The organism is Promicromonospora sp. NPDC050880 (assembly GCF_044456525.1).
Taxonomy (GTDB): Bacteria; Actinomycetota; Actinomycetes; order Actinomycetales; family Cellulomonadaceae; genus Promicromonospora.
In genome coordinates this window covers 57672-169048 of the sequence record NZ_JBITFV010000010.1, presented here as the reverse complement: position 1 = coordinate 169048, position 111377 = coordinate 57672, and the positions used below count along the sequence as shown (strand labels likewise).

The 111377-nt window shown below is 73.3% G+C and carries 111 protein-coding genes and 2 pseudogenes (2 of these 113 cut by a window edge); 51 read left to right on the top strand and 62 right to left on the bottom strand.

Annotated features, from left to right (window positions below; genetic code table 11):
- Window positions 1-801: the 5' portion of an SLC13 family permease gene (locus ACIBBF_RS17180; RefSeq protein WP_397415539.1), read on the bottom strand. The gene continues 570 nt to the left of window position 1, outside the view; the window shows 801 of its 1371 coding nt (coding positions 1-801); it begins with the start codon at window positions 799-801; its stop codon lies off the left edge, out of view.
- A 52-nt stretch (window positions 802-853) separates the two neighbouring features.
- Window positions 854-2242 carry a homoserine dehydrogenase gene (locus tag ACIBBF_RS17175; RefSeq protein WP_397415537.1) on the bottom strand — a complete coding sequence of 463 codons (1389 nt, stop codon included), beginning with the start codon at window positions 2240-2242 and terminating at the stop codon, window positions 854-856.
- A gap of 120 nt (window positions 2243-2362) precedes the next feature.
- On the opposite strand from ACIBBF_RS17175, the gene otnK reads away from it, so the two are divergent.
- From otnK to ACIBBF_RS17160, 3 genes are read left to right on the top strand one after another with little or no spacing between them, the layout of a single operon-like run.
- A complete protein-coding gene (otnK, locus tag ACIBBF_RS17170) occupies window positions 2363-3592 on the top strand; it encodes a 3-oxo-tetronate kinase (protein ID WP_397415534.1) in 1230 nt (409 codons plus the stop codon).
- Window positions 3589-4230 carry a class II aldolase/adducin family protein gene (locus ACIBBF_RS17165; RefSeq protein ID WP_397415532.1) on the top strand — a complete coding sequence of 214 codons (642 nt, stop codon included), beginning with the start codon at window positions 3589-3591 and terminating at the stop codon, window positions 4228-4230. The genes otnK and ACIBBF_RS17165 overlap by 4 nt, the downstream gene beginning before the upstream one ends.
- A gap of 21 nt (window positions 4231-4251) precedes the next feature.
- Window positions 4252-5040 (top strand): DeoR/GlpR family DNA-binding transcription regulator, encoded by a 789-nt coding sequence (locus ACIBBF_RS17160; protein ID WP_397415530.1) that lies wholly within the window; start codon window positions 4252-4254, stop codon window positions 5038-5040.
- A gap of 43 nt (window positions 5041-5083) precedes the next feature.
- On the opposite strand, the gene ACIBBF_RS17155 is transcribed toward ACIBBF_RS17160, so the two are convergent.
- Both ACIBBF_RS17155 and rpmF read right to left on the bottom strand, forming a co-directional pair.
- The gene (locus ACIBBF_RS17155; protein ID WP_397415528.1) at window positions 5084-6142 is read right to left on the bottom strand and encodes a radical SAM protein; all 1059 of its coding nucleotides are present in this window, start codon (window positions 6140-6142) and stop codon (window positions 5084-5086) included.
- Window positions 6139-6324, bottom strand: a complete 186-nt coding sequence (rpmF, locus tag ACIBBF_RS17150) for a 50S ribosomal protein L32 (RefSeq protein WP_397415526.1) — start codon at window positions 6322-6324, stop codon at window positions 6139-6141. Before rpmF ends, ACIBBF_RS17155 begins: the two co-directional genes overlap by 4 nt.
- A 536-nt stretch (window positions 6325-6860) precedes the next feature.
- Here rpmF and ACIBBF_RS17145 point away from each other — a divergent pair.
- From ACIBBF_RS17145 to ACIBBF_RS17135, 3 genes are all read left to right on the top strand, one after another.
- Window positions 6861-8033 (top strand): MarP family serine protease, encoded by a 1173-nt coding sequence (locus ACIBBF_RS17145; RefSeq protein WP_397415524.1) that lies wholly within the window; start codon window positions 6861-6863, stop codon window positions 8031-8033.
- Between the two features lie 9 nt (window positions 8034-8042).
- Entirely contained in the window at window positions 8043-8588 is a 546-nt protein-coding gene (locus ACIBBF_RS17140; RefSeq protein WP_397415522.1) for a ferritin, read from the top strand.
- A gap of 102 nt (window positions 8589-8690) precedes the next feature.
- A complete protein-coding gene (locus tag ACIBBF_RS17135; protein ID WP_397415520.1) occupies window positions 8691-9077 on the top strand; it encodes a zf-HC2 domain-containing protein in 387 nt (128 codons plus the stop codon).
- Between the two features lie 9 nt (window positions 9078-9086).
- On the opposite strand, the gene ACIBBF_RS17130 is transcribed toward ACIBBF_RS17135, so the two are convergent.
- On the bottom strand, window positions 9087-10589 hold the full coding sequence (locus tag ACIBBF_RS17130) for an MFS transporter (RefSeq protein ID WP_397415518.1): 1503 nt from the start codon (window positions 10587-10589) through the stop codon (window positions 9087-9089).
- 79 nt (window positions 10590-10668) lie between these two features.
- On the opposite strand from ACIBBF_RS17130, the gene ACIBBF_RS17125 reads away from it, so the two are divergent.
- The gene (locus tag ACIBBF_RS17125; RefSeq protein WP_397415516.1) at window positions 10669-11229 is read left to right on the top strand and encodes a TetR/AcrR family transcriptional regulator; all 561 of its coding nucleotides are present in this window, start codon (window positions 10669-10671) and stop codon (window positions 11227-11229) included.
- A gap of 4 nt (window positions 11230-11233) precedes the next feature.
- Here the strand turns inward: ACIBBF_RS17125 and ACIBBF_RS17120 are convergent, their stop codons facing one another.
- The 6 genes from ACIBBF_RS17120 to ACIBBF_RS17095 all read right to left on the bottom strand — a co-directional run bounded on the left by ACIBBF_RS17120 (window position 11234) and on the right by ACIBBF_RS17095 (window position 17631).
- Window positions 11234-12016, bottom strand: a complete 783-nt coding sequence (locus ACIBBF_RS17120; RefSeq protein ID WP_397415514.1) for an HpcH/HpaI aldolase/citrate lyase family protein — start codon at window positions 12014-12016, stop codon at window positions 11234-11236.
- Window positions 12001-12720: a fumarylacetoacetate hydrolase family protein gene (locus ACIBBF_RS17115; RefSeq protein WP_397415606.1), complete on the bottom strand. Its 720-nt coding sequence runs from the start codon at window positions 12718-12720 to the stop codon at window positions 12001-12003. The genes ACIBBF_RS17120 and ACIBBF_RS17115 overlap by 16 nt, the downstream gene beginning before the upstream one ends.
- 77 nt (window positions 12721-12797) lie before the next feature.
- Complete coding sequence (hpaD, locus tag ACIBBF_RS17110; protein WP_397415512.1) at window positions 12798-13922, bottom strand: 3,4-dihydroxyphenylacetate 2,3-dioxygenase; 1125 nt, start codon at window positions 13920-13922, stop codon at window positions 12798-12800.
- Between the two features lie 3 nt (window positions 13923-13925).
- Window positions 13926-15428 carry a 5-carboxymethyl-2-hydroxymuconate semialdehyde dehydrogenase gene (gene hpaE / locus ACIBBF_RS17105; RefSeq protein ID WP_397415509.1) on the bottom strand — a complete coding sequence of 501 codons (1503 nt, stop codon included), beginning with the start codon at window positions 15426-15428 and terminating at the stop codon, window positions 13926-13928.
- Window positions 15425-16132, bottom strand: a complete 708-nt coding sequence (locus tag ACIBBF_RS17100) for a GntR family transcriptional regulator (protein WP_397415604.1) — start codon at window positions 16130-16132, stop codon at window positions 15425-15427. The genes hpaE and ACIBBF_RS17100 overlap by 4 nt, the downstream gene beginning before the upstream one ends.
- A 5-nt stretch (window positions 16133-16137) precedes the next feature.
- On the bottom strand, window positions 16138-17631 hold the full coding sequence (locus ACIBBF_RS17095; RefSeq protein ID WP_397415507.1) for a fumarylacetoacetate hydrolase family protein: 1494 nt from the start codon (window positions 17629-17631) through the stop codon (window positions 16138-16140).
- A gap of 144 nt (window positions 17632-17775) precedes the next feature.
- Between ACIBBF_RS17095 and ACIBBF_RS17090 the strand changes: the two genes are divergently transcribed.
- The 3 genes from ACIBBF_RS17090 (at window position 17776) to ACIBBF_RS17080 (ending at window position 23148) form a co-directional block, all read left to right on the top strand.
- Entirely contained in the window at window positions 17776-19155 is a 1380-nt protein-coding gene (locus ACIBBF_RS17090) for an MFS transporter (RefSeq protein WP_397415505.1), read from the top strand.
- 48 nt (window positions 19156-19203) lie between these two features.
- Window positions 19204-21102 carry an FAD-binding monooxygenase gene (locus ACIBBF_RS17085; protein WP_397415503.1) on the top strand — a complete coding sequence of 633 codons (1899 nt, stop codon included), beginning with the start codon at window positions 19204-19206 and terminating at the stop codon, window positions 21100-21102.
- 381 nt (window positions 21103-21483) lie between these two features.
- On the top strand, window positions 21484-23148 hold the full coding sequence (locus ACIBBF_RS17080; protein ID WP_397415501.1) for a thiamine pyrophosphate-binding protein: 1665 nt from the start codon (window positions 21484-21486) through the stop codon (window positions 23146-23148).
- On the opposite strand, the gene ACIBBF_RS17075 is transcribed toward ACIBBF_RS17080, so the two are convergent.
- The 4 genes from ACIBBF_RS17075 to ACIBBF_RS17060 all read right to left on the bottom strand — a co-directional run bounded on the left by ACIBBF_RS17075 (window position 23145) and on the right by ACIBBF_RS17060 (window position 26103).
- Window positions 23145-23462: a hypothetical protein gene (locus tag ACIBBF_RS17075; protein WP_397415498.1), complete on the bottom strand. Its 318-nt coding sequence runs from the start codon at window positions 23460-23462 to the stop codon at window positions 23145-23147. The two genes, ACIBBF_RS17080 and ACIBBF_RS17075, sit on opposite strands and share 4 nt — an antisense overlap.
- A 91-nt stretch (window positions 23463-23553) precedes the next feature.
- The gene (locus tag ACIBBF_RS17070) at window positions 23554-24501 is read right to left on the bottom strand and encodes a diacylglycerol/lipid kinase family protein (protein WP_397415496.1); all 948 of its coding nucleotides are present in this window, start codon (window positions 24499-24501) and stop codon (window positions 23554-23556) included.
- Between the two features lie 28 nt (window positions 24502-24529).
- Entirely contained in the window at window positions 24530-25507 is a 978-nt protein-coding gene (locus ACIBBF_RS17065; RefSeq protein WP_397415493.1) for a helix-turn-helix transcriptional regulator, read from the bottom strand.
- Between the two features lie 20 nt (window positions 25508-25527).
- A complete protein-coding gene (locus ACIBBF_RS17060) occupies window positions 25528-26103 on the bottom strand; it encodes a dihydrofolate reductase family protein (RefSeq protein ID WP_397415491.1) in 576 nt (191 codons plus the stop codon).
- Window positions 26104-26287: 184 nt separating this feature from the next.
- Here ACIBBF_RS17060 and ACIBBF_RS17055 point away from each other — a divergent pair, with 184 nt between their 5' ends.
- The gene (locus ACIBBF_RS17055; protein WP_397415488.1) at window positions 26288-26974 is read left to right on the top strand and encodes an alpha/beta fold hydrolase; all 687 of its coding nucleotides are present in this window, start codon (window positions 26288-26290) and stop codon (window positions 26972-26974) included.
- 15 nt (window positions 26975-26989) lie between these two features.
- Here ACIBBF_RS17055 and ACIBBF_RS17050 read toward each other — a convergent pair whose 3' ends face one another.
- Window positions 26990-27583 (bottom strand): hypothetical protein, encoded by a 594-nt coding sequence (locus ACIBBF_RS17050; RefSeq protein ID WP_397415486.1) that lies wholly within the window; start codon window positions 27581-27583, stop codon window positions 26990-26992.
- A 122-nt stretch (window positions 27584-27705) separates the two neighbouring features.
- On the opposite strand from ACIBBF_RS17050, the gene ACIBBF_RS17045 reads away from it, so the two are divergent.
- Entirely contained in the window at window positions 27706-27915 is a 210-nt protein-coding gene (locus ACIBBF_RS17045) for an EF-hand domain-containing protein (RefSeq protein ID WP_397415484.1), read from the top strand.
- A 13-nt stretch (window positions 27916-27928) separates the two neighbouring features.
- Here the strand turns inward: ACIBBF_RS17045 and ACIBBF_RS17040 are convergent, their stop codons facing one another.
- Both ACIBBF_RS17040 and ACIBBF_RS17035 read right to left on the bottom strand, forming a co-directional pair.
- Entirely contained in the window at window positions 27929-28795 is an 867-nt protein-coding gene (locus ACIBBF_RS17040) for a class II fructose-bisphosphate aldolase (RefSeq protein ID WP_397415482.1), read from the bottom strand.
- Window positions 28792-30108 (bottom strand): alpha-glucosidase/alpha-galactosidase, encoded by a 1317-nt coding sequence (locus ACIBBF_RS17035; protein WP_397415480.1) that lies wholly within the window; start codon window positions 30106-30108, stop codon window positions 28792-28794. Before ACIBBF_RS17035 ends, ACIBBF_RS17040 begins: the two co-directional genes overlap by 4 nt.
- Window positions 30109-30207: 99 nt before the next feature.
- Between ACIBBF_RS17035 and ACIBBF_RS17030 the strand changes: the two genes are divergently transcribed.
- Complete coding sequence (locus ACIBBF_RS17030; protein WP_397415478.1) at window positions 30208-31011, top strand: DeoR/GlpR family DNA-binding transcription regulator; 804 nt, start codon at window positions 30208-30210, stop codon at window positions 31009-31011.
- 58 nt (window positions 31012-31069) lie between these two features.
- On the opposite strand, the gene ACIBBF_RS17025 is transcribed toward ACIBBF_RS17030, so the two are convergent.
- The 6 genes from ACIBBF_RS17025 to ACIBBF_RS17000 are packed head-to-tail and all read right to left on the bottom strand — an operon-like array spanning window position 31070 to window position 37018.
- Complete coding sequence (locus tag ACIBBF_RS17025) at window positions 31070-32008, bottom strand: 1-phosphofructokinase family hexose kinase (RefSeq protein ID WP_397415475.1); 939 nt, start codon at window positions 32006-32008, stop codon at window positions 31070-31072.
- Complete coding sequence (locus tag ACIBBF_RS17020; RefSeq protein WP_397415473.1) at window positions 32005-32973, bottom strand: carbohydrate kinase family protein; 969 nt, start codon at window positions 32971-32973, stop codon at window positions 32005-32007. The genes ACIBBF_RS17025 and ACIBBF_RS17020 overlap by 4 nt, the downstream gene beginning before the upstream one ends.
- Entirely contained in the window at window positions 32970-33851 is an 882-nt protein-coding gene (locus ACIBBF_RS17015) for a carbohydrate ABC transporter permease (protein ID WP_397415470.1), read from the bottom strand. Before ACIBBF_RS17015 ends, ACIBBF_RS17020 begins: the two co-directional genes overlap by 4 nt.
- Window positions 33848-34765, bottom strand: coding sequence for a carbohydrate ABC transporter permease (locus ACIBBF_RS17010; protein WP_397415467.1), 918 nt, complete (start codon window positions 34763-34765; stop codon window positions 33848-33850). The genes ACIBBF_RS17015 and ACIBBF_RS17010 overlap by 4 nt, the downstream gene beginning before the upstream one ends.
- Window positions 34762-36090, bottom strand: a complete 1329-nt coding sequence (locus tag ACIBBF_RS17005; protein WP_397415465.1) for an ABC transporter substrate-binding protein — start codon at window positions 36088-36090, stop codon at window positions 34762-34764. The genes ACIBBF_RS17010 and ACIBBF_RS17005 overlap by 4 nt, the downstream gene beginning before the upstream one ends.
- Window positions 36091-36130: 40 nt before the next feature.
- On the bottom strand, window positions 36131-37018 hold the full coding sequence (locus tag ACIBBF_RS17000; RefSeq protein WP_397415463.1) for an SIS domain-containing protein: 888 nt from the start codon (window positions 37016-37018) through the stop codon (window positions 36131-36133).
- Between the two features lie 215 nt (window positions 37019-37233).
- Between ACIBBF_RS17000 and ACIBBF_RS16995 the strand changes: the two genes are divergently transcribed.
- From ACIBBF_RS16995 to ACIBBF_RS16975, 5 genes are all read left to right on the top strand, one after another.
- Window positions 37234-38328: an amidohydrolase family protein gene (locus tag ACIBBF_RS16995; RefSeq protein ID WP_397415461.1), complete on the top strand. Its 1095-nt coding sequence runs from the start codon at window positions 37234-37236 to the stop codon at window positions 38326-38328.
- A 91-nt stretch (window positions 38329-38419) separates the two neighbouring features.
- Window positions 38420-38899, top strand: coding sequence for a hypothetical protein (locus ACIBBF_RS16990; protein WP_397415459.1), 480 nt, complete (start codon window positions 38420-38422; stop codon window positions 38897-38899).
- Between the two features lie 176 nt (window positions 38900-39075).
- The gene (locus tag ACIBBF_RS16985; RefSeq protein ID WP_397415457.1) at window positions 39076-39537 is read left to right on the top strand and encodes a hypothetical protein; all 462 of its coding nucleotides are present in this window, start codon (window positions 39076-39078) and stop codon (window positions 39535-39537) included.
- Between the two features lie 103 nt (window positions 39538-39640).
- The gene (locus tag ACIBBF_RS16980; protein WP_397415454.1) at window positions 39641-40666 is read left to right on the top strand and encodes a DUF418 domain-containing protein; all 1026 of its coding nucleotides are present in this window, start codon (window positions 39641-39643) and stop codon (window positions 40664-40666) included.
- A gap of 59 nt (window positions 40667-40725) precedes the next feature.
- The gene (locus ACIBBF_RS16975) at window positions 40726-41346 is read left to right on the top strand and encodes a trimeric intracellular cation channel family protein (RefSeq protein WP_397415451.1); all 621 of its coding nucleotides are present in this window, start codon (window positions 40726-40728) and stop codon (window positions 41344-41346) included.
- A gap of 188 nt (window positions 41347-41534) precedes the next feature.
- Here the strand turns inward: ACIBBF_RS16975 and ACIBBF_RS16970 are convergent, their stop codons facing one another.
- A complete protein-coding gene (locus ACIBBF_RS16970) occupies window positions 41535-42386 on the bottom strand; it encodes an HAD family hydrolase (RefSeq protein WP_397415449.1) in 852 nt (283 codons plus the stop codon).
- A gap of 246 nt (window positions 42387-42632) precedes the next feature.
- On the opposite strand from ACIBBF_RS16970, the gene ACIBBF_RS16965 reads away from it, so the two are divergent.
- On the top strand, window positions 42633-43475 hold the full coding sequence (locus ACIBBF_RS16965; RefSeq protein WP_397415447.1) for a PadR family transcriptional regulator: 843 nt from the start codon (window positions 42633-42635) through the stop codon (window positions 43473-43475).
- A 400-nt stretch (window positions 43476-43875) separates the two neighbouring features.
- Window positions 43876-44604, top strand: a complete 729-nt coding sequence (locus ACIBBF_RS16960) for a lytic transglycosylase domain-containing protein (RefSeq protein ID WP_397415445.1) — start codon at window positions 43876-43878, stop codon at window positions 44602-44604.
- A gap of 3 nt (window positions 44605-44607) precedes the next feature.
- Here ACIBBF_RS16960 and ACIBBF_RS16955 read toward each other — a convergent pair whose 3' ends face one another.
- Window positions 44608-45294 carry an SDR family NAD(P)-dependent oxidoreductase gene (locus ACIBBF_RS16955; protein ID WP_397415443.1) on the bottom strand — a complete coding sequence of 229 codons (687 nt, stop codon included), beginning with the start codon at window positions 45292-45294 and terminating at the stop codon, window positions 44608-44610.
- 104 nt (window positions 45295-45398) lie between these two features.
- Here ACIBBF_RS16955 and ACIBBF_RS16950 point away from each other — a divergent pair, with 104 nt between their 5' ends.
- The 6 genes from ACIBBF_RS16950 (at window position 45399) to ACIBBF_RS16925 (ending at window position 51140) form a co-directional block, all read left to right on the top strand.
- On the top strand, window positions 45399-46238 hold the full coding sequence (locus tag ACIBBF_RS16950) for a helix-turn-helix domain-containing protein (protein WP_397415441.1): 840 nt from the start codon (window positions 45399-45401) through the stop codon (window positions 46236-46238).
- An 80-nt stretch (window positions 46239-46318) separates the two neighbouring features.
- Complete coding sequence (locus ACIBBF_RS16945) at window positions 46319-47371, top strand: FecCD family ABC transporter permease (protein WP_397415439.1); 1053 nt, start codon at window positions 46319-46321, stop codon at window positions 47369-47371.
- The gene (locus tag ACIBBF_RS16940; protein ID WP_397415437.1) at window positions 47368-48183 is read left to right on the top strand and encodes an ABC transporter ATP-binding protein; all 816 of its coding nucleotides are present in this window, start codon (window positions 47368-47370) and stop codon (window positions 48181-48183) included. The genes ACIBBF_RS16945 and ACIBBF_RS16940 overlap by 4 nt, the downstream gene beginning before the upstream one ends.
- Window positions 48180-49187: an ABC transporter substrate-binding protein gene (locus tag ACIBBF_RS16935; protein ID WP_397415434.1), complete on the top strand. Its 1008-nt coding sequence runs from the start codon at window positions 48180-48182 to the stop codon at window positions 49185-49187. Before ACIBBF_RS16940 ends, ACIBBF_RS16935 begins: the two co-directional genes overlap by 4 nt.
- A complete protein-coding gene (locus tag ACIBBF_RS16930) occupies window positions 49184-50404 on the top strand; it encodes an MFS transporter (protein WP_397415431.1) in 1221 nt (406 codons plus the stop codon). The genes ACIBBF_RS16935 and ACIBBF_RS16930 overlap by 4 nt, the downstream gene beginning before the upstream one ends.
- 34 nt (window positions 50405-50438) lie before the next feature.
- Window positions 50439-51140 carry a lysostaphin resistance A-like protein gene (locus ACIBBF_RS16925; protein WP_397415429.1) on the top strand — a complete coding sequence of 234 codons (702 nt, stop codon included), beginning with the start codon at window positions 50439-50441 and terminating at the stop codon, window positions 51138-51140.
- A 25-nt stretch (window positions 51141-51165) separates the two neighbouring features.
- On the opposite strand, the gene ACIBBF_RS16920 is transcribed toward ACIBBF_RS16925, so the two are convergent.
- Window positions 51166-52017 (bottom strand): LysR family transcriptional regulator, encoded by an 852-nt coding sequence (locus ACIBBF_RS16920; RefSeq protein ID WP_397415427.1) that lies wholly within the window; start codon window positions 52015-52017, stop codon window positions 51166-51168.
- A gap of 84 nt (window positions 52018-52101) precedes the next feature.
- Here ACIBBF_RS16920 and ACIBBF_RS16915 point away from each other — a divergent pair, with 84 nt between their 5' ends.
- A complete protein-coding gene (locus tag ACIBBF_RS16915; protein WP_397415425.1) occupies window positions 52102-52404 on the top strand; it encodes a hypothetical protein in 303 nt (100 codons plus the stop codon).
- Complete coding sequence (locus ACIBBF_RS16910) at window positions 52401-52667, top strand: hypothetical protein (protein ID WP_397415423.1); 267 nt, start codon at window positions 52401-52403, stop codon at window positions 52665-52667. Before ACIBBF_RS16915 ends, ACIBBF_RS16910 begins: the two co-directional genes overlap by 4 nt.
- 61 nt (window positions 52668-52728) lie before the next feature.
- On the opposite strand, the gene ACIBBF_RS16905 is transcribed toward ACIBBF_RS16910, so the two are convergent.
- Entirely contained in the window at window positions 52729-54495 is a 1767-nt protein-coding gene (locus ACIBBF_RS16905) for an HNH endonuclease (RefSeq protein ID WP_397415602.1), read from the bottom strand.
- A gap of 346 nt (window positions 54496-54841) precedes the next feature.
- Entirely contained in the window at window positions 54842-55450 is a 609-nt protein-coding gene (locus ACIBBF_RS16900) for a TetR/AcrR family transcriptional regulator (RefSeq protein WP_397415421.1), read from the bottom strand.
- 171 nt (window positions 55451-55621) lie between these two features.
- On the opposite strand from ACIBBF_RS16900, the gene ACIBBF_RS16895 reads away from it, so the two are divergent.
- Window positions 55622-55843, top strand: a complete 222-nt coding sequence (locus ACIBBF_RS16895) for a hypothetical protein (protein WP_397415419.1) — start codon at window positions 55622-55624, stop codon at window positions 55841-55843.
- 30 nt (window positions 55844-55873) lie between these two features.
- Here ACIBBF_RS16895 and ACIBBF_RS16890 read toward each other — a convergent pair whose 3' ends face one another.
- The 5 genes from ACIBBF_RS16890 to ACIBBF_RS16870 are packed head-to-tail and all read right to left on the bottom strand — an operon-like array spanning window position 55874 to window position 59577.
- Window positions 55874-56431, bottom strand: coding sequence for a DUF5134 domain-containing protein (locus ACIBBF_RS16890; protein WP_397415417.1), 558 nt, complete (start codon window positions 56429-56431; stop codon window positions 55874-55876).
- 27 nt (window positions 56432-56458) lie between these two features.
- Window positions 56459-57685 (bottom strand): Dyp-type peroxidase, encoded by a 1227-nt coding sequence (locus ACIBBF_RS16885; RefSeq protein WP_397415415.1) that lies wholly within the window; start codon window positions 57683-57685, stop codon window positions 56459-56461.
- Window positions 57685-58278 (bottom strand): copper chaperone PCu(A)C, encoded by a 594-nt coding sequence (locus ACIBBF_RS16880; protein WP_397415413.1) that lies wholly within the window; start codon window positions 58276-58278, stop codon window positions 57685-57687. Before ACIBBF_RS16880 ends, ACIBBF_RS16885 begins: the two co-directional genes overlap by 1 nt.
- Window positions 58279-58289: 11 nt before the next feature.
- Window positions 58290-58874, bottom strand: a complete 585-nt coding sequence (locus ACIBBF_RS16875) for a copper resistance protein CopC (protein WP_397415411.1) — start codon at window positions 58872-58874, stop codon at window positions 58290-58292.
- Window positions 58875-58932: 58 nt separating this feature from the next.
- A complete protein-coding gene (locus ACIBBF_RS16870) occupies window positions 58933-59577 on the bottom strand; it encodes a hypothetical protein (protein WP_397415409.1) in 645 nt (214 codons plus the stop codon).
- Between the two features lie 48 nt (window positions 59578-59625).
- Between ACIBBF_RS16870 and ACIBBF_RS16865 the strand changes: the two genes are divergently transcribed.
- Window positions 59626-60738: a PQQ-dependent sugar dehydrogenase gene (locus ACIBBF_RS16865; protein WP_397415407.1), complete on the top strand. Its 1113-nt coding sequence runs from the start codon at window positions 59626-59628 to the stop codon at window positions 60736-60738.
- Here the strand turns inward: ACIBBF_RS16865 and ACIBBF_RS16860 are convergent.
- The 3 genes from ACIBBF_RS16860 to ACIBBF_RS16850 all read right to left on the bottom strand — a co-directional run bounded on the left by ACIBBF_RS16860 (window position 60722) and on the right by ACIBBF_RS16850 (window position 65968).
- The gene (locus ACIBBF_RS16860) at window positions 60722-62077 is read right to left on the bottom strand and encodes an ABC transporter substrate-binding protein (RefSeq protein WP_397415405.1); all 1356 of its coding nucleotides are present in this window, start codon (window positions 62075-62077) and stop codon (window positions 60722-60724) included. The genes ACIBBF_RS16865 and ACIBBF_RS16860 overlap by 17 nt on opposite strands.
- Before the next feature lie 66 nt (window positions 62078-62143).
- On the bottom strand, window positions 62144-64972 hold the full coding sequence (locus tag ACIBBF_RS16855) for a cation-translocating P-type ATPase (protein ID WP_397415403.1): 2829 nt from the start codon (window positions 64970-64972) through the stop codon (window positions 62144-62146).
- Window positions 64973-65011: 39 nt separating this feature from the next.
- Window positions 65012-65968, bottom strand: a complete 957-nt coding sequence (locus ACIBBF_RS16850) for an NAD(P)-dependent alcohol dehydrogenase (RefSeq protein WP_397415401.1) — start codon at window positions 65966-65968, stop codon at window positions 65012-65014.
- Window positions 65969-66117: 149 nt separating this feature from the next.
- Here ACIBBF_RS16850 and ACIBBF_RS16845 point away from each other — a divergent pair, with 149 nt between their 5' ends.
- The 3 genes from ACIBBF_RS16845 to ACIBBF_RS16835 all read left to right on the top strand — a co-directional run bounded on the left by ACIBBF_RS16845 (window position 66118) and on the right by ACIBBF_RS16835 (window position 68515).
- The gene (locus ACIBBF_RS16845; protein WP_397415399.1) at window positions 66118-66474 is read left to right on the top strand and encodes a VOC family protein; all 357 of its coding nucleotides are present in this window, start codon (window positions 66118-66120) and stop codon (window positions 66472-66474) included.
- Between the two features lie 227 nt (window positions 66475-66701).
- Entirely contained in the window at window positions 66702-67955 is a 1254-nt protein-coding gene (locus tag ACIBBF_RS16840) for a prolyl oligopeptidase family serine peptidase (RefSeq protein WP_397415397.1), read from the top strand.
- Between the two features lie 104 nt (window positions 67956-68059).
- Window positions 68060-68515, top strand: coding sequence for a GyrI-like domain-containing protein (locus ACIBBF_RS16835; RefSeq protein WP_397415395.1), 456 nt, complete (start codon window positions 68060-68062; stop codon window positions 68513-68515).
- On the opposite strand, the gene ACIBBF_RS16830 is transcribed toward ACIBBF_RS16835, so the two are convergent.
- On the bottom strand, window positions 68500-69474 hold the full coding sequence (locus ACIBBF_RS16830; protein WP_397415393.1) for a sugar-binding transcriptional regulator: 975 nt from the start codon (window positions 69472-69474) through the stop codon (window positions 68500-68502). The two genes, ACIBBF_RS16835 and ACIBBF_RS16830, sit on opposite strands and share 16 nt — an antisense overlap.
- Window positions 69475-69630: 156 nt before the next feature.
- Between ACIBBF_RS16830 and ACIBBF_RS16825 the strand changes: the two genes are divergently transcribed.
- The 6 genes from ACIBBF_RS16825 to ACIBBF_RS16800 all read left to right on the top strand — a co-directional run bounded on the left by ACIBBF_RS16825 (window position 69631) and on the right by ACIBBF_RS16800 (window position 74642).
- On the top strand, window positions 69631-70917 hold the full coding sequence (locus tag ACIBBF_RS16825; RefSeq protein ID WP_397415391.1) for an MFS transporter: 1287 nt from the start codon (window positions 69631-69633) through the stop codon (window positions 70915-70917).
- Window positions 70918-70955: 38 nt separating this feature from the next.
- Window positions 70956-72389 (top strand): sulfatase, encoded by a 1434-nt coding sequence (locus ACIBBF_RS16820; protein WP_397415388.1) that lies wholly within the window; start codon window positions 70956-70958, stop codon window positions 72387-72389.
- A gap of 129 nt (window positions 72390-72518) precedes the next feature.
- Complete coding sequence (locus tag ACIBBF_RS16815) at window positions 72519-72935, top strand: ribonuclease domain-containing protein (RefSeq protein ID WP_397415386.1); 417 nt, start codon at window positions 72519-72521, stop codon at window positions 72933-72935.
- Between the two features lie 73 nt (window positions 72936-73008).
- Window positions 73009-73419 (top strand): barstar family protein, encoded by a 411-nt coding sequence (locus ACIBBF_RS16810; protein ID WP_397415383.1) that lies wholly within the window; start codon window positions 73009-73011, stop codon window positions 73417-73419.
- A 14-nt stretch (window positions 73420-73433) separates the two neighbouring features.
- Window positions 73434-73679, top strand: coding sequence for a hypothetical protein (locus tag ACIBBF_RS16805; protein ID WP_397415381.1), 246 nt, complete (start codon window positions 73434-73436; stop codon window positions 73677-73679).
- 126 nt (window positions 73680-73805) lie between these two features.
- Complete coding sequence (locus ACIBBF_RS16800; RefSeq protein ID WP_397415379.1) at window positions 73806-74642, top strand: sigma factor-like helix-turn-helix DNA-binding protein; 837 nt, start codon at window positions 73806-73808, stop codon at window positions 74640-74642.
- On the opposite strand, the gene ACIBBF_RS16795 is transcribed toward ACIBBF_RS16800, so the two are convergent.
- Window positions 74643-75707: a hypothetical protein gene (locus ACIBBF_RS16795; protein WP_397415377.1), complete on the bottom strand. Its 1065-nt coding sequence runs from the start codon at window positions 75705-75707 to the stop codon at window positions 74643-74645.
- 124 nt (window positions 75708-75831) lie between these two features.
- Between ACIBBF_RS16795 and ACIBBF_RS16790 the strand changes: the two genes are divergently transcribed.
- A complete protein-coding gene (locus ACIBBF_RS16790; RefSeq protein ID WP_397415375.1) occupies window positions 75832-76572 on the top strand; it encodes a MerR family transcriptional regulator in 741 nt (246 codons plus the stop codon).
- 67 nt (window positions 76573-76639) lie between these two features.
- Here the strand turns inward: ACIBBF_RS16790 and ACIBBF_RS16785 are convergent, their stop codons facing one another.
- The 3 genes from ACIBBF_RS16785 to ACIBBF_RS16775 form a co-directional block, all read right to left on the bottom strand.
- Window positions 76640-77476, bottom strand: a complete 837-nt coding sequence (locus tag ACIBBF_RS16785; protein ID WP_397415373.1) for an aldo/keto reductase — start codon at window positions 77474-77476, stop codon at window positions 76640-76642.
- 61 nt (window positions 77477-77537) lie between these two features.
- Window positions 77538-79031 (bottom strand): SulP family inorganic anion transporter, encoded by a 1494-nt coding sequence (locus ACIBBF_RS16780; RefSeq protein ID WP_397415371.1) that lies wholly within the window; start codon window positions 79029-79031, stop codon window positions 77538-77540.
- The gene (locus ACIBBF_RS16775) at window positions 79028-79264 is read right to left on the bottom strand and encodes a carbonic anhydrase (protein ID WP_397415369.1); all 237 of its coding nucleotides are present in this window, start codon (window positions 79262-79264) and stop codon (window positions 79028-79030) included. The genes ACIBBF_RS16780 and ACIBBF_RS16775 overlap by 4 nt, the downstream gene beginning before the upstream one ends.
- 184 nt (window positions 79265-79448) lie before the next feature.
- Here ACIBBF_RS16775 and ACIBBF_RS16770 point away from each other — a divergent pair, with 184 nt between their 5' ends.
- Genes ACIBBF_RS16770 through ACIBBF_RS16760 form a run of 3 tightly spaced genes read left to right on the top strand, consistent with a single transcriptional unit; the run spans window position 79449 to window position 82176 of the window.
- A complete protein-coding gene (locus ACIBBF_RS16770) occupies window positions 79449-80117 on the top strand; it encodes a response regulator transcription factor (RefSeq protein ID WP_397415367.1) in 669 nt (222 codons plus the stop codon).
- On the top strand, window positions 80114-81355 hold the full coding sequence (locus ACIBBF_RS16765; RefSeq protein ID WP_397415364.1) for a sensor histidine kinase: 1242 nt from the start codon (window positions 80114-80116) through the stop codon (window positions 81353-81355). Before ACIBBF_RS16770 ends, ACIBBF_RS16765 begins: the two co-directional genes overlap by 4 nt.
- Entirely contained in the window at window positions 81352-82176 is an 825-nt protein-coding gene (locus ACIBBF_RS16760) for an alpha/beta fold hydrolase (protein WP_397415362.1), read from the top strand. Before ACIBBF_RS16765 ends, ACIBBF_RS16760 begins: the two co-directional genes overlap by 4 nt.
- A gap of 28 nt (window positions 82177-82204) precedes the next feature.
- Here the strand turns inward: ACIBBF_RS16760 and ACIBBF_RS16755 are convergent, their stop codons facing one another.
- Window positions 82205-82699: an HAAS signaling domain-containing protein gene (locus ACIBBF_RS16755; protein WP_397415359.1), complete on the bottom strand. Its 495-nt coding sequence runs from the start codon at window positions 82697-82699 to the stop codon at window positions 82205-82207.
- The gene (locus ACIBBF_RS16750; protein ID WP_397415357.1) at window positions 82699-83034 is read right to left on the bottom strand and encodes a PadR family transcriptional regulator; all 336 of its coding nucleotides are present in this window, start codon (window positions 83032-83034) and stop codon (window positions 82699-82701) included. Before ACIBBF_RS16750 ends, ACIBBF_RS16755 begins: the two co-directional genes overlap by 1 nt.
- A gap of 212 nt (window positions 83035-83246) precedes the next feature.
- On the opposite strand from ACIBBF_RS16750, the gene ACIBBF_RS16745 reads away from it, so the two are divergent.
- Genes ACIBBF_RS16745 through ACIBBF_RS16730 form a run of 4 tightly spaced genes read left to right on the top strand, consistent with a single transcriptional unit; the run spans window position 83247 to window position 86131 of the window.
- Entirely contained in the window at window positions 83247-84482 is a 1236-nt protein-coding gene (locus ACIBBF_RS16745) for an MFS transporter (protein ID WP_397415355.1), read from the top strand.
- Window positions 84483-84498: 16 nt separating this feature from the next.
- Complete coding sequence (locus ACIBBF_RS16740; RefSeq protein WP_397415353.1) at window positions 84499-84972, top strand: SRPBCC domain-containing protein; 474 nt, start codon at window positions 84499-84501, stop codon at window positions 84970-84972.
- Complete coding sequence (locus tag ACIBBF_RS16735) at window positions 84969-85283, top strand: ArsR/SmtB family transcription factor (RefSeq protein WP_397415350.1); 315 nt, start codon at window positions 84969-84971, stop codon at window positions 85281-85283. Before ACIBBF_RS16740 ends, ACIBBF_RS16735 begins: the two co-directional genes overlap by 4 nt.
- Window positions 85283-86131, top strand: coding sequence for a DUF899 family protein (locus ACIBBF_RS16730; protein ID WP_397415348.1), 849 nt, complete (start codon window positions 85283-85285; stop codon window positions 86129-86131). Before ACIBBF_RS16735 ends, ACIBBF_RS16730 begins: the two co-directional genes overlap by 1 nt.
- Window positions 86132-86141: 10 nt before the next feature.
- Here the strand turns inward: ACIBBF_RS16730 and ACIBBF_RS16725 are convergent, their stop codons facing one another.
- The gene (locus tag ACIBBF_RS16725) at window positions 86142-87194 is read right to left on the bottom strand and encodes a LacI family DNA-binding transcriptional regulator (RefSeq protein ID WP_397415346.1); all 1053 of its coding nucleotides are present in this window, start codon (window positions 87192-87194) and stop codon (window positions 86142-86144) included.
- A gap of 32 nt (window positions 87195-87226) precedes the next feature.
- Between ACIBBF_RS16725 and ACIBBF_RS16720 the strand changes: the two genes are divergently transcribed.
- Window positions 87227-88483: an MFS transporter gene (locus ACIBBF_RS16720; RefSeq protein WP_397415344.1), complete on the top strand. Its 1257-nt coding sequence runs from the start codon at window positions 87227-87229 to the stop codon at window positions 88481-88483.
- Here ACIBBF_RS16720 and ACIBBF_RS16715 read toward each other — a convergent pair.
- The 8 genes and pseudogenes from ACIBBF_RS16715 to ACIBBF_RS16680 all read right to left on the bottom strand — a co-directional run bounded on the left by ACIBBF_RS16715 (window position 88480) and on the right by ACIBBF_RS16680 (window position 98904).
- A complete protein-coding gene (locus ACIBBF_RS16715; protein ID WP_397415600.1) occupies window positions 88480-90405 on the bottom strand; it encodes a carbohydrate-binding protein in 1926 nt (641 codons plus the stop codon). The genes ACIBBF_RS16720 and ACIBBF_RS16715 overlap by 4 nt on opposite strands.
- A 441-nt stretch (window positions 90406-90846) precedes the next feature.
- A pseudogene (locus ACIBBF_RS16710) lies at window positions 90847-92331 on the bottom strand (glycoside hydrolase domain-containing protein); the annotation flags it as partial.
- Window positions 92332-92337: 6 nt separating this feature from the next.
- A pseudogene (locus tag ACIBBF_RS16705) lies at window positions 92338-93168 on the bottom strand (hypothetical protein); the annotation flags it as partial.
- A 30-nt stretch (window positions 93169-93198) separates the two neighbouring features.
- Window positions 93199-94212, bottom strand: coding sequence for a WxL protein peptidoglycan domain-containing protein (locus ACIBBF_RS16700; protein WP_397415341.1), 1014 nt, complete (start codon window positions 94210-94212; stop codon window positions 93199-93201).
- Entirely contained in the window at window positions 94209-94820 is a 612-nt protein-coding gene (locus ACIBBF_RS16695) for a hypothetical protein (protein WP_397415338.1), read from the bottom strand. Before ACIBBF_RS16695 ends, ACIBBF_RS16700 begins: the two co-directional genes overlap by 4 nt.
- Before the next feature lie 103 nt (window positions 94821-94923).
- Window positions 94924-97182, bottom strand: a complete 2259-nt coding sequence (locus ACIBBF_RS16690; protein WP_397415336.1) for a fibronectin type III domain-containing protein — start codon at window positions 97180-97182, stop codon at window positions 94924-94926.
- Window positions 97183-97340: 158 nt separating this feature from the next.
- Entirely contained in the window at window positions 97341-97964 is a 624-nt protein-coding gene (locus tag ACIBBF_RS16685) for a hypothetical protein (protein ID WP_397415334.1), read from the bottom strand.
- Between the two features lie 139 nt (window positions 97965-98103).
- Window positions 98104-98904: an SDR family NAD(P)-dependent oxidoreductase gene (locus tag ACIBBF_RS16680; protein ID WP_397415332.1), complete on the bottom strand. Its 801-nt coding sequence runs from the start codon at window positions 98902-98904 to the stop codon at window positions 98104-98106.
- 120 nt (window positions 98905-99024) lie between these two features.
- On the opposite strand from ACIBBF_RS16680, the gene ACIBBF_RS16675 reads away from it, so the two are divergent.
- On the top strand, window positions 99025-99930 hold the full coding sequence (locus tag ACIBBF_RS16675) for an AraC family transcriptional regulator N-terminal domain-containing protein (RefSeq protein ID WP_397415330.1): 906 nt from the start codon (window positions 99025-99027) through the stop codon (window positions 99928-99930).
- Between the two features lie 66 nt (window positions 99931-99996).
- On the opposite strand, the gene ACIBBF_RS16670 is transcribed toward ACIBBF_RS16675, so the two are convergent.
- The 9 genes from ACIBBF_RS16670 to ACIBBF_RS16630 all read right to left on the bottom strand — a co-directional run bounded on the left by ACIBBF_RS16670 (window position 99997) and on the right by ACIBBF_RS16630 (window position 109527).
- Window positions 99997-100218, bottom strand: coding sequence for a helix-turn-helix domain-containing protein (locus ACIBBF_RS16670; RefSeq protein WP_397415328.1), 222 nt, complete (start codon window positions 100216-100218; stop codon window positions 99997-99999).
- On the bottom strand, window positions 100218-100715 hold the full coding sequence (locus ACIBBF_RS16665; protein ID WP_397415326.1) for a DUF2975 domain-containing protein: 498 nt from the start codon (window positions 100713-100715) through the stop codon (window positions 100218-100220). The genes ACIBBF_RS16670 and ACIBBF_RS16665 overlap by 1 nt, the downstream gene beginning before the upstream one ends.
- Window positions 100716-100850: 135 nt before the next feature.
- Complete coding sequence (locus tag ACIBBF_RS16660; protein WP_397415324.1) at window positions 100851-101540, bottom strand: response regulator; 690 nt, start codon at window positions 101538-101540, stop codon at window positions 100851-100853.
- Window positions 101537-102901, bottom strand: coding sequence for a sensor histidine kinase (locus tag ACIBBF_RS16655; RefSeq protein WP_397415322.1), 1365 nt, complete (start codon window positions 102899-102901; stop codon window positions 101537-101539). The genes ACIBBF_RS16660 and ACIBBF_RS16655 overlap by 4 nt, the downstream gene beginning before the upstream one ends.
- 121 nt (window positions 102902-103022) lie before the next feature.
- Complete coding sequence (locus ACIBBF_RS16650; protein ID WP_397415320.1) at window positions 103023-104231, bottom strand: FAD-dependent monooxygenase; 1209 nt, start codon at window positions 104229-104231, stop codon at window positions 103023-103025.
- The gene (locus ACIBBF_RS16645; protein WP_397415318.1) at window positions 104228-105646 is read right to left on the bottom strand and encodes an MFS transporter; all 1419 of its coding nucleotides are present in this window, start codon (window positions 105644-105646) and stop codon (window positions 104228-104230) included. Before ACIBBF_RS16645 ends, ACIBBF_RS16650 begins: the two co-directional genes overlap by 4 nt.
- A gap of 219 nt (window positions 105647-105865) precedes the next feature.
- Window positions 105866-108118 carry an FtsX-like permease family protein gene (locus ACIBBF_RS16640; protein ID WP_397415316.1) on the bottom strand — a complete coding sequence of 751 codons (2253 nt, stop codon included), beginning with the start codon at window positions 108116-108118 and terminating at the stop codon, window positions 105866-105868.
- Window positions 108118-108915 (bottom strand): ABC transporter ATP-binding protein, encoded by a 798-nt coding sequence (locus tag ACIBBF_RS16635; RefSeq protein WP_397415314.1) that lies wholly within the window; start codon window positions 108913-108915, stop codon window positions 108118-108120. The genes ACIBBF_RS16640 and ACIBBF_RS16635 overlap by 1 nt, the downstream gene beginning before the upstream one ends.
- Window positions 108916-109065: 150 nt before the next feature.
- Window positions 109066-109527 carry an Lrp/AsnC family transcriptional regulator gene (locus ACIBBF_RS16630; RefSeq protein ID WP_397415311.1) on the bottom strand — a complete coding sequence of 154 codons (462 nt, stop codon included), beginning with the start codon at window positions 109525-109527 and terminating at the stop codon, window positions 109066-109068.
- A 127-nt stretch (window positions 109528-109654) separates the two neighbouring features.
- Between ACIBBF_RS16630 and ACIBBF_RS16625 the strand changes: the two genes are divergently transcribed.
- Together ACIBBF_RS16625 and ACIBBF_RS16620 are read left to right on the top strand one after the other, a co-directional pair.
- Entirely contained in the window at window positions 109655-110929 is a 1275-nt protein-coding gene (locus ACIBBF_RS16625; RefSeq protein WP_397415309.1) for an APC family permease, read from the top strand.
- Between the two features lie 52 nt (window positions 110930-110981).
- Window positions 110982-111377 carry the 5' portion of a hypothetical protein gene (locus ACIBBF_RS16620; RefSeq protein WP_397415307.1) on the top strand. 24 nt of this gene lie beyond the right edge of the window, so 396 of the gene's 420 nt are visible here — the first part of the coding sequence; the start codon lies at window positions 110982-110984; its stop codon lies off the right edge, out of view.

The window sequence follows — 111377 nt, the reverse complement described above, 5'->3', positions numbered from 1 at the left end:
GATCAGCACCACGATCGAGGCCATGACGAGCACCTGCATGCCCGTCGCCCCGGCCGGCGTCGCCGGCGCCTCGGCCCGCGTGAGCGTCGCCGTCGCGGTCCCACCGCCACCGGCACCACCGGAACCGGAACCGGAACCCGCACCCCCACCGGCCCCGCCCTCCGGCGAGACCCCGGAACCCGAACCGGCCCCGCGCGACCGCTGGATGAGCTCCCGCCCGCCGAACATGAAGAACGCCACGAGCACGACCAGCGCGTTGATCCCGACCGACAGCCCGAACATCAGGCCGGCGTCGTACCGCAGGTCCGCGGAGGAGGCCACGGTCTGCACGGTGATGCCCACGATGCTGGTGGGCGCGAGCGCGCCACCGACGATGGCGGAGCTCATCGCGATGGCCATCATGGTCGAGTTGATCCGGTGGGTCGCGGCGAGGCTCATCGCGATCGGCACCACGGCGAACGCCGCGTGCGAGGTACCGAGGCAGGCCACGCCGGTGGCGATCAGCCACAGGCCCCAGGGCAGCAGTGCCACGCGGTCGCCGATGAGCCCGAGCGAGCGGTCCACGAGCCAGTCGATGGTGCCGGTCTCGCGCGCGATCCCGAACAGGTAGGTGATGCCCAGCAGGATGATCAGGGCGTCGACGGGGAACCCGCCCAGCACGTCGTCCAGGCCCTCCCCCACCACGCCGATGCCCACGATGAACGAGGCGACCAGGGCGAGCGCGCCCATGTGGATGTTGCGCACCGCCGAGATGCCGAAGACGGCGGCGAGCCCGATGAGGGCGATGATCTCGGCGCTCATGCCGCACGCTCCCCTCGGGGCGGCACGGCGTGCGCGGACAGGGCGAGAATCGTCATCGATCGTCTCCGTTCGTGGTGGTGCGGGCGATGCCCTGGCGGTAGGCGGCCAGCGCCGGCTCGTCGACGCCCTCGACGTCGTCCAGGCCGATGAGGCCGCCGGGCGCGACGGGGCGCGTCAGGCGCGCGCCGTCGAGCAGGTAGTAGGGGGCGACGCCCTCGGCGTCGTCGAGCGCCGCGGGGTCCAGCAGCACCGGGGCGACGCCGTCGATCTCGTGGTGGTGGCCCTGGACGCGCAGCTCGGTGCCGGCCGCGAGGCCGTCCGCCGTGCGCGCGGCGAGCAGGGTGGTCCAGCGTGCCCGGGGTGCGGGCGCGCGGTCGACGGCGGCGTGCACGGTCAGCGGCGTCTCGACGCCCATGTAGTGGTACGGCCAGTACACGCACGCGTAGCGGCCGTCCCGGCTGACCACGTGCCCCTTGCCGCGCAGCAGCTCCCAGGTCGCGGGGTCGCCCGTGCGCACGACGGCGAAGACGCCGCCCGCGAAGCTCGCCTCGCCGGGCAGGCGCAGCGCCGAGAAGACGTCCACCACGCCGTCGTGCGCGAGGATGCCGCCGTCCTCGCGCGCCGCGTAGATGTCCGCGAGCTCGGCGATGCGGGCCACGGGGTAGTGCATGGCCTCGACGTCGGCGCGCGCGCCGGTCCGGGTCGCGACGACCGTCATCTCGCAGTGGTCCGCGGCGGCGGCCCGTTTGAGGTCCCGTACGGCCTCGGCGCGCCGGGCGAGCGTCCCGGGCACGTCGTCGCCGAGCTCCAGCAGGCCGGCCAGCGCGGGGGCGTCGACGGTCACGCCGGCCTGCGTGACGCGGCCGGTGGCGGGGTCGAGCTCCAGGTCGTACTCCCCCGACTTGCCGATCGCGACGATGTCGAGGCCGACGGCGCTGACCCAGTCGACCAGGCGCAGCAGGTTGGCGGGCTGGTCGCCGTCGCCCGGGAGGTAGCTGAGGCCGTTCGCGGCGGCGAGCTCACCGAGCGCGACGCCCACGACGGTGTCGACCTCCTTGCTCACCATCACCACATGTGTGCCGTGCGCGAGGGCCGCCGAGGCGTAGCCGTGCCCGGCCGCGACCCGGCCGCAGGCCTCGACGAGCACGTCGAGGCTCGCCCAGTCCAGGGCGTCCGCGGAGGCGAGCAGCGCGGTGCGCCCCTCGCGCACCAGGCGGGCGGTGGTCTCGGGGTCGGCGGACTCGCCGACGCGCTCGGCCGGGTGGCCGAGGTCGTCGAGCATGCGGCGCACGCCCGCGACGTCGGGGTCCACCAGGACCGCCGGGCGGATCTCGGGGGTCAGGGCGAGCTGGGCGAGGAACGTGCGGCCGTAGCCGCCGTTGGCCCCCGTCAGGGCGACGCGCACCGGGGCGCGCGTCCGGGAGACGTGATGAAGGATCACCGTTGTTCCGATCGTCGTGCACCTGCTCGGCGTTCGAGCGGGCTGGCGGCCACTGTGCCACAGTTTCTAGAATCGTCCAACTTCGCATCAGATCGTCACAGCGTGTGAGAAGATCTGATCATGCTCGGATCCATCGCCGACGACTTCACCGGCGCCACCGACCTCGCCACGATGCTGCGCAGGTCCGGCCACCGCGTCAGTGTCGTCATCGAGAACGGCACGCTCAGCCCCGACCAGCTCCGCGCGGCCGACGCCGTCGTCGTCGCGCTCAAGACGCGCACGGCGCCGCGCGCCGAGGCGGTCGAGGCGTCGCTCGACGCGCTGGCGCGCCTGCGCTCCTGGGGGGCCACGCGCTTCTACGTGAAGTACTGCTCCACCTTCGACTCGACGGACGAGGGCAACATCGGCCCCGTCCTGGACGCGGTGTCGGACGCCGTCGGGGCCGGGCGCGCCGTCGTCGTACCCGCCCTGCCCGCCAACGGTCGCACCGTCTACCAGGGGCACCTGTTCGTGGGCCCGGACCTGCTGGAGAACTCCTCGATGCGGCACCACCCGCTCACGCCCATGACCCGCTCCCGGGTGGCGGACCTGCTGCGGCCCCAGACCGCCCACGACGTCGCGGAGGTGCCGCTGGCGACCGTGCACGAGGGCGCGGGCGCCGTGCGGGACTCCCTGGACGCCGCGGAGGCGCGCTACGTCGTCGTGGACGCCGTCTCGGACGACGACCTCGTCACGATCGGGGCCGCCACCGCCGACGACCGGCTCGTCTCCGGCGGCTCCGGCCTCGCCCTCGGCATCGCCGGCCCGGGTCTGCCCGACCAGCGGTGGTCCCCGCCCCGCACGGGCCGGGGCGTCGTCCTGTGCGGCAGCGTGTCGACGGCGACGCTCGGCCAGGTGGCCGACGCCGCCCGCACCCAGCCGGTGCGGACCGTCGACCTGACCGCGGCCGTGGCCGACGAGCAGGCCACCGCGGCGGACCTCGTCGACTGGGTCGAGCGGCAGGACGCGGCGTCGTACCCGGTGGTGTGCGCGGCGCGCGAGCGTGCCGACGTGCGGCCCGAGGTGGACGGCGTGGCGGTCGCGCCCGTGGTCGAGCGGGTGCTCGCCGAGGTGGCGCGGCGGCTGGTCGAGCGGGGCACGGTGACGGCGCTCGTCGTCGCGGGAGGTGAGAGCAGCGGTGCGGTAGTGCGCGCCCTGGGCGTGGACGCGCTGCGCATCGGGCCCGAGCTCGCGCCCGGCGTGTGCTGGGCCACGGGCAGCGCCGGCGACCGGACGGTCGCACTCGCCCTCAAGAGCGGCAACTTCGGCGGCGCCGACCTGTTCACCGCGGCGTGGGAGGTGCTGCGATGAGCCCCGCCGACGCGCTCGCGGACGCCGGCCGCCGCCTCGTCGCGGCGGGCCTGAGCCCGGGCAGCAGCGGCAACGTCAGCGTGCTGGACGGCGACCGCATCCTGATCAGCGGCACCGGCTCGTCGCTGGGCCGGCTGTCCGAGGCGGACCTGGCGCACGTCGGGCTCGACGGCACCCACCTGGGCGGCGCACGCGCCTCCAAGGAGACCCCGCTGCACGTCGCGTTCTACCGGCGCGACGCCGCGTTCCGGGCCGTGGTGCACCTGCACTCGCCGCACGCCGTCGCCCTGGCGTGCCTGGAGCCGTGGGCCGTGCACAACGCCGTCCCTCCGCTCACCCCGTACTTCGTGATGCGGGTGGGGCAGGCGCCCCTGCTCCCCTACCGCCACCCCGGCGACCCGGCCCTGGGCGACGACCTGCTGGCCGCCCCGTGGCCGCTGCGCGCCGCGCTGCTCGCCAGCCACGGTGCCGTGGTGGCGGGGGCCGACCTGGACGAGGCCGTCGACCGGGCCACCGAGCTGGAGGAGGCGTGCCGGATCGCCCTGCTCACCGCCGGGTCCCCGCGCCGCGAGCTCACGCCCGACCAGATCGCTGAGCTGGCGCGACGCTGGGACAGCCCCTGGACGCCGGAACCCTAGACTGACGCGCGGGAGGCGATGATGGCGAAGACGACGGGGTTGATCCCGGAGCAGCGCAGGCAGCAGATCCTGCGCCACCTGCGCACCGAGCAGGTGCTCAGCTACCGGCAGATCACCGAGCTGCTCGGCATCAGCCAGATGACCGCGCGGCGCGACGTGGCCGTGCTCGCCGAGCAGGGGCGCGTCCGGGCGACCCAGGGCGGCGCGACGCTGGCGACCCGGCTGCTCGACGAGCCCCGCCGGGCCGAGAAAGCAGTCACCGGGCTGCCCGAGAAGACCGCGATCGCCCGCGCGGCGGCCGAGCTGGTCACCGACTCGATGACCGTCTACCTCGATGCCGGCACCACCGTGCAGGCCATGCGCCCGTTCCTGGAGCAGCGCACGGGGCTGACCGTGGTCTCCAACGACCTCAGCACGGTGCTCGCGTTCCTCGACCACCCGAGCGTGGACCTGATCAGCGTGGGTGGGCGGGTCGACCCGGACAACCAGTCCACGATCGGCCGGCTCGCCGCCCTGACGCTCGCCGAGCTGTCGCTCGACGTCGCGTTCCTGTCCTCCAGCTCCTGGGACGCGCGCCACGGCGTCACGACCCCGGTCGAGGCGAAGATCGAGGCCAAGCGCGCGGCCATGGCCTCGGCGACGACGACGGTGCTGCTCGCCGACAGCGGCAAGTTCGGGCGCTACGCCAAGTACCGCGTGCTGTCCCTGGACGAGCTCGACACCGTGATCAGCGACCCGGGCCTGGAGGAGCCCGACGCCGCCCGGATCGAGGCCCTCGGCGTCGAGGTGCTCCGCGCGCCGCTCGCCTGACCCGGACGGACAGGTCAACGCGACGACCTGTCCGTCCGGCAGGTCACCCGGGCTGCAGGTAGCGGGCGTGGAGCTGCCCGCACGCCGCGTCGATGCCCGTGCCGAGCTGACGCCGCCGGGTCGCGTGCACGCCCCGGGCACGCAGCCCGTGCACGAAACCGTCGACGTGCCGGGTGGTCGGCGCGCGGTAGGACGGGTCCGCCCCTGCCGCCTCGTTGTACCGGATCACGCTCACGTGGAACAGCTCGGGCCGCGAGCGCTGCCGCACCAGCCCCGCCAGCGCCGCCAGGTCGGCCTCGCCGTCGTTGACGCCCGCGATCAGCAGGTAGGCGAGGTAGACCTTGCGCCGGCTGGTGGCGACGTGCCGGTCGAGGACGGCGAGGTTCTCGGCCAGCGGGTAGCGCCGTTCGAGCGGGATGAGGGCGGCCCGCTGCTCCGGGAACGGTGAGTGCACCGAGAGCGTGACCGTCACCTGGGGGTGCTCGGTCACCAGCCGCGCCAGGTTCGGCGCGAACCCGACCGTCGAGACCGTGACGCGACGGGCCGCCAGACCGGCGAACGCCGGGTCCGTGAGCAGGGTCAGCGCGTCGAACACGTGCGGGTTGGCCAGCGCCTCCCCCATGCCCATGAAGGCCACGCTCGCCGGCCGGGGCAGGCCGTCGCACGTCCACCGGGGGTGCATCACCTGAGCCGTGATCTCGTCGGCCGTGAGGTTGCGGACCAGCCCGACCGCGCCGGTGGCGCAGAACGTGCAGCCCAGCCCGCAGCCGGCCTGCGAGGACACGCACATCGAGTCCCAGCCGGTCCGGTAGTGCGACACCACCGTCTCGATGCGCGCGCCGGACTCCGCCGCGAACAGCACCTTCTCGACGTGCTCGTCGTGCTGCACCGCGATCTCGTCCAGGGGATGGAGCCGCGACCCGAACCGGTCGGCCAGGTCGGAGCGCAGGTCCGGCGGGAGGGCACGGATGTCCGCGAACGTCTCCGCCGTCGAGCCCCGCCAGGCGGCGACCACCTGCCGGAACCGGTAGTCCGGCACGCCGGTCGCGGACAGGTGCTCGCGCAGGCGCATCCACCGGCTCCGGACGGTGAGCGCGCTCATGTGTCACCGTCCGTCGCGGGCAGCACCTCGCGGCCCCGGTAGAGACCGCAGTACGGGCACGCGCGGTGCGGCGGTACGAGCTTCGCGCACCGGGGGTTGGCGCAGCGGGCGAGGACGGGCGGGCTCGTCTTCCAGTGGGCACGACGGTGCCGGGTACGCGAGCGGGAGGTGCGGTGCTGCATGGGAGTGCCTTTCGTGAACGGTTGCTGATCAGCGGGGAGCAACCGACCACGGGCGTGGCCCGGGAGGCACGGAGCGTCGTCGAGGCGCGGCGGGGCACGGGGACGTGCGCGAACCGCCGGGGAGCCGGAGAGGGTCGTCACGGGGAGACCACGACGCGGACCGTCGACCGTGCGCGGCAGGCGCAGGGACCAGACCGATGGTCGGTGCGTCGCGGGCGTGCCGGGGCCAGGGCCCACGGAAGGGGACTGCAGCGCCGGGACGGCGAGCACGCGTCCCAGGGAGTGCCGGCCACCGGCCGCCCGGTGGCTACAGTCTGTCGACCTCGATCATGATGACCGGGACCGTAGCAGCGCTGCCCGCACGCACCCCAGCCTTTTTCCGCGTGACAGACCGGCGAGCACACCTGTGAACGTCCGGCCGGGAATCTGCGGATCGCGTGATGGACGTGGGTCGGCGGGCGCGCGGCCGAGGTTCAGCGTCTACGGTCGTCTCGTCCACCCGGCCGGCGCTCGCCTGCCCCGACCAAGGAGCCCCCATGACGTTCGTCGACCTGGTGCTTCTCGCGGTGCTCTTCATCGCGTTGATGACCGGCCTCAGCCGGGGCCTCCTGGCCACGCTCGGCGGCCTGGCCGGCCTCGTCGTCGGGGGCGTCGCGGCCTTCTGGGCGGTCCCCGCCGTCAACGACGCGCTGCCGTCGGCGCAGTGGCGCGGGCCGGTGTCCATCGCCGTCGCCGTGCTGCTGCCGATGCTCGGCGCCTCCGTCGGCGCCGGGCTGGGCCGGGACCTGCGCCGGGGCGTGGACCGCACGGCGCTGCGCCCGCTCGAACGGCTGCTGGGCGGTGTGGCCAACGTAGGGGTCGTCGCCCTGGCCCTCTCGTTCGTCGGCCACGCCGTCGGCGCGACCGGCGTGCCCGGCGTCGCGCCCGCGGTGTCGTCGTCCGCCGTCCTGCGCACCATCGACGAGCTGACGCCGCCCGCCATCGGCCGGCCGCTGGCCGAGGCCCGCGCGTTCGTGCTCGACGACGGCCTGCCGCGGTTGAACATCCTGGCGGTGCCGCGGCAGGACGCCGAGGTGCCCGCCGTCGCGCTCGACGACCCGCGCCTGGAGGCGGCGGCACAGTCGGTCGCCCGGATCTCGGGCATCGCCTACGCGTGCGGGACGAGCTCGACCGGGTCGGGGTTCGTGGTGGCGGACGACCGGCTGGTGACGAACGCGCACGTCGTGGCCGGGGTGGACCGGCCGGTCGTGGAGCTGCCCGGCGGCGAGGTGCGGGAGGGCAGCGTGGTCTACTACGACCCGGTCGACGACCTCGCGGTGATCGCCGTCGACGGCCTGGCCGCGGACCCGCTCGCCGTGGCGCCCACCCTCTCGGTCGGCGACCGCGCCGTCGTGCAGGGCTATCCCTACGGCGGACCGTTCACCTCCGGCAGCGCCGGGGTGCTCGACGTCAGCACCACGGTCGTGCCGGACTCGTACGGCCGCGGCGGTGCGGAGCGCGAGGTCTACTCGCTGGCCGCCGTCGTGCGGCCCGGCAACTCGGGCGGACCGCTGCTGACCACGGACGGCGAGGTGGCGGGCGTCATCTTCGCGCGGGCCGAGACCAACCCGAACGTCGGCTACGCCATGACGACCGCCGAGCTGCGACCCGTGGCCGACCGCGCCGCCGGCCTGGACGACGCCGTGTCCACGGGGCAGTGCGCCGGGTAGCGTTGTCGCATGACGACGACCTCTCAGGACTCGCAGTACCTGCGGCTGCTGGGCGAGCAGGTGGGGCACGAGCTCGCGGCCCACCTCCAGTACGTGGCGATCGCGGTGTGGTTCGACAGCCACGACCTGCCGCAGCTCGCGGCGCACTTCTACCGGCAGGCGCTCGAGGAGCGCAACCACGCCATGATGATCGTCCAGTACCACTTGGACCGGTCCCTGCCCGTGCAGATCCCGGGCACCCCCGCGGTGCGCAACGACTTCGCGGACGTGGTGGAGCCGCTCCAGCTCGCCCTGGACCAGGAGCAGCAGGTCACGCGGCAGATCGAGGCGATCTTCCGGGCGGCCCGCGAGGAGGGAGACGCCCTGGGCGAGCAGTTCCTCCTGTGGTTCCTCGAGGAGCAGGTGGAGGAGGTCGCCGCGGCCACCACGCTGCTCACGGTCGCCCGGCGCGCCGGCGACAACCTGTTCGACCTGGAGAACTACGTGGCCCGCGAGACCATCGGTGATGCCGGTGAGTCCGCCTCCGCCCCGCGGGCCGCCGGCGGGACCCTCTGATCCCCCTCGCAGATATCACACGGCTGCTACACGATCCCTGTTGCCTGTGGAAATCTTGCCCCGCGACCTGAACGACCGCGCACGGAGAGGGGCGGGACCGGGGTGACGATCACGAGCAGCTCGTGGATCGGCGGCCCGCACCCGGACCCCGCACGCCTGGCCGCCGTCGCCGCCCTCCGCGCCGCGCTCTCGACCCTCGCCGACGGTCGGCGGGACGACCCGGCCGGCCCCGGGCCGGTCCGCACCCGGTCCGTACCGCCTCCCGCGTGCCGCACCACCCGTGCGGCGATGTACGACTACGTCAAGGGCAGCCTGGTACCGAGCCGCCAGCGCCGCGTCGAGGCACACCTGGACGGCTGCGGCCGGTGCACGCGCGCCTTCGCCGACGTGCGCGAGGAGTCCTGGGCGCTGCGCGGGCTGGGCCGGCGCCTCGCGGCGCACGACCACCAGGGCGGGCGGCACCGGCGCACGGCGCACGGCCGGTTCTGACCCGTCCGCTCACCGCTCGTTCGGGATCAGGCGCCACGCCACGACGGCGGCGAGGGCCGTGAGCACCGCGGCCACCACGCACGCCGTCTGGAGCGAGGCCACGAACGCCTCCCGGGCGGACTCCAGCACGTCCGTCCGGTCCCCCGCGAGCGCCACGGCGGAGGCGAGCGAGTCCGATGCCCCGGACGCGACGTCCGCGGGCAAGCCCGCCGGGAGCGTGACGCGCGCCTGGTACCCGAGCGTGACCAGCGAGCCGAGCACGGCCACGCCCAGGGCCACCCCGAGCTCGTAGGCCGTCTCCGAGATCGCGGACGCGCCCCCGGCCTTCGCGGGCGGCACGGCGCTGACCACGGCGTCCGTGGTCAGCGTCATCGCCAGGCCGACGCCCAGGCCCGCGGACACCAGGGCCAGCGCGAGCCACACGTAGTGGTCGGCGCCCTCGGCAGCCGCGATGGCGAGCATCCCCAGGGCCGTCACGGCCAGGCCCACGGCGATCGCGTTGCCCCGGCCGAAGCGCGCCACGGACCAGCCCACGATCGCCACCACCGCGATGGACGCGATCGTCGCGGGCAGCTCGGCCACGCCCGCCACCAGCGGCGAGAAACCTCGCACGAGCTGGAGGTACTGCGAGAAGAAGAACAGCATGCCGGTCAGCGCGAAGATCGCGATGAGGTTGGCCGCCACGGCACCGCTGAACGCCGGGACCCGGAACAGCCCGATGTCGAGCAGCGGCCCGCGGCCGTCCGCCACGAGCCGGGCCTGCCGCCGCACGAACCAGACGCCCGCGACCACCGCGACGCCCAGCGCCCCGGCGGCGAGCAGGTCCGCGCCGTCGGACGCCGCGTGCTTGATGGACCACACGAGCGGCATCACGGCGGCGAACGACAGCAGCACCGACAGGAGGTCCAGGCGGCCCGGGTCGGGATCCTTGGCCTCGGGCAGCAGCACCGCGCCGGCCACGACGAGCACCAGCACCACGGGCACGTTGACCAGGAAGACCGAACCCCACCAGAAGTGCTCGAGCAGCACCCCGCCGACCAGCGGGCCGACGGCGGCACCACCGCCCGCGGCGGCCGACCACACGGCGATGGCACGGCTGCGCTCGCGGGCGTCGGGGAACAGCGTGCGGATGAGGGAGAGGGTCGAGGGCATGATCGTGGCCCCCGCCACGCCGAGCAGCAGCCGGGCGACGATGAGGGTCTCCGCGTCGGGCGCGAAGGCGGCCAGCGCCGACGCCGCACCGAACGCCGTCGCGCCGATCAGCAGCAGGCGCTTGCGCCCGATCCGGTCGGCCAGCGTGCCCATGGCCACGAGCAGGCCGGCGATGGCCAGGGAGTAGATGTCCCCGATCCAGAGCACCTGCGTGGCGGTGGGTTCGAGGTCACGGGTCAGGGACGGGACGGCGAGGTAGAGCACGGTCCCGTCGATGGCGAGGAGGCCGACCGCGAGCACGAGGACGGCCAGCGCGGACCACCGGCGACGGGCGGAGAGGGCGGGAGGGGAGACGGTCACACGACAACTGTACCGTCCAGCCGGTACAGTTTGAAATCCCGGCCCCTATAGTTCGTGCCGAAGGTGAGGTGGTGCCCCCGTGGGCAGGACGGCAGGCAGGGACCCCGAGCAGACGCGTGCCGCGCTGCTGGACGCCGCGGCGGAGGTGGTCCGCGAGCGGGGCATCTCGGCGACCCTCGACGACGTCGCACGCCGCGCCGGCGTGTCCAAGGGCGGGCTGCTCTACCACTTCGCCAGCAAGCACGAGCTCCTCCTCGCGCTGGCCCGCGAGTGGCTCGAACGGTTCCGGGTGGCGGTCCTGGCCGCCGTCGACCCGGCGGACGACGCGCCCGGACGCCTGGTGCGCGCGTACGTGCGCGTCTCGGTCCACGAGGCCCTGGACGCGGCGGCAACGCGCGACGCGCTCGTGCTGCTCGCGCACCTGTCCAGCGTCGAGGCGATCACCGACCTGGCGCGCGCCGACGCGCTGCGCTGGCAGGAGGACCTCCGCGCGGACGGCCTGCCGCAGGACGTGCTGGCGCTCGTGCTGGCGGCCGCGGACGGCGTGAGCGCCCAGCCGGTGTGGGGCATGGAGCCGGCGCCGCAGGAGCTGGAGCGGCTCCGGGACCGGCTGGTCGCGCTGACCTACGCCGAGGGGTAGCCGGTCACCGTGCCGCCCAGCGGTCCGCCAGGGCCTCCGACCCGCGGGCGAGCAGCGCGACGTCGGCGCCGACCAGCACGAAGGACGCCCCGGCGTCCAGGTAGGCCTGCGCGAGCGCGGGGTCGAAGGCGTTGACGCCGACGGGTTTGCCCGCCGACCGCACGGCCTCGAACGCCCGGTGCACCGCGGCGACCACGTCCGGGTGCTCCTGCTGCCCCAGCAACCCCATCGAGGCTGCCAGGTCGGACGGTCCCACGAACACGCCGTCCACGCCGTCGACGGCGGCGATCTCCCCCGCGCTCTCGACGGCCGCGGCCGACTCGACCTGCACGAACAGCGACACGTACCGGTCGGCGTCGCGCATGTAGCCCTCGACGCGGTTCCAGCGCGCCCCGCGGGACAGGGCGCTGCCCACCCCGCGCACGCCGCGGGGCGGGTAGCGCACCGCCCGGACGACCTCGCGTGCCTGGTCGGCCGTGTCCACCATGGGCACCAGCACGTTCTGGGCGCCCAGGTCGAGGAGCTGCTTGAGCACCACGGCGTCGCCCGACGGGGCCCGCACCACCGGCGTGACCGGGTACGCGGCGACCGCCCGGAGCAGGGCCGTGGTGGTCTCGAGGCCGACCGGCGAGTGCTCGCCGTCGATCAGCAGCCAGTCCAGGCCGGCCCCCGCGCAGATCTCCGCCACGGCGGGGCTGCCCGAGCAGACCCACATGCCGGCCTGCGGCCGGTCGGCTGCGGCGATCCGGTCGCGAAAGGTGGGCGGGAGGGTCACACGAAGCGGCACGAGACGGTCCCCAGCTCTCGGTAGTCGGCCAGCACGGTGTCGCCGGGCTCCACCCACACCGGGCGGGTGAAGGAGCCGGCCAGCACGATCTCCCCCGCCTCCAGCACGTCGCCGTGCCGGGCGAGCTTGTTCGCGAGCCACGCGACGCCCGTGGCCGGGTGGCCCAGCACGGCGGCGGCCACGCCGGACTCCTCGACGGCCTCGTTGCGGTACAGGAGCGCGGACACCCAGCGCAGGTCCACCGCGCCGGGTTCCACCGGGCTGCCGCCGTGCACCATGCCGCCCATGGCGGCGTTGTCGCTGATCGTGTCGACGATGGTGCGCCCGGTCATCTCGATCCGCGACGACAGGATCTCCAGGGCGGGCACCACGTACTCGGTGGCGCGCAGCACGTCGAACACGGTGGCGTGCGGTCCGCTCAGGCGCTCGCGCAGCACGAAGGCGAGCTCCACCTCGATCCGCACGTTGGAGAACCGGCCGTGCTCGATGACCGACCCGTTGTCGTGCACCATGTCGGCGAAGATCGCGCCGTAGTCGGGTTCCGTGATGCCGGTCGCGGCCTGCATGACCTTGGAGGTGAGCCCGATCTTGCGGCCCACGGGACGCCGCCCGGCCTCGATGCCGCGGCGGCGCCAGGTGTTCTGCACGGCATAGGCGTCCTCGACCGTCATGCCCGGGTGGCGGGCGGTCAGGAGCGGCACCATCGTGCGCCCCGCCTCGGCCCCGGCCAGCTCGTCGGCGATCGTGGCCACCGCGTCGTCGTCCAGCGTGCGCTCCCCCGTCACAGCTGGTGCCCCAGCTTGTACTCGCCCTGCTTCCAGGACGGCAGCACGTCGTCCTCGAGGTGGGCGGCGGCGCGGGCCGCGTCCTCGGGGCGCGTGTAGGAGAACCCGTCGGCCCCGATGGTCACCGCCATCTCCGAGGTGTCCGTGCGGGCGACGACCGGCTGCGGGACGCCGTCGAGGTCCAGCACCGGCGACGCCTCGGTGTACCAGGACGGCACCACCGGGTTGCCCCACCAGTCGCGGCGCTGGTTGTCGTGCACGTCCCAGGTCACCACGGGGTTGTCGGGGTCGCCCGTCCAGTAGTCCTGCGTGTAGATCTCGACCCGGTGCCCGTCGGGGTCGCGCAGGTACAGGTAGAAGGCGTTGGACACACCGTGCCGGCCCGGCCCGCGCTCGATGCGGTCGCTCAGCCGCAGGGCGCCGAGCTTGTCGCAGATCGCGATGATGTTGTGCTTCTCGTGGGTGGCGAACGCGACATGGTGCATCCGGGGGCCGTCACCACCGGTCATCGCGGTGTCGTGCACGGTGGGCTTGCGCCGCATCCATGCGGCGTAGGTGGTGCCCTCGCCGTCCTGGATGTCCTCGGTGACGCGGAAGCCGAGGTCCTCCATGTGCCGCACGGCCCGCGGCACGTCCGGGGTCACCTGGTTGAAGTGGTCCAGCCGCACCAGGGCGCCGGGGGTGTGCAGGTCGTACCGCCACGCCAGTCGCTCGACGTGCTCGACCTCGTGGAAGAACTCCTGCGGGAAGCCCAGCGGGTCCGTCACGCGGACCGAGTCGCCGACGCCGCGCACGAAGCCGTGCGCACGCCGCTCCACGCGGCAGCCGAGCTCGGTGTAGAACCCGACCGCCCGGTCGAGGTCCTCCGGCGTGCGCACCCGGTAGGAGAAGGCGGCCACGGCCGCCGTCGGCCCCTGGCGCAGCACCAGGTTGTGGTGGATGAACTCCTCCAGCGTGCGCAGGTAGACCGCGTGCTCGTCCTCCTCGGTGACCACCAGGCCCAGCACGTCCACGTAGAAGTCCCGGGAGGCGGCCAGGTCGGTGACGACCAGCTCCATGGACGCGCACCGCACGATGTCGGGCGGCGGCGCCTGGGGCGTGGGGATCGTGGTGTCGGTCATGCGTCAGGCTCCCTTGCCGAACGTGGGGTTGTGGACCTTGCCGAGCGTGACGTGCACCGCCTGCTGGTCCGTGTAGAAGTCGATCGAGCGGTACCCGCCCTCGTGGCCCAGGCCGGAGGCCTTGACGCCGCCGAACGGCGTGCGCAGGTCGCGCACGTTGTTCGAGTTGAGCCAGACCATGCCCGCCTCGATCGCCTGGGAGAAGGTGTGCGCGCGCCTGAGGTCGTTGGTCCACACGTAGGCGGCCAGCCCGTACTTCACACCGTTGGCCAGGGCGAGCGCCTCCTCCTCGGTGTCGAACGGCGTGATCGCCACGACGGGACCGAAGATCTCCTCCTGGAAGATCCGGGCCGACGGCGGCACGTCCGCGAACACGGTGGGCGCCACGAAGTTGCCGGTCTCGAAGCCATCCGGCCGGCCCCCGCCGGCCACCAGGCGCCCCTCAGCCTTGCCGATCTCCACGTAGCTCATGACCTTCGCGAAGTGCTCGGGGTGCACCAGCGCACCGACCTCGGTGGCCGGGTCGTGCGGGTGGCCCACGCGCACCCGCGCGGCCTGGGCCGCGTACCGCTCGACGAACTCGTCGTACACGGCCCGCTCCACGAGGATGCGGCTGCCCGCGGTGCAGCGCTCGCCGTTGAGCGAGAACACGCCGAAGATCGTCGCGTCCACGGCGGCGTCCAGGTCGGCGTCGGCGAAGACGACGGCGGGCGACTTGCCGCCCAGCTCCATCGACAGCCCCTTGAGGTGCGGGGCGGCGTTGGCGAAGATGACCTGCCCCGTGCTGCTCTCCCCCGTGAACGAGATCAGCGGCACGCCGGGATGCTTCACCAGCGCGTCCCCCGCCTCCTCGCCCAGGCCGTTGACGAGGTTGAAGACACCCCGCGGCAGCCCGGCCTCCTCGAAGATGCCGGCCCACAGCGAGGCCGACAGCGGCGTGAACTCGGCCGGCTTGAGCACCACGGTGTTGCCCGTGGCCAGTGCCGGGGCCAGCTTCCAGGACTCCAGCATGAACGGGGTGTTCCAGGGCGTGATGAGGCCTGCGACGCCGATGGGCTTGCGGTTGACGTAGTTGAGCTGGCGGCCCGGCACCTTGAACGTGTCGTCGGACTGCGCCACCACCAGGTCGGCGAAGAACCGGAAGTTCTCCGCGGCCCGTCGCGCCTGGCCCAGGGCCTGGGTGATGGGCAGGCCCGAGTCGAAGCTCTCCAGCTCCGCCAGCCGCGCGTCGCGGGACTCGACGATGTCGGCGATCCGGTGCAGCACCCGCGACCGCTCGCGCGGCAGCATGCGGGGCCACGGCCCGTCCGTGAACGCGACGCGCGCGGCGTCCACCGCGCGCCCGACGTCCGCGGCCCGGCCGGCGGCGGCCCGCGCGTAGACCTCGTTGCTCACCGGGTCGAGCACGTCGAACGTGCTGCCGTCGACCGAGTCGACGGACACACCGCCGATGTAGTGGCGGATGCGGTCGGGCAGGTCGGCGGGGCGGGCGGGCTGGTCGGTCACGGTGCCTCCGGGGGTCGGGACGTGCGGTGCGCGGCGCCGTCGCCGCGCGAGTCGAGGAAGGCCTGCATGGTGGCCCAGCGGTGGTCGCGCGCCGCGATCTCGATCTCCAGCGGGTCGGCCCCGCGGGCGATCAGGTCGAGGATGTGGTCGTGCTCGGCCACGGAGTCGTGGGCCCGGCCGGGGACGAACGCGAACGTCGAGTCGCGCAGGCCGGAGAGCTGGGCCCAGCCGCGGTGCACCATGTCGAGCAGCAGCCCGTTGGGGCACGACTCGAACAGCACCGAGTGGAACCGCTGGTTCAGCGCCGTGAAGGCGTGCGGGTCGAAGTGGTCCAGCAGCGCCCGGAGCTGGTCGTTCACGCCGCGGGCCCGCGCGAGGTCGGCCGCGGAGACGCCGGGCGCCGAGAGCCCGGTCGCCGCGCCCTCCACCACCCCGAGCGCCTGCATGGCGTCGACGTAGCCGTGCTCGTCGATCATCGCCACGCGCGCGCCGACGTTGCGCTCGTAGGTCACCAGCCCCTCGGCCTCCAGCCGCCGGATCGCCTCGCGGACCGGCACCACGCTCATGCCGAGCTCGTCGGCGATGCCCTGCAGCACGAGCCGGTAGCCCGGGCTCAGCTCGCGCCGCGCGATGCGCTCCCGCAGGAATCCGTAGGCGACCTGGGACTTGCTGACGGCCGCGAACGCGTCCTCGACGGCCGACACGCCGCTCACGTCGCCTCCCGCGACGCCTCGTAGCGCGCCCGCCACCGCTCGTCGGGCGGGAACAGCCCCTCGACCGGGTGCCCGTCGGCGACCTGCCGCGCCACCCACGCGTCCTGCTCCTCCTGCGCGAGGGCCGCCTCGGCCACCTCCCGCACCAGGTGCGGCGGGATCACCACGACGCCGTCCGCGTCACCCACCACGACGTCGCCCGGCAGCACGGTGGTGCCCCCGCAGGCGACGGCGACGTCCGTGTCCCACGGCACGTGCCGGCGGCCGAGCACCGCGGGGTGGGCGCCCTTGCTGAAGACCGGCAGGCCCGTGGCGACCACGGCCTCGGCGTCCCGCACGCCGCCGTCGGTCACCACGCCGGCGGCCCCGCGGACCCTGGCCCGCAGCGCCAGGATGTCGCCGAGCGTGGCCGACCCGGTCTCGCCCCGGGCCTCGATCACGAGCACCTCGCCCTCGCCGACCGTGTCGAAGGCGCGCTTCTGCGCGTTGTGCCCGCCACCGTGGGCGGCGAAGAGGTCCTCACGGTTCGGCACGAGACGCAGGGTCCGGGCGCGCCCCACGAGCGTGGCACCCGGCGCGAGGGGCCGCACGCCCTGCACCACGACGTTGTCCAGCCCCCGGCGGCGGAGCTGGGCGGACAGCCCGGCCACCGGCGTCCGCCGCAGCACGTCCCGCAGCTCGTCGGTCAGCACGAACGGCTCCGGCTCGGGCGCCAGCCCCGCGGCCTCGCGGCTCCCCCACGCCTCGGCCCGCTGCGTGTCGTCGACGCGCGGCCCGGCGCCCACGTCGCCGAACGGCACCCCGCCCTGCACCACCGTGGTCACCAGCCGGCCCGACGACGGCGCACCGGGTGCCGAGGGGGCGTCCACCTCGACCTCGACCACGTCGCCGGGCGCCACCACGCTCGACCCGGCGGGCGTGCCCGTGAGGATCACGTCGCCCCGCTCCAGCGTGAGGTGCTGGGAGAGGTCGGCCACGATCTGCGCGAACGGGAACAGGAGCGCGTCCGGGCCCGTGGTGTCCTGCTGCACGAGCGCACCGTTCACCCAGGTGCGCAGCCGCAGCCCGGCCGGGTCCACCGTCCGCGCGTCCACGAGCGCCGGGCCGATCGGCGTGTAGCCGTCGCGGCCCTTGGAGCGCACGTTCGACCCCTTGTCGGCCCAGCGCAGGTCGTACACGCCGAGGTCGTTCGCCGCGGTCACGGCGGCGATGTGGTCCCACGCGTCCTCGACCGCGACGTGCCGCGCGGGCTCGCCGACGACCAGCGCGACCTCCCCTTCGAACGCCAGCAGCTCCGTGCCCGCCGGCCGCTCGACCGTCCCGCCCGATGCCGCCAGCGAGCTGGTGGGCTTGAGGAAGTACGACGGCGCCTCGGGCCGCCGCCCGCGCTGCTCGGCGCGCGAGGCGTACGCCACGTGGACCGCGACGACCTTGCCCGGCCGCTGTGCCAGCGGACCGATCCCGCCGGTCCCGTGCGCTTCGGTACCCATGAGCTCCCTTGCTCCGACTCGTCGGCTGACACCTCTGGTGCTTCGTATCACAGATCGTATATGGTCGATCAGGACCCGGCAACGGCACCGGGTCACCATGCGCCCGCCGACGACGGCGGGCCCGGATGACGAGGGAGTCATGCGATGAGCCCCACCCCGGACCGGTCCGAGCCCGCCGACGGCACCGCCTCCCCCCGCGAGCGCCGCCGCGTCGTCCTGGCGACGATCGTCGGCACGACCGTCGAGTGGTACGACTTCTTCGTCTACGCCTCGGCGGCGGGCCTGGTCTTCGGGCAGCTCTTCTTCGAGCCCGCGGGCTCGGGCCTGGGCACGTTGCTCGCGTTCGGCTCCGTGGGCGTCAGCTTCCTGTTCCGCCCGCTCGGCGCGTTCGTCGCGGGCCACCTCGGCGACCGGTACGGGCGACGCGTGGTGCTGGTGCTCACGCTGGTGCTCATGGGCACGGCCACCGCGTTGATCGGCCTGCTGCCCACGTACGCGCAGATCGGTGTCGCCGCACCGGTGCTGCTGGTGACGCTGCGCATCCTGCAGGGCATCTCGGCGGGCGGCGAGTGGGGCGGGGCGGTGCTCATGTCGTGCGAGCACGCGCCGGTGCGCCGCCGGGGTCTGTTCGGTGCGGCGCCGCAGATCGGCGTGCCGCTGGGTCTGCTGCTCGCGTCGGGGGTGCTGGGCGTCATGACGGCCGTGGCGCCGGGCGACGCGTTCCTCGCGTGGGGCTGGCGCGTCCCGTTCCTGCTGAGCGTGGTGCTCATCGGCATCGGGTACTGGGTGCGGCGCAGCGTCGAGGAGAGCCCGGTCTTCGTCGAGATCGCCCAGCGGGCCGAGACGACCCGCCAGCCGCTCCTGCGACTGTTCCGCCGGCACACGCCGCTGGTGATCGTGGCGGCGCTCGTGTTCGCGGGGAACAACGCCGTGGGCTACATGACCACCGGCGGCTACATCCAGCGCTACGCGTCCGACCCGGCGGGGCCGGTCGGGATGGACCAGGGGCCGGTGCTGTGGGCGGTGACGGCGTCGGCCGTCGTCTGGCTGGTCGCGACGTGGGGCGCGGGCGCCCTGTCCGACCGGATCGGCCGCCGCACCACCTACGCGATCGGCTTCGTGGTACAGCTCGCGGGCGTGCTGACCCTGTTCCCGCTGGTGCACGGCGGGACGTTCGGCTCGGTGCTGCTCGCGCTGTCCTTCCTGTCGGTGGGCCTGGGGCTCACCTACGGCCCGCAGGCCGCGCTGTACGCCGAGCTCTTCCCGGCGTCCATCCGGTTCTCGGGCGTCTCGATCTCGTACGCGATCGGGTCGATCCTGGGCGGGGCGTTCGCACCCACCATCGCGACGGCGCTCGTGCAGGCGACAGGCAGCGCCGCCTCGGTGACCCTGTACCTGGCGGGCATGACGGTGCTGGGGCTGGCGGCGACGCTGCTGCTGCGCGACCGGACCGGCATCCCGCTCGGCCCGGACCACGAGGAGCTCCAGGCCGCCAGCCCGGTGCACGGCCTGGCCCGCGCCTGAGCCTCGCCCCCGCCCACCCCCGGCAGGACCCAGCAGAACGGACCCACGATGCAGTTCCACCACCACGGCTACGTCACCGGCGACCCGTACGTGCGCCCGGCCGCCGGGTACGGCGTCGACCGGCCTGCCGGGCTGCCGGACGAGGTCGACGTGCTCGTCGTGGGCAGCGGCCCGGCGGGCATGATCGCCGCCGCACAGCTCGCGCAGTTCCCGGACATCCGCACGCACGTGGTCGAGCGCCGCGCCGGGCGCCTGGAGATGGGCCAGGCCGACGGCATCCAGGCCCGCAGCGTCGAGACCTTCCAGGCGTTCGGGTTCGCGGAGCGGATCACGGCGGAGGCGTACCGGATCACCGAGATGGCGTTCTGGAAGCCCGACCCGGACCGTCCGGAGCACATCGTGCGGGGCGCCGTCCCGCCCGACGACCCGGGCGGGATCAGCGAGTTCCCGCACCTGATCGTCAACCAGGCGCGGGTGCTCGACTACTTCGCCGAGGTAGCGGCGAACGCCCCCGCCCGCGTGCGCCCCGACTACGGCCTGGAGCTCGTGCGGCTCACCGTCGCGGACGACCCCGGACCGGGCGCCTACCCGGTCACCGTGACCCTCCGCCACACGGCCGGCCCCCAGGAGGGCACCGAGCGCACGGTGCGCGCCCGCTACGTCATCGGGGCCGACGGCGCCCACTCCGCCGTCCGGCAGGCCATCGGCCGCAGGGCCGTGGGCGACAAGGCCAACCACGCCTGGGGCGTGATGGACGTGCTCGCGGTCACCGACTTCCCGGACGTGCGCACCAAGTGCGCCATCCAGTCGCACGACGGCGGGTCCATCCTGCTCATCCCCCGCGAGGGCGGCTTCCTCGCGCGCTGGTACGTCGACCTCGGCGAGGTGCCGGCCGACGACGCCGGACAGGTCCGGGCCACGACGGTCGAGGAGATCATCGCCCGCGCCAACCGGATCATCCACCCCTACACGCTCGACGTGAAGGACGTGCCCTGGCACAGCGTCTACGAGGTGGGCCACCGAGTGACCGACGGGTTCGACGACGTCCCCACCGACCTCGCCGGCGCCCGCACGCCCCGGGTCTTCCTGGCCGGCGACGCGTGCCACACGCACAGCGCCAAGGCCGGCCAGGGCATGAACGTCTCGATGCAGGACGGCTGGAACATCGCCTGGAAGCTGGCGCACGTGCTCACGGGGCGGGCGCCCGAGTCACTGCTGGCGACCTACTCGGCCGAACGGCACGTCGTGGCCCAGGACCTCATCGACTTCGACCGGGAGTGGTCGCGGCTCATGGCCACGCCGCCCGAGGACCTGCCCGACCCCACCTATCTCGAGGACTTCTACGTCAAGACCGCGGAGTTCCCCTGCGGGTTCATGACGCAGTACCAGCCGTCGATGATCGTGTCCGGCACCGAGCACCAGCACCTGGCGACCGGGTTCCCCGTGGGCAAGCGGTTCAAGTCGGCGCCGGTCGAGCGCGTGGCCGACGGCAACCCGGCACACCTGGGCCACCACGCCCGCGCCGACGGGAGGTGGCGCGTCTACGCGTTCGCCGACGCCGCCGCGCCCGGCGAGCCGTCGGCGCTGGGCGACTGGGCGCAGTGGCTCGGCACCGCGCCGGACTCCCCGCTGCTGCGGCACACCCCGGCGGACGGCGATCCCGACGCCGTGCTCGACGTCAAGGTCGTCTACCAGCAGGAGCACGGCACGATCGAGCACACCGCCGTCCCCGAGGCGTTCCGGCCGCGGGTCGGCCCCTTCGGCCTGGTCGACTACGAGAAGGTGTACGCCGCCGACCCGGCCCAGGACATCTTCGAGCTGCGCGGCATCGACCGCGGCGGCGCCGTCGTCGTCGTCCGCCCCGACCAGTACGTGGCCGCCGTGCTCCCGTTGACCGCCCGGGACGAGCTGGCCGCCTTCCTCGCGGGCGCCCTCCTGCCCGCCTGACCCTGCCCGCCTGACCCTGCCGGCCTGACCCTGCCCGCCTGACCCTGCCCGCCCGGACCCGCACGCCCGGAGCCGCACAAAGGGCCGCGGCCCGGGCGTGTCGCCCGGGCGTGTCGGCCTCCGGGAAAGGTGGTGCGCCGGGGGTGGGTTGCGCTGCGTAGACATTGTCTACACCACGCAACCCACCCCCGCGGGGCACCTTCTCCCGAGCCGCCCGGACCGCCCTCTCGACGGCCCGGCCCGTGGTTATACTCGGCGCGTCGAGGCGGATCATCTCCCGCCTGCGCTCGAAAAAGGGGCGCGCGACGGGCCCCGAACCGGACCCGCCCGGGACACATACGGACTGCACCACTCATCCGTCACTGTTCCCCTGGAGGCCCCGTGCCCACCGTGTCCGCACACGTCGCCCGTACCGTCGCCCGTCACGTCGACCACGTCTTCGGCGTCATGGGCAACGGCAACGCCTGGTTCCTCGACGACCTCACCCGGTCCACCAGCGCCCGGTTCACCGCCGTGCGCCACGAGGCCGGCGGCGTGGTGGCCGCCGACGCCTACTTCCGCGCGTCGGGCCGCATCGCCGCCGCCACCGCCACCTACGGCGCGGGCTTCACCAACGCCCTGACCGCGCTCGCGGAGGCGGCCCAGGCGCGCGTCCCGCTCGTGCTGCTCACGGGCGACGAGCCGACGTCCGGCCCGCGGCCGTGGGACGTGGACCAGATCGCCCTGGCCGCCGCCGTGGGCGCGCGCACCTACACGGTGGGCCGTGCCGACGCCGCCGCCACCAGCGTCATCGCCATCGAGCACTCCCTGACCTACCGGGTGCCCGTGGTGCTGGCCATCCCCTACGACGTCGCGGCCCTGGAGGCCGGGCCCGTCCCCGACGCGCCCGAACCGGTGCTGCCCCGCCCGCTGGCCCCCGCCGGGCCCTTCGACGCCGCCGCCATCACCGACCTGGCCCGGCACCTCGCCGACGCCGAGCGCCCTCTGCTGCTGGCCGGCCGCGGCGCCTGGCTCGCGGGCGCCGGCGACGTGCTCGGCGAGCTCGCCGAGACCACCGGTGCCCTCACCACCACGACCGCCCTCGGGCGCGGGGTCTTCCCCGACGGCCGATACGACCTCGGCGTGGCGGGCGGGTTCGGCGCGGCCGGGGCGATGGAGCTCGTACGCGCGGCGGACGTCGTCGTCGTGCTCGGTGCGTCCCTCAACCAGTTCACGATGCGGTTCGGCGAGCTGTTCGCGCCCGGCACCCGCGTGGTCCAGGTCGACATCGCGCCCGCCGCCACCCACCGCCACGTGGGCGGTTTCGTCCGGGGCGACGCCGCCCTCGTCGCCCGCGCCCTGGTGGACGAGCTGCACGCGCAGAACGCCAAGCCGTCCGGCTGGCGCGAGACCGTGGACGTCGCCGCGGCGCGCCGTTACGACACCGGCCCCGCCGACGGCCTCGCCCCCGACGGACGGCTCGACCCCCGCACCGTCGCCCACCGGCTCGCCGGGCTGCTGCCCGCCGACCGCGTCGTCGTCTCGGACGGCGGGCACTTCATCGGCTGGGCCAACATGTACTGGCCCGTCGCCTCGCCCGACCGGATGATGATGGTGGGCACCGCCTACCAGTCGATCGGCCTCGGCTTCCCGAGCGTGCCCGGCGCCGCCGCGGCCTGCCCCGAGTCCACCGTCGTGCTCACCACCGGCGACGGCGGCGGCCTCATGGCGCTCGCCGACCTGGAGACCGCGGTACGCACCGCGGGCGGCCGCGGCCTCGCCGTGGTCTGGAACGACGCCGCCTACGGCGCCGAGGTGCACGTCTACGGCCGCCAGGGCCTGGCCGAGGACCCGATGCTCATCCCCGAGACGGACTTTGCCGCGCTCGCGACCGCCGTCGGCGCCCGGGGCGTGGTGGTGCGCACCCTGGCCGACCTGGACCGCCTGGCCGAGTGGACCGCCGAACCGGTCGCCGAGCGGCCCTTCCTGCTGCTGGACTGCCGGGTGTCCGGCTCGGTCGTCGCGCCGTACCAGGAGGAGATCCTGCGGGCGAACCGCACCCGCTAGACGCCGAGCTTCGCCCGCGCCATCGCCACGACCTTGCCCACGTTCAGGCTCCATCCCACGCCGAACACGCGCGGCCCCACGACGTGCTCCGCCTCGGGGTTCCAGAGTCGCTCGCGGGCCCGTTCGAGGGTCGGGAAGCGGAACTCGTAGGGCACCACGGACGCGACCTTGCCGTGCCAGGTGCGCTCCTCCTCGGGCGTGCGCAGCTCCTTGACCACGGCTGCGGCGGTCAGCGCGATCGCCGCCAGCGTGATCAGCCGGCGCAGTCCCCCGCCGCGGTGCTTCGTGTGCTCGGTGCTGCTGGTGCGTCCCATCGTGGCCCTCCGTGCTCTCGGTCGCTCGTCGTCGGCCCCCTGCGACCCATCTTGGGCCATCGGCGGGCGGCGCACCCGGTGAGCGCGCCGGTCAGCGCACCCGCACCGCTCCCGCCTGGACGGTGACGTCCGCCCGGCGGGCCTCGCCGAGGTCCTCGCCGTCGATCTCGAACACGCGCGGCTCCGCGAGCTCCACCCGCAGGGTCCGGACGCGCCGGTGGGTCGTGCTCTGGCTGCTCTCGGCACTCCCGCCGCCGGTGGCGAGGCGCTTGATCCCGTTGTCCCAGACCAGGTTGCGCAGCGTGTCGGCCCACCCTGCCGCGCCGTCGGCGCTCAGGAGGAGCAGGTCGAGCTCGCCGTCGCCGGGGTCGGCGTCGGGCAGGAGGTTGAGGCCGCCCTGGAGGGTGCCGCAGTTGCCCACCAGGAGCGTGTGCACGTCGTCCTGGCCGCGCGGCTCGTCGTCGGCCGTGAGGTGGACCTCCAGGGGCTCGCTCGCCGTCACCGCGCGCCCCAGGGACTCCACGTAGGCCAGCCAGCCCACCTTGTCCTTGAGATCGTCGTCGGTCTCGGTGATCATGTGCGCGTCGAGCCCGAACCCGGCCATGACCGCGAACGCGTGCCGTGCGGTGCCACCGGCGAGCTCGACCTCCAGCCAGCCCAGGTCCAGGGTGCGCGCGTCGCCGGTGAGAGCGCGCAGGAAGGCCCCGGTCACGTCGCCCAGGGGCACGCCAAGGTTGCGGGCCAGGAGGTTGCCGGTGCCGAGCGGCACGATGCCCAGCTCCACGTCGGCGCCGCTCTGCCCGAGGTGCTCGGCGACCGCCCGGACCGTCCCGTCACCACCGGCCACCACGAGCAGGTCCGCCCCGGCCTCGACCGCCTCGGCGGCCACGCCCTGGCCGGCGTCGTCCTCGCTGGTCTCGAACCACCGGACCTCGGGCTCGGCCCCGGCGGCCTGCACGGCGTCGTCCAGGGCGGAGGCGAGGTCCGCCCGGCTCGTCTTGGCCGGGTTCCAGATGATGCCGACACGTCGCGGGGTCATGACGGCATGCTCGCACAGCAGCTCCCGGTCAACGACCCGGGGCCTGCGGCCCGTCGACGGCCCCCGCGACGGCGGCCGCCAGCCGCTCCGCGAGCGCCCCGACGGCCGCCCGCAGCTCGGGGCCGCCCTCGACGCGGAACGCGAACGGCACGCTCGCCAGCCACTCCTGGGCGTACATCGCGGGGTTCCGGGTGCTGCCCACCAGGACGCACCGGTCGCCCACGGCCTCCAGCCGGCCCATCTGCGCCCCGACCCAGGGCGCGACGTCGGCGAGGGGCGCGTCGAAGACGACGCGCGTGGCGAACTGCCACCCGGTGCCCAGGTGCTCCTCCAGCGCGGCGACGGGGTCGAGCCCGTCGGGCGGCGTGAAGGCGGTCGTCGTGCGCTCGACGGCGCGCACCCGGTCCACCCGGTAGGTGCGGACCGCGCCGGCCCGGTGGGAGTGGCACAGCAGGTACCACCGCCCGTACCGGACCACCACGGCCCACGGGTCCACCTCGGCCACCCACTCGCTGCCTGACTCGCCACGGTAGGTGACCAGCACGCGCCGGCGGGCGGCCACGGCCGCGACCAGGTCGCTGGTGACGGCGGTGTCCGGGCGCGCCGCGTACCGGTCCGGTGCGGCCGAGGCGTGCTCGCGCAGCGTGGCCGCCTGCCGGCCCACGTCCTCGGGCAGGGCGCGGATCACCTTGCCCAGCGCGGTGCCGACCAGGTCGTCGGCCTCCGGGTGGGCGTGCAGCACGGCCATGACGAGTCCGAGCGCCTCGGTCTGGGTGAACATGACCGGCGGCAGCCGGGTGCCCCGGCCAAGCCGGTACCCGCCGTGCGGGCCGCGCGCCGACGTGACCGGCACCCCGGCCTCGCGCAGGATCTCGACGTACCGGCGGGCGGCACGCTCGGTGACGCCCAGCCGGTCGGCGAGCTCGTTCGCCGTCGTGCCGGGGCGGGTCTGGAGAAGCTCCAGGGCGCGCAGCGCGCGGGCGGTGGGACTGGTCTCGGACGGCACGTCACCACCCTAGGAGCAGGCTAGGGGCGCACCACCTCGAGGATCTGCTTCTGCACGCCGTTCTTGTAGACCTCGTGCTCGACCAGGTCGAGCTTCTGGGCCGGCTTGTCGGCGTCGCTGAACAGCGGCTTGCCCTGGCCCAGCAGCACGGGGAAGACCAGCAGGTGGTAGACGTCGATCAGGCCGGCGTCGGCCAGCGCGCGGGTCAGCGACACGCTGCCGTGCACCTGGAGCTCGCCGTCGCCGCTCTCCTTGAGCCGGGCGACGTCGTCCAGCGAGCGCAGGATCGTGGTCTCGCCCCAGTTGCCGACGAGGTCGTCCTCGGTCAGCGTCGTCGACACCACGTACTTGGGCAGCACGTTGTAGCGCGGGAACTCCTCCATGTCCGGCCAGACGGGCGCGAACATCTGGTAGCTGGCACGCCCGAGCAGCAGCCCGGCGGCCTCCTCCTGCTCCGTGGCCTTGAGCTCGTAGGCCTCGGGGGCCGGCGCGACGACCTTGAAGGTCCACGCGGTGTCGTGCAGCTCGGGGTCGCCGCCGGTCGGGTCGACCTTGCCGTCGAGCGAGACGAAGTGCGTGGCGACGATGGTGCGCATGGGGGATCTCCTTGTCCGGGGCCGGCCGGGGGCCGGGGGTCCGCGTGGTGCGGTTCTCCCAGGATCAGACGAGCGGGACCAGAAAACTCATCGGCCTCACGATCCGGAAGTAGAACGTCCGGAACTGGTCCTACCGTGGAGCTCAGGCGGCCCGCCGGGCCGCGACTCACGACGGGAGAGAACCATGGACATCCTGCTCATCGGCGGCCTCTGGCTCGACGCCTCGGCCTGGGACCGTGTGGTCCCCGAGCTCGAGAGCCTCGGGCACCGGCCGGTAGCGGTCGCGCTGCCGGGCCAGGGCGACGGGACCCCGTCGGCCATGCTGGACGACCAGGTCGCCGCGGTGCTGGCCGCCGTCGACGCAGCGCCCGGGCGGCCGCTGGTCGTGGGGCACTCGGCCGCCTGCACGCTGGCCTGGCTCGCCGCGGACGCCCGGCCGGACGCGGTGGCGGGAGTGGTGCTCGTCGGCGGCTTCCCGTGGGACGACGGCAAGCCGTACGCCGACCTGTTCGAGATCACGGACGGCGTCATGCCGTTCCCGGGCTGGGGCCCGTTCGAGGGGCCGGACTCGGCGGACCTCGACGAGGCGACGCGCGCCACCCTGGCGGCCGCCGCGGTCCCCGTGCCGGAGGGGGTGGCCCGGGGCGTGGTGCGCCTGCGCGACGAGCGCCGGTTCGACGTGCCGGTCACCGTCGTGTGCCCGGAGTTCTCGCCGGCGCAGGCACGCGAGTGGATCGACGCGGGCGACGTGCCGGAGCTGGCCCGGGCCACGCACCTCGACCTGGTCGACCTGGACTCGGGGCACTGGCCGATGTTCACCCGCCCGGTGGAGCTGGCCCGCCTCCTGTCGGAGGCGAGCGTCAGCGTCTGACGCCCAGGGCGAGCGTCAGCGTCTGACGCCCAGGGACCGGAGCTCCAGGTCGGCCAGCCTGCGCACGACGTCGGCGTCGCCGTCGCGCCAGGCCGTCAGGGGGTCCGGCGAGACGCGGGCCAGGGCGCGCGGCGGCTGGTTGGTCAGGGCACGCAGGGCCAGCAGGGCCGGGTCCACCGCGAGCAGCCGCCGCCCCGCGCTCGCGCGACGCACGAACCGCACCCGCAGCGGCACGTACAGCACGGCCACCAGCAGCACGGGCACGAGAAATACCGCCAGGCCGGCGAGCAGCGCCACGTCGGCCACCGTCTCGGCCTGGGCGCGGCCGGCGGCGGCCAGGCTCTCGGCCGCGTCCGCGGCCCCGCGGAAGGGGGCGGCCAGGTCGTCACCCACGCCGGGGATGCCGTCGATGCGGCCCTCGACGTCGTGGAACCGGCCGGCCATCTCGTCGGCCGCCGACGCCGTCTCGCGGCCCGGCCGGCCCAGCACCTCGATCGCGTCCCGGGCCTGGAGCCCGGCCCACCCCCAGCCCGCGACCCACGCGAGCAGGAGCAGGTCACCCAGCACCTGCCGGGCGCACCGCGCGGGCGCGGCCGCGTACAGCCTCATGTCTGCTCCTCCGGACGACGACGGGCGGCACGCCGCACCGTACCCGACATTCGGGGCACATCTGGATGGATCTGTGGTTGCATGTCCGCGACCGATGTCCCCCGTGCGGAAGGTACGACCCCATGACTGCCGATGACGAGCTCACCCGGACCTTCGTCGAGTTCGACGGCGACGGCGACGGCCGCATCACCGCCGACGAGTTCCGCCAGGCCATGGCGACCCGCGGCGAGGAGACGAGCGACAAGGACCTGGAGCAGATCTTCGGCAAGGCCGACCACGACCAGGACGGCCGCATCGACCTCGCCGAGTTCACGCAGGCCTGGGACGCCTGAACCCGCCCGGCGGTTACGACCCCGAGTCCCCGCCCCGGGCAAGGGCCGTGGCCAGGTCCGCGACCGTGTCCCGGATCGCCGCGCGCGCCGGGGTCAGGTACTTGCGCGGGTCGGTGACGTTCTGGTCGCCCGCCAGGTACTGCCGCACCTGGGCCGTGTAGCCCACGTTGAGCGCCGTGCCCACGTTGATCTTGCGGATCCCCGCGGCGATCGCCGCCCGGAGCGCCGGCACCGGCACGCCCGAGGAGCCGTGCAGCACCAGCGGCACGGGCAGGCGCTCCGCGAGGCGTGCGACCAGGTCGAGGTCGAGCTCGGCGGTCGCCGTCGTCATCGCGTGCGAGCTGCCCACGGCGACCGCGAGGCCGTCCACCCCGGTTCGCTCCACGAACGACGCCGCCTCCTCGGGGTCGGTGCGCACGCCCGGCGCATGGGCGCCGTCCTTGCCGCCGATCTCGCCGAGCTCGGCCTCGATCCACAGTCCCTGGCCGTGACCGGCCCCGGTGAGGTCCGCCGTCGTGGCGACGTTGTCCTCGTAGTCGAGGTGGGCGGCGTCGACCATGAGCGACGAGATGCCGAGCCGCCCCGCCTGGGCGACCACCGACCGGGCGAGCGCGTCGTCCTGCACGTGGTCCAGGTGCACGGCCAGCGGCACGCCGGCCGACGCCGCGACCTCCCGGCACGCCCCGACCAGGGCCGCCATCCGCCCGCCGTGGAACCGCACCGCGTTCTCGCTCACCTGGAGGATGCCGGGCGCACCCGCCGCCTCCAGCCCTTCGGCGATGCCCTCGGCGTGCTCGAGCGTGATCACGTTGAACGCGAGCACGGCGCCGCCCGTGCGGGCGGCGTCCGCCACGAGGTCGCCCGTGCGCGCCGGCGTCACAGGACGCCCGCCGGGACGGGAGCCCGCAGCGCCTCGGGCAGCAGGTCGCCGTGCGCGGCGGTCAGCTCGTCGCACAGGGCCCAGATCTGCTCCGGGGTCAGCGTGGAGGCCGTGTTCGGGTCCATCAGCGCGGCCTGGCGCACCAGGAGCGGGTTTCCCGTGCGAGCCGCCTCCACCGTGAGCCGGCCCACCGAGACGTACGCCTGGTTCACGGCTGCGCACTGGACCGGCAGCGCGCCCATCGCGACCGGCGCCACGCCGTCGGCGTCCACCACGGCGGGCACCTCGACGACGGCGTCCTGGCCCAGGTTGTCGATGAGCCCGCGGTTGGGCACGTTGACGTGGATCTCCCGGCGCGTGCCGGTCACCAGCGAGTGGATGATCTGCGGCGCGTACTCGCTCGCGCCCTCCTCCAGCTCCAGGTCGCCGCCCGCGGCGAGCGTCTGCCGCGCCCGCTCCAGCTCGGCGAGGTTCTCCCGGCTGATGCCCACGTACTCCAGCGGCTGGAGCCGGTAGCGCTCGATCTGCGCGTCCGAGCGGAGGAACCACGACAGGTACTCCGAGGAGTGCTCGCTCGTCTCCGTCGGGTAGTAGCCGATGCGGCGGAAGATCTCGACGCGCACACGGCGCTCCAGCTCCGGGTCGGCCGCGATGCGCTCGCGCAGCAGCGGGTACAGGTCCCGCCCCTGGTGCTCCCACTCCAGCAGCCACGCCTGGTGGTTGACGCCCGCCGCACGGTAGCGGGTCTCCTCCACCGGCACGCCCACGAGCTCCGCGAGGTCGTGCGCCGTCCAGTAGACGCTGTGGCACAGACCGGCGACCTTGAGCTCCGGGGCCACCACGGACAGCCACCAGACGTTCATCGCCATCGGGTTGGTGTAGTTCAGCAGCCACGCGTCCGGGCACAGCTCGCGCATGTCCGCCGCGAGCGCCGTCAGCACGGGGAAGGTCCGCAGGGCACGGAAGGTGCCGCCCACGCCGGTCGTGTCACCGATGGTCTGGCGCAGCCCGTACCGCTCGGGGATCTGAAGGTCCTTGTACGTGGCCTCCACGCCACCCACCTGGATCATGTTGATCACGAAGTCGGCGCCCTCCAGCGCCGTCCGCCGGTCCGCGCTCGCCACGACGGTCGCCCGCCCGCCGAGCTGCCGGTCCACCTGCCGGGCCGTCGCCTCGGCGATCCCCAGCCGTTCGGGGTCGATGTCGTGGAGCACGAGGCGGGCGTCCGCGAGCTCGGGGAAACGCAGGATGTCGGCGACGAGCTGCCGGGTGAAGACGACGCTCCCGGCGCCGATGAACGCGATGCTGACCATGGCGTCGATCATCCGTGGGCCCGCGCGAGATGTGCAAGAATGCGATCAGAATTCGCGATAAACGATCAATCCGAGTGAGCGATTCGAGAAGGGAACGGTATGGCGGCCACCGCGGAGACCCCCCGCGCCATCTCGCACAAGCGCACCGAACGCATGATGCGGACCCTGACCTACGTGAACGAGCAGGGCACCACGCGGCTCACCGACCTGGTCCGGGAGCTCGACGTCTCCTCGGCGACGATGCGGCGTGACCTCGCGGCCATGGAGGAGCAGGGCCTGCTCGTGCGCACGCACGGCGGCGTCCGGGCGCTCGACCCCACCACCGAGGTGCCGGTGCTGCTGCGGGACAACCGGTTCCGGGACGCCAAGGTGCGCATCGCGGAGCACGCGGCGGGCCTGCTCCCACCGGGCCGCTACTCGGTGGCGATCAGCGGCGGCACGACGGCGGCCGCCGTCGCCCGGGCGCTCGCCACCCGGCCCGACCTGGCGATCGTCACCAACGCGCTGACCACCGCCACGGAGCTCGCCTCCCGCAGCAACCTCAAGGTGATCATGACGGGCGGGTTCGTCCGGTCCAGCTCGTTCGAGGCGGTCGGGGCGCTGGCCGAGAACACGTTCAACGCGATCAACGTCGGCACGGCCTTCCTGGGCACCGACGGCATCAGCGTGCGCGGCGGCGCCACGACCCACGACGAGACCGAGGCCCGCACCAACCACGCGATGCTGGCGCACGCCGAGCACGTGGTGGTCGTGGCCGACGGTTCGAAGGTGGGCCGCGTGACCCTGGCCAAGGTGGCCGACCTGGCAGAGATCGACGTGCTGGTCACGGACTCGTCCGCGGACCCCGAGGCCCTGGCCGCGATCGAGGCGGAGGGCGTGGAGATCCAGGTGGTCCCGGACTGAGGGAGGTCCGCCGAACGGAGAGATCGTCGCTCCATGACGGCTCACGGAGCGACGATCTCTACGTTCGGCGCGGGCTGCCCGGGGACGCGCTGATCTCGACCTGCGGGGCCAGGGTGCGAGTCAGGGCCGGGTCCAGGATCGCCGCGCCCGGGACCTGGGCGTTCGCCGTGCCGGCCGCCGTGGCCAGGGACAGCGCTCCGGCCAGGTCGGAGCCGCCGTCGAGAGCGACCAGCAGGCCGCCCAGGAACGAGTCACCGCTGCCCACCGGGAAGCCGCCGGTGTGCCCGGTCAGGGTCGCGCGCAGCACCCGCTCGCCGTCGGTGCCCCAGGCCCCGGCCGCGCCGTCGGTGATCACGACCAGCCCGCGGGTGCGCTCGTGCACGGCGGCGAGCAGCTCCGGCACCGCCTGTTCCTCGCCGCCGCCCACCAGCTCCAGCGCCTCTGCCCGGTTCACCTTCACCAGGTCGGGCCGGGCCTCGACGGCGCCGCGCAGCGCCGCACCGTGGCTGTCGACGGCGACGCGCGCCCCGGCGTCACGCAACCGGCCGACGACGTCGGCGAGCAGACCCGCGGGCGCCGACGCCGGCAGGCCGCCCGACACGAGCCACCAGCCCGGCCGGGAGGCCGCGAGCCGGACCGCGGCGTCCACCGCCGCGGCCGCCGCGCTCACCGAGACCGGTACGGCCCGCTCGTAGATCTCGGTGAGCCGCCCGGTGTCCTGCGCGAAGACCGACACGCAGCTCCGCGTCGGCTCCCCCGGCACCACGTGCAGGTCCACGCCGTCGGCCCGGGCGCCGGCCGCGACGTCCTGCCCCGCTCCCCCACCGAGCACCGCGACCGCGGACACGCGGGCGCCGAGCGTGGCCGCGGCCCGGGCCGCGTTGAGCGCCTTGCCGCCCGCCACCCGGTGGGTCGAGAGCGGCCGCTGGATCCCCTCCAGCGCCTCGACCACGTAGGTGACGTCGAGCGACGGGCTGAGGGCGAGCGCGGAGATCACCGGGTCAGCTCCCGCTCCAGGTCGGCGCGCGTGGCCTGCCGCCCGGTGCCGCCGGAGCCGAGCGTGGAGAGCGACCCGGCGACGGTCGCCCAGCGCACCCGTTCCTGCTCGTCGCCCACCCCGTACGCGAGCGCCGCGAGGTACCCCGCGTCGAAGCTGTCACCCGCGCCGGTGGTGTCGACCACGTCGACGGCCACGCCCGGCGCGCGTACCACGGCGCCGTCGGGCCCCACCGACCAGCCGCCGTCGGCCCCGTCCTTGACCACGACCCGCGGGCCACGGCGGGCGAGCCGGGTGGCGAGCTCGACGTCGTCCAGGTCGGCCGGCTCCCCGAGCGCGCCCGCGATGGCGCGCAGCTCGTTGCGGTTGGGCAGGAGCAGGTCGAGGTGGCCGAGCACGTCGGCCAGCCCGGCCCACTTCTCGGCCGGGTCCCAGTTGGTGTCGAGGCTCGTGGTCCAGCCCTGCTCCCGGGCGCGGGCGAGCACACCGGGCAGCGCCGCGGCCAGCCCGGGCTGGAGAAAGTAGGACGCGACGTGCAGCAGCCCGGGCCGACGCCCGTCGAGCACCTGCGTGAGCCGCTCCCCCGTCAGCGTCGGGATGGTCCCCGGCACGGTGAGGATCGCCCGGTCGCCGGGCGTGGAGAGGATCACGGACAGCCCGGTGGGCTCGTCGGGCGCCGTCTCGACGGCGCCGACGTCGACCCCGCAGGCCCGCAGCGCGTCCAGCGTGAACGTGCCGAAGGTGTCGGCCCCGACGCGCGCGACCAGCGACGTCGGTACGCCCAGGCGCGCGACGCCGGACGCCGCGATGCTCGCCGAGCCGCCGAGCACCAGGTCGCCCGAGTCGGCGAGCTGCTCGGCCTGGCCGAACCGGGGCACGACGTCGCCGCGCAGGACGAGGTCGACGTTCGCGTCCCCGGCCACCACGACGGGCCGCGGGGCGGGTCCAGCGGTCTGGTGGGTCATCCCTTGACTCCCGTGAAGGTCATGGTGGCGATGAACTGCTTCTGGGCGAACACGAAGAACGCGATCAGGGGCAGCGTAGCCACGACGTTGCTCGCCATGAGCAGCGACCAGTCGGTGCGGCGTGCGCCCTGGAAGTTCGTGATGCCGAGCTGCAGGGTGAACGCGCCGGGGTCGTTGATGGCGATGAGCGGCCACACCAGGTCGTTCCACGAGCTCAGCAGCGTGAAGATCGCCAGGGTGGCGAGCGCCGGCCGGGCCAGCGGCAGGATGATGCGCCAGAAGGTGGTGAAGCGCGAGCAGCCGTCGAGCTCGGCGGCCTCCTCGAGCTCCGCCGGCAGCGACAGGAAGAACTGCCGCATCAGGAAGATGCCGAACACGGACGCCAGCCACGGGACCATCGCCGCGGCGAGCGTGTCGATGAGCCCCACGCGGGCGAACATGACGTAGGTGGGCACCATCAGCAGCTGCGTGGGGATCATGATCGTGGCGACGATCAGGAGGAACCCGACCTGCCGTCCGGGGAACTTCAAGCGGGCGAACCCGTACCCGGCCAGCGAGCACAGCACGAGGTGCGACACCACGGCGACCACCGACACGAGGATCGTGTTGCCCGTCCACAACAGCACGTCGGAGTCGCGGAACAGCTTCGCGTACCCGTCGAGGGTCAGCGACGAGGGGAAGAACCTCGGTGGGAACCGGTTGATCTCCGACTCGGGCGTCAGCGACGTGAGGAACATCTGCACGAACGGCGTGGCGAACAGCAGCGCGACCGGCACCAGGACGAGGTGCCACCAGCCGGTGCGCCGCCTGCGGCGCGGCGCGGCCTCCGGCTCCGGCTGCCCGTAGACGTCGGCCCGGGGCGAGGCGAGCAGGGTCATCCCAGTCCTCCTACGGTGCTGCGGCGCGAGTAGATCGTCACGCCGATGGTGATCGCGAGGGTCACGGCGAACAGCCCGTAGGCCACCGCCGACGCGTACCCGAACTCCAGGTCCTTGAACGCCGAGGTCCACAGGTAGTAGACGATCGTCTCGGTGGACTTCAGGGGCCCGCCCCGCGTCGTGGTGTAGACGAGGTCGAAGAGCTGGATCGACTGGATGGTCTGCCAGATCGCCACGAACACCGTCACGGGCGCCAGCTGCGGGAACGTGACGTGCCAGAACGACTGCCACCGGTTGGCGCCGTCGACCCGTGCGGCCTCGGTGAGCTCGGCCGGGATGTCCTGGAGCGCGGCCAGGTAGATGACCGTGGTGAAGGCGGCCTGCCCCCACAGGGACATGAGCGCGATGACCACCATCGCCTGGCCCGGGTCCTCCAGCCAGCCCTGCTGCGGCAGGCCGAGCACGCGCAGCACGTTGTTGACCAGCCCGAACTGCGGGTTGAACAGGTAGGTGGTGAGGATGCCCGTCGCCGCGGCGGACACGACGAACGGCAGGAAGATCAGCGTGCGGTACACGCCGACCAGGACGATCCGGCGGTTGAGCGCCACCGCCAGGCCGAGCCCCAGCAGCACCGAGGCCGGCACGAACAGCGCCGTGTACAGCAGGGTGTGGCCGGCGGCCGCGGCGAGGTCGGCGTCGCCGGCCATCTCGCGGTAGTTGTCGAACCCGACGGGCTCGGGCGTGGAGAACCCGTTCCAGTCCTGGAGGGACAGCACGAACGCCCAGACCGCGGGGAAGATCGACAGGCCCAGCACGATGACGGTCGCCGGGGCGACGAACCCCCAGCCGGTGAGCCCCTCCCGGACCCGGCGGGCCGAGCCCGGCCGCCGGGTCCGGACGGCGGTCGCGGTCACTTGTCCGCCAGCGCGGCCGTCGCCTCGTCGGCGGCCTTCTCCAGCGCCTCGGCGGGCTCGCCCTGGCCCTGCAGCACCTGCGAGATGGCGGTGCCGATCGCCTCGGAGAGGTTCACGTAGCCGGGCACGGTGGGCCGCGGGATGGTCGCGTTGGCGCTGTTCGCGGCCATGACGTCCAGGCCGGGCATCTCCTTGACCTGCGCCGCGAACTCCGGCGAGTCGATCTCGCTCTCGCGCAGCGGCAGGTTGCCGTAGACGACGTTCCAGCGCACGTCCTGCTCCGGGTCGGTGAGCCACTTGGTGAACTCGTAGGACCAGTACTCGCGGTTGGCGTCCTGGTGGTCGAAGAGCACCCACAGGTCCGCGCCGGAGATCGTGGTGTGGTCGCCGTCGGTCCCGGGCAGGGGCACCACGCCGTAGTCCGTGCCGGCCACCTGCAGGTCGTACAGCGACCAGGGGCCGGAGGTGATCATGCCGATCTGGTCGCTGGCGAAGATCTGCCCGAACTTCGTGTCGGTCTGGTCCAGGTACACGGACTCGTCCTCGACGGCCATGTCGCGCAGCAGGGTGAGCGCCTCGACGCCGGCCTCCGAGTCGAAGGTCGCCTCCGTGCCGGACTCGTCCAGGATCTCACCGCCGTTCTGCCACAGGTGCGGCCAGAACTGCCAGGTCGTCTCCTCGGAGCCCGAGACGGAGTACCCGTACCCGTAGGTCGTGGTCTCCGGGTCGGTCAGCTCACGGGCCGCGGTGCGGAAGTCGTCCCACGTCCAGTCCTCGGTGGGGTACTCGACGCCGGCCTCGTCGAAGACGGTCTTGTTGTAGATCAGCGAGATGTTGTCCACCACGGCGGGGAACCCGACGGTCGCCTCGCCCGTCGGCTGGGCCGTCGCCCGCGCCGCGCCGGAGAACTCCTCCCAGCCGACCGCGGGGTCGGAGACCTGCTCGGTGATGTCGAGCGTGCGCTCCGACTCGGCGAGCTCGCTCGCCCACGAGCCGAACGCGTAGGAGATGTCGGGGTAGGTACCGCCGGCGAACGACGACGACAGCTTCTGCAGCAGGTCCTCGGTCGACGGCGCCCCCGAGGAGACCTCGATGGTGACGTTGGGGTGCTCCTGCTCGAACTCCTCGGCGAGCCCCGTGAGGATGGTCTGGGCCTGGTCGGCCTGACCCGTCCACCAGGTGAGGGTGATGTCGGCGTCCTTGTCGAGCGTGGTCGCGCCCTGCGTGCCCGACGAGCACGAGGTGAGCAGGGCCGTGGCCACGAGGAGGGAGGCGGCGCCCAGGGCGCCGCGTCCGCGGGTGGTTCGGAGGGGGTGACGCAGCATGATCGTCCTCGTCTCTTCTGCGTTCTGGGTGGTTGTTCTGTCAGCCGAGCACGACGGACCGCGTCAGGTGGCGCGGGGTGTCCGCGTCCAGCCCGCGCGACCGCGCGACCTCGACCGCGAGCCGCTGTGCCTGCACGAGCTGGACCAGGGGGTCGAGGTCGTCGTGCCGGACGGTCGCGCCGGTGCGCTCCACGTCCGCGGCGAGCACGGGGTCGGCCTCGCCGAAGAGGGTCACGAGGCTCCGCTGTCCCGCCACCGCCACGGGGCCGTGGCGGTAGTCCAGGGCGGGGTAGGACTCCGACCACGCCTGCGCGGCCTCGCGGATCTTGAGCGCCGCCTCCTGGGCCAGGCCGTAGGTCCACGACCGGCCGAGGAACACGAAGTGCTCGAACGCCGTCACGTCGACCGGCAGCGGGGCGTCGAGCGCGGCGCGGGCCTGCTCGACGACGGCGGTCAGGTCCTCGCCGAACCCGGTGCGCGCCAGCACGAGCACCGCGGTCGGGAAGCGCGTCTGGACCACCGACTCCTCGTCCGCGAAGTCCAGCACGAGCACCTCGTCCGCGGCCTGCGCCACGGGCGTCCCGGCCACGCCGACGACGGCGGCCGTGCGAGTGCCGGCGGGCACGCGGGCGAGCGCATCGAGCACCTCGCTCGTGGTTCCCGAGCGGCTGATCACGACCACGCGGTCGTAGGTGCGGCCCGGCGTCCACTCGGACGCGTAGGCGGCGTCGGTCTCGCCGAGCCCGGCGCGCTCGCGCAGGACCGCGAGGGACTCGGCGACGAACGCGCTGGTGCCGCAGCCGAGCACCAGGACACGCTCGCCAGGGGCGCCGAGCACCCGCGCGCCGTCGGCCGCCGCGGCGGCGGCACGGGTCCACACCTCGGGCTGGCTACGGATCTCACGCTCGGTGATGGTGCTGATGCTCACGGTGCCGCTTCCTGTCGTCGTCCCGGCACCGCCTACCGGGCGCCGTCGTCGCCCATGGTGCTCGACTGTTGCGCGGGAGTCACCAAGACTGGCGGATTCGATCATTCCGAGTGATTGAATCGCGTAACAACTCGGCAATCTGCGCACGCATGCCCGATCCTCTGGGGGCGACACGATCACGTCGAGCACTTTCCTGGGAAGCCGAGGAGGCAGTCATGAGCCACGTTCACGACCCGCTGGGGGCGGGTGGGCCCGCCGGGACCGCAGTACCGGACCTCCGGCTCGTCGACTGGGCGCCCCGCCCGCAGGTCTCCGTGCCCGTCACGCGCGTGCGCCGGGCGGCGGTCGGTGCCGTCGACGTGCACAACCACCTCGGCCGCTGGCTCACCGAGGACTGGTGCGCACCCGACGTCGCCGCGCTCCTGCGGATGATGGACGACGCCGGCATCGAGACCGTCGTCAACCTGGACGGGCTGTGGGGCGAGGAGCTGGACGCCAACCTCGACCGGTACGACCGCGCGCACCCGGGCCGGTTCGTCACGTTCTGCCAGGTCGACTGGACGCTCCTGGCCCGCCCGGACGGCGAGCGCGAGATCCACGAGCAGCTCCGCGACAGCGCCGCGCGCGGCGCCCGCGGCGTCAAGGTGTGGAAGAACGTGGGCCTCACGGTCCGCGGGCCCGACGGCGAGCTCGTGCGCCCCGACGACCCGCGCGTGGTCGGCGTGCTCACCCTGGCCGGTGAGCTCGGCCTGCCGGCCCTGGTGCACGTGGCCGACCCGAAGGCCTTCTTCGAACCGCTGGACGAGCACAACGAGCGGTTCGACGAGCTGGCCGGCCAGCCCGACTGGTCCTTCGCCGACCGGGACCGCTACCCGTCCTTCGACCAGCTCCTGGACGCGTTCGAGCGCCTGCTGGTGGCCACACCCGGCACCCGGTACATCGGTGCGCACGTCGGCTGCGTCGCCGAGGACCTCGACCGCGTGGAACGGCTCCTGCGCGCCGCGCCCAACCTCGTGGTGGACATCGCCGGCCGCCTCGGCGAGCTCGGCCGCCAGCCCCGGCGGTTCCGGCGCCTCGTGGAGACCTTCCCGGACCGGGTGCTGTTCGGCACCGACGCCTTCCCGCTGTCGCCCGCCGACCTCGAGGTCCACTTCCGCTTCCTGGAGACGGACGACGAGGCCTTCGACTACGCGCCCGGCGTGGAGGTGCCGCCGCAGGGCCGCTGGCAGATCTCCGGGGCCGCGCTCCCCGCGCACCTGCTGCCCGCCCTCTACGCGGACAACGCCCGGCGCGTGCTGAACCTCGGCTGATCCGGCAGGCATCACCTCCGGGCCGGTAATTGAACGGTGAACTTTTCCGGCCCGGAGAGCGGCGCCCGGCATTTCTTGACAGAATGCCGATATGGCCGCACTGGAGGACCTCCTCGACGACTACATGTTCCGGTCCGAGTCCGAGACCGACCGGGACGAGAAGTTCGAGGAGCTGATGAAGGCATTCCTGCGCACGGACGCAGAGTGCACGGCCGCGTTCGACGCGGTCTGGTCGTGGGACGAATGGCCCGGCCACCAGGGACTGGGCGACGAGATCGACCTGGTCGCACGCGAGCAGGACACCGAGCGGCTCGTCGCCGTCCGGTGCAAGTTCCACGACCCGGCGCAGCCTTTGTCCCCGGCGGATGTCGCGCCATTTCTCGCGGCGTCGAACAAAGCGCCTTTCACGGCCCGCATCGTGCTCGCCACCACCGATACGTGGCACAAAGAGCTCGAGGACTCAATTCACGATGTGAAAATCCCGGTCGAGCGAATTGGGCTCACCCAGATGCTGCATTCCTCGGTCGACTGGAACCGGCTCCTGCCGGTGGCCGCGGCCGCCGCCGGCTAGCCCGGGACCCTCTTTCTCCTCCGCCAGCACCACCCGCTCGACATACCCCGGCGAAGCACCCCCCGCACAGCGCTCCGCACACAGGGTGAGAACCGACGGGAATTCCATGTAAATGCATGGAAATACCGCCCAAAAGCCCGCGAACAGGACCGGGCAATACTACGTGAAGGATCGATATGTCGCCCCGCACAGCGATTTCACCCGACTCCTCGCCCCGCCTCCCGCTCGACGGCGGCCTCGTGACGTCGGTCTGCCGCGCCTACGGCCAGGACACCGACGGCTGGGACGCCCGACCGGACGAGGAGCGGGGCGAGTACACCGCCGTCGTCGACCATCCCGCCCTGCCCGGCGCGGTGGAGACCGCCGACGTGCTCGTCTGCCGCGGCGCCGCCGTGGAGCTGGACGACCGGTGGGTGTTCTTCGACGACCTTGCTCCGGCTGCGACGTTCGTCGACTCCGGGCGCGCATCCAACCTGATGTCGTCGCTCGACCTCTACGAGGCCGCTGAGGTCCGGGCGCACTGCGCCGAGCACGGCCGTCCCGAGGCGGCGCTCCTCCTGGGCCGGCAGGTCTACGAACCGTCCGAGATCCGCGGGCTCGTGGCCCGGTACGCCGCGCACGTCGCGGGGCGACCCTGACGCCCGCGGCCGGGCGGCCCAGGGTTCACCCCGACCGGGCAGCGCGCAACCTGGTTCCGTGGGCGGACGACGGGCCGCCGGGCCGGGCGGTTGGATGGCGGGCATGACCATGACTGCACCGACGACAGACCCTCGGACCGGAACCCGGCAGCGGTGGCGGTTCATCGACTCGCTGCGCGGTTTCGCGGTGCTCGGCATCCTGCTGGTCAATGCCGTGGACATCGCACGCGTCGGGATGGACCGCATGCTGGAGGGCGGGACCCGGGTGCCCGACCCGGTGCTCGACGCGCTGTACCTCACCGTCCAGACGCGCTTCGTGCCGATCTTCGTGTTCCTGTTCGGCATGAGCCTGTGGATCGTGCTCGACGGCGCCCGCGCGCGTTCGCCGCGCCCGTGGCTCGTGCTGACCCGGCGCCTGGTCGCGCTCGCGCTCATCGGCGGGCTCCTGATGCTCGTGTACCCCGGGAACGTGCTGATCGAGTACGGCGTCGTCGGTCTGCTCGTGCTGCCCGTGGTCTGCCTCGCGCCGCGCTGGGTGGTCCTCGGTGCAGGAGCCGTGCTCACGGTCGTGGCGTACGCGTTCCTCGGCGGCGGCCTGGCCGCCACGCCGGGCCTCGTCCTGCTGGGCGCTGGTGCCGCCGCCTACGGCCTGCCCCGTGCCCTGGAGTCCGCGGGACGGACCGTCGCCGTCGTCCTCGCCGGTGCGGCCGTGCTGACGGTGCCTGCCCTGCTCTGGCAGCTCGGCACGCCCGGCGACCCGCGGTTCTCGAACGCCGGCGGCACCGCCGGCCTCGTCATGGCCGTGCTGTACACCACGGGTCTGGCCATGCTGTGGCGCACTCCCGCGCGTCGCGTGATCGCCGCCGTCTTCGAGCCGCTGGGCCGCATGGCCCTGACGAACTACGTCACCGCGGCCCTGGTGGTGGCACTGACCACGCTCTTCGTGGACTACGGCCACATGACGAGCGTGCTGCCCGTGGTGCTGCTCGCGCTGGGCATCATCGCCGTGCAGTCCGTGCTGAGCCGGCTGTGGCTGCGCCGGTTCGTCTACGGCCCGGTCGAGTGGGTGTGGCGGGCCGCCACCTGGCTGCGCCTGCCCGCGTTTCGCCGCGACGCGCGGCTTCTGTAACAGTGGAGCCGCCCGGTGCGTGCGCGCCGGGCGGCCTCCCCTGTCGAAAGGAGCTCACCGTGGCGTGGACGCATGTCGTCCCGGACCTCCTGGGCGTGTTCTTCTTCGCGGTGTCCGGCTCCCTGCTCGCGGTGCGGCGCCGCTTCGACATCGTCGGGTCGCTGCTGCTGGGCACCTGCGTCGGCCTCGGCGGCGGGATCCTGCGCGACGTGATCCTCGACGACGGCGTGCCGCGGGCCTTCGACTCGCCCGTCTATCTCGTCCCTCCCGTCGTCGCCGCGCTGGTCGTGTACTTCTTCGCGCACGTCGTGCACCGGTTCCACGACGTGCTGCTCACCTTCGACGCCGCCGGCATGGCCCTCTTCTCGGTCACCGGCACCCTCCTGGCGCTGGATGCCGGCATGAACCACGCGGCGGCGTCGATCCTCGGGGTCGTGACGGCGGTCGGGGGCGGCGTCATCCGGGACGTCGTGGCCAACGACGTGCCCCAGATCTTCCGTTCCCGCGGCCTGTACGCCATCCCCGCACTGCTCGGGGCCGGGCTCACCGCACTCGCCTCCTGGGCCGGCTGGTTCGGCCTGGCCACGGGCTGGGTGGTCGCGGTGCTCGTGTTCGGGCTGCGCATGGTCTCGCTGCGCTACCGCTGGCAGGCACCACCGGCGGCGCGCGCTGACCTGTGAGCCCGGTCGGATGCGCCGGCCCAACCGGTCAGCTCGGTCGGATGCGCCAGCCCAACCGGTCAGCTCGGTCGGATGCCTCGAGATCGGTCGGCCGATGGACCGATCTCGAAGCAACCGACCGAACACGGGGCTGGAGCCGGTGCAGGCGACCGAACACGCGGCCGCCCAAGGTCCACGTTCCGGACCCGTTACCCGAGCGGCGAGCCGAGCGACTGCAGCACCGTGACGACACCGTGCTCGTCGATCGTTCCGGTGACCTCGTCCGCCGCCTCGCGCAGGACGGCCGGAGCGTGTCCCATCGCCACACCCCGCGCCGCCCACGCGACCATCTCCAGGTCGTTGACGCCGTCGCCCACCGCCACGGTGCGGGCCGGGTCCACGCCGACCTGCTCGCGGACCCGTTCCAGCGCGGTCGCCTTGCTGAGGTCGCGCGGCGTGACGTCGATCCAGTCGGCCGCCGCCGGGACCGGCGTGACACCCAGCGAGCGCAGGGGCTCGACCAGCCGCGCCACGCCGTCGCCGCGCAGGATCACGCGGGTGGCCGGCACGTCCCACAGCTCGGCGTCGGGCACCTGCCGTTGCTCGCCGTTCACGGAGCAGGGCTCGAAGGGGCTGGTGACCCGGTACCCCCACCCGATCTCCTCCACCCCCACCTGCACCGTGGGCACGAGCTCGCGGGCCCGGCGGATCACCGGCTCCACGTCGAACGTGTGCACCGTGTCGAGCTCGTAGCCACCGGGCCGGCCGATGTCGAGGCGCGCGACGACGGCCCCGTTCGACGCGACCGCCCAGCCCGCGTGGATGCCGAGCTGACGGGCGACGGGGAGCACGCCCACCAGTGAACGGCCGGAGGCGAGCACCACGTGGTGCCCCGAGCGCCGCGCCCGGGTGACCGCGGCGACGGTCACCTCCGGCACGGTCGCGCGGGCCTTGAGCAACGTGCCGTCGATGTCGAGCGCGACCATGGCGCCGACCGCGGGCTCTGTCCCGCGGATACGGCGTGCGGCTGCCTGAGCGTCGTCGGTCGTGGGCGATGTCACCGTACCTGTCGTATCCGTCATGCCCCTCAGACGCGCGGCATGCGGGGATGTCACAGCACTTTCACCACGACTTTCGGACAGGGACGAAATCTTCAGGACCCAGGGGTTGCGTAACGATATATCTTTGATCTATCTTTGAGGACGTCGGTCGAGCACGTCGCTCCCGACCGGCGGGACGCCGGGACGCCGCAGTGCGCACACAGCGCACCGCCCCACCCCGCCGCAACAGCATCAAGGAGACCTCTCATGCGTACCCACGACGACACCACCCAGAACCCCGGTCGACGGGGCGGCCGCGGCCGCTTCGGCCTCGACATCCCCGTCTTCGTCCCGGGCCTGCGCCCCGCGCTCGTGACCGCCTACGGTCCCGGGCTGCCGGACGACCGGGACGGCTTCGCCCGACCCGACCGATCCGGCCGACCCGACCGTCCCGGGCGGCGCGAGGGCCGGCGTGACGGCCGCCGCCGCGAGGACCGCGGCTGGTTCACCCGCGGCGACGACCGCGGCGACTTCGGCCCGCGCGAGGGTCGCGGCGACTTCGGCCCGCGCGACGGTCACGGCGGCTTCGGCCCGCACGGCGGCTTCGGGCCCCACGGCCCGCGCGGCCCCCGTGGTCCCCGCCGCGCCGGGCGCGGCGAGATCCGCGCCGCGATCCTGCTGCTCCTGGCCGAGCGGCCCATGCACGGCTACCAGATCATCCGCGAGCTGGCCGAGCGGACCGACGGCCGCTGGCGCCCGAGCGCCGGAGCGGTCTACCCCGCGCTCTCCCTGCTCGCGGACGAGGGCCTCGTGCTCCTCACCGAGGACGGCGGCCGCAAGCTCGCCACGCTGACCGACGAGGGCACCGCCTACGTCGAGCAGCACAAGGACGAGCTCGGCACGCCGTGGGAACAGGTCGGCCGGGGCCACGGCCGCGAGCTGCGGCACGAGCTGCGCGCTCTGGCCGACGCGGTCGAGCAGGTGGCCCGCACGGGCTCGCCCGAGCAGGTCGCGTCCGTCACGGCGCTGCTCGACAAGGCCCGCCGCGAGGTCTACCTGACCCTCGCGGGCCAGGCGCCGGCGTCGGACCAGCCCCCGGCCACCGACTGATCAACCACCCCGATCCATCACCGAACGCGCCCGGGGGGGGGGGGGGGGGGGCCGCGCGGGGGGGGGGGGGGGGGGGGGGGGGGGGGGGGGGGGGGGGGGGGGGGGGGGCCCGCGGCCCGGGGGGGGCGCGCGCGCCCCCCCCCCCGCCCCGCCCCCCCCCCCCCCCCCCCCCGCCCCCCCCCCCCCCCCCCCCCCCCCCCCCCCCCCCCCCCCCCCCCCCCCCCCCCCCCCCCCCCCCCCCCCCGGGCCGCGTTCGCGGATATTTCCGGGAGGTCTTGTCGGCGTCCGCCCGACGGCGTCCGGTCGGGCCCGCGCCCGACCGTAGTCTCTGCACCAGGACGGCGTGCACCGACGGGGGCCGGTGGCTCGTCCGACGCCATCCCTCGACCTCGGAGTGACCGTGACAGCAACATCCCGGGCCGCCGCCCTCACGACAGTGCTTCTCCTCGCGGGCTGCGGCGTCGGCGAACGAGGCTGGCCGTCCCCGCTGGAGCTCGACTACCCGCCCGCCCCGCAGCAGCTACTGCCGGAGGCCGGCCCGGCCGCCGGGAGCGCCGACGCAACACCGCTGGCCGACCTGACCGACCCGGGCTGGCTGCGCGAGACGGCCGAGCGCACCGGGATCCCGCGGCGCGCGCTGGCCGCCTACGCCGGCGCGTCGCTCCGGCTGGCACGGATCGACCCGGAGTGCGGCCTCGGGTGGAACACCCTGGCGGGGATCGGCGCCGTGGAGTCGGTGCACGGCAGCTATCTCGGGGCACGCGCCGACGCCGACGGCACGGTACGCCCGCCCATCATCGGCATCCCGCTGGACGGCAGCGAGGGTGTCATGGAGATCCTCGACACCGACCAGGGAGAGCTCGACGGCGACGCCGAGTGGGACCGCGCCGTCGGCCCGATGCAGTTCATCCCCACCACGTGGGACGAGCACGCGCAGGACGGGAACCTCGACGGGCGGGCGGACCCGCACCAGATCGACGACGCCGCGCTGACCGCCGCCGCCTACGTCTGCGACAGGGGCGGCGACGTCACCACCGACGACGGGTGGACGGACGCGCTGGCGGCCTACAACCGCTCGGTGTCGTACGCCCACGACGTGGCCGGGCTCGCCGAGGAGTACGGCAGCTGAGCGCTACCAGGGCAGCTCCCCGTTCTCGTCCTGGAACGTGCCGGTCGGTCCGTCCGGGCCGAGCGTCGCCCAGCGCACGACGAACCGCGCGGTCTCCTCGGGCGACCGGCCGATCCCGTAGGCGGCGGTCATGTCGGTGGCGGTGGTGCCGGGTTCCAGCGCGTTGAACCGGATGCCGGGCTCGGCCTGCGCGTAGCGGACCGTCAGCATGGTGGCGGCCGCCTTCGACGCCGAGTAGAGCAGCACGGGCAGGTGGTGCTCGGGGCGGTCGGGGTTGGTCACGGCCCAGAACGACCCCGCGCTGCTCGAGACGGTGACCACGTTCGCGCCGGCGGACCGCCGGAGCAGGGGCAGCGCCGCCTCGGTGACACGCACGATGCCCACGGCGTTGGTGTCGAAGACGCGCAGCGCGGTGGGCCCGTCGACGTCGCCGTCGCCCAGCAGACCGGCGTTGTGCACCAGGACGTCGAGCCGGCCCTCGGCGGCGTCGATCGTCGCGAGCGCCGCGCGCACCGAGGCGTCGTCGGTGACGTCGAGCTGCACGAACCGCGCGCCGAGCGCGGCCGCGGCCCGTTCGCCCCGCTCCGCGTCCCGCGCACCGACGTACACGTCGTGCCCCAGCTCCACGAGCTGCTTCGCCGTCTCGAACCCGATGCCCTTGTTGGCCCCGGTGATCAGTGTGACGGTCATACGTCTGCCTCCCTGGCTCGCTTCGAAATACCCGGTCCCGAGGGACCGTTGAGGACGCTATGCAGCGCAGGCAGACCGAGACAGAGCCCCGCCCGGACCAGGGTGTGACAGGACCCCCTCTCGCGGTGGCCCCGGCGCGGGGGCGGGCCGGCACGAACGCGCTCGGCAGCTACCTGCGGGCCCGGCGCGAGCAGGTGACCCCGCGGGAGGCAGGCATCCCCGACGGCGGGGTGCGGCGGGTGCCGGGGCTGCGCCGCGAGGAGGTGGCGTTGCTCGCCGGCATCAGCGCCGACTACTACCTGCGGCTGGAGCGGGGCCGCGACCGCAACCCGTCGCCGCAGGTGCTCGACGCCCTCGCCCGCGTGCTGCGGCTCGACGAGGCCCACACGGCATACCTGCGGACCCTGGTGGAGGACGCTCCGCGGGCCGCCCGGCCCCGTGCCGGGACGCCTCCGGCCGGTGCGCTGAAGCTCCTGGCCACCTTGCCCCAGCCCGCGTTCATCGAGGACCGGTACTTCGATGTCCTGGCGTCGAACGACCTGGCCCGGGCGCTGTCACCGCGGCTCGCCGCGGGCGGCAACCAGCTCCGGGACCTGTTCCTCGACCCGGCCGAGCAGGCCCTGTTCCCGGACTGGCGGGACTACACGGAGTGCCTCGTGGCCAACCTGCGGCAGTCCGTGGGCAACGACCTCGACGACCCCCGGCTCGCCGCCCTCGTGCACGAGCTGTCTCAGGCCAGCCCGCTGTTCCGCCGGCTCTGGGCACGCCACGAGGTGCGCGGTCAGTGGGGTTCCCCGGTCCGGCTCGCCCACCCGCGGGCGGGCGACCTGGTGCTCAACCGCGAGCGGTTCGACATCAACGGCGCGGACGGTCAGATGCTCGTCGTGCTCCATCCGGACGCAGGGTCGGCCGACGCCGAGAGGCTCGCCATTCTGGGCAATTGATAATCATTCTCGACAACCGGGTACAGTGAGGCCTGCGTGAGAACGATTCTCACGACGCTGCCCCCTGTCCGGAGGTCTCGATGCCCCCCGCCCGGAGCCACCTCCGGCACCTCGCCCTGATCACCGGGCTGTGCGTCCTGCTCGTCGTCTCGGCGCTGCTCGCCGTGGGTCTCGGGTCCGCCGTCATCCCCCCGTCCGACACGGCGCGGTACCTCGGCGCTGCCCTGACCGGCGGCACCATCTCGGCCGACGAGGTCACCCGGTACCAGATCGTCTGGCAGATCCGGACCCCGCGGGTGCTGCTCGCCGCCCTGGTCGGGGCCGGGCTCGGGACCGTCGGCGTGGCCGTGCAGTCCCTGGTCCGCAACGCGCTGGCCGACCCGTTCGTGCTCGGCATCTCCTCGGGCGGCGCGGTCGGCGCGGTCGCGGTGTCGACGACGGGCGCGCTGACCGGCTTCGGCATCTACGCCACGTCCGCCGGGGCGTTCGCGGGTGCGATGGCGGCCACGGTCCTCGTCTTCGCGGTCGCGTACGCCCGGACGGGCACCACCCCGCTGCGCCTCGTGCTGACCGGTGTCGCCCTGTCGTTCGGCTTCCAGGCGGTCACCAGCGTGCTCATCTACCTGGTGCCGGGCAACGAGGCCACCAGCACGCTGCTGTTCTGGTCCATGGGCTCGTTCGGCGCCGCCACGTGGGGCGCCCTGCCGGCGGTCGCCGTCGCGGTCCTCGCCGGCACCGTCGCGCTGCACCGCTTCTCCCGCACGCTGGACGCGATGAGCCTCGGCGACGAGGCCGCCACCGCGATGGGCATCGACCCGGCCCGCCACCGGCACGTGCTCTTCGCGGTCACCGCGGTGATGACGGGCGCGATGGTGGCGGTCAGCGGGGCCATCGGGTTCGCCGGGCTCGTCGTGCCCCACGTGACCCGCATGCTCGTCGGTGCCCGGCACGCCCGCGTGCTCGTCGTCGCCCCACTGGCCGGGGCCACTCTCATGGTGTGGGTCGACCTGCTGGCCCGCACGGTCGCCGCACCCCGCGAGCTGCCGATCGGCGTGCTCACCGCGCTGCTCGGGGTGCCGGTGTTCCTGGTGCTCATGCGCCGGCGCCAGTACGTGTTCGGGGGTGCGGCATGAGCGACCTGCGGCTCGACGGCCTGTCCGCGACGCTCGCCGGCGTCGAGATCGTGCACGCCCTCGACCTCCACGTGGGTTCGGGTCAGGTGTTCGGCCTGGTCGGCCCCAACGGGTCCGGCAAGTCCACGGCACTGCGCTGCGTCTACCGCGCGCTGCGCCCCTCCGCCGGCGTGGTGCGGGTCGACGGCGACGACGTCGCCCGCCTGACCCCGCGCGCGTCCGCGCAGCGCGTCGCGGCGCTCACCCAGGACGGCTCGGCGGACCTGGACCTCACCGTCGCCGACGTCGTCGCGCTGGGCCGCGTGCCGTACCAGCGGGGCAACCGACGGCTCACCGCGCGGGAACGGGAGCTGTGCCGCTCGGCGATGGAGCGGACCGACGTGGCGCACCTGGCCGGGCGCGGCATCCTGAGCCTGTCCGGTGGTGAGCGGCAGCGCGTGCTGCTCGCCCGCGCGCTCGTGCAGGAGCCCGACGTGCTGGTGCTGGACGAACCCACCAACCACCTGGACCTGCGCCACCAGATCGACCTGCTGGGTCACCTGCGCGACACCGATCTCACCGTCGTGGTGGTGCTGCACGACCTGAACCTGGCCGCCGCCGCGTGCGACCGGCTCGGGCTGCTCGCCGGCGGCCGGCTGGTCGCCGCCGGCACCCCGGCGCAGGTGCTGACCGGCGAGCGCATCGCCCAGGTCTACGGCGTGGAGGTCACCGTCACCGCGCACCCGCTGACCGGCGACCCGCAGGTCCTGTACTCCCTCGGGCCCTCCCCCGCCCGAACCGTCGATCCCGCCCTGGAAGGAAACCACCGATGAGGATCCCCGCCCCGGCCCGCCGGCTGGCCCCGCTGCCGGCCCTGGCCGCCGTCGCGCTCCTGGCCGCCTGCGGCGCCCAGGTCGAGCAGTCCGCCGACGCCGGACCGGCCACCACCGTGCAGCGCTGCGGCGAGCCGGTCGAGTACACGGTGCCCCAGCGCGTCGTCGCCTACGAGGGCGGCAGCGCGGACAAGCTGTTCGCGCTCGGCCTCACCGACCACGTGCTCGGCTACGTCATGCCGCCCGCCAACCCGCCGGTGAGCGAGTCGCCGTGGGCCGCCGAGTACGAGCAGGTCGAGCTCCTGTCGCAGGACCTGCTCAACCGCGAGCTCGTGGTGGACGCCGAGGCCGACCTCGTGGTGGCCGGCTGGGGCTCCGGGTTCTCCGACGAGCGAGGTATCACCCCGGAGATCCTCGACGGGCTGGGCATCCAGAGCTTCATGCACGCGGAGTCCTGCTACGGCTACCCGGGGTTCCCGGAGCGGCACACGCCGTTCGAGGGCCTGTACACGGACCTGGAACGGCTGGGGCAGATCTTCGGCGTCGAGGAGCGCGCCACCGACCTCGTGGCCGACTACCGCGCACGCGTCGCCGCCGTCGAGGAGCAGGCGCCCGCGGGCGACCCCGTGCCGGTGTTCCTCTACGACTCCGGCACCGACAAGCCGTTCACCGCGGGCGCCCAGGTACCGCCGAACGACATCATCCGTGCCGCGGGCGGCGAGAACGCCTTCGGCGGCCTCGACGAGCGCTGGACCGAGGTCACCTGGGAGGCGGTGGTGGAGGCACAGCCCGAGGTCGTCGTCATCCTGGACTACGGCGACCAGCCCGCGCAGGACAAGATCCGGTTCCTGCAGGAGAACCCCGTCACGGCCGACCTGCCCGCCGTGCGCGACGACGCCTTCTTCGTGCTCGACTACAACGAGGGCATCTCCGGGCCCCGGAACATCGACGGCGTGGAGAAGTTCGGCGCCTACCTGCGCGAGCACGCGGCGCAGAACCCGTGACGGCCCAGGCCGCCTCCCGCCCGCCGGCGCGCCGCCCCACGCCGGACATCCGGATCGTCCGCGCGATCTGGCCGGCGATGCTGGCCGGGACGGTGAGCCTGCTCCCGTTCACCGTCTACTCCACCTTCCTGGTGCCGATCTCCGAGACGGTCCGGGCCGACGCCGCGGCCGTGGGCGCCCTGCGCGGGCTGGGTGGTGTCGCGGCCCTGCTCACCGGAGTGGCGATCGCGCCGCTGCTGGGCCGCTGGCCACGCCACCGCGCGGTAGCCGGCGCGCTCACCCTGCTGGCCCTGTGCTGCCTGACCGCCACCACGGGCAGCTATGCGGCGCTGGTCGCGTTCTGCCTCGGCACCGGCGTCGCGACCGCCGTCCTGACGCCGGCCCTGCTCGCCCTGGCCACGTCCCGGTTCACCGACCCCGCCGACGGCGGCCGCGCCGCGACGCTCGTCAGCACGTCGACCACCCTGGCGGCGGTGCTGGCCGGTCCCGTGGTCGGGGGGCTGGCGGCCTGGCGCGGCTGGGCGGGCGCGCTGTGGGTCACGGCGGCACTGGCGGTGCTGACCGGACTGGCCTTCCTGCGGTCCGCCGACCCAGGCGCCGAGCAGGCCGCCGCACCCGGCTACCGCGAGTCGCTGCGGCGCCTGCGGTCGCGGCCGGACCTGCTGGCCGTCGTCGCCGTCGCGGGGCTGCGGACCACCTCGTTCATGGGTTACCTCTCCTTTCTCGCGGTGACCTACCACGACCGCTTCGGCACCGACGCGGGTACGTTCACCCTGGTCTGGACGCTCAGCGGGGCGTCGTTCGTGGTGGGCGGCTACCTCGCGGGACGCTGGGCCCGGGACGACGGCGCAGCCGGCCCCGCCCGGCCCCGGCTGCTGCTGCTCGCCGGCCTCGGCGGCGGTCTCGTGGCGGTCCTGACGGTCTTCCTGGTGCCGTGGCTGCCGGGCGCCCTGGCGGCGACCACCGTGATGGGGTTCGGCCACGCCGTCGTGGGCGCCACGGCCACGAGCCTGATCGCCCAGCGGGCCGGACGGCTCACGCCGGCCACGTTCGGCCTGCAGGCCGCGGGGATGAGTCTCGGCGTCTTCGCGGGGGCGGCGCTCGGCGGCGCGGGACTCGCGGTGGCCGGGAGCCCCGGGCTCGCGGTCGCGCTGGCCGTGCCGACGGCGCTGGCGGTGCTTCTCGTCCGTTCCGCCACGCGGACGAGGATCTCTTGACCCTGTTCCTGGCACACGGTTTCTACTGGGCCGCATGGAATCCATGACGGAGACGAACGTGCGGAGCAGCCGGCCCGGCTGGCTCGAGATCGTGGTCGGCATCGTGGCGATGGCGGCGGTCGGTTTCGGGCTCCCCATGCTGCTCGGCGACTGGTTCGACCTGAACAGCGCCGCGGGCGGCGCCTTCCTGGCGTGCCTGTCAGGGATCGCAGGCCTGGCCGGGTTCGCGGTGGCCGCCGTGCCGCGACGCCTGTCCTGGAGCGCGTTCGGGGTGCGCCCGACGTCGGCCCGCTGGTTGTGGCTCGGAGCGGCGGGCGGGGTCGTCGCCCTGCTCGCCAAGGGGCTGCTGGTGCCCCTGTTCACGTGGCTGGTCGACGTGCCGACCGACACCCAGTCCGGCTACGCCGCCGGGGCCAGCAGCGGAATCTGGCTCCTGGTGGTCACCGCGATCGGCCTGGTGGTGCTCACGCCGATCGGTGAGGAGTTCCTCTTCCGCGGCGTCGTCACCACAGGCCTGCTCCGGTACGGGCCCGTCATCGCGACGGTCGGCAGCGCCGTGATCTTCGCGCTGCTGCACGGGATCAACGTCGTCCTGCCCGCGGCGCTCGTCGTCGGGATCATCACCGCCGAGCTCCGCCGACGCAGCGGCTCGGTATGGCCGGGCGTCGTGGTGCACGCGCTCAACAACTCGATCACGGTGATCGCGTATGCGGTGGCCCCGGAGATCGCGGGCTGAAGGCTGGTCCGGCGGGGGCCTCGGCTCACGGGGTCCCAGCTGGCCGCCCGATGCTTCTCGCGGCCTCCATGAGGGCACGAACGGCCTCACGGCGGTCCCCCGGCCTCGTTCCGATGACGATCGAGCTCGGCCCGGCGTCGGGGACCGGGACGCAGGCCGTGCCCTGGGGAACCGGCGTCACGAGCGACCGAGGGAGAACTGCGACCGCGCGGCCGAGCCGCACCAGCGGGACCAGCTCTGCGACGTCCGCGATCTCGGGGCCGTGCGCACGCTGGCCGGGCTGCCCGCGCCAGCGCGGGAAGGTCTCGCCCTCCAGGTCCGCACGGCTGATGCTCGACGACGCCGCCAGCGGATGGTCGGCCGGGAGCACCGCCACACGGGCCTCGACGTGGAGCTCGATGGTCGTGAGACCGAGGGTGTCCTCGAAAGGTGTGTACAGCAGTGCGGCGTCCACGATCCCGTCGCGCACGAGTGCCGCCCGCTCCGGTCCGGGATGGAACATGACGTCGACCTGCCGGGCCTTCGGGTAGTCGGCGTACGCCCCGAGCAGGACGGAGAGCAGGCCCGCATCACCGCCGGGCTTGAGCGCCAGGCGCAGCGGGGTGGACTCCTCTGCCTGCCGCGCGGCGCGGGCGGCGGCCGCGACCGCGTTCAGCGCGGGCCGCCCGTGCTCGAGCAGCGCCTCTCCCGCCGCGGTGAGCGCGACGCTCCTGCTGGTGCGGGCGAAGAGCTGAACCCCGAGGCGTTCCTCCACGCGCCGAACGGCCTTCGACAAAGCCGGCTGGGCGATGCGGAGCCGCTCGGCGGCGCGGCCGAAGTGGAGCTCCTCGGCCACGGCGACGAAGTACCTGAGCTCGCGCACCTCCAAGAGATCCATTCTTTGACGTTATCAGTTGGATCCATCAGGTATTGGACGCCGCTGCCCAACGATGGCTTCACTGGACGCATGATCACACATACCATGCTCGTATCCTTCGACGACCCGATCTCCGATGTCGACCTGGATCAGTTCCTCGGAGATATCGAAACCTCCATGCGAGCCACGGGCGCGGTCCGCAGCTTCTCCGCACACCGGCACCTTCCGGTCGCGGGCGAGGATGCGATCCCGGCGTTCGTGGCGACCGCGGTCCTGCACTTCGGCGTCGACGACCGGGACGGGCTCGCGGCACTGTTCGCCGCACCGGGCGCCGTCGACATCATCCATACGTGGAAGACGCGCCACCCGTATCGCGTGGCATGGGCGAACTACGAGGCGGGAAAGTGACGACGGCTGCGGATCGCGGGCGCGAACAGCCCCTGCCCGGCCGGGCGGCGCAGCCTCAGCCCTACAAGATGGCAGTGATCAACTGGCTCGCGGCCTATCCGCTGATCACGCTCCTCCTGTCGGTCGGCGCCCCGCTGATCGAGCGTGTCCCGATTTTCGTGACGACGCTGGTGCTCTCCGTCACGCTGGTATGCCTGATGACCTTCGTGGTCATGCCGATGATGACGAGACTCTTCGCCGGATGGCTCCGCGGAACGAGATGACCGCCGTGTCGTCGGGCCCTCGTCAGCCCGGGCCCGACGACACGCACCCATGGAACGGGCGCTAGCTGTACCAGTGTGCCCAGGAGAGGTCCGGCAGGCGGCCATGCGCTCGCCGCCGCCGGGCGGAGCGCTGTCGCGAGCTTGAACTCGGACCCCGGCTCGTGGCGGGTCGGTAGGCGATCGCGCCGTGGTGGTGGGTGGTGTGGCATCCGATGGTGTAGCGGCTGCGGGGGATGCGGCCGGGGGCTGGGCCGGTCATGCCGACCGCGGGGGTCCATTCCGGGGCAGGGGTGCGATCGCGAGCCATGGCGGGGTTCTGGGCGCGGTCGGTCGACCCGGCCGTGGGCGGGTTCTGGGCGTGGGCGGTCTGCCTCTGGTCGGTCTGCCTCTGATCGGCTTGGGTCTGGTTGGTCTGCCTCGGGTCGGTCTGGGTCTGGTCGGTCCCGGTGGATGGCGACGCGTCGCTGTCTGCGGGCGCGCCGGAGTCACGCGTCCGACTTGTGTTCCGTTCTCGGTCTGGTTCGGTGTCGTTGATCCTGGCCGGCATCCCACCCCGGTCGGTGCGCAGGGGTGTCGGTGGCATGGGTGCCACCGAGAGGTGGGTGTGCCCGGTCGGGGTGGTGGTCTCCACGGCGTGCCGCCCGTCGTGCTGGGTGCTCTTCTGTACCCAGCCCGGTGCCTGCTTGGCATGATTGCACCGGGCGCACAGGCCTTGACCGTTGTCCAGGCTCGTCTCACCACCCTCAATGTGGGGGGTGATGTGGTCCAGGTGCCGGATCGGCGCATCACACCACGCCGTGGCGCACACACCCTGCCCCCGGGCACGTAGCAAGCCCGCCAGGCCTTGGGGGTGGAACCGGGAGGTGGACGTCGTGGCCACCAGGCGACCGTGTGGGTCGGTGTAGATGCTGCGCAACCACGCCGCGTTCGTGTCGATCGCGTGCGCGGCCAGGTTGCGGGCCACCGGGGCCGGGACCACACCCCCACCCACCGCAGCACCCTCGGTGATCACACCAGGCTGGGTGCCGCCGGCCAGGAGCGTGTCGTCCGAGACGAGCAGGTTGATCGCCACCGGCACATCCGCGGTCCGACCCGGGCCACGCCCGGTGACCCGCTCGATCAGCGTGTCCGCCATGATCTGACCGGCCCCACGCCCATCACCCGCAGCCTTCACGGATTCAGCGGTCGCCTTGAGGTGGGCGTAGGCCTGCACACCCTGCCCCATCGGAACCAGAGCGGTCAGGTAGACCATCAGGTCCGGGGCCGGGCGGATCGAGACCCGCCGCTCCGATACCGCACGAGCGTTGCGGTTCACGCACGCGTGCACATCCAGGCTCGCGGCGAGCTCCTTGATCCGGGCCACCAACCGCCGCGTCCCCATCCGCGCCAGCTCCCCCAGACGCGCCGGGCCGCAGACCTGCTCGTCGATCAGAGCACGGTGCTCCACCGACAGGTGCGACGTCTCCCGCACCAACAACGTGGCCCGCCACTGCGAGAGCACCCCCGCCTCCAACGCCGCGAACGTGTGCGGCATCTGCATCACCCACACCCGCGAGGTGGACACGAACCCGGACCCCGCATGCGGGGACACCCGCAACGCCGCACCCACCTGGCACGACACACCACGACCCCGACGCTCCACCCGAACACCCTGCGCGGCCTCCTCAGCCCGCGTGGCCTCGTCCAGGGCGACCACCAGGCGGGCCTGCGTCGCCGTCACAGCAGCCTTCACCGCCTCCAACTCACCCAACACATCCACCCACTCGCCCTGGACCTCCCGCGAGACCAAGCCCGACCCGGACGTGTCAGAGGCACCCGGCAGAATCATTCCTGCCAGCGCCTCCCGCACAGCCCGCACATCAGCCACACTGCCAACGCCACCAAGCACACGCTCTCCGGATCCCCCCGCACCAACACCGGGCAGCCCACCCTCGGGCAGCACACCACCAGGCAGCACCGACCCGGCAGGCCCCTCGCCCGCCAGTCCCCGCACCTCACCCGATCGCGTCATGCCATCATTCTATGGCACACCTGTTCGATACGCTCGACGAAGATGCCAGCCTGTGGACAAGCCACGAACGACCACTCACCGCCCCTCGGCGCCACACCAAGAGCGCAACGACAGGGCAGCACCCCACCCACCCGAGCAAGCCGCCACCCGCACCCGCAGCCCCTCAGCCCTCCGGCTCCACGACGTTGGAACGGACCCGGTCCAGCGCAGCGCCCATCGCCGCCCGCATCGGCTCGGCGGTACCGAGAACCTGCGCCAGCAGGGAGCCGCCCTGCAGCGCCGCGAGGAGCGCGAGGGCCAGGTCGTCCAGGTCGGCGTCGGGCCGGAGCGTGCCACGGTCGCGCATGGCCCGCAGTGCGTCGAGCAGGGCCACCCGCCAGCGCTCGTACCCCGCGCGGACCTCGGCGCGCGACGCCTCGTCGCCGGCACACAGCTCGGCCGCCAGCGTGCTGAGATCGCAGCGGCCGCCGACCACGCCCTGGCGGGCCACCGCGGCGTCGGCCCAGGCCTCGAGCGCCTCCACGCTGTCGAGCACGCCTGGTGCACCGGGTCCGACGGCGGCCTGGCGTGCGATGACCGCCCCGATCAGCGCCTGCTTGGTGGCGAAGTAGTGGTAGAGCTGCGACCCGCTGACGCCGGCGGCATGGCGCACCTGATCGGTGCTCGTCCCGGCAACACCGTGCGCCCCGATCAGGGCCGTCGCGGCATCCAGGATCCGAGTGCGGGTCGCCTCACCCTTCGGCGTCAGACGCCGCACGATCCGCTCCACCATGAGCCGACCCTAGCAGTCTGGGTCACGTGACCCAGAAAACGGGCAATCAGCACTCAGCGCGGTCGGAGTCATGGCAGATCTTGACGTGCCATAGAGCGATACCGGACCCTCGAAGGAGACGGGGCACCTGCCCCGTCCAGCCCGTTCCCGTTCCACGCAAAGGAGATGGCAATGAGCGACAACCCCGAGCTCGTCCACGTGGCGACCTTCTGCGGCAAGTGCGACTGCGGCTGCCCGGAGCTCTTCGTCGACCCGACGGCCGACCCCCTGAAGCAGATCGTGATCACCGACGACTTCGGCCAGCGCATCCAGATGAGCCACGACCAGCTCGCCGACCTCGTGGAGCAGGCCCGCAGCGGCGCCCTGGACGCCGCGGCCCTCCAGCCCGCCTGACCGGCGCCGGAGACCCACGGCCGGAGCCCGTCACCCGGTGAGCATGAGCACGCACATCACCACCGTCCCGCCGCTCATCAGGGCACCCGCAAGGTGGTCGGCACCGCCGCGCTCCCGTCCGGCACCATGGACCAGGAGCACGACGGTGCCGGCCACGAGGGCAACGACCAGGGCAGCGCCCCAGGCCGCAGCCCCGTCCGTGAGGGTGGGGTGCGGACCGTGCGCCGCGTGGTGCGCAGCAGGCCCACGGCCCATCACCGCCACGGCCCACACCATCGCCAGCATCATCGCGGCGTGCGCCGCCAGCGCCCCCGCGTCGGCCCCGCGGCCGGGTTCGAGGGCGCGCCACCCGGCGAGCGCCGCGAAGAACCCCGCCCCCAGCGCGAAGAAGGCGACCTGCGGGAGCACCGGGAGCGCGACCCACCACGGCCACATCATGGCCACCATGACGAGGCTCATGCCCAGGTGGAGCAGGTGCTCCGCGACGGCGAGCGGCAGCCGGGCGGCGACCAGCCACCACAGGGAGCGGACGCCGAGCCCGCCGAACACCGCGGTCATCGCCCACTGCACCGCCGGCTCCGCCGTCATCCGCTCCCCCACCCCTCGCCCACGGACTCACGTGAGGAGAGTGTCACCGACGAAGCCCCCCTCGGCACACCCCGGCGGCACGGCGAAGACCGCCGAACCGATCGGGACGGTCCACTCGTTGAGCAGGTCGAGCTGGTCCAGGCGCCGCTGGATCGGCGTGAACTGCCGGTCGACGTCAGCCTGGAAGGACACGAAGATCAGCCCGGACCGGGAGACCGAGCCACCCGCCGGGCGCTCGTCGTAGTTGTAAGCGCGCCGGAAGATCCGCTCGGCCGGGTCCTCGCTCCGTGCCCGCCGCAGGTGGGAGAACTCCGCGATGACCGGGAACCCGATGGCGGTGGTCGCCTCGAGGTCGGGTTCGTCGAGCTCGTCGGTACCCGTCAGCGGCGCGCCGTTGGACAGGTACCGCCCCACGGACTGCTCGCGGCCGCCCCGGTCGAGCCGGTCCCACGTGTCGAGGTCCATCCCGATCCGGCGGACGACCATGCTCGTCCCGCCGGACAGCCACCCGTCGGTGCTCCACACGACCTGGTCGAAGTCCGCCGTCCCTGGAACCGGGTTGGACGTCCCGTCGACCTGGCCGAACAGGTTCCGCATCGTGGTGCCGGGCCGGACGCTGCCGTACGCGCGCCGGAACCCCTGCTGGCTCCAGCGCACCGACGCGAAGCTCCGGGCGTCCTTGAGCAGCATGCGGGCCGCGTGCGCCACGGTGAGCGCGTCGTCCGCGGCGATCTGGAGCAGCAGGTCGCCGTCGCTGAACTCGGGCAGCAGCCGGTCGACGGCGAACGGCGGCAGCGGCCGCAGCCACTCCGGGGAGCGTCCTCGGGCGCGAGCCACGAACCGCGGCCCGAACCCGAACGTCACCGTCAGCCGTGCAGGCGCCACGGCCAGCTCCGGCTCGGAGTCGGCCAGGGCGGGTTCGCCCCGGGTCAGCCGGGCGGCGTCGTCGGAGAGGATCCGCATCAGGCGCGTCAGGTCGTCGCGGCCGGTGTCGTCCAGGAGGTCGAGGGCGACGAACAGGCCGTGCGCCTGGGCGTCGGTGCCGATGCCCGCCTGGTGCGTCCCGTGGAAGGGGACGGCCCGGTCGCCGTTCAGGCCGACCGCCTCGGCGGGCCCATCGGTCGCGCTGTTCAGGGCGAGGTCCGCACCGATGGCCGTGGCCGCGCCGACGCCGGCGACAGCTCCTCCGAGGAGGAACTGCCGCCGGGTCGACCCGGTCCGGCCGGTGCGCGCGCCCGTTCCGGGCCGCGGCATCAGCCGTCCACGTCCATGCTGCCGTCCATGCTGCCGTCCGTACCGCCGTCGTCCCCGCCCACGTAGTTCTCGTTCGCGCCCGAGTAGTCCTTGACGGGTGCCGTGAACTCGTAGGTGGAGTCGTCGGAGAAGGCCAGCGTGAACACCACCTCGTCGCCGGCCCGCAGCGGCCCCGCGAGGTCCATCAGCATGATGTGGCTCCCGCCCGGCGCCAGGTCGAGCGTGCCGCCCGCGGGGATCACGAAGCCGCCATCGACCTCGCGCATGACCATCTCCCCGGCCTCTCCCTCCACGGTCTCGTGGAGCTCCAGGGCGGACGACGCCTCGGTGGTCGCCGAGACCACCGTGACGTCCTGGGAGCCGTTGTTGCTGAGCTGCCCGAAGGCCGCGGACATGCCGGAACCGGCGGCCTTGACCCAGCCCTCGGCGAGGGTCACGCTCTGCCCGGCGGGCGCCGCGACGTCCTCGGGCGCGGCGTCGGCAGCGGTTCCGCAGCCCGCGAGGGCGAGCGTCGCCGCCACGAGGAGCGCACCCACCCGGGCGCTGGTCGTGCTCCGGCGGATGGTCGGCCGGTTGATCAGAAGGTTGTGCACAGGAGTACCTCTCACGCATCGGCGCCGGCCGCGTGACCGCGGCGGCGGAGAAACTGGACGAGTGCGAGCAGCGCCACCGCGACGGCGGCACCGCCCGCGCCGACGAGGACGACCCGCCAGGGCCCCTCGCCGTCCTGCGCGACCTGATCCTGCGTACTGCCCTGTGCGTCGCTCCCCGGGCCGGCCGACGGGTCGGCCGCGGGCGACGAGCCGGCCAGCGGCTCGCCGTCGCCCACCGAGAACGGCACGACGCCCGAGATGGGGTGCCCGTCCGAGGACACGACCCGCCACCGGATCTCGTAGCCGGCCTCCGGCATGCCCTCGTCGAGCACCGCCGTGACCGTGGGGCCGTCGATCGTGGGGGCCGCCGACACCCAGTCGGTGCCGTCGCCGTCGGACACGACGACGGCGGCACCCATGTCCAGCACGTCGGCCGAGAACATCAGCGACACCGTGTCGGGTGCCCGGTCCAGGACCTGGTCGGACGCCGGATCGCTGGAGACCAGCTTGTCGTGGGCGGACGCCGGGGCGGCCGTCGCGAGCAGCGCGACGACAGCCCCCGTCAGCCCGGCCACGAGGGGACGGGTTCGGGGCATGGCAAAGACCTCTCCTCCGACGTCGCCGGGCGACGTCGGCACGCACAGGGAACTGGGATCAGATCGCGTGCGGTGCGGGAGGTCCTCTGCGGAGCAGGGGTGAGAGCTGGGGCCCCGGGTGCAGGGGCCGGAAGGTGGCCGCGACCACGGCCGGGAGCGCGGGGCGCACGACGAGGCGTGCGCCCTCCACGACGGCGCGCCCGCCCAGGAGCCAGGCCGCGGCGCGGACGGCGAGCTCGCGCAGCCGGAGCAGGAGCAGCTCGCCGCGGTACAGGACGACGACGGTGACCGCCGCCGCCAGGGCGTGCCAGACCCACATCGTGACGTCGGCGTGCGCCATGCCCGCCGTGTGGTCCGCCGCGGCGCCCGCGGCCGGCACCGGCGGGACGACCGCCCCGTGGTGGTGCCCTGCGGTCGGTGCGGATCCGCCCGAGGCGGGCGTGCCGAGCAGGAACAGGACGTGGAAGAAGAGCTGGCTCGCGACGACGGAGGCGGACAGGCCCACGAGCGACAGCCGCCGCCCGGCCCAGGCGACACAGATCGGCAGCGAGAGCGCCAGCGGGACCAGCACACCCAGCGGACCCGGCATCGCACCGCCGGCGGCGAGGTGGGACGCCAGCGCGACGAAGGTCGCCGACGAGGCCGCCAGACCACCGCGCAACGCACGCACGCGCCTGGCGCGGTCGTCGCGTCCGCTCGTCACGCGTCCTCCGTCCCCCCGGCCTGCCCGAGATCCTGTCATATTAGCGTCATGCGCTCGCTCTCCAGGCTGGTCCCTGCGCTGGTCGTCGCCACCCTCGTCGCCGGGTGCGGGGCCGCCGGGCCCACCGCGCCCACCTCGGCGCCCACACCGTCGTCGGCCACACCGGCGCCCACACCGTCGGCCACACCGTCAACCACCGAGTTCGGCTCCGCACCCCGGGCGCTCGCGACCGGGCTGGACGTCCCGTGGTCGATCGCCTTCCGCGACGGCACCCCGCTCATCAGCCAGCGTGGCACCGGGGAGATCCTGGAGCTGCTCGACGACGGCACCACCCGCGCGATCGGCACGGTCGAGGGCGTCCGCGCCGTCGGCGAGAGCGGGCTGCTCGGCCTGGCCGTCGACGACCAGGACCGCCTGTACGCCTACTCCACCGGCCCGGACGGCAACCGCGTGCAGCGGTTCGACGTGACGGGCGAGCCCGGGGCCCTGCACCTCGGCGACGCCGAGACCCTCATCGACGGTCTCCCGGCCGCGGCCAACCACGACGGCGGCCGCATCGCGTTCGGCCCGGACGGCATGCTGTACGCCACCGTGGGCGACGCCGGGAACCCCGACGACGCCCAGGACCGCACGGTACTCGCCGGGAAGATCCTGCGCCTGACGCCCGACGGCGAGGTGCCCGGCGACAACCCGTTCCCCGGGTCCCCCGTGTACAGCTACGGGCACCGCAACCCGCAGGGCATCGCCTGGGCCGACGACGGCACGATGTTCGCCGCCGAGTTCGGCCAGGACACCTGGGACGAGCTGAACGTGATCACCCCGGGCGCCAACTACGGCTGGCCCGTGGTCGAGGGCATCGCGGACGACGACCGGTTCGCCGACCCGGTCCAGCAGTGGAGCCCGGCCGAGGCCAGCCCCAGCGGCATCGCCGTCGTCGACGGCGCGATCCTCGTGGCCAACCTCCGCGGCGAGGTGCTGCGGTCCGTGCCGGTCGCCGACCCCACGACCGCCACCGAGCACTACGCCGGCGAGTACGGCCGGCTCCGCGACGTCGCTCTCTCCCCCGACGGCGACGTGTGGTTCCTCACCAGCAACACCGACGGCCGGGGCAGCCCGGGACCCGAGGACGACCGGCTGCTCGCCGTCACTCCCGCACCGTGAAGCCCTGGTTCCTGCCGTACGCCACCATCGACTCCTCCCAGGCCACGAGCCCGTCCGCCAGCGACGCCGACCCGGTGTACGCCTGGCCGACGGTGTCGGGGAAGACGCTGTTGGCGTAGACCTGGTACGGCAGGTACTGCCAGCCCTCCACCACGCCCGTGGCGGACGCCGAGAGCACCTCGTTGATGCGCTGCCCGCCGAAGTACGCGGGTTCCTTGGCGAGGAACTCGGGGCTGGTGAGGTCGGCCGTCGTGGCCGGGAAGTTGCCGTGGTCCAGCCGGACCTGCACACCGTCGCCCGCGTTCGCGTACTGGAGGAAGCCGTAGGCCAGGGCCTTCTTCTCGCTGGCCTCGGTGATCGACAGCGCCGAGCCGCCGTTCTCCGCGGTCTCGTTCGCACCCTCGGTCCACTGCGGCATCGGGGCCACACGCCAGTCGCCCGACGCCGGGGCGGCGCCCGACTCCAGGTTCGCCGGCATCCACGCGCCGGTCACCAGCGCCGCGATGGTCCCGTCGCCGAGCCGCTGGAACCACTCGTCGGACCACTCGGGCACGTTCGCCACCAGGTGCTCGTCCAGGAGCCGCTGCCACATCGCCGCGAACCTCGCCGAGCCCTCGTCGGCGAGGTTCACGGTCACCGTCGTGCCGTCCACGGTGAACGGCCTGCCGCCCGCCTGCCAGATCATCGACGTGGCGAACCCGGCGTTGCCGTCGTCCGCGATGATGTGGGTGCCGGCGTCGTACGCGTGGATCTTCCGGGCCGCCTCGACGAACTCGTCCCACGTGGCCGGCACCTCGACGCCCGCCTCGTAGAACGTCTCCGCGTTGTAGAACAGGGCCATGGGGCCGGAGTCCATCGGCAGGCCGTACACGGCGTCGCCGTCGGTCACCGCGCCCCAGGTCCCCGGCGAGTACGCGCCGTCCAGGTCGCCCGCACCGAAGGGCGTCAGGTCCGCGAGCGACCCGGAGATCGAGAACTGCGGCAGGGCGTAGTACTCGACCTGCGCGACGTCGGGCACGCCCGAGCCGGCGCTGATCGCGTTCTGGAGCACCACGTAGTGGTCGTTGCCGGTGCCGACGTTCGCCAGCTCGACGTCCACGTTCGGGTACTCGGCCTCGAAGCCCTCGACCACCTCGTCCAGCGTGGGCTCCCACGCCCAGACCAGCAGGTCACCGCCCTCCTCCAGCGCGCTGGTCACCGCTTCCGGGGACAGCGCGGCCCCCGCGGCCAGGCCGGCGTCGGGCGCGGTGGCGCACCCGGCCAGGGCGGCCGCCGCGACGCCGGTCACGGCGAGCGCCACGCGGGCGCGCCGGTGAGAGCTGAACTTGCCGAGGGGCACAGGGACTCCGTTCGGATCGACGTCGACGTCTGCCGGGCAGGCACCCGTACGTTAACTCCAGATCTGTCACCCCTGCGGGTGCCGCGCCCGCCAGAGCAGCTTGCGCAGCTCGTCGAACCAGAGCACCGACGAGGCCATGCCGAGCGCCACGACCCAGTGGGCGGCGTCGAGCGCGGCGGTGCCGAACGCGACCTGCAGGAAGGGCACGTGCACGACGGCGGCCTGGAGCACGACGCCGAGCCCGACGGCACCCCAGAGCCAGGGTCCCCGGAACATCCGGTGGAACGCGCTGGTGGTCTCGGAACGGGAGTTGAGCACGTTGAAGAGCTGGGCCAGCACGAGCGTGGTGAACCCGGCGGTGCGCGCCACGGTGAGGTCGTCGGTGCCCTCGACGAGGCCGCCGGGCAGGAAGATGTCGATGGTCAGCAGGGTGGCGACACCCATGACGAGCCCGATGCCGAGCACGCCGGTCCACATGCGGGCGTCGATGATGCGCTCGTGCGGGCTGCGCGGGGGCCGGGCCATCACGTCGTCGGTCTCGGGGTCCACGCCCATGGCGAGCGCGGGGCCGGAGTCGGTGACGAGGTTGATCCAGAGGATCTGCGTGGCCAGCAGGGGGACGACGACGGTCTCGCCGCCCGCGGCCCCGTCCAGCCCGACGACACCGGCGAGCAGCACGCCGAGCAGCACCGTGCAGACCTCGCCCATGTTCGAGGAGAGCAGGTAGCGCAGGAACTTCTTGATGTTGTCGAAGATGATCCGGCCCTGGCGCACGGCGGCGACGATGGTGGCGAAGTTGTCGTCGCCGAGGATCATCGTGGCCGACTCCTTGGTCACCTCCGTGCCGGTGACGCCCATGGCCACGCCGATGTCGGCGGTCTTGAGGGCAGGGGCGTCGTTCACGCCGTCGCCGGTCATGGCCACGACGTGCCCGTCGGCCTGGAGCGCATCCACGATCTGGAGCTTGTTCTGCGGGGCCACGCGGGCGTACACGGAGACGGTGCGGGTGGTCTCGCGCAGGCCCTCCGCGTCGAGGTGGTCCAGCTCGGTCCCCGTGACGGCGCGGGCACCGGGCTCCACGATGCCGAGGTCGCTCGCGATCCGGCCGGCCGTGACGGGGTGGTCGCCCGTGATCATCATGACGCGGACGCCGGCGCGGTGGGCCTCGGCCACCGCCGCCGCGACCTCCGGGCGCGGCGGGTCGATGATGCCGACCACGCCCAGGTAGACCAGGTCGGACTCGTGCTCCTCCAGGCCGTCCGGGCCGGTGCCCTCCTCCACCCGGCGGTAGGCCACCGCCAGCGTGCGGTACGCCTGGCCGGACAGACGCTCGACGTCGGCGAGCGCCGCCGCCCGCCGCTCGTCGTCGAGCGGGACGGTCTCCTCGCTGACCTGGAGGCCGGTGCAGCGCGGCAGGAGCACGTCGGGGGCGCCCTTGGTGACGAGCGCCCAGGCGCCGTCGCCGGGCGGGTCCACGAGCGCGGACATGAGCTTGCGCTCGGACGTGAACGGCACCTCGCCGCGCCGCTCGAACCCGGCGACGCGGTCCGTGGTGCCGGCGAGCTTGTGCGCCGCGACGAGGAACGCGGCCTCGGTCGGGTCACCCTGGACGGTCCACTCCCCGTCGTGCTCGACGAGCTGGGCGTCGTTGGCCAGGGAGCCACCGCCCAGCACCATCAGGACCTCGCGGGTGAGCCGCTCGTCGGTCAGGGGGCCGGAGCCGGCCCGGACCTCGCCGTCGGGCCGGTACCCCACGCCGGTGAGCGTGACCTCGCCGGAGGCGGTGACGATGCGCTGGATCGTCATCTCGTTCTTGGTCAGGGTGCCGGTCTTGTCCGACGCGACCACGGATGCCGAGCCGAGCGTCTCCGCGGAGTGCAGCTTCTTGACCACGGCGTTGCGGCGGGCCATGGTCTGGACCCCGACCGCCAGGACCACCGAGAGGATGGCGGGCAGCCCCTCGGGCACGGCGGCCACGGCGAGCGAGACGCCGAGCAGGAGGACCGTGACGAGGTCGGCGGGCGTGCGTGCGTCGTTGACCACGGCCGCCAGGACCATCACGACCACGGCGATGCCGATGACGGTGAGGCCGAGCACCTTGCTGACGTGCGCGATCTCGCGCTGCAGCGGGGTGTCCTCCTCCTGGGTGGAGTCGAGCAGGCGTGCGATGGCGCCCATCTGGGTGTTCATGCCGGTGGCCACCACGACGGCGCGGCCGACACCCTGGGCCACGGCGGTGCCCTTGTAGACCATGTCGAACCGGTCGCCCAGGGGCGCGGGCTGCGCCAGCACCGCCGTGTCCTTGAGCACCGCCTCGCTCTCCCCCGTCAGCGACGACTCCTGCACGCGCAGCGCCGTCGCGCTCGTCAGCCGTGCGTCCGCGCCGACGGCGTCCCCCTCGGCCAGCACGAGCACGTCGCCGGGCACCAGCTCGGCGGACCGCACCGTGCGGCGCCGGCCGTCGCGCAGCACGGTCGACATGGCCTCGGTCATGGACCGCAGGGCCGCGACCGCGCTCTCCGCCCGGCTCTCCTGGACCAGGCCGAGCACCGCGTTGAGCACGACGATCGCGGCGATGACGACGGCGTCCACCGGGACGCCGTGCGCCCCCTCGACCCACCAGACCGCCAGGGAGATGCCCACGGCCACCAGCAGCAGCGTCACGAGCGGGTCCCGGAACTGGTCCAGCACCTTGCGCCACACCGGGACGGGCGGGCGGGACCGCAGCTCGTTGGGGCCGTGGGCCGCCAGCCGGAGCGCGGCCTCGGCGTCGCTCAGCCCGCTGCCCGGGTCGACGCCGAGGTCGCGGGCCACCTCCTGGGCGTCCCGCAGCGACGGGTCGGGGGCAGGCGGTGCGGCGGACAGGGGCGGGGTGGGCTGCTGCGGAGTGGCCACACAGCGATCATCCACCGCCCCGGCGTGCGGCGCGACGGGCTAGGGCACCTCGACGACGAGCTTGCCGAGGTTGTCCCCGGCGGCCAGCCGGGCGAACGCCGCCGGTGCCTCCTCCAGGGGCAGCACCGTGTCGACGGCGGGCGCGACGGCGCCGGCGGTCACCAGGGCCGTGACCTCCGTGAGGTCCGTGCGGGACTGGGGCACGACGAGCACCCCGACCCGCCGGCCCGTGACGCCGCGGATCAGTGGGCCGGCGGCGAGCGTCGCGAGCAGCACGCGGGTCCGGCCACCGACCATGAGGTAGGCCCCGCCGGCGGCCAGCGCCCGGTGCACCCGGTACGGCGGACGGTGGGCCACCAGGTCCACGACGCGGTCGTAGCGGTCGCGCTGGTCGGCCCAGTCGCGGTGCTCGAAGGCGATCGTCTCGTCCGCGCCGACCCGGAGCAGATGACCGGCCTTGTCGGCCCGGTCCACGGCCGTCACCCGGGCACCGAGGTGCTTGGCGAGCGCGACGACGAGCGCGCCGCCCGCACCGCCCGCGCCGTTGACCAGCACCCGGTCGCCGGGCCGCAGCCCCCGCGTGGCGCGCAGCGCGATGCACCCGGCCTGCGGGAGCGCCGCCGCCTGGACGAAGGACAGCTCGGGCGGCTTGCGGGCCAGCAGCCGCGGCGGGGTGGCCACGTACTGCGCGAGCCCGCCGCGGTAGCCGGCCAGCTCCCCGAACACGTCGTCTCCCACCGCATACTCCGTCACGGACGCGCCCACGGCCACGACGGTCCCGGCCACGTCCGAGCCGGGCACGGGGTGGCGGGGACGGCGCAGACCGCCCAGCCGGGCGTAGGCGGGCCGGCCGGTCAGGTTCTCGCGGTCCGAGCCGTTCAGCGAGACCGCGCGGACCCGGACGAGCACCTCGCCGTCCGCCGGCGCGGGGTCGGGCAGGTCGCCGAGGCGCACGACGTCGGCGTCGCCGTACCGGTCCTGGATCACGGCCCGCATGCCGTCCTCCTGTCGCGTGCCCGAGGGCCACCACCGTAGCCGGGCCCGGGGTCCGGCGGGAGCGGTGGCCTGGTGGTTCACCCGGCGCGCCTCGCGGGCGGTCGCCGCCCGACCGATCAGTTCCGCCCGGCGGCGTCGTCCACCCTGGCATGGACGACTTTCTCTCCGACGGTGCCGAGCTGTTCGCGACGAGCTGCGTGGCCGACTACGCGGCCGCCTACCCGTGGTGGGAGGCGGTGCTCGGCGCGAAGCCGTCGTTCGACGCCACCCCGACGGAGTCGGTGTGGGAGGTGGCGCCGCACCGCTGGATCGTGCTCGAGCAGCGGCCCGAACGCGCCGGCAACGCGACGCACACGCTGTTCGTGCAGGACCTCGACGCCCGTGTCGCCGCGATCTCCGCGCGCGGCGTCGAGCCGAGCGACCACGAGACCTACGGCGACGTGCGCAAGGTGATCTACCGCGACCCGGAGGGCAACGAGCTCGGCTTCGGCGGCAACGGCGGGTGAGCCCGGCCGCGCCGTCCGACGACGAAGCCGGCCACTCCGCCCAGCAGCAGGGCGCCCGCGCCGGCGAACAGCGCGGCGGTGCCGGGCGGGAACGCGCCGCCCGGGACGTACGTGGTCTCCGGTGCCACGACCGTCCGTTGACGTGCGCCGACGCCCCTCACTAGCCTCCGGGTGGTCGGTGCGCGCCGGAGCCCGCCGACCCTGGCCCCGAACGAAGGAGTTCCGCCATGAGCACCTCCATCTCCCGCCGCTCCCTGCTCGTCTCCGGCGCTGCCGTGGGCGCCTCGACCCTGCTGGGCGTGCCGGCCGCGAGCGCCGCCGGCCGCGACCCGGACGACGCGCTGGTGACGCCGGTCGCCGAGGTGCTCGACAGCGGTGAGCAGGTGACCGCGCTGCGGGTGTCCTCGCGCGCGCTGGGCCGCGTGGAGCGGACGTCGCTGACGACGTCGACGTTCACGGTGCACGTGACGGCCACCAACCCGCTGACCGGCCTGGTCGCCTACGAGCAGGACCGGGTGGTCACGGCGGCGGGCTGGACGCGGCGCGGCGAGATCCTGCTGGAGCTGGCGCACGGCTGGGGGGTGGCCGGCGGCGACACCCTGCAGTACCTGGGCGCGCACGGACGCAACGTGGTCCTGGACCTCGACCACGCGGTGACGCAGGTCGAGCCGCTGCGGAGCCACGGCGGCGGCCCTGTCGTGGTCGGCCCGTTCCGGCAGGGCCGGCTGTCCGACCCGGAGGTGGACGCGTTCTCCCGGCACGTGACGGCGTCGGGGCTCAACTACCGGTTGTTCTCCCCGCCCGGCGGGGGTGGCCGGCACGGGGCGGCGCTGGTGGTCTGGCTGCACGGCGGCGGCGAGGGCGGGCTGCTGACGGACGGGTACGCCTACTACGACAACGAGACGCCGCTGCGAGCCAACCGGGGCGCCCTCGGCTTCGCCACGCCGGAGGCCCAGCGCCTGTTCGGCGGTGCGTATGTGCTCGCGCCGCAGTCGACGTCGGCCTGGATGCTCGACGGCGACGGTTTCGCACCGCTCCTCCTGGAGGCGATCGAGGAGGTCGTGGCGACGCGCCGGATCGACCGGCGCCGGATCCACGTCGCGGGCTGCTCCAACGGCGGGTACATGTCGCTGAAGATGGTCGCCGAGCACCCGGACAGGTTCGCCAGCTCGGTGCCGGTCTGCTGCGGCATCGGTCCGCGCGACGGCTCCGGCACCTACTTCATCTCCGACGACGAGCTCACGGCGATGACGACGCCGACGTGGCTCGTGGCCTCGGCCGACGACACCACCCTGGACGCCGAGGACAACACGGTCCACGCCCACGAGCGCATCGCCGGCTCGATCATGAGCCTGTACGACACCGTGACGTGGGACGGGAACTCCTATCCGGGGCACTGGTCGTGGATCTACGTCGCGCGCAACGACCCGCGGCACGACGGCGTGCGCCTCTGGGAGTGGATGGCCGCGGCCCGGCGCTGAGCCCGTCCGGCGGCGTGCCGCGCCGAGGTGCGCGCGGCGCCGCCGCGGGCGGATCCTGGTGGTACCGGGACGTCCGGGCCCGGTACCGACGGGAGGCGGACGACATGGAGATCGTTCGAGGTGAACGGGCGGCGCAGGAGATCGTGGGCCTGCGCGAGACGGTGCGCGCGGACGCACTGAGCGACTTCTTCGCCCGCGCGATGCGTACGGCGAGCGAGGCCCTGGCGGACCGCGGGATGGAGCCGGCGGGGCCGCCGGTGGCCCTCTACACGGGGATGAGCGACGAGTCGTGGGACGTCACCGCCGGGTTCCCCGTACCGGCGGGGGCGGCACCGTCCGACGAGGTGGTCGCCGCGATGCTGCCCGGCGGGGCGACCGTGGAGGTGGTGCACCACGGGTCCTACGACGGCCTGCCCGGCACGCACGGCGAGCTCGCGGCGTGGTTCCAGGAGAACGGCATGGTCGTGCCGACGGTGGTGTGGGAGGAGTACGTCGTCGGCCCCGACACCGAGGCGGACCCGGAGCGCTGGCAGACACGGATCGTCTACCCGGCGGGCTGATCCGCCATCAGCTGGAGGATCGCCTGGGCGAGCGGCTCGTCCACGATCAGCGTGTGCACGAACCCGGCCCGCACCGCGGCGACGGTCGCCTCGGCGCGGTGCTGCCCGTAGCTCGTCGCAATGGTGTCCGACAGGCCGCGCAGCCGCTCGGCGCTGATCCCGATGATCCGGCCGCTCAGGCCGGGCACCACCATGTTCCCGTCCGTGTCGAACACATGCCCGCTCACGTCGCCGCACCCGCCGTCCCGGGCGATGCGATCGGCCTCGTCCGGCGCGAGCAGCGAGTGCACCGCAGAGCCCTCGGGAGTCCAGGCGCCGACGGAGATGACGGCGAGGTCCACGTCCTCCGCGCGGCGCAGGCACTCGGCGATGGCCGGCTGGCGGGAGAAGGCCGCGGCGGACTCGACGTCGTCGGCGACCAGGGGTGCGTAGAGCGGGTACGCCGTGCCGCCCGCGATGTGCGCCACCTGCCGGATCACCTCCACGGAGCCGAGGCGGTCGCCCGAGTAGGACAGCGCCCCGCCGAGCTGCACGACGTCGCACGGGGCGAGCCGGTCCAGGTGGCGCGGCATGAACTCGATCACGCGGCTCCAGGCGAAGCCGACCTTCATGCCCGGGCGGACGGCGGCCGAGAGCGTCGCTGCGAGGGTCGCCGCCACCGAGTCCTGCGTGGGCCCGAGACCGAGCTCCCGGCTGCGGCCCGCGACCACGGCGCGTTCGATGCCGAGAGCCTCGGCCAGGTCACGGCCGAGCGGGTCGTTGGACTGCTCGGGATCTCCGATGTGGACCTGCACGTAGCCGAGGCGCTTCGCATCGTCCAGCATGCGCGCCACCTGCCAGCGGCTGAGCTCGAAGCGCTCGGCGATCTCGACCTTCGACAGGTCGTCGAGGTAGTACGCCCGGGCGACCTCCATGAGCTGCGCGCCGGTGTGGCGTGGCCGCTTCTTCTTCTCCGCCATGCCTCCATCATATCGCTCGTATGAGCGTTAATGGGCGCACGTTTGCGCGCACCGCGGGACCGTGGCTACGGTGACGTCACTTACGAGCGCACCGCGGTGCTCAGATGTGCACCATCGGTGAGCCGGCCCATCCGCCGAGTCCGAGGAAGCACTCGCATGACCACCACCCCTCCCGCCACCTCGATGAAGACCGCGTGGCGCGGCGTCCGCGCCGCCGTCGTCGGGTCCTTCATCGAGTGGTACGACTTCTACCTGTTCGGCACCGCCGCCGCGCTGATCTTCCCCCGGGTGTTCTTCCCGGGCGACGACCCGACGGTGTCGATCATCCAGTCCTTCGGCACGTTCGCCGTCGGCTTCCTGACGCGCCCGCTCGGCGCCGTCCTGTTCGGTCATTTCGGTGACCGGATCGGCCGCAAGCCGATGCTGATGCTCACGGTGCTGCTCATCGGGGTCAGCACGTTCGCCATCGGCTTCCTGCCGAGCTACGCCGCCATCGGCGTCACGGCCCCCGCGCTGCTCATCGCACTGCGCCTGGTGCAGGGCATCGGCATCGGCGGCGAGTTCGGGGGCGGTGCGCTCGTCGCCCTCGAGAACGCCCCGACGGGCAAGCGCGGCTTCATGGGCTCGATGCACCAGATGGGCACCCCCGCGGGCCTGCTCGTGTCGACCGGCGTGTTCTCCCTGGTGCAGCTCATGCCCGACGACGCGTTCACGAGCTGGGGCTGGCGCCTGCCGTTCCTCCTGAGCGGCGTGTTCGTCGCGATCGCCCTGCTCGTCCGCTCCCGCGTGGAGGAGACGGTCACGTTCACCCGTGCCACCAGGACCACCGTCCGGCTGCCCCTCGGAGCGCTGGTGCGCCACGAGTGGCGCAACCTGCTGCTGGGGATCGGCATGCGGATGACCGACGCCGTCGCCTACAACGTGATCAACGTGTTCGCGATCTCCTTCGCGACGCAGTACATGGGTCTGGGCAGCGAGGTGATCCTCACGGGGTTCGTCATCGCGGCCGCCGTCGAGCTCGTCCTCATCCCGGTCATCGGGCGCCTCTCCGACCGAGTGGGGCGTCGCCCGGTGTACCTGGCGGGCATCGTCGTCAGCGGCGTCGGCGTGCTGTTCTACTTCCCCGCCCTCGCCACCGGCAACGTGCTGCTCACCTGGTTCATGATCGTGCTCCTGGTGGCGGTCGGCACGGGCCTGATGTTCAGCATCCAGAGCTCGTTCTTCGCCGAGCTGTTCTCGACCAGCACCCGCTACACGGGCCTCGGCATCGTCTACCAGGGTTCCGCGCTGATCGGCGGTGCCCCGACGCCCGCCGTCGCGCTGGCCCTGTCCGCCGCCTTCGGCTACTCCTACTGGCCGCCCGTGCTCTACGTCGTGGGCATCGCGGTGGTGAGCGCCGTGTGCGTGCTGCTGACCAAGGAGACCCACACGTCCGAGCTCTGAGCACCCTGACCCACCCCGACACAGGAAGGCGGCACCGGATGTCCCGTCCGAACATCGTCCTCGTCATGACGGACCAGCAACGCTTCGACTCGATCGCGGCGCTCGGCAACCCGCACGTCGACACCCCGAACCTCGACCGGCTGGTGCGGGAGGGAGCAGCGTTCACCCGTGCGTACGTGGCCTCGCCGTCGTGCGCGCCCTCGCGGGCGAGCCTGTTCACCGGCCTGTACCCGCACACCTCTGGCGTGCTGCGCAACGACGACCGGTGGGCGCACTCCTGGGTGGAGATCCTCGCGGACGCCGGCTACCGGTGCACGAGCATCGGCAAGATGCACACCTACCCCTACGAGGCGTCCGTCGGCTTCCACGAGCGCCACGTCGTCGAGAACAAGGACCGCGCGCACCCGAGCCTGCCGTTCTTCCTCGACAACTGGGACAAGGCCCTGTGGGCCCGCGGGATCGAGAAGCCCTCGCGCGTCACCTACCGCACCCGCCCCGACTACCGGGAGCGACTGGGCGCGTTCGAGTGGGAGCTGCCGGAGGACATGCACGCGGACAACTTCGTGGGCAACCTGGCGCGGCACTGGCTCGACAGCTACCACGGCGCACCCGGCGAGCCGTTCCTGCTGCAGGTCGGCTTCCCCGGACCGCACCCGCCCTACGACCCGCCCGGCCGCGTGCTCGATGCCTACCGCGAGCGTGAGATGCCGGAGCCCGCCCGCTCACCGGAGGACCTGGCAGCCCAGCCGGAGCCGCTCCAGGCGCTGCGTCGGCAGCACTACGACAACGACCACGACGCCATCCACCACCTGCCCGACCCGACCAGGGAGCAGACGCAGCGCCAGCGCCGGCACTACTACGCGAACGTGACGCTCATCGACGAGCAGGTCGGCGGGATCGTCGACGCGCTGGACCGTCGAGGGGTGCTGGACGACACGGTCATCATCTTCACCTCGGACCACGGCGACGCCCTGGGCGACCACGGCCACTCGCAGAAGTGGAACATGTACGAGCCCAGCGTCCGCGTCCCCGCGATCATGTGGGCGCCCGGGCGGATCGACGCCGGCACCGTCGTCGACGGCCTCGTGTCCCTCATGGACATCGGGCCCACCGTCCTGGACCTGGCGGACCTGCCCGTGCCCCCGTGGATGGAGGCGCACTCGCTGCTGCCGGCCGTGACGGGACGGCAGTGGACAGGCCGCGAGTACGTCTTCAGCGAGCACGCCCGCGACCTCATCCTCACCGAGACCGAGCTCATGACCATGGTGCGCGACGACCGGTGGAAGCTGGTCGAGTTCATCGACCACGACCGCGGTCAGCTCTTCGACCTGCACGAGGACCCGAACGAGGAGCACGACCTGTGGTCCGTCGAGGAGCACGCCGATGTGCGGCGGCGCCTGCACGAGGCGATCTCCACGTGGCGAGCGCGCAGCGCGCTGCACACCGCCACGTGGGCCAAGGACTTCCGCTGACGGTCACCTTCGCGCCGCCCGACAATTCGGACAGGTTAAATTCACCCGCAGGACGGTGCGTCGTCGGGTCCGCGTCGGCGGGGCGCACCAGACTCTCCCCCGGTAGTCCCAACCGAGAGGGAGGTCAGCGTGTCCGAGAAGAAGAGCATCGCGTCCAGCCTGGTGAGTCTGCTCGTCGTCCTGTCCACGATGGTCGGCTTCGCCGCCGCCACCGTCTCCGTCGCACCCGCGGCGGAGGCGACCGTCTACAGCTCCTGCACCCACAGCGGCTGCGCCGAGGCGTACGACTCGCGGGCGATCTGGAGCTCCAAGGGATACCCGAGCACGCGCGGCTGGGTGAGCTGGCCGGACGGCCAGTGCAACTTTGCCGGCGGCACGTACAACAACTACGAGGGTGAGCTCCCGGCCGGCCACTCCTACCTCGAGTTCGACGTCACGCCGCGCGCCTGCGGCGCCGCGCGGCAGTCCTACCGGCTCGTCCTGGACCGCACCACCGGCGTGGTCTACTTCTCGCCCAACCACTACGGCGACTTCTACCGCATGTGACCCGCCCCCGTGCGCCGCGCCCGGACCGGTCGCGGCGCACGGCCCGGCCGACCGGGACGGATAACCTCGAACCATGACGCACGACCTGCCCGTGCTCGTCGTCGACGGGACGCGGTTCAGCGACCTCGACGGCTTCGCCCGCGAGTTCTCCCGGCTGCTGACCGGGTACACCTGGAGCGGGAACCTCGACGCCCTCAACGACGTGCTCCGCGGCGGGTACGGGACCCCCGCGGGCGGCTGGGTCCTGAGGTGGCTCGGCTCGGAGGCCTCCCGGGCGGCGCTCGGCCACGCCGCCACGGCCCGCCGCCTGGAGCAGCTCCTGCCGTCCGTCGACCCGTCGAACCGGGCGGCGGTCGAGGCCCGGCTCGCCGCGGCGCGTCGTGGCGAGGGGCCGACCCTGTTCGACGAGATCGTCGCGATCGTGCGTGAGCACGGGCCCGGCGGCCGGGAGGCGGCGAGCGGGGTCGTGCTGGAGCTGCGGTGAGGCATGCTGTACCCATGCCGAAGACCCTGCCCACGAGCCCCACGGTGATCACCGACGACAGCGAGGTACGCCTCGTCGCCGGGGCCGACCAGTTCGCCGTCCGCCTCAAGGACGGACACCTGCACGTCCGTGCCATCGACACCAGCGGTGGTGAGGCCCAGCTCGTCGTGATCCCGACGTCACGCAGCACCCTCAACCTGGAGATCTCCCACCCGGGGGCGCCCGGGCCGGTGCCCGTGGAAGGGCCGACCGTCCGCTGAGCGTCACTTTGGAGGTGCTCGGGCCACGGGCCGGGTATTGTCGATGCACCCTCGCGTCCGCGGACCGCACCGGCCCGGCGAGCGCGCGGGCCTGTGTCTCGGTCGGCGGGCGGGCGGGGTGATCGCATGAAGGTCAAGGCTCCTGACGGAGTCGATACGGGGAAGCAGGCGCTCCCCAACGTCGACTTCTCGGCGTACCTCGAGACCGGCGGACTCCCGTGGCAGCGGCGCCAGCGCGTGTTCGAGGCCATGGCACGTCTGCAGGTCGAGCGGTACCGGGTGGCGAGCGCGCTGGAGCACAACCGGCGGGTCTCCGCGCGCATCATCGGCCGGGGCCCGGTGGGTATCAACCGCGCCCTCGCGGATGCCGCGAAGTCCTGGCGGAGCGTCGAGTCCGTACGCCACACCGGCACGGTCGGCCAGCTCATGACCAGCCTGCCGAACAACGCGTTCCTCATCGAGCGTGGCCTGCGGATGGTCAGCCTGTGGAGCTACTCGGGCCTCGAACCCGAAGCTCGCCTCGTCCTGTCCGGTGAGGACCCCTCGGTCTACTTCTTCGTGTTCGCCCCGATGCAGATGAAGATCATCGACGGCACCAGCGTGCTGCTGGACGGCCCCAGCCTCCGGGGCGACCTGACCGTCATGGAGGTCACCGACGCCGCGTGCCTGGCCGCTGCCCGCGGCTACTGGGACGCCGTGTCGGCGACCAGGTACCCGTGCGACGCGGAGACGGCGGCGCTGGTGGAGCTGTCGCCGCGGCAGCGCCGCATCGTGACGCTCATGCTCACCAGCTCCTCGGACGAGGAGATCGCCCGCAAGCTCGGCGTGAGCGTCCGGACCGTGCGGGCGGACATCGCCGCCGTCCTCAGCCTGCTGGACGCCCCCACGCGCTTCGTCGCCGGCCTGCGGCTGCGCGAGCGCCTCGGCGTGCCGGCCCCGCAGCCGACGGACCCGGTGCGTTAGTCACGCGCCGTCGACCGCCCGGTCGTCCTGGAGCCGCGCCGCCACGGTGCGCACGAACAGGAAGAGCCAGGTGAGCAGCAGGGAGAACCCGACGAACTCGACGGCGGTCAGGTTGAAGTAGCCCACCGGCCACATCAGCAGGACCACGAAGGCGAACGCGCCCACGAAGAAGGACGACGTGACGAGGAAGGTCCGCGGCAGGCGGGGCACGAGGAACGGCGTGGCGACGATGAGCCCCGCGAACAGCACGGTCATCACCGACGCGATGACCGTGTGCAGCACCTTGGCGATCTCGACGGTCACCCAGCCCAGAGCCACCAGCAGGACGGCCACGCCGACGAGCCATGCCCGGAGCACCTCGAGCCGACGCAGCTCCCCGGCGGCCGCACCGGTACGCAGGTCACCGATCACGTAGTGCGACAGCGTCGTCATGGCGAGGCCAGCGAAGACCAGCGTCATGTTGAACGCGTACGCCGAGAAGCCGCCGCCGACGCCCAGGGCGCTGAAGTTGACCTGCCACCAGTGCTTGTCGTTGGCCGAGAGCATGCTCGCCAGTGCGCCGCTGACGAGGAACAGGGCGAGCAGGTTCGCGATCGCCACCGAGGTCAGGGCCGCGGCCACGAGCGTGAGCACGTAGGCCGCCACGGCGGCCGACACCCCGACGAGGACGGCGGCCATCACCGCGTCCAGGCGCAGCTCCCGGAACGCCAGGTCGAAGACCGCGAAGGCCGAGCCGGTCAGCAGCACGACGATGCCGGCCGCCGTGACGGTGAGCACGAAGACGTCGAAGGCGCGCCCCCATCTGCCGATCGTCATCCCCACGCGGGGCACGCGCGCGGAGCGGACGTAGCCGGTGCAGAACGCCACGGCCCCGGACGCCCCCGACGCGACCGCCGCGACCATGCCGACCGATCCCCCGCCGAACAACGGGACGGCCTCGCCCCCGAACACCACGACGCCCGCCACCAGGCTCACCGCCAGCGCGACGAGCGCGAGGAGCAGTGCACGGTTCTCCGTCGCGACCGACCCGGGTGCGGGCCGCAGCAGCCGCTCACGTACCGACATTCCTCGTTGCCTCCCAGGTTCGGATCCTATGCGGACCAACTGGTCGGCGGCCGGAAAGTTCCCGGAGGGCGCTTGACCCTACCCTGAGGGCAGGGTTGAGGGTCCTTCCCAGGAGGTGCGGTCCATGGCCTACACGATCACCCACGTCTCCCGGCTGTCGGGAGTGACGCTCAAGACGCTCTACCACTACGACCGGATCGGGCTGCTCGTTCCCGCACGGGACGAGCGCAACGACTACCGGACCTATTCGGACGGCGATCTCGAGCGTCTGCAGCAGATCCTGTTCTTCCGCGAGCTCGACATGCCGTTGGACGCGATCGCACGGGCCCTCACAGACCGCACCTCCCGGCTCGAGTGCCTGCTGGACCAGCGCGCCATGCTCCGTTCACGCGGTGCACGCCTCGCCCAGGTCCTGGCGACGCTCGAGCAGGCCATCGCACACGAGAGAAGGGGAGAACCCATGACCGCCGACAGCATGTTCACCGGCCTGGACCAGGCCGGATGGCAGGAGGCGCTCCAGGACCAGAACGCGCACCTGCAGGAGACCTACGGTGTGGAGCTCGACACCGCGGGAGTCGACGCCGACGCGATGAACGCGGCCGCCGCCGAGGCGACCGGGTTCATGTCTGCCATGGCCGACGCGCTGCGGGGCGGGCTGCGCACCGACGACCCGACGGTGACCGGCGCGATCGAGCGCCACATCGCAGCGCTCGCCGTCGCACACCCGACGGATGCCGCCGGCTTCGCCGACCAGGCGCGGTTCTTCGTCACGGACGACTTCCACCGGCAGATGCTCGAGCAGCAGCAGACCGGGCTGGCGTACTACCTGCTGCACGCCGCCGAGTCGTACCGCGACGCCGCCTGACGCGCGAGGGACGACGTCCCGGAGGTTGCGGGGCGTCGTCCGCCGGCGCGGCGCGGATCCGACCCGGTCACAGCTCCTCGTACGTGGCCGGGTCCTGGTTCGCGGTGCGACCGTCCGGCCGGCCCAGGGCGGTGAGCCGGGCGACGTCCTCGTCCGTGAGCACCACGTCGAAGATCGCGAGGTTCTCCCGTTGCCGGGCACGTCCGGCGGCCTTGGGCAGGGGGATCGCGCCGCGGGCCACGTGCCAGGCGAGCACCACCTGCGCCGGGCTGACCTCGTGCCGGGTCGCGAGCTCGGCGACCACCGGATGGCTCAGCAGGTCGTTGCCACGCCCGATCGGGGTCCACGACTCGGTCAGGATGCCGCGCTCGTGGTGGAACGCCAGGGCCTCGGTCTGCGGAAAGTACGGGTGCAGCTCGATCTGGTTCACCACCGGCAGCACGCCCGTCTCCTGCGCGAGGCGGTCGAGGTGCTCCGGCAGGAAGTTGCACACACCGATCTGCCGCACCAGCCCCCGCTCCCGCGCCTCGACGAGGGCGCGCCACGCCTCGACGTACCTGCCCACGGACGGGTTGGGCCAGTGGATGAGGTACAGGTCGATCGCGTCCAGGCCCGTGCGCAGCACGCTCTCCTCGACGGTCGCGATCGCGTCGTCGAACGCGTGGTAGCGCCCCGGGAGCTTGGAGGTCACCACGATCTCGTCGCGCGGCACCGCGGAGCGCCGGACGGCGGCGCCGACGGCACCCTCGTTCTGGTAGCTCGCGGCCGAGTCCAGCAGCCGGTACCCGGCCGCGAGCGCATCACCCACCGCTGCCGCACCCGCCTCGCCGCGCAGCCGATAGGTGCCGAAACCGACGGCCGGAAGCGTGTAGCCGGACGGCGACGTGACTGCAGGGATGGACATCGGCGAAGCTCCTCGACATGGACGGCAGGTAGCTCGACGCTAGCAAGCCGCCGGGCCGGGCTCAGAGCTTCTGGGCGAACCGCACCGGCTCGACGCTCTCGCTGCCGTGCCGGGCGGCCCAGTTCTCCAGCGACGTGCGGCAGGCGTGGTCGATGTGGTGCAGCCCGGACAGGTCCACCTCGACGGGGCGGTCCCGCGGGAGCGCCTCCAGCTGGTCGAGCAGCCTGGGCAGCCGCAGGAACGTCGCGCTGCCCCGCAGGCGTGCGGTGAGCGGACCGGTGCCCGGGTCGACCACCTCGAGGTGCACACGGGAGGTGTCCCACGCGGTCTTGACCACCGAGAGGGCCAGCCCCACGAGCACCCCCTCGAACATGCCCACCGAGACGATCGCCACCGCGGTCGCCACCAGGACCAGAGCCTCGCCCCGGTGCCCGTGCCACAGCCGGCGGACCTCCCCCAGCGGGATCAGCTTGAACCCGGCGTGGACCAGCACGCCGGCGAGCGCGGCGACGGGGATGAGTCCGAGCGCCGCGGGAACCAGCGCGGCGAACAGCAGCAGCCAGACGCCGTGCAGCACCCGGGACGCCCTCGTGCGGGCTCCCGCCTGGACGTTCGCGGCGCTGCGGACGATGACCGCGGTGAGCGGCAGCGCACCCAGCACGCCGCACACGGCGTTGCCCGCGCCCTGCGCCATGAGCTCCTGGTTGTACCGGGTCCGGGGTCCGTCGTGCAGGCGGTCCACCGCGGCCGCGCTGAACAGGCTCTCGGCCGAGGCGATCAGCGTGAAGGCCAGGATCGTGCCGATGACGCCGACCTCGGCGAGCCGGGCGAAGTCGCCTGGACCGGGCGGCTGGATCGAGTCCAGCAGGCCGTGCACCTCGACCATGGCCACCGACGGGCCGAGGAGCGCACCCGCACCGATCGCCAGGCCGACCGCCGCCAGCGGCGCGGGAACGACCCGCAGCCGCTGCGGGACCTTCTTCCACAGGACGAGCACGGCGATCGTGCCCAGGCCGAGAGCGAACGACGTCAGCGCCGTCGGCGAGCGCCAGACGTCGGCGAGCAGGCCGGGCAGGCCGGCGATCTTGGCCAGGCTCGCGCCGGGTGCGTCGAGCCCCGCCATGGAGTAGAGCTGCCCGGCGATGAGCACGAGACCGATGCCGGCGAGCATCCCCTCGACCACCGAGACCGAGATCGCCCGGAACCAGCGGCCCAGCCGCAGCGCGCCCATGAGGAGCTGAAGCAGGCCGGTGGCGAGCACCAGGACCCCCAGGACGGAGATGCCGAACTGCTGCACGGCCTGGTACACCAGCACCGTCAGCCCGGCCGCCGGGCCGCTGACCTGCAGGCTGCTGCCGGGGAGCAGGCCGGTGACCAGTCCGCCGACGATCCCGGTCACCAGTCCCAGCTCCGCCGGCACACCGGAGGCGACGGCGACGCCCACGCACAGCGGCACGGCGACCAGGAACACCACGAACGATGCGGTCAGGTCGGCCAGGAAGGTGCCCCGCCTCGACGTCGGCACCCCCGCCGCCGCACCCCGTACGGCGCTCACAGCGGCAGGAACTGGTCGGCGTGCGCGCTGTGCGCGAGCACGGTTCCTGTGTCCACCTCGTGGAACCAGCCGTGGAGGCGCAGCCGGCGGTCGTGGCGGGGCACGATGTTCCCCGCGGTCCGGAGCTCGAAGAGCTCCCCCGGGCGGGCGCCGGTGATCAGCGAGGGAATGACCCGGGAGCCGGAACAGGTCAGGAACAGGAAGGACCGGGCGTGGTCGAGAAGATGCTGCATCAGATACCCCCTGGTGCGCCCCGTGGGCGCATCGGTCGTCAACGGTGGTGGAGAACGTCGGGTAGGTGAGGTGCACGGCGAACCCTGGACGGGTCGCAGCCGGGATTCGGCCGCTCTCGGCTGTACACAAGTCTTGCCACCGAATCTCAGAGCAACATCAGAGAGGGGGTGAAACAATCTGCCCATGGACCAGGACGCGCGCCGTGTGTTGTTGGTCGAGGACGACGTGCGACTCTCCGACCTGCTCGTTCGGCTGCTCACGGCGGAGGGCTACAGCGTGGTCCCCGTCTTCGACGGCCAGGCCGGGCTGCACCACGGGCTGACCGGTACGTGGGACGCGCTGATCATCGACCGCACGCTCCCCGTGATGGAGGGGGTCGACCTGGTCCGCCGCCTGCGCTCCCGCGGAGTGACGACGCCGACGATGCTGCTCACCGCGCGCGGCACCACCGAGGACCGGGTGGAGGGGCTCGACTCCGGCGCCGAGGACTACGTGGTCAAGCCGTTCGACAGCGACGAGCTGCTGGCGCGGCTGCGCGCGCTCCTGCGCCGCCACTCCGACACGTCGGCCGTCATCGACCTCGGCAGGCGGCGGCTCGACGTCGGCACGCGCAGGGTGCTCTCCCCCGACGCCGACCCGGTCGAGCTGTCCGCCCAGGAGTGCGCGCTGCTGAGCGTGATCGCGGCCAACCCGGGCCGGGTCCGCAGCCGGGAGGAGCTGCGCCGGCGCGTCTTCCAGAACGCGGACAGCCCGAACGCCGTGGACACCTACGTCTACTACCTGAGGCGCAAGCTCGGCCACCAGACGATCCGTACCGTGCGCGGGCTCGGCTACCAGCTCGGGACATCGTGACCACTGCCATCAGCGACCGCCGGCTGCTGCGCAAGGCGTCCCTGGCCGTCGCGCTCCAGACCGGGGCGGCCGTCGCGGTCGTCGTCTCCGCGGTGATCGCCCTCGTGTACGTGGTCGGGCTCGAGGCCCGGCGTGACGCGTCGGAGAGCAAGCTGCAGGCCAAGGTGGCCGAGACGGGCAACCACCACGTCATGCTGGACGGCACCGACACCGTGGTCCTGGACGGCATGCCCGCGAACTGCCCCGAACGCCATGTCCGCGAGACCGCGGCACGGCTGTCCGACGGCCAGTCGCGCATCGACGTCTGCGGCAGCCCGTTCCTCGCCTACGTCGGTCAGGCGCCCGACGGCACCCGCGTCACCGCGATCATGAACTTCGTCGAGCAGCAGGAGGAGACGGAACGCCTGACCCGGCTGTCCCTCGCGGCCGGCGCCCTCGGCGTCCTGGCGTCCGCGCTGATCGGCTGGGCGTTCGGTCGCCGCGCCGTCCGCTCGCTGGGCGAGGCCCTGGCCCTGCAGCGCCGCTTCGTCGCCGACGCCGGCCACGAGCTGCGCACTCCCCTGGCCATCGTGCTCACGCGCGCCCAGCTCCTGCTGCGCGGCCCCACCCACGACGAGGACCAGCGCCGGGAGCTGCAGCAGCTGACGATGGACGCGAAGGTCGCCGCGGAGGTCGTGGACGACCTGCTCCTCGCCGCCGAGATCCAGCACCGGCCGCTCGCCCGGCTGCCGGTCGACCTCGGCGCCCTCGTCCATGAGGTCCGCGCGTCGTTCGCGGCACGCGCGGAGCTGGCGGGAGTCGTGCTCGCGGTCGACACCCAGCCCGGCACCGAGCACGTCGTCGTCGGTACCGCGAGCGCCCTGCGCCGCGCGGTGTCGTCCCTCGTCGACAACGCCCTGGCCCACGTGGCCCACGGCGGCCGCGTCGTGATCTCGCTGCGCCCGCGCGGCCTCGGGACGGCCCTGACCGTGACCGACGACGGCGAGGGTCTCGACCCGGCACAGGCCCGGGAGCTGACCCAGCGGTTCCGGCGCGGGTCCCAGGACAGGGTGGGCGCCGTGCGCCTCGGCCTGGGCCTCGCGCTGGTCAACGAGATCGTCACCGCGCACGGCGGCGAGCTGACGATCGACGGGGCTCCCGGGCACGGGGCCTCCTTCACGCTGCTCTTCCCGACGTCGGGCGGCCCGTTCGGCCGCGTCCCGGCACCTCCGGCGGCCGGCGCTAGGCTGCGCGGGTGAGCACGACGCGTCGCGGTGAAGCGCAGGCCCCGGACGGCACCGCCATCGCCTACCGCACCCACGGCGACGGCGCACCGGTCGTGCTGGTGCACGGCACCGGGCTCTCGCAGGTGGTGTGGCGGGGCCTGGGGTACGTCGAGGCCCTTTCCGGGTACCAAGTCGTCACCCTCGACCTCCGGGGCCACGGCCGCAGCGGCCGACCGACGGCGCCCGCCGACTACACCTCGACCCGGTTCGCCTCCGACGTCGTGGCCGTGCTCGACGCCCTGGCGATCCCCCGCGCGCACTACCTCGGGTACTCGCTCGGGGCGCGGACCGGCTTCACGCTCCTCGACACCCACCCGGACCGGATCAGCTCGTTCGTCTCGCTCGGCGGCACCCACCGCGCCACCGCCGGAGGCCCGGCGGAGGTCTTCTTCCCGGACTTCGACGAGGCACTCCGGCTCGGGGGCATGACCGAGTTCGTGGAGCGGTGGGGGCGCCACCGGGGAGCGCCGCTGGACCCGCAGACCGCACTGGCGTTCATGGCGAACGACCCGGACGCCCTGCGCGCGATCCTCGCCGCGATCGAGCAGGAGCCGGGAGTGCCGACGGACCGGCTCCGCCACGTCACCACGCCGACGCTGCTGCTGGCGGGCGACCGGGACCGGGCACGGTGGGAGGCCGCCGCGGAGGCGGCACACGTCATGCGCGACGCCCGGGCCGTGACGCTGGAGGGCGCAGACCACGCGACGACGCTCAGCGACCGGGCACACGTGGTCGCCCATGTCCTCCCGTTCCTCCAGGCCGTGCCGGTGCCGGAACCCAGCCGCTGCCCGTAGGGCGGTGCAGGGTGACCGGCCTGTGGGGTCACCCGGCCACGGTGGTCATCGCCTGGAACCAGCCCTCCGCCGACACCGAGCTCAGGCGGTGCAGCAGGAGGAGCAGGAGGCCACCCAGGGTAGGGATGGCGCTGAGCAGGATGGTCAGCCACTGCAGCGCCCGGTTTCCCACGCCCGCCCGCATCCGGACCACAGCCCACACGAGGGTGACCGGCGCCAGCGGCCAGACGACGACGGCGAGGAGAGGGAGCACCACGTCGACGGCCTCGACCCTCGCGGCCGGGGCCGCTGGCGTCGGTGCGGGTGTCACCTCGGCCGCGATGGCCTCCACGGGACCCAGCTCGTCGAGCACGCGGCGGGCCGACTCGTCGCCGCTGCCGTGCCGGGCGAGCGACTCGACGGCGTGCTCACGCACCGCCGCCACCGTCTCCGCACGTTCCCGCGGATCGGCGGACGCCAGGGCGCGGTCGAGGTCGGCGAGGTAGGCCTCGACCGTCGTAGGAAGGTCAGGGGTGGTGGTCATCAGGACTCCAGGGTCGCGCGGACATCGGTCGTGAAACGGGACCAGGTGGCGGTGAAGGTCTCGAGGGCGGCCCGGCCCTCGTCGGTGATCTCGTAGTAGCGGCGCGGCGGGCCCACCGCGGAGGGGACCTGGGTGGTGGTGACCCAGCTCTGCTGGCGCAGCCGGGACAGCAGCGGGTACAGCGTCCCCTCGCTGGTCAGCAAGGATCTGTCCGTGCCGAGTCGTTCGGCCAGCTCCAGCCCGTAGGCCGGTCCGGAGCGCAGGCACGCCAGGACGCAGTACTCCACGACTCCCTTGCGGAGCTGCGTCAGGACGATGTCCGGTGTCGGTACCATGCGACACAAGATAGCAGTTCCTTGCGACACAAGATAGCCGCCGCACCTCGCCCCGGCCACCTTCTGGTCACGAGCTCCGTGAGCGACACCCCCGAACGGGTGCGGACCATGACGAAGGTGCACCGCCCCCCTTGCCGATCTGCAACCGCAAGGTTGCATTTCTGAGATCGGTGTGCAACCCTGAGGTTGCACACATATCCAGGGAGGACGTCATGGCACCGATCGGCAGACCCCGCGGCGGGACCTCAGCGGTCCTGGTCGTGCTGTTCGTGGGGGCGTTCGCGATGGGCAGCGCGGAGCTGCTCGTCATGGGCATGCTCGACCTGATCTCGGCCGACCTGGCCGTCTCGATCCCCGTGACCGGCACGCTGGTGACCGCCTTCGCGCTGGGGATGGCGGTGGGCGGCCCGCTGCTCGCGCTCGCCACCGCACACCTCGACCGCCGGGCGGTGCTGGTCGGCGCCGTGGCGGCGTTCGCGCTGCTCAACCTGATGCCGGTGCTGGTGGCCGACTACACGCTGTTCCTCGTCGCACGGGCCGGGGTCGGAGCGACCGAGGGCCTGTTCGTCGCCGCCGCGCTCACCGCGCTGGAGAGCGTCGTGCCCCGCGAGCGTGCCGGCCGCGCGATGGGCGTGGTGATCACCGGCTTCGCCGCCGCGAGCGCCGTGGGCATGCCGCTCGCGTCGCTGCTGGGACGGGAGCTCGGGTGGCGGACCTCGTTCGTGGGGCTCGCGGTGATCGGGGCCGGGATCGTGCTGGCCGCCCTGGTGGTCCTGCCCCCGGTCCCGGTGGCGCGCGCGAGCCGGACGGCCGGTGCCCAGCTGCGCCACGCGTTCGCACCGCGGGTGCTCGCCGTGCTGGCGCTGTGCTGCCTGGTCTTCGCCGGCGTCCAGTCGGCCCTGACGTACCTGGTGCCGTACCTGGGCGAGGTCACCGGCGTCACCGGCCCGCTGGTCGTGGGGGTGCTGTTCGCGTTCGGGGTGGCCACGACCGCGGGCTCCGCGGTGGGGTCGCGCTTCGCCGATGCGCACGCCCCCCTCGCCCTGCAGTGCGGGACGGTCGGGCTGACGATCTCGCTGCTGGCCATGTTCCTCCTCGGCGGGCAGGTCGCGTTCGCCGTGCTGGGCATCGTCGGCGTGGGGCTGTTCGCGATGGGGATGGCACCCGCGATGCAGAGCCGGGTGATGAGCCTGGCGGGGCCCGGCGCCGCCCTGGCGGCCTCGCTGCCGGCGTCCGCCAGCAATGCCGGGGACGCCGTCGGCGCCCTGCTCGGGGGTGCGGCGATCGGACGGGCCGGCCTGGAGGCCGCCGTCCTCGCCGGAGCCGCGGTCGCGGCGGCCGCGGTGGTCGTGGCCGTCGCGACCGGCCGGCTCCGCCCGCACGAACCCGCCGCCCACGACGTACCGCAGGCGGTCGAACCGATCGCCGCGCACAGCCAGTCCGCCTGAGGAGAGGATGAACGACATGACCGAGAATCCGCTGTCCGTCGCCGAGCAGGACACGTTCACCGTGCGCCGGACGATACGGATCGCCGCCCCGGTGGAGAAGGTGTGGACCGCCGTCACCGAGCCGGAGCACATCTCCCGCTGGTTCGGGCGCACCGTACTCGTCGGCGACGGCCGCGGCGCCCACGGCACCGTCACGTGGCCGGACGAGCCCGGCATCCCGATCCGCGTCGAGGCGATCGACCCACCGCGGGCCGTCTCCTACCGGTGGTGCAACGACGACGCCGCCGAGAGCGTCCCGAGCGAGATGGACCCCGCGCACTCGACGGTCTTCACCTTCACGCTCGAGCCGGTGGCCGACGGTACCCGGCTCACCGTGGTCGAGACGGGGTTCGAGACGACCACCGACCCTGCGGGCAACCTGGAGAGCCACCGCCTCGGCTGGGACGAGCAGCTGGACCGGCTGGTCGCGGCGATGGAGGCACTGCGATGAAGGAAGCACTGGTTCCGATGTGCGCTGCGCTCGGTGACGAGAACCGCTGGAACATCCTGACCAGCCTGGGTGAGGCCCCGGCCTCTGCGTCCACGTTGGCCGCCACCTTGCCGATCAGCCGCCAGGCGATCACCAAGCACCTCAAGATCCTCCAGGGGGTCGGGCTGGTCGAGCAGGTCCCGGTCGGCCGCGAGGTGCGGTACCGGGTGCTGGGCGCCGAGCTCAGCGCCACCGCCCGGCGCCTGGATGCCATCGGCACCGCCTGGGAGCGGCGTCTCGGGGACATCAAGGCGATCGCGGAGGACCTCTGATGGCCGCCCGAGGCGCGGCCCTCGCCGGTGCGGGCCTGCCGCGGCCCGCCGACCGGGCGGCCTACGAGCACGAGATCGAGGTGCTGCGGCAACGGGAGAAGGCCCACACGCGCGAGGCGGACGCGATCGCCGCGGCCCGTCGCCGGCTGCCGATGGTCGAGGTGGACGGCGGCTCCGAGCTGCTCGGCCCCGACGGGCCCGTGACGCTCCTCGACGCGTTCGAAGGGCGCCGCCAGCTGCTGGCCTACTACTTCATGTGGTGGCCGGGCCATCCGGCGGCCGACCAGTGCGAGGGCTGCACGTTCTTCACGAACCAGGTGTCCGACCTCTCGGCGCTGCACACGCGCGACATCACCTTCGCGGTCCTTCTCCAGGGCCGGAACGTGACGTACGGCCCGCAGGACGCTCACCGGTCGTACGACGCGAGCCGGCGCTACCGTGACTTCATGGGCTGGACCATGCCCTGGTACTCCGCCCAGCCGTCCCTCGAGACGCTGCTGGGCGGTCGCGAGCCCGGCATGTTCTACCTGGTGGGCTACGTCCGCGACGGCGACCGGGTCTTCGAGACCTACTGGACGAGCCGGCGGGGCGTGCAGGCCATGGACCACAGCTACGCGCTCATGGACCTCACGGTCTGGGGCCGCCAGGAGTCCTGGGAGGACTCACCTGCCGGCTGGCCGCAGGGCTGCGTCAGCGGGCGCACCACCGCCGGCGCACCGGAGTGGACGCCCGCGCCGGACTGGTCGGGCCGCCCGATCAGCCAGTGGCCCCGCCTGGCCGCCGGGCACGACGACGACCTCGGGCCCGTCGGCCCCGGCCACCCGCCCGTGGCACCGCACTGCCACTGACGCACTGCGACTATCCGCGACCGGGCCCCACCACGGTCCACGGCACCGCCTGGCCCGTGGTCTCGCCCGACAGGGCCGCTCGCGCACACGCACGACCCTGCTCGCGCAGCGAGGCCGCCACCGACCAGACTCCTGCCGTGGCGGCCTCGTGTGAGGCGTCCCACCCGGTGAGCACCACCTCGCGCGGCACGCGGCTCACGGCGAGACGGGCCCCCAGCGCCAGCTCGTCGCTCATCGCCAGCACGACCACCGGCCCGGAACCGTCCAGCGTCTCGAACAGCGCCGCGGCGGCATCCTCACCCCGTGCGCGCTGGTTGCGCTCCACCACGGCGACGCGCACGTCGTCCCAGTCGTGCCCGGCCTGCGTCACCGCATCGCGGTAGCCGGCCAGCCGAGCCCCGGTCACGGGGAACGGGACCGCCTGCGGGTCCGTCAGGTCGGCCGGCAGGTCGCGGCCGCGCAGGATGCCGCTCGTACGACGCCGGTCCAGCGGGAAGCCGATGACGACAGGGGTGGCCTCGGCCAGCGGCGTCGCCGCCGCGACCGCCGCGGCGGCCGCGCGGTCGTCCGGCCCGATGCACGCGACCCCCGGGTGGGCGGGACCACCCTGGATGGCGGCGGGTCGCCCGCTACCGGCGACGGCGGCGAGCACCGGGTCGTCGGCCACCGTGGTCCACAGCACGTAACCGTCCACGGCCGCGGCCAGCACCCGGTCGACGTCGGAGGCGTCCCCTCGGGTGGGGATCAGCACCAGTCCCGTGTCCTCGCCGACGCAGACGTCGGAGATCCCGGCCAGGAACTGCGCCGCCTGCGGGTCGTCGAAGAGGTAGGACAGGTGCTCGCCGACCACCACGCCCAGCTGCCGGGTGCGCCCCGAGCGCAGGGCGCGCGCGGTGCTGTCGGGGCGGTAGCCCAGCTGCGCGGCGGCCTCCAGCACCCGGTTCCGGGTGGCCTCGGCCACGCGCGCGGGGTGGTTGAAGGCGTAGGAGACCGTCATCGGCGCGACGCCCGCCCGCGCGGCCACGTCCTTCACGGTGGGGCGACGGCGGGCAGGTGTGGACACGGCCACAGCATACCTGTGTATCGTTACGGTCCATGAGTCGCGACCCGGTCCGCCCCGAGCAGGGGCCACTGCTCCTCGACGCTCGTGCCACCTACGCGCCCTACACGGCGTTCGCCGCGTTCGGAATCTTCTGGGGTGCGTGGGGGGCTGCCCTGCCGGCGCTGCGCACCCAGGCAGGCGTCAGCGACGGCCAGCTCGGCACCGCCCTGCTCTTCGTCGGCCTGGGGGCGTTGCCGTCCATGGCCTTCACCGGGCGGGCGGTGGACCGCTTCGGGCTCCGCGTCGCGGCGTGGCTGCTGGCGGCGCTGGCGGGTACCGGCCTGCTCATCACCACCGGCGCCCACGGGATGGTGCCGCTGGTCATCGGCATGCTCGTGGTCGGCGCCGCCTCCGGCGCCGCGGACGTGGCCATCAACACCCTCGCCGGGCGCGCCGAGCACGCGACCGCCAGACCCCTGCTCACCCGGTCCCACGGACTGTTCTCCGTGGGCGTGGTCGTCGCCAGCCTGTCCACGGGTGCGCTGCTGGGCGCAGGACTGACGCCGACCGCGACGTTCACCGTGGTCGCGGTGGTGATGCTCGCCCTGGCGGCGGTCGCGTGGCGGACCAGCACGTCGCTGCACGTGCCGGCTCCGCCGAGCGGCACCGGCACCCCCACCGATGCCGACGACGGCGGTGCCGGGCTCCGGCACGCGCTGCGCCGGACCGGCCCCGCCTCGCCCCTGCTGGTCGTGGGGCTGGTGGCGGCCCTGGCGTACGCCATCGAGAACGCCCACCAGAGCTGGGGTGCGGTGATGCTCACCGACACCTTCGCTGCACCACCCCAGCTGGCGGCCGCCGCCCCGGCAGCCTTTGCCGCCACCGCCGCGCTCGCGCGCCTGAGCCTGGCCCGCCTGTCCCGCAGCCACCCCACCGCGGTGCTGCTCGGCGGCGGCGTGCTGGCCACCGCGGGCACCGCATTGCTTGCTACCGCGCCCTCGGTCGCGGTAGCCCTGGCCGGGCTGGTGCTGGCCGCCCTGGGCACCGCGACGCTCTTCCCCACGCTGCTCAGCCGCAGCCTGCGCCGCACCGACCCCGCCCGGCACGGCCGGGCCACCTCCCGGGTCGCCACCACGGCCTACCTGGGCTTCTTGCTCGGCCCGGCGTACGTGGGCCTGCTGGCCGAGGAGAGCGACCTGCGCGGGGCTCTGCTGGGCGTCGCCGCGCTCGCCCTGGTCTTCACCGTGACCGCGGCACCGGTCAGCGCCTGGGCCGCCAGGCGAGGCGCCGGCGGCGAGCCGTCCGCCTAGCCCGCAGCCGCATAGGACGCCGTCCTGTCGGCCGTGACGGTCTCGTCGCCGACCTGCCCGGTGACGGTGACCCTCACCTCGCCGGCCGGGATCGACGCCTGGCGCGAGCTCATCGACACGTTCGCCGACGCTCCCGGCTGCACCGCGGTGAACGACCGCGAGCCGTAGGGCGTCTCGACCTCGAGGTCGAGGGCGATGTCCGCGCCGTTCGTCACCGCGACGGACACGTACTGCTTGCCCACCAGGGTGCGCGTCGTGGCGGACACCGACACCTGCCGGGCGGCCCTCCACGCCAGCTGGCCCGCTGCGGCGTCGAGCACGCGCTGCGCCTCGTCGGCCTCGTCCTGCGTCGGCCGGTCGGCCGCGGCGACCCGCCTGGCCTCGTCGAGCGCGGCGCGGAAGACGGCGAAGTCGATGGAGACGTACCGGTCCTCGCGGGCGAGCAGCGGTCCGGCGGCAGCGATGGCCTCGTTCAGGCCCGTGAGGTCGACCTCCGGGACCTCCTGGGGATCCGGGCCGAACTCGTACCACTGCAGGTTCGCGACGTAGTTGAACTCCTGCCCCGGGACGGCGTCCGCCCGCATGACGACGAACAGCGTGTGCGTGCCGGAGACCGGCTCGTCCAGCTCCGCCGTCGTCTCCACGTAGCTGGCCCACCCGCCGGTCTTCGGCAGCTCGACCGTCCCGACGCGCGTCGCCTCGCTCACCTCGTCGAGATAGAGCTCGAGCCGGCGGTTGTCGCCCACGCGCTCGTCGCGGGTGGATGCGCTGACCGTGACCCGGGTGAGGGGGTCCGGGCCGAGATCCCGGCTGTCGTAGGTCAGCCGGCCCCCGTCCCAGGTGCCACCGACGTTGCCGGCGGGCGGCTCACCGCCCTCCTTCTTCAGGCCGTTGCCGTTGTCGGCGTCATAGGTCTCGGCCTCGATCCGCACGGGTTCGGCCGTCACCGGGCCGTCCTCGGCCGTCGCGAGGAACTGCACCAGGTCGACGTTCGCGACCCACGAGTTCGGCTGGGCCGGGTCGGGCGTGCCGGCGAAGACGAAGTAGACGCGGTTCGATCCGTCGAGCACCTCGGGGCGGTCGACCGCCGCCTCGGCGGTGACGTAGTCGTCCCACCCGCCGGTGACGTCCAGGTCGACCGTGGCGGCGACGGGACCGTCCACGGCACCGACGCGCACCTCGACACGCTCGTCCGTGGCGCTGTCGTCGGGGTGGTTGGCGTAGCGCACCCTGACCCGCTCGGGGAGCTTCGCGCCGAAGTCGAGGCCGTCGAACGCGATCCAGGAACCGACCTGGACGCCGCCGATGTTGCCGTTCTCCGGGCTCAGCCGTCCGCCCGAGGAGTCGTCGAACTCCTCCGCCTCGAGCACCCGGTAGGGCGTCGGCGTGATCCGCAGGGCGTCCGCCGCCCGTGTGAGCCGGTCGAGCGCCGCCCGCAGGTCGTCGTCCGACGCCGACTCGGTCGCGAGCACCTGCGTCGCGCCGTCCCGGGCCGCCGTGAACGCGGAGAAGGACGCCGAGGAGTACGCCCCGCGGACGACGAGCCCGGCCTCGGCCAGCAGCGCGCCGAGCCGCTCCCGCCACCGCTGGTCCCGCTCGACGGTGACGGTCGCCAGGCCGGAGATGCCGTCGCTCCGGACGCTCGCCGCCGGCGTCGCGTCGAAGGCCGTGTCGGCGAGGTCCAGGCCGAAGGCGGCGCGCTGCGCGTCGCCGAGCGAACCGGTCAGCCGCAGCGTCACCCGGTGCGCGTCGTCCAGGATCGCGGTCGCCGCCACGCCCGCGGGGACACCGGGGAGCGCCAGCGCGCCGTCCGCGACGAGGTCCCGCCCGGCCGCCCCCACGAAGCGGGCGCCCGTCAGCGTGAGCGTCGCGGAGACGTCGACCGCACCGTCGGCGGCCGCCGTGAGCCGGGTCCGGTCCATCGTCAGCCTCGGGCCGTCGAAGTCCACCCGGAACACGAGCTCACGGCTGCCGGTCGAGGGCGGGCGCGAGAAGGCCTCCTCGGAGATCGCGACCGTGAGGTCGTCGATGCCGTCGAGCTCCCCGGAGCGCTCCGCCGAGCCCTCGAGCGACAGCCGCACGCGGCGGTCGCCCGTCCGCTCGGTGACGAGGGTCAGCCCCGCGGGCACGTTGTCGGCGGTGACGGCGTCCGCGAGGCTGTCGCCGTCGGCGAACGTGCCGTTCGCGAGCGTCAGGTCGATGCTGTTGCCGATCGACCCGTCACCGGCCTGCGCCTCGGTGAACGTCCGCGACGACACCGAGACGGCGCTGATCGGGTCGTAGACCGAGCTCGGCAGCTCGTCGCTCAGCGACGGTGCCGCCACCGCGTCGGCGGCCCAGCCGGAGGGCTCCTCCCCCATCCGGAAGCTCAGCTCGCCCCCGGCGGTGAGCTGGTCGTACGTCACCCAGGTGCGCTCGAACGACGCACCGTTCAGGCGTGCCGACTGGATGTAGTAGGCCTCGGGCGACACCCCGTCCGCGGAGATCTCGAAGGTCCGGCCGGTGGGATAGCTGATCCGCACGTTCTCGAAGAACGGCGTGCCGATCTGGTACTCGTCGGATCCGGCGGCCACGGGGAACAGGCCCAGTGCGGCCGCGACGAACGTGGACGACATGGTTCCGGTGTCGTTGTCCATCGTGGGCAGGAAGCCCTGCGGATCGTTCCGGAACACCTTCGTCCGCACCGGCGGGGTGAGCTCACCACCGCTCGACGGCGCCTCGCCCGTGCTGCCGGTCGCGATGTAGCGGTTCCACGTCTCCTTCGTGTAGATGCTCCGCACCCAGTGCTGGGTCCTGGCCGGGGCGCCGACGTAGTTGAACAGGTACGGCGCCTGCAGGTCGATCTCGTTCGCGTTGGCGTGCAGCATGCGCCTGCCGTCCTCGGGCGCGTGCTCGCCGAACATGAAGCCGAGCGCCTTCCGCGCGGTCTCCTCGCCGCCCATCTTGCCGATGAGCCCGCCCATGTCGGCCGCGGTGTACCAGTGGTACTGCCACAGCGTGCCCTGGTAGAGATTCGCGGCCTCGAACCGCTCGGGGTCCGCGTCGACCCAGGCGCCGTTCGCGTCCTTGGGGAAGATCAGTCCGGTCGTGGTGCCGTCGGCCAGGGTGACGGCGTCCGGCTTGAACAGGTTCGTCCAGTTGGCGGCGCGCAGACGGTACCGCTGCGCCTCGTCCGTCTTCCCGAGCGCGTCGGCGATGATCGCCATGGCGCGGTCGTCGTAGGCGGTGCCCAGCGTGTCGTCCACCTCGTTCGCGATGTAGCCGCGGCGTGCGTTCCCCTCGTCGGCGTACCCGCCCTGCGACTGCGAGACGAGGGCGGGCCAGGCCTGGGCGAGGCCGCGCAGCTGCGCGCCCTTGGCGATCGCGTCCGCCACGACGACGGCCGCGCGCTCGAACCGTACGGTGGGCACCGAGTGGGTGACGTTCGACAAGGAGCCCTTTCCGGTGCTCGCGAACGATCCGTAGAGGTCGACCACCGACTGGGCCATGTCGCGGAACACCTCGGGGTACCCGACGGCGAGGATCTCGTACTTGCGGAAGTCGTCCCAGAACCCCCAGCCGTCGTAGTGCGTGTCACCGTCGGCCTGGTGCACCTCGCCGTCGAGGCCGCGGTACGTGCCGCTCGTGCTCGTCGCGTTCACCGGGGTCCCGAACATGCGGTACAGGTGCGTGTAGAACAGCGTTCGCAGCTCGCCGTCCGGATCGCTCGTGGCGGACGCCGTCACGGCGAGCCGGCCGAGGATCTCGTTCCACGCGGCCCGCGTCTCCGCGCGCACCTGCTCGAAGGAGCGGTCCCCCATCTCGGCGGCCAGGTCGGTCCTCGCCTGCTCGACGCTGATCGGTGACACGGCCACCGTGAGCCCCACCTGCTGCCCCGCCTCGACCTCGAAGTCGACGACCGCGCCGACGTCGGTGCCCTCGCGCTGCGGTTGCGTGGTGAGGTCACCGGGTCCGGCCCAGGTGCGCACGCCCGTGGCCGGGGCCGTCGTCTCGACGTAGTAGTACATCCGGTAGTCGTAGCCGTTGAAGTGGCCCGTGAAGTCGCCGGAGAGCGCGACGCGCCCGTCGTCCAGCGTCTCGTACCCGAGCGAGGCGCCCTTGCGGCTCGTGAAGTTGTTGCGCAGGTCGAGCACGAGGGAGGCGGTCCCGGCCGCCGGGAACGTGAAGCGGTCCTGCCCCGTGCGCACGTCCGTGGTGGCCTCGGCGCGGATCGCGCCGGCGTCGGTCGCGAGGTCGACGGCGTAGTACCCCGGTTCGGCCTCCTCGTCCGCGTGGCTGTAGTCCTTCGCGTACGTGCCGGTCCCCGGGCGGCTCGTGTACTCCTGGTAGGTCGGCACGACGAGGAGGTCGCCACCGGCGCCCGAGCCGCCCACGCCGTTGAGGTTGGTGTGCGTGAAGCCTGCGATCTGGTCCTCGGCGTGGTCGTAGCCCGAGTGCGAGCGGCCCGGAGCCGTCATCGGGTTGATCTTGACGATCGAGTTCGGTGCCTCGGCGCCGACGAGGTCCTGGCCGAAGTCGTCCTCGGTCGAGACGAAGGGGTTGACGAGACCGGCGTAGTCGGTCTCGTCCACCGCCGCGGCGGCGGCCGGTCCTGCGCCGGCGGAGACGCCGGCGAGACCGGTTCCGGTCAGGGCGAGCGCCGCGAGCGCGGCGAGCAGACGGGCTGGACGAGGTGCGTGGGACATGACCAGTGGTTTCTCCGGCTCGGTGGGGTGTCAGGGGTGGGGGACGCCGGCCTCGGCGAGCGCCTCCGCGCGCGCCCGTGCGACCAGCTCCTCGGTCCGCCGCCGGCCGCGACGACGGTGCAGGACGGACCAGGTCGCCAGGAGCGCCGCCAGGAGCAGGACGAGCAGCTGCGGCCACGGCATCGCGAGCACGGTCGTCCGCGCGCTCGCCGGCTCGACGCCGCCGAACGAGAGCTCGTCGGAGACGGGCAGGGGCCGCGCCACCACGGTCACGTCGTAGGCGCCGAGCGGCCAGGCGTCCGTGAGGCGGACGGTCCCGTGCCGCGTCTGCCCCGGCGCGATCTCGACGATCTCCGCCCCCTGCACGGTGCGATCGCGGAGGCCGAACGGGCCGGACAGGGTGATCTCGGGCCGGGTGTCCAGACGCATGTTCCCCGTGTTCCGGAGCTCGTACGCGACCTCGACCACGCCCGCCTCGAAGGGGTTCGGACGGCCCGTGTAGGAGGCCGACGCCGCCAGGCCGAGCGACGGGTCGAGCTCGCCCGTGACCCGTGTCATCACCCGGAACCCGACCCGCGACTCGACCCCGACCTCGCCCCCGCCCGTCGAGTGCACGCTCGCGGCGACGCCCGCGGCGTGGTCGCCCGGCTCGGCGTCGTCCGGGACGGTGACGGTGAACGGCACCACCTCGGCCGCGCCCCCGGGGACGGTCACGCTCTCCGGCAGCTCGATCCAGCGACCGGCCGCGACCGACTCCTGGTCGGAGGGCAGCATGTTGAAGCGGCCGGTCTCGGTGAAGTACCCGTCCGCGGACGACAGCCGGAACTCCACCGTCTCGTCGCCGTGGTTGGTGACGACCATGTGCTCGGTGCGCGACTGACCGGGATCCGCCTCCCACTCGACCCAGGCACGACCGTCCTCGCCGTTCTCGTCCCCGGGACGCACCGACCACGTCACGGCGTCGCCCTCGGCGGCGGCAGGCGCGGCCACGAGTGCCGAGGCGGCGACGAGCGTCAGGCCGGCGAGCGTGGCGAGCGCGTTCACTCGAACAACGACAGGGTGATCGTCGAGGAGTAGCTTCCGGCCGTCACGTCCGCCGGGACCACGAGGTCCAGGTCGGCGACCGCGCTGAACCTGCCGCCCGCGGCGTTGGCGTCGGCCGACTCCGCGAGGTACAGCAGCTCCTGGTCACCCAGACCCGGGTCCGACGGAGCCACGTCGCCGCCGACCTCGACGAAGGGCTCCCCCTCGCCCTCCCCCGCGACGAGCCGGGGCGACCAGCCGAGGTGGCTCGCCTCGATCGTGTTCTCGCCCACCTCGTCGTGGAAGTCGCTCGCGGTGCCCATCACGTACCAGAAGGCGCCGTCCGGGATGTCGCCGGGCGCACGGGTGTCGGTCACCGTGACCTTCGGCAGGGTGCCGGTGAAGACGCGCTCCAGCCCCGTCGACCGGCCCTCGGTGAGGACGGTCGAGTCGCTCTCGACAGTCATCGCGAGGGATCCCGGGCCGGTGAGCGGCTCGATCTCCACGCCGACGTCGACGCTCCGGGTGTTCTGGTCGTCGTCGGCCATGGCGGCCGAGCCCGCCGACGCGAGCAGCGCGGCGCCGAAGGCGATCACGCTGCCGCGCAGCACGAGGGTGTTCTTGTCCACGTTCGTTCTCTCCTGGTTCCGGGTCCTGTCGTCGCGAGGCCGCACGGCGTCGCGTGAGGGTTCGGGCGTGCTGGTTCGGGTGTGCTGGTGCGGGCGCTGCGGCTCAGCCGGCGGCCGGGTAGGAGGCGGTCCTCGTCGTCGTCACCGTCTCGCCGCCGATCCGCCCCGTGACGGTGACCGTCACCTCGCCGGCCGGGACGGACGTCGCACGCGAGCTCATCGACACGCTCGCCGACCGCCCGGGCTGCACGGCAGCGAACGACTTGGTCCCGTAGGCGGTCTCCACCACGACGTCCACCGGGACGTCCTCGTCGTTCGTGACGACCGTCGACACGTACTGCGTGCCCGCCAGCACGCGCGTCGAGACGTCCACCGACACGTCCGGCTCGGTGGCGTCGTCCGCCTTGGCGAGCACGACCTCGTCCACGACGCTGTTCACCGGGAGGGCGACGCCGTTGGCCTGGCTGCGCAGGGTGCGCACCGTGATCGTCTCGTCGGTGACCTCGATCGCCGAGTAGTTGCGCACCTTCTCCTGGTTGATCACCGAGGCGAACCACGCCTCGGGCGCCCGGGTGTCGTAGTACTTCGAACCGCTGGCCGAGTTCGCCGTGACGTACAGGGCCTCGCCGTCCTCGGCCTCGACACGCTCCTGGCCGGCGACCTCGGCCGGGTCGGCGAGCTCGCCGTCCTTGATCAGGTAGCTGCGCGTGTAGTTGTGGTCGTGCCCCATCAGCACCATGTCGAAGCCCAGCTCGGAGATCTTCGCCGGCATGCTGGCACGCCGGTCGATGATGTCGCTGTCGTTCGTGTGCGCGGCCACCGAGTAGATCGAGTGGTGGAAGGCGAGCACCTTCCACCTCGCCCGGTCGCCCTGCTCCGCCACGACCTTCTCCAGGAAGGCGTTGTGGGAGCCGTAGTCGCGGCTGTTCGAGTTGATGTTGACGAACAGCACGTCCTTGTAGAGGAACCAGTAGTCGCCGCCCGACGACGTCCCGTTGGACGCCGCACCGGACGCCAGGTCCTCGTTCGGCACGTTGAAGTGCTGCTCGTACGCCTTCGACCCGACGTCGTGGTTGCCGTTGGTCACCACCAGCGGGACGCTGCGGACCTGCTCGGGCTTCAGGAAGGTGTCGTACTCGGCCTCGCTCGAGGCGGTGTTGACCTGGTCGCCCGCCGAGAACAGCAGCTCGGCGTCCGGGTAGGTCTGCGTCGCGACGTTCAGCGTGTCGATCCAGCCGGCTTCGTCGGCAGCCAGGTTCCCGGACGCACCCACCTGGGGATCGCCGAAGAACAGGAAGGAGAAGTCGCCCGAGAAGTCCTGCGTGCGGAAGGTGTGGGCGTCGGACCAGCCGGTCTCCGCGCTGCCGACGCGGTAGACGTACTCGGTGTTCTCCTCCAGGCCGTCGAAGGTCACGTCCCGGAAGAACTCACCGCTCGTGGTCTCACCGCCCTGCGTCGGCTCGATCGTGCGGGCCGACGCGGGAAAGGCACCGTCGACGACGTCCGCCGCCCTCGCGAGCTGGGCGACCTGCGGCACGTCGGCGGTCGAGTACCAGGTCAGGTTGCGTTCGGCCTGGGTGGCGCCCACGTGGAGGGCGACGTCCGCGATCTCCGGTTCGGCGGCCGGCTCCGCCGGGGCCAGCGACGCCAGGTCGAGGTAGATGTCGCTGCTGGTCTCGCGGTCCTGGTAGAGCGCGACGGCGATGGTGTTCGCACCGGGCTCGAGCACGTCCGCCGGGACCGTGAACGTGCTGGTCAGCGGGTCGCCGTTGCTGGCTCCCGCGTAGGTGACGTTCTGGTTCGCGGCCTGCGCCACGCGGCCGTCCACGAACCCGGCGACCTTCGTCCCGTTGACGTAGACGCGCACGGCGTCGTCGTACGTGATCGTCCCCGTCAGCGAGTCGAGCTGGGCGAGCTGCGCCTCCGAGACCTCGAACCCGGTGCGGAGGTGGTAGGTCGGCACGGTGTTCTCCGAACCGTCCAGCCGGTACCGGAGCAACGTGTTCGCGACGAAGCCGCTCCCGAGGTCCGCAGCGCCGCGCTTCGACCCGAACGGCCCGACGGCCTCGTCCCACGCGGAGTCGTCGAAGCCGGCGGTGGTCCACGACAGCGATCCGTCGCCCGACGGGTCCGTGCCGTCGTCCGAGTACTTCCAGGCGTCGGCGGTCGTGAGGAGCGCCTCGCCCGCGGCGGCCTCCGCCTCGGCACGGACCGGCTGGACGCCGGCCGCGGTGGCGGGGAGCGAGGCGGCGAGACCTCCCGCCAGGACCGAGAGGAGAGCGAGGCCCGCGAGCCGGCGCCGTCCGCTCCTGTGCTTGCGCGAGTGGCCGACAGGAGTCGGCGACGCCGTGGTCTTCAGCAAGAGGTCACACGCCAATCTTGAGTTCCGTGCAGCGGGATGGGAGCGCGTCCATGGCGCCGACCGCCACCCTGCTCACCTCAGATGACCTGGTCAGGACGTTCCGATGAACACCAGGTGCCGCGCAGAGGAAGGATCACCGGACGCCGTCGCACGCGATGTCAGCGCGGCCGCTCCGCCACCCGGCCGAGGTGCAGCACGACACCGGTGACGCCGTCCTGGATGCTCGCCAGCCCCGCCTCGAGCGCGTCCTGGCCGCGATCCTCCGCGGAACCGCGCGAGGTCGCACCGTCCCAGATCACGGCGGTGACGTTCCCGGTCGGCTCGGCGAGCTGCGCACCGACGACGAGGAACTGCTGGTCGAGGCGCTGCGCGCTCTCGAAGCCGAACACGTCCACGACACCGTCCCCCAGCCCGACGATCAGGTCCGGCTCGACGCCGAGCGCGCGGTCCAGGGCCTCGCCGACCGGATCCGTGCCCTCCGCCTCGACGGGAAACTCACGCAGGTCCGCGCCGTTCGCCGAGGCCACCGCCCGGGTGGCGGACAGCAGGGTCGCGGAGGCATCCGAGTCGTCAGGCATGATCGCGGCGATCCGGTACCCGTCCAGGCCCGGCACCGACGCGGGCGGCGTCACCTCGATCGTCCGCCCCGGCTCGGGCACGACCTCGTAGGCGGTGCCCGTCGGGCCGGGTGTCATGTCTCCCCCGCCGGCCGAGCACCCGGACGACACGGCGCCCAGGGCCACGAGCAGCGCGATGCCGGATCTGGTACGCCCCTGTGTCACCGCGGTAGTGAAGCCCGGCACGATGATGCGGTGGTGGCCGCCAGGTGTCCGGCGGGCGAACGCGCGGACCGACGTGGGCCACGGCTCACAGCACGAGGACGAGCTTGCCGCCGGGGCGGCAGCGAGGCGGCGAGCCCCCTCAGCCACGCAACCGGGTGGTGGACAGGCCGCCGTCCACGTCGATCGTCCCGCCGTGGACGAAGGCTGCCTCGTCGGACGCAAGCCAACGGACCGCGAATGCTATGTCGACCGGCCGCACCGGCACACCGGCGGGCGTCCCGGCGGTCATCATCGCGAGCGTCTCGCGCGAGCCGGCGTTCCCGGGGGTGGCCGTCGCGCCCGGTGCGACGGTCGACACCCGTACACCGTGGGGCCCGAACTCGGCCGCCCACGCACGCGTCAGCTGTTCGACAGCGGCCTTCGTCGCCGGGTAGAGGCCCATGATCGGCACGCCGACGCGGGCCATCCACGAGCCGACGTTCACGATGACGCCCGAGCCGCGGGCGACCATCGCCGGAGCGAGCGCGGCGACGAGCACGTGCGGCGCCCGGACGTTCGTGGCCCAGAGCGACTCCATCTGGTCGTCGGTGATCGCCGGTGTCGGCGCGTTCGGGTAGACGCCGGCATTGTTCACCAGGATGTCCACCCTGCCGCCGAGCGCCTCGGTGGCTCGGGCGGCGAGGGCACGCACGTCGTCCGGTACCGCACCGAGGTCCCCGAGCACGGCGACGGCGGATCCGCCCGCCGCGGTGATCGCGTCGACGACGGCCTGCGTCCGGTCGGTGTCCCGCCCGGCGACGGCGACGTGCGCGCCGGATGCGGCAAGGACCCTGGCGATCGCCTCACCGATACCGCTGGAGGCTCCGGTGACCAGCGCTGTCCGACCCGCCAGCCGGTCGTCGGTGGTCAGGGAGCCGAGGAGAGCATCATTCGTCTGCATGAATGGATCGTGGCCCGGCCCTGAGGGTCAGGGATTGCCCGGAACTCCAGACTCCTTGCCGGATCCCCTGCCGCCCGCCGCAGGGCGGCCCTGCCCGTCGTGGCCGGGCAGAATGGGCGTGTGGACCACGTCATCTCGGACCGGTTGGACCGTGCGCTGACCAGTGCGCTCCGCACCATGGGCAACGCGGAGCGCGCGACCCGGATCGGCCTACGGGTGTCGCAGGTGTCCCGGCCGACCGAGCTCGGGTACCAGCGTTACACGCCCTCTCTCTCGGTGGTGCTCGCGGGTCGCAAGCGGTCGATCGTCGGGGACGACGACGACGTCTGGGGCCGGGAGCGGTTCATCATCACGCCGGTGGACCTGCCCGTGATCGCCGGTGTCGTCTCGGCAGACCCGGACGCCGGCTTCGTGTCCGCGATCTGGCAGCTGGACACCCGGATCGTGACGGAGGTCGCCGCGGCGATGCCCCGGCCGCACCGGGACGACGCCCCCACGGCCCGGCTCGGCACCTGGACGCCTGGTCTTGCCGACGCGTTCGCTCGGCTGATCGGGCTCCTCGACGCACCCGAGGACATCCCGGTGCTCGCACCGCTCGTGTCGCGAGAGGTCGTCCTGCGGCTGCTGCAGACCGACCAGGCGCCACGGATCCTCGCCGCCGTCGGGAACCGCGAGGGTGACGTCGTCGCCGAGGCCACCGCCCTGCTCACCCGACGGATGGCCGAGCCCTGGTCGGTGCCGGACCTTGCCGCCGCAGTCAGGACGAGCGAGTCCACCCTGTTCGCGCGGTTCCGCCAGGTCACCGGGATGACGCCCGTGCAGTACCTCCGGCGGCTCCGGCTCGGCGAGGCCAGGCACCGCATGGTCGTGCTGGGTGACAGCGCGGCCCAGGCGGCCGCCGCGGTGGGGTACCGCAGCGCGTCTCACTTCTCCCGGGACTACCACGCACTGCACGGCCGCCCGCCGGCCGCCGACGCCGAGTGGGTACGTCAGCAGATCATGCTCAACGGGTCGAGCGTGCGCTGACCGCACCCTGCGGGCAGGTCCGGGACCATGCTCGCTCTCAGCGCCGACAGCAGGCTGCCGCGCGTGTCAGCCGGGTTCGTCGCCCTCGTCGACCCACCGCAACACATCTCCCGGCTGACAGCCGAGAACCTCGCAGATCGCATTGAGGGTCGAGAACCGAACCGCCTTCGCACGGCCGTTCTTCAGCACCGACACGTTGGCCGGACTCAGGCCGATCGCATCGGCGAAGTCGCCGACGGACATCTTCCGTCTCGCCAGGAGCACGTCGATCTCGACGACGATCGCCATCAGAGCACGCCGTCCAGCTCGATCTGGGCGTCCGTCCCGCGTTCGACGAGTCGATGGGTCACGAAGACGACACCGAGCAGGGCGACGCCGACCAAGGATCCCAGGCCGCTCGCCATCCACAGCCCCAGCTCCCCCATGTCCTCGTCGGGCATCGGGATCCCCACGAACGTCAGGTACAGGAAGAAACCGCCGGTGAGCAGCGTCGCGACGCCGACCGCCGCGCCGATCGCGATCACCCAGGGCTGCGTGCCCGGCCGGAAGAAGGTGCCCGCCTGGGCACGGAAGACGAGGGCCCCGAGGGCGGCGAGCGACACCTGCACGCAGGCGATGAACGCGATCCCGGCGGCCAGGAGGGGCACGCGGTAGGGCTCGTACGGTGGAAAGTGCCTGACCTCGTCGGCCGCGATCCCGGGCAGGATCACGACCTGGGCGAACAGGCCGAGGGCGATCCCGCCGAGGATCAACAGTGCGAGCATGCCGAAGACGATGCGACTCATGCAGCGAGCATCGTCGCGCATCGATCGATTGTCAATGGATTTCTACCGATATTCGAGCGATCATTCCCGGCCACCGCAGCCCACCTGCGCGACGACGGCGACGTACGGTTCGAACGGCACCTCGGTGCCGACCCGTCAGGTCCCCAGGTAGCGCAGCACGGCGAGCACCCGGCGGTTGTCGGCGGCGTCGTACGGCAGGTCGAGCTTCTGGAAGATCGCCGCGACGTTCTTCTCCACGGCGCCCTGGGAGAGGAACAGCCGTTCCGCGATGCCGCCGTTCGAGCGGCCCTGCGCGATGAGCTCGAGCACCTCGCGCTCCCTGCCGGTCAGCCGCACCTGGGCGACGTCTCGCTCCGAGGCGCCCATGAGCTGGGAGACCACCTCCGGGTCGAGCACCGTCTCGCCCCGGGCGACGCGCGCGAGCGCCTGCGTGAACTCTCCCACGTCGACCACGCGGTCCTTCAGGAGGTACCCCACGGCGCGCGCGTCGCCCCGGAGCAGGGTGCCGGCATACCGCGTCTCCACGTACTGCGAGAAGAGCAGCACGGGCAACCCGGGGAACTGCTCCCGCAACGCGACCACGGTGCGCAGGCCCTCGTCGGTGAACGTGGGCGGCATCCGGATGTCCGCGACCACGACGTCCGGCAGCGCCGACTCCTGCGCGAGGCGCAGGACCTCGCGCTCCAGGCTCTCGCCGTCGGGCACCGCCGTCACCTCGTGCCCCCGCCGTGTCAGCAGCGCGACGAGCCCGTCGCGCAGGATCCCCGAGTCCTCGGCGAGCACCACCCGCAGACCGCCCGACGGCGTCGTGTCCGGCCCGGTCATGCGGGGCGCCCGGTGCCCGTGCGGTGCGCACCCGCGGTGCCGGCGCGCACCGCGGGGAGCGTCATGGTCACGACCGTCGGCCCTCCGACCGGGCTGGACAGGTCGAACGTGCCGTCGACCGAACCGACGCGCTCGGCGAGCCCCGCGAGACCTGACCGCAGCCCGGACCCGTCGGGAGCGACGACGGTCGCGCCCCCGCTGCCGTCGTCGCGCACCTGGATGTGCAGGACGCCGCTGCCGCCCTCGACCCGCACGTGGACCCGCGACGCGTGCGCGTGCTTGGCCGCGTTGGTGACCAGCTCGGCGATCGAGAAGTAGACGATCGACTCGATCGCCGGGGCCAGGCGGCCGCCCGCCTCGACCGCGGGATCGATGTCCGCCGTGACCGGCAGCGGCGCGCGTGCGGCGAGCGTCTCGAGGGCCACCGCGAGGCCGCTGTCCAGGGCCGGCGGGTGAATGCCCCGGGCCAGCTCGCGGAGCTCGGCCAGGGCGTCCTTGGTCGAAGCGTGCGCCACCTCGAGGAGCTCACCCAGGGTGTCCGTCTCTCCGGCGACCAGCTGCTCGCGCGCCTCGCCGAGCTGCATGCCGACGGCGACCAGGCGCGCCTGGGTCCCGTCGTGCAGGTCTCGCTCGATGCGGCGCAGGCGGGCGTCGGCGTCCTGCACCGTGCCCGCGCGGGAGCGCTCCAGCTCGGCGACCCGCAGGCTGGCGGCCGTGGGGCCGAGCAGCACCCTGGTCAGCAGCGTCAGCAGGGCGACGAAGCCCGACTGGGCCGACGGCCACAGGACCAGCACCACCAGGCCGCCCAGGGCCACGAGCGCCAGGCCCGCCGGGTTGTGCCACGAGCTGTCCATGGCCAGCTCGGGGGGCAGCGACCAGAACCAGGTCCAGTAGGTCACGCCGCCGAACCCGAGCACGAGACAGGCGGTGCTCACGATGAACCCGAGGAGCGTCACCGGCAGTGCCGCGATCATGAACAGCAGTGCTCGCCAGCCCGCCGTGTCGCCGAGCGCTCCCCCGAGCCGCGGCCAGAAGCCTTCCCGCCTCCGGCCGGGCACGGGCGCCGCGACGTGCGTGCCCAGCAGGTCGGCCGCCAGGCGGCGGTACGTGGCGCCCCACCAACGCCCGCCCACCACGAGCCCGCCTGCAACGAACAGCCCGACGACCGTCACGGCGGCCCCGACCGTGACCGCCACGGTGGCCAGCGTGTAGAAGAGTGCGAACGGTCCCAGGAGCAGCATGCACCACAGGTAGCCGTACGCGCGCCACGTACCGGCGGAGTACGGCGCGCTCAGCAGGCGCGACGCGCCTGGTCGCAGCGCAGACCTCAGCGCCTGCGGGTCGAGGGTCATGGTCTTCATACTGCCAGCCTGGCGTGGGGCCGCGCTGTCGGAACAGGGTGCGTTCCCCCGGAGGTGGTAGGGATTTCCTCCGTGTCGGAGCGCTCGGCCGGCGGATCTGACCGAGCGCTCCGGACCGGGCTCAGGACGTCGGCGCGGGCTCCGGCAGCACGAGGGCCGAGTGGGCGGGCTGGGGCGTCGTCGCGGGCATGGCGACCAGGCCACGAAGCATGGCGTTGCGCCGCTCCAGCGCCTCGGCGGTGGTGGGGAACAGCCGGGCGCCACCCTTGTCGACCAGCGCCTGGTTCAGCGTGACGAACTCGCGGGTGTCACGCTCGTAGGCGGCGAAGGCATCGACGTGGTCACCGCGCGTGGCCAACGACCTGGCGAGCATGTAGGCGCCCACCAGCGCCAGGCTGGACCCCTGTCCGGTCAGGAACGACGGCGCGTAGGCGGAGTCCCCGACGAGCGCCACCCGGCCGCTCGACCAGAGGGGCATACGGATCTGGCCCGCCGTGTCGAAGAACAGGTCGTCCGCCTGGTGCATGGCCTTGACGATGGTGCCGACCTCCCAGCCGGCGTCCGCGTACGTCCGGGCGACCAGGTCCCGCTGCGCGTCCGGGTCCCGCCGGAGGTGGAGCGGCTGTTCCGGCTGGTGGAAGTTGAGGAAGGCGTGCAGGTCGTCGTCGGCGCCTCCGGTGGCGTAGAGCGCGGCCGCCCGGCCCGGGGTGTTCCACATGAGCAGCTCGCGCGACAGCCCGAGGGTGTTGGGCATGGTGAACACGGCGAAGCTGTAGCCGAGGTACCGATGGAACTGCTCCTCGGGCCCGAGGAGTGCTCTGCGGGTACCCGAGTGCATGCCGTCGGCGCCGACCACCACGTCGAACGTGCGCTGTCTGCCGCTGCGGAAGGTGACGTCGACCCCTCGCTCGTGCTGGTCGAGGGTGTCGACGGAGTCGTCGAACACGAACTCGACGTCGTCTCGGACCGTCTCGTAGAGCGCGGCGGTCAGGTTGCCACGTCCCACCTCCAGGTCCTGGCCCTCGACGCTCCCGGCGACTGCGGAGGGGCGCAGGACGGCCACCTCGGCGCCGTCGGCGTCGAGGAAGGTGAACCGTCCGGTGTCGATGTGCGCGGCCTGCAGCGTCGGCAGGATGCCCATGCGCCGGACCACCTCGATCGCGGTACCGCGGACGTCGATCGGGTAGCCGCCCCCACGGGGTGCGTGCGCCTTCTCGACGACCGTGACGGCGAACCCGTACCGGTGCAGCCAGTACGCCAGGGTGGGGCCGGCGAGGCTGGCTCCGGCGATCAGGACGGTGTGCGGGGCGGTGTCGGATCGAGATGTCATGACCGGACTTCCTTCTTCAGGTGACGGACGACGAGCAGGGACAGTGCGGCCACGAGGGCCGCCACGAGAAAGCCGGTGACGAAGGCCGACTCGGCGGGCACCCCGGTCACCGGGTCGTTCCCGGCGTCGAGGATCGAACCGGCGGCCTGGCCCCCCGCGACGGCACCGATCAGGCGGATCACGACCAGGAGGCTGGTGGCGATCCCCGTGTCCTTCGCTGCGACGGAGGTCGCGGTGCTGGCGAGCAGCGCCGTGGTGATCAGGCCACCGACGAAGGCGGCGAGCGCCCGCGCGACGACGAGCTGCCACACCGTGTCGTGCAGCGCCGCGACGGCGACGAGGATGCCGGCGGTGGCCACGGCGCCCGTGGTGGCCACGGTGCGTGCGCCGAACCGCTGCACGGCGAGCCCGCCGACCGATCCGGCCAGCACGCCGGCGATGGACGCGGGCATCATGAACAGCCCGATGTCGGTGGTGCCGAGCCCGAGGCCGTAGCCCTCCCCCGACACCTGGAACAGCTTGGGGACGAACGTCTGCAGCATCGCGGAGATCGCCGCGACGGCGACGGTGAGCACGGCCGCGCTCCACAGGGCGGGCGCTGCCAGCATGCGCAGCTCGACCATCGGGGAGATCGCCCGGCGCTCGACGGCCACCCAGGCCGCGGCGAGGGCGGCGACGACGAGCACCACGCCGCCGACCGCCAGCGGCGGAAGGCCGCCGCCCGTCACCACCAGCAGCCCCAGCATGAGCGCGACCAGCGTGGCGCTCAGCAGGGCCACTCCGGCCCAGTCGATGGTGGCGCCCTGGTCACCTGGCGGGTCGTTCGGCATGAGCCGGAGGACGGCCGCCGTCGCCCCGACGATCACGATCGTCGGAGCCGCGAAGATCCAGTGCCAGGACAGGCCCTCCGCCAGCGGCCCGGCGACGAGGGTCCCGACGATGCCCCCGGCGGTGAACAGCGCGCTGACCACCCCGACGGCTACCTGCGTCTGCCCCTCCGGGAAGTTCTTGCGCACCAGGATGAACGAGAGGGGCAGTGCGCCCACCATCGCGCCCTGCAGCGTCTGACCGACCAGCAGGACCGGCAGGTTCGGCGCGAGGCTCGACACCACACCACCTGCCGAGACCAGCGCCATCAGCACGAGCAGCACCCGCTTGCCGCCGTAGCGGTCGCCGAGCTTGCCCGCGATGGGCGCGACGATCGCGCCGGTGATCAGCAGGGTGCTGGCGATGAGCGCGGCCGCCGCCGTGTCGACACCCAGCTCGCGCTCCAGCATCGGACGGGCAGGGTCCACCACCGTCTGCAGGGTGCCGAGGGCGAGGGCGAGAGCGCCGAGCGCCCCGATCGCGGGGCCTCCGATACGGGCAGGGGCCGGCCTCTCGACGGGGGCCGGAGAAGCAGGAGCGATAGTCATCTCAGTCTCTTTCCGGGCTGGTCGCGGGCGGGAGCACGAACGAGGTCGGTCTGATCTCCATGTCCTCGAACCTAGGGTTCGGGCCCTGTGCCCTGACATGGTGGGAACCGCCGTGCACCCGGGAGATTTCCTCCGCCCTGCCGGGACCGCACGCCCGGCCGCGGACACAGGTAGCTGCCCCCACCGCACCGGCGATGGGAGCAGCTACCTGGTTCGCTGCTACTCGACCGAGACGGCCGCCTCCGCCGCCCGCCCCCGCGTGGCCCGCCACGCGGGCAGCAGCGTCGCCCCGAGGGTCAGCAGGACGACCAGCGCGACGATCGCCGCGTAGACCAGCGGGGACCCGGCAGGTAGCACGGACCCGAGCCGCTTGAGGCTCACCGGGACCAGGATGCCCAGCGCCGCGATGCTGCCCAGCGCGAGGCCGGTGACCGCGACGATCGCCGCCTCCAGCCCGACCATCTGCATCACCTGGCGGCGGGTCGAGCCCACGAGCCGCTGGAGCCCGAACTCGCGCTGCCGCGCCGCCGTGCTGGACACCAGGGTGTTGATCACGGTGATCGCCGAGTATCCGACGAGCAGGAGCACCATGATGTAGATCGCGTAGGACGCCGTCTTCTTCTGGTCCTCGTACTCGTCGAACAGGATCTCCCGGTCGGCGACGGTCACCCCGTCCATGGCCGTGGTCAGCCGGGTCAGGTCCACCACCAGCTGCTCCGGATCGGTGCCGTCCTGCGCGCTGACCAGGATGCGTGTCGGGAACCCGGCGGTGGTGCGAGCGGCCAGCGTGTCGGCCGGGAGCAGGAGCGTGTCGTAGTCGTCCGCGGCGGAGAACAGCGCGGCCACCCGCACGTCGAGGAGGGTGTTGTCCCCCATCCGGAGCGTGATCGGGTCGCCCACGCCGACGCCGAGGGTGCCGGCGTGCTCGTCCTCGATCGCGACCGTCGCGCCGTGCAGGTCCGCGAGCGTCCCGGCAGTGACATCGACCGGCGTGCTCGCGGCGGCGCTCCGGGCGGTGACTCCCTGGAGGGTCCAGCCCTCGCCCATCGGTGACACGTCGTGCGGGCTCTCGATGAAACCGACGCTGCTGACGTACTCGGACGCTCCGGCCACACCGGGCAGCCGGCCGATCTCCTCGACGAGCCGCGGGTCGACACGGTCCTGCGCCGTCACCACGGCGTCGGCGACGATGCTGTCGGCGAAGGCCGCCTCGTCGGCGGCGTCGTTCGTCGTCTGCAGGTACAGCATTCCGGTCGACACCCCGGTCAGCAGGATGACGGGACCCATGACGGCAGCGAGCCGGCTGGCCCGGCCACGTGCGTTGAGCACCGCGAGGTCGCCCGTGAGCCCGCCGAGAGCGCGCACCGGCCACTGGACGGCGAGGATCACCACCTTCGCCAGGACGGGGGCCAGCAACGCGAGGCCGATGGTGAACACGATGACCGCGGGGGCGGCCGTCGCCGGGGCAGCCGGGCCGCTCAGCACCGCGACGGTGACGATGGTCAGCGCGATCCCGGCCGCGACGAAGAGCAGCCCGGCCAGCACCCGCCACCCGCCGATCGTCCTGTCGTCGAGCGAGGCCTCCGCGAGCGCCTGGCTCGGCTTGGTCCGTGCGGCCCGTCGTCCCGCGCCCAGAGCACCCCCGAGAGCCGCGAGGATCGCCACCGCCATCGCCGCCACGGACGGTATCCAGCCCTGGTGGAAGGCCACACCCGCCGTGGCGATGCCCTGTCCGGCCAGGAAGTCGAACACGAGCTTGCCCAGGAGCTGGCCCGGGACGTAGGACGCGGCGGTGGCGATCAGCGCGAGCACCAGCGTCTCGCGGAGGACGAGCCGGCGCACCTGACGAGGCGTCGCCCCGATGGCCCGCAGCAGGGCCAGCTCCTTCTGCCGCTGGGCGATCGACAACCCGAGCATCGATGCCACCCCGAAGATGGACACCAGCAGCGCGAAGGCGCTGAAGACGCCCGCGAGAGAGACCACGTTGACGCTGGTCGCCGTGGCGTCACGCAGCTCCGCCCGGCCTCGTTCGTCACCGACGAGGGTCACGGTCTCGCCGTCCAGCTCGGCGTCGATCCGCTCGCGCAGGTCGTCGACGTCCGCGTCCGGCTCGGCGACCACGCCGATGGCGTCGACGGTCCCGGCCGGCGGGGAGCCCTCGAAGACGTAGGTCCTGGTCTCCTGCACGCCGGGCAGCGCCGAGATGACGCTCTCCAGCCCGGCGTCGACGCGGACGCGCTCGGGCAGGATGGCCGGCTCGTCCTCGTCGCCGCCGGGCGCGCGGTGCGTCTGGTCGCCGGCGACGACGACGTCGGCGGTGCTCAGCTGCTGGGGAGGGGTCGCCGCGCGGATGCCCGTCTCGATCAGTCCGCCGCAGGCCATCAGGACGATCGCGGCGAAGAACATGGCGAGGAAGGCGGCGACGAACGTACCCGTGCGGAAGCGCAGGGTGCGGAGCGCGAGCTGGAGCATCAGTGCTGCCCTCCCCGGGCTGTCGACGGCGCCAGGGGCGGCGCGTCCGCGGAGGCGCCCAGGTGGGTCATCCGCTCGGCCACGGCGTCCGCCGTCGGGGACCGGAGCTCGCCCACCACGCGCCCGTCGGCGAGGAACAGCACGCGATCGGCGTAGGACGCCGCGACCGGGTCGTGCGTGACCATCACGATCGTCTGGCCGTTCTCGTGCACCGAACGTCGCAGCAGACCGAGCACGTCCCGCGCGGTCCTCGTGTCCAGCGCGCCGGTCGGCTCGTCGGCGAAGACGACGGCCGGCTCGGTGATCAGTGCCCGCGCGATGGCGACCCGCTGCTGCTGTCCGCCGGACAGCTCCGCCGGGCGGTGCCTGCGCCGTTCGCGCAGGCCCACCTGTTCGAGCACGCTCGCCACCCGGCCCTTGGCCGGGCTCCGGCCCGCGAGCCGCAGCGGCAGCGTCACGTTCTGCTCCACCGTCAGGACCGGGAGCAGGTTGAACGCCTGGAAGATGAACCCGACCCGGTCGCGCCGCAGCTCCGTCAGCTCGGTCTCGCTCATCGTGCTCAGCTCGCTGTCCTCCAGGACGACCGAACCCGACGTCGGCTGGTCGAGCCCCGCGGCGCACTGCAGCAGCGTGCTCTTGCCGGAGCCGGACGGGCCCATGATCGCCGTGAACGTGCCCCGCCCGAACTGCGTCGACACGTCGTCGAGCGCGACGACCTCGTTCCCGCGCCTGCCGTAGACCTTGCGGACAGCGGTCAGCCGGACCGCATCGGTGGCTGTACCTGTGCCTGTGAGCATTCCTCGCACCGTTCCCCCGTGCCGCGCCGGGTTGCGCGGGCACGACATGACGCTACGAAGGCGCGCGGTCGGCCCACCATGGTGCCAGCCGGTCGGCCGCGGTAAGGAAAACTGCATCCTCCGCCGGGCGGCTGCGACGCCCTGGGCGGATCATTGCCCGGACAACCGCTGGTGCACCCGCTTCTGCGCGCTCTGGAAGACGATCTGGCTCCGGAAGGTGACGACCTCCCGTGGCTGGCTGAGGCGGTCGATGAGGAACGCGTGCAGATGGTCCAGGTCCCGGGCGGTCACGTGTGCGAGCAGGTCCTCGTCCCCGGCGAGGACGTAGACGGCCATGACCTCGGGCAGCTTGATCAGGGCGGCCTTGAACGAGTCGATCACATCGCGGTTGAGCGGGCGCAGCCGGATGGAGACGAACGCCTCGACCCTGCGGTCGAGCGCCGCCGGGTCGATGTCGGCGTGATACCCGCGGATGACGCCGCGGGCGCGCAGGTGCCGTACCCGTTCCAAGCAGGTGGAGGGCGCGATGCCGAGGTGCCGGGCCAGGTCGCGGTTCGTCTGCCGTGCATCGCGCTGGAGCTGTTGCACGATCGCCGAATCAAGTTCGTCCACGATCAGGATCGTATCGATCGTTCCGAACGACGTTCGGCCTCGGCCCCATGGGCGCGTTCCTGTGCTTACGCTCACGCCGATTTCCTGGCCATCCGGCACAGGACGGCCATCAGGCAGAGGACGGTACATGGGAGAGAAGGTTCGCCCGGGCGCACGCCGCGTCCCCGGGCTCGGTGTCGTGACAGGTGCGGTCATGCTGCTCGGCGCGGTGCTCGGCCCGGGGGCGCTGGCTCTGCCCACGCTGGCGGCCGAGGCCGCCGGACCCGCGTCCCTGCTGGCGTGGGCACTGCTGCTCGTCGCCGGCATCCCGGTCGCGGCGACGTTCGCGGCGCTCGGTGGCGCCTACCCCGACGGCGGAGGCGTGGCGCACTTCGCGGCGATCGCCTTCGACGGACGGATCGCCGCGGCGGTCGGCTGGTGGTTCCTGGCGGCAGTGCCGCTCGGCGTCACGGCCGCCGCGCTGATGGGCGGGCACTACGTCGCGGCCGCCGTCGGCGCAGGTCCCGGGTTTGCCACGGGCGTCGGCCTCGGGCTGCTCGTGGCGTCGTTCGTCCTGAACGCCGTCGGCCTCCGCGCGGCGGGACGGATCCAGGTCCTGAGCGCCGCAGTCATGGTGATCCTCCTGGTCGTGGCCGTCGCGGTCTCGCTCGGCGGCGTGCGCTCCGAGGCGTTCGCACCGTTCGCCCCTCACGGGTGGACGAGTGTCGGCACCGCGGCCACCACCCTGTTCTTCGCGTTCGCCGGCTGGGAGGCGGCCACCCATCTCTCGGCGGACTTCGCGGACCCTCGTCGCGGCCTGCGGCGCGCGACGACGCTCACGCTTGCCCTCGTGAGCGTGCTCTACCTCGGGCTGGCGGTCGCCACGCTCGGCGTCCTGGGCCCTGCCGCCGGACGTGATCCGGCGCCGCTGCTCACTCTCCTGCATCGGGCGTTCGGCACCACCGGCACCGCGCTGGCCACCACCGCCGCTCTGCTGCTGACCTTCGGGGCCATCAACGCCTACCTGGCCAGCGGCGCCCGGCTGGGCGCGGCGCTCGGACGGGACCGCGCACTGCCGCAATGGCTCGTGGGCAGGACGATGCCGGGGCGTGAGCCACACCGTGGCCTGGCGTTCCTCGCCGTCTGCTGCCTGGTCGTGGCCGGGCCGGTCCTCGGCGGTCTCGTCACCCTCGACGGGCTGGTCCGCGCCACGTCCGCGCTGCTCGCGGCGGTGACCCTCACCGGGACCCTCGCCGGTGCCAGGCTTCTCCGCGGAGGCGCGCGCGGCAACGCCGTCGTGGCCTCGGCGTTCCTCGCTGTCGTGCTGGTGTTCTGCGGCGCACTGCTCGCGATTCCTGCCGTCGTCGGTGGTGCCGCGTTGACCCGTCACCGCCTCGGCGAATATCATCGACGCCTCAGCTAATCCTATTAGCCCAACGGCTAATAGGCATTGCCCGGCGGACGGAAGAGTGAACATGGCAACCGCATCCGAGAACCACCAGCTCCTCACCGACTACTACGCGGCCTACGGCGATGGCGGCCCCGAGGGTCTGGCTCGCATGGCGAGCTTCTACACCGAGAGCAAGCCGTCCTACACGGCGGGCCGCTCGGAGCTCTCCGGAGAGACCGACAGCCCGGAGGAGTCGCTGCGGGTGATGCGACGGCTCCAGGAGCTCAGCGGCGGGAACATCACGTTCGCGGCGCCGCCGACCATCCTGGTCGCGGGCGACGCCGTCGTCGCCCTTGTCGTCCACGAGAAGCACGCACGGATCGGCAAGCCCGAGCTGGTGGTGCCGCGGCTCTACGTCTACGAGATCACCGGCGGCAAGATCAGCCGGTCCTTCGGCTGGCAGCTCGAGTCGCAGGCGTTC

Bases quoted from the DNA above. Each gene is read 5' to 3' on its own strand.
- ACIBBF_RS16915 (WP_397415425.1), top strand. From the start codon at position 52,102: ATGCTCGTATCCTTCGACGACCCGATCTCCGATGTCGACCTGGATCAG.
- ACIBBF_RS16755 (WP_397415359.1), bottom strand. From the start codon at position 82,699: ATGACCACCACCCCTGACCTTCCTACGACGGTCGAGGCCTACCTCGCC.
- ACIBBF_RS16840 (WP_397415397.1), top strand. From the start codon at position 66,702: ATGAGCACCTCCATCTCCCGCCGCTCCCTGCTCGTCTCCGGCGCTGCC.
- ACIBBF_RS17085 (WP_397415503.1), top strand. From the start codon at position 19,204: ATGCAGTTCCACCACCACGGCTACGTCACCGGCGACCCGTACGTGCGC.
- ACIBBF_RS16650 (WP_397415320.1), bottom strand. From the start codon at position 104,231: ATGACATCTCGATCCGACACCGCCCCGCACACCGTCCTGATCGCCGGA.
- ACIBBF_RS16805 (WP_397415381.1), top strand. From the start codon at position 73,434: ATGCCGAAGACCCTGCCCACGAGCCCCACGGTGATCACCGACGACAGC.
- rpmF (WP_397415526.1), bottom strand. From the start codon at position 6,324: ATGCAGCACCGCACCTCCCGCTCGCGTACCCGGCACCGTCGTGCCCAC.
- ACIBBF_RS16865 (WP_397415407.1), top strand. From the start codon at position 59,626: ATGCGCTCGCTCTCCAGGCTGGTCCCTGCGCTGGTCGTCGCCACCCTC.
- ACIBBF_RS17140 (WP_397415522.1), top strand. From the start codon at position 8,043: ATGACGACGACCTCTCAGGACTCGCAGTACCTGCGGCTGCTGGGCGAG.
- ACIBBF_RS16775 (WP_397415369.1), bottom strand. From the start codon at position 79,264: ATGCAGCATCTTCTCGACCACGCCCGGTCCTTCCTGTTCCTGACCTGT.
- ACIBBF_RS16900 (WP_397415421.1), bottom strand. From the start codon at position 55,450: ATGGTGGAGCGGATCGTGCGGCGTCTGACGCCGAAGGGTGAGGCGACC.
- ACIBBF_RS16740 (WP_397415353.1), top strand. From the start codon at position 84,499: ATGACCGAGAATCCGCTGTCCGTCGCCGAGCAGGACACGTTCACCGTG.
- ACIBBF_RS16625 (WP_397415309.1), top strand. From the start codon at position 109,655: ATGGGAGAGAAGGTTCGCCCGGGCGCACGCCGCGTCCCCGGGCTCGGT.
- ACIBBF_RS17055 (WP_397415488.1), top strand. From the start codon at position 26,288: ATGGACATCCTGCTCATCGGCGGCCTCTGGCTCGACGCCTCGGCCTGG.
- ACIBBF_RS16655 (WP_397415322.1), bottom strand. From the start codon at position 102,901: ATGAAGACCATGACCCTCGACCCGCAGGCGCTGAGGTCTGCGCTGCGA.
- ACIBBF_RS17035 (WP_397415480.1), bottom strand. From the start codon at position 30,108: ATGGTCAGCATCGCGTTCATCGGCGCCGGGAGCGTCGTCTTCACCCGG.
- ACIBBF_RS16795 (WP_397415377.1), bottom strand. From the start codon at position 75,707: ATGTCGGTACGTGAGCGGCTGCTGCGGCCCGCACCCGGGTCGGTCGCG.
- ACIBBF_RS16735 (WP_397415350.1), top strand. From the start codon at position 84,969: ATGAAGGAAGCACTGGTTCCGATGTGCGCTGCGCTCGGTGACGAGAAC.
- ACIBBF_RS16790 (WP_397415375.1), top strand. From the start codon at position 75,832: ATGGCCTACACGATCACCCACGTCTCCCGGCTGTCGGGAGTGACGCTC.
- ACIBBF_RS16980 (WP_397415454.1), top strand. From the start codon at position 39,641: ATGACCATGACTGCACCGACGACAGACCCTCGGACCGGAACCCGGCAG.
- ACIBBF_RS17015 (WP_397415470.1), bottom strand. From the start codon at position 33,851: ATGACCCTGCTCGCCTCGCCCCGGGCCGACGTCTACGGGCAGCCGGAG.
- ACIBBF_RS17060 (WP_397415491.1), bottom strand. From the start codon at position 26,103: ATGCGCACCATCGTCGCCACGCACTTCGTCTCGCTCGACGGCAAGGTC.
- ACIBBF_RS16875 (WP_397415411.1), bottom strand. From the start codon at position 58,874: ATGCCCCGAACCCGTCCCCTCGTGGCCGGGCTGACGGGGGCTGTCGTC.
- ACIBBF_RS17115 (WP_397415606.1), bottom strand. From the start codon at position 12,720: ATGGTGCCGCTCCTGACCGCCCGCCACCCGGGCATGACGGTCGAGGAC.
- ACIBBF_RS16770 (WP_397415367.1), top strand. From the start codon at position 79,449: ATGGACCAGGACGCGCGCCGTGTGTTGTTGGTCGAGGACGACGTGCGA.
- ACIBBF_RS16750 (WP_397415357.1), bottom strand. From the start codon at position 83,034: ATGGTACCGACACCGGACATCGTCCTGACGCAGCTCCGCAAGGGAGTC.
- ACIBBF_RS17005 (WP_397415465.1), bottom strand. From the start codon at position 36,090: ATGCTGCGTCACCCCCTCCGAACCACCCGCGGACGCGGCGCCCTGGGC.
- ACIBBF_RS17050 (WP_397415486.1), bottom strand. From the start codon at position 27,583: ATGAGGCTGTACGCGGCCGCGCCCGCGCGGTGCGCCCGGCAGGTGCTG.
- ACIBBF_RS16845 (WP_397415399.1), top strand. From the start codon at position 66,118: ATGGACGACTTTCTCTCCGACGGTGCCGAGCTGTTCGCGACGAGCTGC.
- ACIBBF_RS16825 (WP_397415391.1), top strand. From the start codon at position 69,631: ATGACCACCACCCCTCCCGCCACCTCGATGAAGACCGCGTGGCGCGGC.
- ACIBBF_RS16730 (WP_397415348.1), top strand. From the start codon at position 85,283: ATGGCCGCCCGAGGCGCGGCCCTCGCCGGTGCGGGCCTGCCGCGGCCC.
- ACIBBF_RS17030 (WP_397415478.1), top strand. From the start codon at position 30,208: ATGGCGGCCACCGCGGAGACCCCCCGCGCCATCTCGCACAAGCGCACC.
- ACIBBF_RS16940 (WP_397415437.1), top strand. From the start codon at position 47,368: ATGAGCGACCTGCGGCTCGACGGCCTGTCCGCGACGCTCGCCGGCGTC.
- ACIBBF_RS16885 (WP_397415415.1), bottom strand. From the start codon at position 57,685: ATGCCGCGGCCCGGAACGGGCGCGCGCACCGGCCGGACCGGGTCGACC.
- ACIBBF_RS16890 (WP_397415417.1), bottom strand. From the start codon at position 56,431: ATGACGGCGGAGCCGGCGGTGCAGTGGGCGATGACCGCGGTGTTCGGC.
- ACIBBF_RS17095 (WP_397415507.1), bottom strand. From the start codon at position 17,631: ATGGGTACCGAAGCGCACGGGACCGGCGGGATCGGTCCGCTGGCACAG.
- ACIBBF_RS16920 (WP_397415427.1), bottom strand. From the start codon at position 52,017: ATGGATCTCTTGGAGGTGCGCGAGCTCAGGTACTTCGTCGCCGTGGCC.
- ACIBBF_RS16835 (WP_397415395.1), top strand. From the start codon at position 68,060: ATGGAGATCGTTCGAGGTGAACGGGCGGCGCAGGAGATCGTGGGCCTG.
- ACIBBF_RS16905 (WP_397415602.1), bottom strand. From the start codon at position 54,495: ATGATTCTGCCGGGTGCCTCTGACACGTCCGGGTCGGGCTTGGTCTCG.
- ACIBBF_RS16640 (WP_397415316.1), bottom strand. From the start codon at position 108,118: ATGCTCCAGCTCGCGCTCCGCACCCTGCGCTTCCGCACGGGTACGTTC.
- ACIBBF_RS16945 (WP_397415439.1), top strand. From the start codon at position 46,319: ATGCCCCCCGCCCGGAGCCACCTCCGGCACCTCGCCCTGATCACCGGG.
- ACIBBF_RS16680 (WP_397415332.1), bottom strand. From the start codon at position 98,904: ATGCAGACGAATGATGCTCTCCTCGGCTCCCTGACCACCGACGACCGG.
- ACIBBF_RS16720 (WP_397415344.1), top strand. From the start codon at position 87,227: ATGAGTCGCGACCCGGTCCGCCCCGAGCAGGGGCCACTGCTCCTCGAC.
- ACIBBF_RS17070 (WP_397415496.1), bottom strand. From the start codon at position 24,501: ATGACCCCGCGACGTGTCGGCATCATCTGGAACCCGGCCAAGACGAGC.
- ACIBBF_RS16715 (WP_397415600.1), bottom strand. From the start codon at position 90,405: ATGGACCGGACCCGGCTCACGGCGGCCGCCGACGGTGCGGTCGACGTC.
- ACIBBF_RS16785 (WP_397415373.1), bottom strand. From the start codon at position 77,476: ATGTCCATCCCTGCAGTCACGTCGCCGTCCGGCTACACGCTTCCGGCC.
- ACIBBF_RS16955 (WP_397415443.1), bottom strand. From the start codon at position 45,294: ATGACCGTCACACTGATCACCGGGGCCAACAAGGGCATCGGGTTCGAG.
- ACIBBF_RS16985 (WP_397415457.1), top strand. From the start codon at position 39,076: ATGTCGCCCCGCACAGCGATTTCACCCGACTCCTCGCCCCGCCTCCCG.
- ACIBBF_RS16665 (WP_397415326.1), bottom strand. From the start codon at position 100,715: ATGAGTCGCATCGTCTTCGGCATGCTCGCACTGTTGATCCTCGGCGGG.
- ACIBBF_RS16895 (WP_397415419.1), top strand. From the start codon at position 55,622: ATGAGCGACAACCCCGAGCTCGTCCACGTGGCGACCTTCTGCGGCAAG.
- ACIBBF_RS16810 (WP_397415383.1), top strand. From the start codon at position 73,009: ATGACGCACGACCTGCCCGTGCTCGTCGTCGACGGGACGCGGTTCAGC.
- otnK (WP_397415534.1), top strand. From the start codon at position 2,363: ATGCTCGGATCCATCGCCGACGACTTCACCGGCGCCACCGACCTCGCC.
- ACIBBF_RS17090 (WP_397415505.1), top strand. From the start codon at position 17,776: ATGAGCCCCACCCCGGACCGGTCCGAGCCCGCCGACGGCACCGCCTCC.
- ACIBBF_RS16830 (WP_397415393.1), bottom strand. From the start codon at position 69,474: ATGGCGGAGAAGAAGAAGCGGCCACGCCACACCGGCGCGCAGCTCATG.
- ACIBBF_RS17165 (WP_397415532.1), top strand. From the start codon at position 3,589: ATGAGCCCCGCCGACGCGCTCGCGGACGCCGGCCGCCGCCTCGTCGCG.
- hpaD (WP_397415512.1), bottom strand. From the start codon at position 13,922: ATGACCGACACCACGATCCCCACGCCCCAGGCGCCGCCGCCCGACATC.
- ACIBBF_RS16850 (WP_397415401.1), bottom strand. From the start codon at position 65,968: ATGCGGGCCGTGATCCAGGACCGGTACGGCGACGCCGACGTCGTGCGC.
- ACIBBF_RS16925 (WP_397415429.1), top strand. From the start codon at position 50,439: ATGGAATCCATGACGGAGACGAACGTGCGGAGCAGCCGGCCCGGCTGG.
- ACIBBF_RS16745 (WP_397415355.1), top strand. From the start codon at position 83,247: ATGGCACCGATCGGCAGACCCCGCGGCGGGACCTCAGCGGTCCTGGTC.
- ACIBBF_RS16645 (WP_397415318.1), bottom strand. From the start codon at position 105,646: ATGACTATCGCTCCTGCTTCTCCGGCCCCCGTCGAGAGGCCGGCCCCT.
- ACIBBF_RS16635 (WP_397415314.1), bottom strand. From the start codon at position 108,915: ATGCTCACAGGCACAGGTACAGCCACCGATGCGGTCCGGCTGACCGCT.
- ACIBBF_RS17155 (WP_397415528.1), bottom strand. From the start codon at position 6,142: ATGAGCGCGCTCACCGTCCGGAGCCGGTGGATGCGCCTGCGCGAGCAC.
- ACIBBF_RS17075 (WP_397415498.1), bottom strand. From the start codon at position 23,462: ATGGGACGCACCAGCAGCACCGAGCACACGAAGCACCGCGGCGGGGGA.
- ACIBBF_RS16800 (WP_397415379.1), top strand. From the start codon at position 73,806: ATGAAGGTCAAGGCTCCTGACGGAGTCGATACGGGGAAGCAGGCGCTC.
- ACIBBF_RS16965 (WP_397415447.1), top strand. From the start codon at position 42,633: ATGCGTACCCACGACGACACCACCCAGAACCCCGGTCGACGGGGCGGC.
- ACIBBF_RS17145 (WP_397415524.1), top strand. From the start codon at position 6,861: ATGACGTTCGTCGACCTGGTGCTTCTCGCGGTGCTCTTCATCGCGTTG.
- ACIBBF_RS16820 (WP_397415388.1), top strand. From the start codon at position 70,956: ATGTCCCGTCCGAACATCGTCCTCGTCATGACGGACCAGCAACGCTTC.
- ACIBBF_RS17045 (WP_397415484.1), top strand. From the start codon at position 27,706: ATGACTGCCGATGACGAGCTCACCCGGACCTTCGTCGAGTTCGACGGC.
- ACIBBF_RS16935 (WP_397415434.1), top strand. From the start codon at position 48,180: ATGAGGATCCCCGCCCCGGCCCGCCGGCTGGCCCCGCTGCCGGCCCTG.
- ACIBBF_RS16990 (WP_397415459.1), top strand. From the start codon at position 38,420: ATGGCCGCACTGGAGGACCTCCTCGACGACTACATGTTCCGGTCCGAG.
- ACIBBF_RS16670 (WP_397415328.1), bottom strand. From the start codon at position 100,218: ATGGCGATCGTCGTCGAGATCGACGTGCTCCTGGCGAGACGGAAGATG.
- ACIBBF_RS16660 (WP_397415324.1), bottom strand. From the start codon at position 101,540: ATGACCGGGCCGGACACGACGCCGTCGGGCGGTCTGCGGGTGGTGCTC.
- ACIBBF_RS17160 (WP_397415530.1), top strand. From the start codon at position 4,252: ATGGCGAAGACGACGGGGTTGATCCCGGAGCAGCGCAGGCAGCAGATC.
- ACIBBF_RS16995 (WP_397415461.1), top strand. From the start codon at position 37,234: ATGAGCCACGTTCACGACCCGCTGGGGGCGGGTGGGCCCGCCGGGACC.
- ACIBBF_RS17020 (WP_397415473.1), bottom strand. From the start codon at position 32,973: ATGACCCACCAGACCGCTGGACCCGCCCCGCGGCCCGTCGTGGTGGCC.